Origin of the sequence: Shewanella sp. BF02_Schw, assembly GCF_014596695.2 — a bacterium.
Lineage (GTDB): Bacteria > Pseudomonadota > Gammaproteobacteria > Enterobacterales > Shewanellaceae > Shewanella.
This window is the reverse complement of the sequence record NZ_JABKAW020000002.1, coordinates 403,701-519,043: the sequence shown is the minus strand read 5'-3', so window position 1 is coordinate 519,043 and position 115,343 is coordinate 403,701. Positions and strand designations below refer to the sequence as shown.

Sequence of the window (115,343 nt, the reverse complement as noted above, 5' to 3'; positions counted from 1 at the left end):
ATGACCACATCATCAAAATCGAGCACTGCATTGCCGTCTTTGGCTTTACACATTAACTTCATCAAGTTGACTAAGTTGGTGCCATAAAGTTGTGACGATTGCGCCGGTAAACGACCGGGTAAGTCGGTATAACCCAATACTTTTACGCCGTTTTCTGTAATAAAACGTTCGCCAGTGACGGTGTATTCACAGTTACCGCCAGTTGCTGCTGCTAAATCGACAATCACTGAGCCCGGTTTCATGGTATCGACCATGTCCTTGGTAATCAGTTTTGGCGCAGGACGACCAGGAATTAATGCGGTGGTAATGATGATGTCGACGTCTTTGGCTTGTTCGGCAAACAGTGCCATTTCAGCGGCAATAAACTCTTCTGACATGGTTTTAGCGTAGCCGTCAGACGAGCCGCCTTCATTGTTTTCAAATTCAAGCTTTAAGAAGCTACCGCCCATTGACTCAATTTGCTCAGCCACTTCAAGGCGAGTATCAAATGCGCGCACTATGGCCCCTAGCGAGCCCGCAGTGCCAATAGCAGCAAGTCCGGCTACACCTGCGCCAATAACCAACACTTTGGCTGGTGGCACTTTACCTGCTGCAGTAATTTGCCCGGTAAAGAAACGACCAAATTCGTGAGCAGCTTCGATCACTGCGCGATAACCACCAATGTTGGCCATCGATGATAAGGCATCGAGTGATTGGGCGCGTGAGATGCGTGGCACCATGTCCATCGCCATCACGGTAATATTGTGACTTGATAGCTTTTCAACAAGCTCAGGGTTTTGGGCTGGCCAAATAAAACTCACCAACGTTGTGCCTGGTTTCATTTTGGCAATTTCGTCATCGGACGGTGCATTCACTTTAAAAATAAAGTCAGCGTCGTACACATTGTCGACCACATCCGCCCCAGCGGCTTCAAATGCAGCATTATCAAAGCTCGACTTCACACCTGCCTGTGCTTCAATTGCCACACTAAAGCCGAGTTTTATTAGCTGTACCACAGTGGCTGGAGTCGCGGCGACTCGAGTTTCACCTTCGATACTTTCTCTCGGTATTCCAATCTGCATGACTGTTTCCTGATGGTTAATAAAAAGACCGTCTATTGTTGTTCCCCATCAATAGACCATTCCGTTTGAGTATTTCTGCCTCACATGCTGCACTTTGAAGATAGAAAAAGAGCAGCATATGACCATTGAAGTCGGGTAAACTATTTAGCCAATGGCATTACGTTGACACAGTTACATTATATTTGCATGTCGTTTTACTCAGAGAACAATCAACCTGATAATTATTCATCAGTTAATTGGCGCTCCTAGCTTGCGACATCAGGCATGTTCGGTACAAGTGCCTTTAGGCTAATTAAAGGGTTTTAAATTAAGGTAATTTAAAAACTTTTAACTGCGCCACACTTTTGTAGCTTAAAAAAACATCTTTGCATATTCCTAAATGGAATAAAAAATCATCTTTTATTCTTTTTTGGTTTTTGTCCGTAGGAGTAAGCTAGTCCACATTACACTGTTATAAGGCCGTCTTATGTTGTTAAAAGAACTTTCAGCTTTAGCATCACCATTGTCTCAAGGACAAGTCGATAAGTTAAAGCAACTCACATCAGAATTATCTTCAGTTCAACTTGCATGGGTCAGTGGTTATCTCGCTGCGAGTGCTAACCAAGGTCAAAGCGGTGTCGAGACGACAGCAGAGACAAGTGCCGCACCAACAGTTACGATTTTATACGGTAGCCAAACGGGCAATGGCCGTGGCGTAGCCAAAGAGCTAGCCGCTAAAGCGCAGGCGCAAGGTTACGCAGTAAATTTAGCTTCTATGGGCGAATATAATGTCCGCCAGTTAAAACAAGAAACCATCTTGTTATTGCTTGTTAGTACTCATGGTGAAGGCGAAGCGCCTGATGATGCGATTGAACTACACAAGTTTTTAGCCTCAAAGCGTGCACCTAAATTAGATAAGCTACATTATTCTGTGCTAGCACTAGGTGATTCAAGTTATGAGTTCTTCTGCCAAACAGGTAAAGACTTTGATGCGCGTTTAAGTGCATTAGGGGCAACATCATTATTACCGTTGGTAGAATGTGATGTTGACTATGAAGATATTTCACAACAATGGCAGGACAGTGTTGTAGAGGCTGTTAAGCCGTACATTCAAGCCTCAAGCGCCAGTGTGGTCTCTATTGGTACGGCATCTGTTGCGGGTGAAAGCGAATATACCAAGCAAAACCCCTATACAGCAGAAGTACTGGTAAGCCAAAAAATTACTGGTCGAGGTTCTGATCGTGATGTCCGCCATGTTGAAATTGATTTAGGCGAGTCAGGATTAACTTATCAGGTCGGTGATGCGTTAGGTGTGTGGTTTAGTAATAATGAAGTGCTTGTTGATGAAGTTATCGCCGCGCTCGGTTTAGCTGCAGACGACAACGTCACCGTGTCGAAACAGTCACTATCATTAAAAGCGGCGTTAACTGACAAGAAAGAATTAACTCAGTTATACCCAGGCCTAGTGAAAACATGGGCTGAGTTAAGTGGAAGTGCTGAACTTGCAGCCATTTGTGAAGACAAAGAACAAACCAGACAGTTTATTCTTAAGCATCAGTTAGCTGATTTAGTCGCAGCATATCCAGCCAAGGTTAGCGCGGTGCAATTGGTTGATATGTTACGTCCATTGACGCCACGTTTATATTCAATAGCCTCTAGCCAGGCCGAAGTGGAAGCTGAAGTACACTTGACGGTGGCGTTAGTTGAAGATGAACGTCAAGGCCAAGCACGTTTTGGTGGGGCATCGCATTTCTTAGCCTCGGCTGAAGAAGGCCAACAAGTTAATGTGTATGTTGAGTCTAATAACCATTTCCGTTTACCCGAAAATCCAAACACACCGGTCATTATGGTGGGTCCTGGTACAGGTGTTGCGCCTTTCCGCGCCTTTATGCAGCAACGTGTTGTTGACGGAGTGTCAGGTGACAGCTGGTTATTCTTTGGTAACCCGCATTTTGAACAAGATTTCTTATACCAAGTTGAGTGGCAGCAATATCTTAAAAATGGCGATTTATCGCGTTTAGATGTCGCTTTCTCGCGCGATCAAGCTCATAAAGTGTATGTTCAGCATCGCATTGCAGAGCAAGCCGAAGCGCTGTGGCAGTGGCTACAAAATGGCGCACATGTGTATATCTGTGGTGATGCAGAACGCATGGCAAAAGATGTACACCAAGCATTAGTGAATATTGCGGTTGAACAAGGTGGCTTAAGCGCTGATGACGCAGAAGCTTACTTTGAAACACTACGTAGTGAAAAACGCTACCAAAAAGACGTGTACTAAATTCGACCTCGGTTGTTAGGCCAAATCTAGCAACCCAATCGCACTAATGAATTGAACAGAATTAAGAGAGGCCCAGGCCATGAGTGAGCAAAAGTTAGCGTTAAACGAATACTTAAAAATCGACAGTGATTATTTGCGCGGCGATATCAAAGAGGGTTTAGATACCCAAGTGACAGGATCGTTTAGCGATGGCGATCAGCAGTTGATCAAATTCCACGGTTTTTATCAGCAAGACGATCGTGATTTACGTAATGAACGTAAAGAGCAAAAGCTAGAGCCACTGCATAGCTTTATGCTACGTGCCCGTGTACCTGGTGGTATTTGTACTCCTGAGCAGTGGTTAGAAGTGGATAAAATTTCATCTACGCTGACCACCTCAAACAGCATTCGTTTAACCACGCGTCAAACGTTTCAGTACCACGGCATTCCTAAGCGTAATCTAAAAACCTTGATCCAAGGTCTTGATCGCGCCGCCCTTGATTCTATTGCCGCTTGTGGTGACGTAAACCGTAACGTGATGTGTAATCCAAATCCGGTTGAATCTAAGTTACATGCGCAGGCTTATGCGGTTGCAAAGCATTTATCTGATCATCTATTACCACACACTCGCGCTTATGCTGAGATTTGGTTAGATGAAGAAAAATTATTAGGCACCGAAACGGTTGAACCGGTTTACGGCAAAACCTATTTGCCTCGTAAATTTAAAATGGCTGTTGCGGTTCCGCCACATAACGATGTAGACGTGTATACCAACGACCTTGGTTTTATTGCAGTAGCAGAAGCTGGCGAGTTAATTGGCTTTAACCTGGTTGCTGGTGGCGGTATGGGTTCTACCCACGGTGAAGTTGAAACTTTCCCACGTTTAGCTGACGACTTGGGCTTTATTAAAACGGATGACGTCACCAAGTTTGCCGAAGCGGTAATGACGGTTCAACGTGACTGGGGTAATCGTGTTGTACGTAAACGTGCGCGTTTAAAGTACACCATTGTTGACCATGGTCTTGATGCATTTAAAGCCGAAGTTGAAAAACGTGCTGGGGTTAAATTTGCACCTAAGCGTGAGGTGATCATTGGCGATCGCGGCGACCGTTATGGTTGGGTTGAAGGTATCGACAATAAGTTCCACTTAACGCTATTTATTGAAAGTGGCCGTATTAAAGATATGCCAGGTCAAACCTTGCAAACTGGTCTACGTGAAATTGCCAAAATCCATAAAGGCGATTTCCGTATGACATCTAATCAGAACATGATTATTGCCGGTGTTGCTGCACAAGATAAAGCTGAGATTGAAGGTTTAGCGCGTAAGCACGGCTTATTAGGCCAAGTGCTAAGCGGTACTCGCGGTCATTCAATTGCCTGTGTGGCATTACCAACGTGCCCATTAGCGATGGCTGAAGCTGAGCGTTACTTCCCTGAGTTTATTGATCACATCGATGCATTACAGGCTAAACACGGCATTAGCGAGCAATCAATTGTAGTGCGTATGACCGGTTGTCCAAACGGTTGTGCCCGTCCATTTGCAGCTGAAATTGGTTTAGTGGGTAAAGCACCTGGGCGTTATAACTTGTATTTAGGCGCCAGCTTTGAAGGCACGCGTTTAAATAAAATGCATAAAGAAAACATTCAAGAAGCTGAAATTTTAGCTGAATTGGATACCTTATTTGGTCGCTACGCCACAGAGCGCGATGCGGGCGAAACCTTTGGTAACTTCACTGTACGCATTGGCGTAGTGAAGGCGGTTATAGACGCCGCTAAGGATTTTCATGCCTAATGAAGTGGTAACGACTGCGTCAACTGACGCGGCCGTCGATCATTCAGTTACTCCGGCTCAACTGCAGGCGTTATTGTTAGCGCCTAAAGCTGAGCAAATCGCTGCGCTTGAAAACATTAACCTGTTTTTAGCAGGCTTAACGGCGCAACAACGAGTGGCTTGGGGTCTAGCATATTTACCGGGCGATCATGCGTTATCGTCTAGCTTTGGTATTCAAGGCGCGGTGATGTTGCACATGGTGACTCAAGCGCAAAGCGATATTCCGGTTATTTTAACCGACACTGGCTATTTGTTTGCTGAGACCTATCAATTTATTGATCAGTTAACCGAGCGTTTAAGCCTGAATCTTAAAGTGTACCAAGCGGGTCAAACCCAAGCGTGGCAAGAAGCGCGTTTTGGTAAGCTGTGGGAGCAGGGGATTGATGGCTTAGAAAAGTATAACCGCATCAATAAAGTTGAGCCTATGCAGCGTGCATTAGCTGAATTGAATGTCGGTACTTGGTTTGCAGGCTTGCGTCGCAGTCAGTCTAGTACCCGTGAAGCATTGCCGATTTTAGCCATTAGTGGCAAACGTTTTAAATTGTTACCCATCATTGAGTGGAGCAACAAAGACGTGCACATGTACTTAACGGAACATGACTTGCCCTATCACCCATTATGGGAACAAGGTTATGTGTCGGTAGGTGATACTCACTCAAGCAAACCACTTGAGTTAGGTATGTCTGAAGAAGAAACCCGTTTTAATGGCTTACAACGAGAATGTGGTTTGCACTTCGATATCTAGTTGTGAAGTGGTGTTAGATAATGTACTCCATTCATCCGCAATTTATTGCGGATGAATGCATTTTAAGGCTTTCATTATCTACCGTATCAGCTTCTATTTTGTCTTAAATTCGACGTTGTTCTTTTTCATTAATTTGTTTTATTCTTGTCATTCATAAGTTTGAATTATGAGATAAACTGCTTTTATCTCATCGGTTTGTAATATCATGCAGCCAAATTATCACCAAGCCTGTTTGTTAGCATGTTGTCAGACATTGCAACGTTATAATTAACAAGGGCAGGTTGAGGTTGGTTTGTCCTCCTAAATAATTAGTTGTGCATTGAATTGAGCTACTGGTTTTATGTGCAAATTGAAAATAATTAAATTTTATTTAAATTTTCATGCATCAGTGCCGATAATAGTCTAGATTTAGAAGTTCCCGTAGACGGTTTTTGTTGACGTTTTGGGATTGTTTTTGCAATCCACGTACCTTCAAAAGCTTCGCTCGCATCCTCGAGCACATTGATTGACTTGTTAGCGTATAAGCAATCTGTTTGATTGTTCCCGATAACTCAGCGGTTTGAGTTATCGGGAGATCAGATGTTTGAATTATTTCCAGCTTAATGCTTTTTGATTTTCACTTTATTCTCGTCAAATTCCCTCTCAAAACTCGTTAGATAATAAGCTGTCTTTTTGGCGTATTGGTTTTTTACAAGTGCAGTTTTCAGGATAAATATCCCCCCAAAAGGTAACATCTAATGCGCTTATTAACATTTAATGCTAAATTAATCCGCAGTTTATCGGTGTAATCGATAATGCTTATCCCAAAAAGATGATAAATGTTTAAACGCTAACTCATTTCAAGGAAGAGTTAACAATAATATAAATTGGAGTTTATAGATGAATAAGATGGCAATTGCTGCTGTGGTATTAGCTGTTGGTGCTGGTGGATATTTTCTGTCGCAACAAGGGACGTCAGTCGTTAAAAATGATCCTATGTTGGACTATATTCCAGCTGATACATTAGCGTTTTCTGGGCAGTTAGTTCCATTTCCGTTAAAAGATTATCTGTATAGCATTGCAGGTAATTATCAAGCTTATGATCTGGATAAAATGCTGTCGCTAGATGATAGTTCATCAGCTCAAGAGCGCTTTTTTATCAGTTTATACAAGCAATACATGACCGTGTTGCCTGAGCCTGAAACCTTACTATCCACCTACGGCTTACCTGATTCAATTAAGAGTTATTTTTATACCTTGGGTGCATTGCCGGTCATGAAAGTTGAGATCAGCAATCCTGCAGCATTTTGGGCGGAATTAGATCGCGCCGAGCAGGAAAGTGGCTTAACTCATACAATGGGCAAATCTGGATCTGTTGAATATCGCGGTTATACATTGACTGATGTTGATGAGAAAGAGCACGCTGAGATTGTATTTTCTGTTAAAGATGGCTGGTTAACTGTGACCTTGAATACGTCATTTAACCAAGCTGAATTGCTTGAAACCGCCTTGGGTGAAAAGAAAGTTGAGCATCCAATTAGCGAAACCACTCTGTTGCAAGACATCGCTAATACTCATGGTTTTATGCAAGACAGTATTAGCTTTATTAATCATGTTGAATTGGTTAAAGGGTTAACGTCGACTGACGGTAATATGCTGGCCAAGCAAATGACCAAAATGATTGAGATTCAGGGTGAAGATCCTTTTGCTGAAATGAAAACACCCGTGTGTCAAACTGAATTAAGTGCCATTGCTGCTAACTGGCCGCGCAGTGTAATGGGGTTAAATTCATACTCTATCACTCGTGAAGAAAGTACTATTGATGCTGCTGTTGTGCTTGAAAGTAATAACCAGGTGATTTTGTCTGCATTGAATAAAATGCGTGGCTTTGTGCCATCATTTGCCAGTAATGGTCATGATAATATTTTATCACTTTCACTCGGTATTGATGTTAATCAACTCGCACCAGCATTGAACGAAGTGTGGAAAGATTTACAAACACCGCAATATCAATGTGCTGCATTGGCTCAAATGCAATCAGAATTAAGCGAGTTAAATCCAGCAATGCTTGGCATGATGACGGGGATGGCTAATGGCGTTAAAGGCATTAGCGTGACACTAGCGGATTACAAGTTAACAGAGAAGAATGGCCAAGCTAGTTTCGAAAAACTAGATGCATTAATAAGCGTGTCGGCTGAAAAACCGATGATGTTAGTGGATATGATGAAGCCGTTTTATCCGCCGCTTGCAGAAGTGGACTTGATAGATAATGGCGATCCAGTCGATATAACTCCAATGTTAATGTTGCCACCTGAATTTGGGGTTAGTGCAAAATTAGCCATCAAAGGTAGTCATTTAGTTGCTTATACTGGCGACAGGGGTACTGAGTTAGCTGATTTGATGTATAAGCAACCACTTGAATCTAATGGTTTCTTTGACTTGTCTGTCGATTACCAAAAAATGTTTGCTCCATTAGTCGATATGGCAGAAATGAGTGGCGAACCAATGCCAGAAGAATTGCTGATGTTAAAAGACTACGACATGCGTTTACAGATGTCGGTAGACTTTACAGATAAGGGCTTAGTAATTGGTTCTAAAGTAAATTCTAAAGCGAGTGCTAAATAATTTCATTAACGTTATTGTGCTAATACGACATTAATGAAACCAAAAAGGTGACCAAATGGTCACCTTTTTTATGTCTCGTACATTCTATTTTTGCGTTAATCGATTACAGCTAATTGTCGATGTTAATGAATTAAAGACATTAATTATCTAGCTTACAGAATGTCATTTAACGCAATACCAATACCAATACGCTGATTATGATGGTCATAATCAATTAAGCTTTCACCGTAACCATTAAAATATTGAGTATAAACACGTAAAGTACCAATAATCGGGTAGCTCCAGGTAAATTCAACTGCACCGCGATTGGTATCGCGTAAGTTGTTACGCAGTAGCATAGTAAAGCGATGCTCATTTAAACCGTACACTCCAGTCAGTTCGAAGTTACCCATGTAACTGTCGATATCTGGATTGTCATCGCCTTTAGCTGAATTAATATCTTCTTTTTCATCTTCAGGGATGCGCCACCACACTCTAAGTCCGAGTGCGAAAGGGCCACGGTCGAATACTGCACTGCCGTATATTCGGTTCCAACTGCGTGATAATTGGTTGGTTTGACCATTAGACTGATGCACAGCACCAAACCCTAAGAATGAGTTGGTAAAACCACCAATTTTCCAATCATTATTGAATAACATAAACACTTCAGGTTCATGTGTGGTTTCACGAAACGGAGATGAAGCTTCTTCGTTGTAGACTTGCCAATACGATTGGTTGGTGTAGGCAAAGAACAAATGGCCATTATCACCAAAAACATTGTACCAAACTGGAAACTTAAAACTGATTTGGAATTTTGCTTCTAGATTATCGATTGCGAAATCTTCGTCTGGGTATTTAACTTCAAAGGGTAATGCGTTGGTTCTGGTTTGATAGGTTACTGGAAGCAGATAATTAGCTTTGTGTGGCGTGATCACAAACGGCTTTTCAGATGTTGCGAGTTCTCCTTTTACACGTTCATCGACTAAGGAGTCTTCTGCAAGGGCGAGGGTACTATAGCCAAGTAATAATAACGAGAGTCCAAGATATTGAGTGCTTTTTATCATTGCATCATCCATAAGCATAATTATAGGTTTAATTTTAGTGTAATTCTTAGTTTCAGTATTTTTCAGTGCTCATTGTTATCAATTGGCAGAGCTTTGTCGAATTAAGTTAACAATTCTTTTCATTTCAACGGCGGATTCTATACGTATTAGCATGTCAAATAGATTAAATTGCGAACAAACCGCCTCATATTCTATTTAGTTATAAAAACTAACTATTAACTATTGTATATGGAATATAGAAAACGCTATATTTGAACATGGTCAAATATCTTGAGGTAAATGTGATGGAGTTAGTCTCTATGCCAGGGCAAAAAGCCAAAGGCAAAGTGTGGTTAGTCGGCGCCGGTCCAGGCGACGTTGAGCTGCTAACACTAAAAGCCTATCGCATTCTTAAGCATGCTGATGCGGTGTTATATGACGCATTAGTCAGCCAAGATATTTTAGATTTGATCCCCAGCAACGCTGAAAAAATTGCTGTGGGTAAGCGCGCAGGTAAACACAGCGCTGCTCAAGATGAAATTAATCAGCTATTAGTGACTAAAGCATTTACCCGTAAAAATGTGGTGCGTTTAAAAGGCGGCGATCCGTTTATTTTTGGCCGTGGTGGTGAAGAGTTACAAACCTTAGTTGCAGCCGGTATTGCTTTTGAAGTAGTGCCTGGAATTACCGCTGCCAGTGGCACTTCCGCTTATGCAGGTATTCCGTTAACGCATCGTGATTATGCTCAAGGTGTCACGTTTATTACTGGTCATTGCCAGTTAGCGAGTCGCCCTATGGATTGGCAGGGTTATGCTAATTCCAACAATACTTTAGTGGTGTATATGGGCATATTAAATGCCAATATTATTAGTGATGGTTTAATCAACGCCGGCCGAAGTGCTGATACGCCAGTGGCGATTGTGTCTAACGCGACTACCTCATCACAACAGCGGTTTATTGGTAAGTTAGGTGAGCTGGCTCAATTAGCCGCAGATCCTGCTTTACAGATGCCTGCGCTGATGATTATTGGTGAGGTTGTTGAATTAGCTGACAGCTTAAATTGGTTTGATCCCGTCACTGCGCAACAAAAAACAGATTTAGACACAGTCGCGAAAGCGCTGTAGTCGAATAATTTAACCCGCTGCTCTGCAGCAATATTAGGTAATGGAGAATCATCATGGCAGGCCGTTCGTTAAGCCATTTACAACAACTGGAAGCCGAAAGCATCCAGATTATCCGTGAAGTAGCAGCTGAGTTTGGTAATCCTGTCATGATGTATTCGATAGGTAAAGACTCATCGGTGATGCTGCATCTAGCGCGCAAAGCTTTTTACCCGGGTAAAATTCCATTTCCGTTATTACATGTCGATACGGGTTGGAAATTTAAAGAGATGATAGCCTTTCGTGATGCGCAAGCTAAAGCGTTTGGTTTTGAGTTACTGACTCATACCAATCAGGAAGGTGTTGAACAAGGTGTTGGCCCATTCACTCATGGCAGTGCCAAGCACACTGACATTATGAAAACCCAAAGTTTAAAGCAAGCCTTAAATCAATATGGTTTTGATGCTGCTTTTGGTGGCGCGCGACGTGACGAAGAAAAGTCTCGTGCCAAAGAACGGGTATATTCGTTCCGTGATAAACACCACCGTTGGGATCCTAAAAACCAACGTCCAGAGTTATGGCGCACTTATAATGGCGCGGTCAATAAAGGCGAGAGCATTCGAGTGTTCCCTTTATCTAACTGGACTGAGCTCGATATTTGGCAGTACATCTATCAAGAAAGTATTGAGATTGTGCCGTTATATTTTGCTGCACAACGCACCGTAGTAAACAAAGGTGGTCAGCTCATCATGAAAGATGATGACCGTATGCCTATTGAAGAAGGTGATGTTGAATCGGTTGAACGGGTTCGTTTCAGAACCTTAGGTTGTTATCCGCTAACTGCGGCGATGCCTTCAGAAGCTGACACCTTAGAAAAAATTATTGAAGAGATGCTATTAACTCGTTCAAGTGAACGTCAAGGTCGCTTAATTGATTCTGACCAAAGTGCGTCAATGGAGCAGAAAAAGCGTCAAGGCTATTTCTAAACAATTGAACATGGTTGTTTTATCAACCCAGCATGCGAATGAATTTGAGTGAGAAAGATTATGGACCAAGCAAAAATCAATACCGACCGTATGGCAGCAGAGATCCAGCTGCACGGTGTAAAAGAATATTTAGCCTTACAACAAAACAAAGGCTTACTGCGTTTTTTAACTTGTGGCAGTGTTGATGATGGTAAAAGTACCTTAATTGGTCGTTTACTGCATGACAGTGCGCAAATTTATGAAGATCAGTTAGCGAGTCTAAAAAGTGACAGCGCGAAGATGGGCACTACTGGTGAAGCCATTGATCTCGCGTTATTGGTCGATGGTTTACAAGCTGAACGTGAGCAAGGTATTACTATCGACGTGGCTTATCGTTATTTCTCCAGTGAAAAACGTAAGTTCATCATTGCTGATACTCCAGGTCATGAACAATATACTCGTAACATGGCAACGGGCGCATCTACCTGTGACTTAGCTGTTATTTTGGTTGATGCACGTTATGGTGTCCAAACCCAAACTAAACGCCATGCCTTTATCGCATCGTTACTAGGTTTACGTCACTTTGTTGTTGCTGTGAATAAAATGGATTTGGTTGGTTTTGATCAAGCTGTGTTTGAAAAAATTCAAGCTGACTTCACTGAATTTGTTAAAGGTGCTTGTGATACAGAAAATGGCGGTGATTTAGATATTCACTATGTACCGTTATCTGCTTTAAATGGCGACAACGTGGTTAACCGCAGTACGCAGTGTGATTGGTATCAAGGTGGCACATTACTTGAGTTACTTGAAACGATCGATACCCAGCGCGAACTGAGCGATCTACCCGTTCGTTTCCCAGTGCAATACGTATTACGTCCTAACTTAGATTTTCGTGGTTTTTCTGGCACATTAGCGTCAGGTATCATTAAAGTGGGCGATGAATTAGTTGCATTGCCATCAGGCAAACGCAGTAAAATCGAGCGTATTGTGACATTTGATGGTGATTTGCAAGAAGCTGTAGCAGGCCAAGCTATTACGATTACCCTTGAAGATGAGATTGATATTTCACGTGGTGATTTATTGGCTCACCCTATAACTGCACCAGAAGTTGCTAACCATATTGTTGCCGATATGGTGTGGATGGATGAAAAGCCATTACAGATCGGTCAATTATATGATGTGAAAGTCGCGGGTAAGAAAACTCAAGCCGTCGTGAGCGAAATTGAATACATTACTGACGTGAACACGCTTGAGCGCAGTGCAGCAAGCTCATTAAGTTTAAATACCATTGCCCGAGTTAAGTTAGATTTAACTGAATCGATTGTGTTAGACGCTTACAGCTTGGTGCGTGATACTGGCGGCATGATTTTAATCGACAGATTATCTAATGCTACCGTAGCAGCGGCTATGGTTGTCAGTGGACATCAAGGCGATAAGCAAACCAACACTGAGTTTAGTGCATTTGAAGTCGAGTTTAATACGTTAGTGCGTAAGCATTTTCCGCATTGGAATGCTCGTGATATTAGCGTACTTGGAAAATAAATAATGAGCGAAATATGGTTGTTAGCGATTATCTTGTTAGCACTGGTCGGTGGGCTTCTTGCTGGGCTTGCAAAACCGGCCGCCATGTTTTTTTTCGCTTCATTACTTTGTTATATCCTCGGACTAGTTGACTTAAATGTAGCGCTTGGCAGCTTTACTAATAACGGACTAATTACTTTAGTGCTGTTGGTGCTGGCTGCCACAGCACTCGAGAAAACCTCATTACTGGGCAAATTAAGCCAAGTGATAGGGAAAGGCTCGTTATTTTCTACCCTGGCTAAATTAGGTATATCAACGGCACTGTTGTCGTCGTTTACCAATAACACAGCTGTTGTGGCTTCGTTAATTGGTGTTGTGCGCCGTAATCAAGCGCATGCTCCTTCTAAGTTATTACTGCCATTAAACTATGCTGCAATCCTCGGTGGCACGCTTACGCTCATTGGTACTTCTACCAATTTGATTGTTAACTCATTTGTTGAAAATGCTGGCCTTGAACCTCTGGGGTTTTTTGAGTTTTCACAAGTTGGCGCATTAGTTGTCATAAGTGGTCTAGTGGTGTTGACCATTATGGCTAATTTTTTACCCGATAGACGTGAAGAGTCCGAAGATGAAGCATTGCCTTATCTATTGGAAGCTCATGTTGCTAAAACCTCTACTTTAGTGGGTAAAAGTGTTATTGATAACCGTTTGCGCGCACTTAAAAAACTCTACTTAGTTGAATTAGAACGCAGCGGTATACGTATTTGCCCTGTGCCACCACAAATGGTGCTGCAAGCCGATGACGTTTTGCGTTTTAGTGGCGCGGTTGAGTCGGTTGAGTTATTACATCAGTTTGATGGTTTAGAGTGGTTTGGTAAGCAGCATGCTAAAGGCCAAAATTTGGTTGAAGCGGTATTAGCGCCATCATCAAGTTTGGTTGGCACAACCTTAAAAGATTCGCGCTTTCGTGAAGTCTTTGATGCAGCCGTGATGGCTATTCGTCGTGGTCATATACCGTTAAAAGGTGGACTCGGCGATGTGGTTTTACAACCCGGTGATGTGTTACTGCTCACGCCAGGCGATCGTTTTTCTAAGTGCCCTAATTTAACCAGCGACTTTGCTGCCGTTAGCGGCTTAGACTTAAGCGTGCGTTTAGATGAAAAACGCGGTAACTGGGTACTTGTTGGGTTTGCACTAACCATTTTGGCGAGCATTTTTGAGCTATTACCATTAGCCAAAGGCTTAGTTTTATTATTACTCAGCTACGTGGCGATTGGCGCGATAACCTTAAGTGAGCTTAAACGTCGCTTCCCGCTAGAACTGGTGGTGATTGTAGGCAGTGCCTTAGGCTTAGCTAATTTAATGGTCGCAACCGGCTTAGCAGACGTCATGGCGCAAACTTTATTGAGTGTGTTTAATGGTTATGGTGTGTTTGCCGCCTTTGTTGGGATTTACCTGATTACGTTAATTGTCACTGAGCTGATAACCAACAACGCCGCTGCAGCACTTGCCTTCCCGGTCGCTTATGCGGTCGCGACCAGTTTTGGCGTCGATCCTCGGCCGTTTATTATGGCGGTGGTATTTGGCGCAAGCGCGAGTTTTATTTCGCCTTACGGCTATCAAACTAATCTCATGGTATTTAATGCCGGTAACTATAAATTAAGCGATTTTGTCCGCTTAGGTTTACCGTTATCCATCGTATATTCATTAGTGGTTATTTTTTCGATCCCGTATTTCTTCCCGTTTTAACAAAGAATTTTAGTGTGGTGTAATAACCATTCGATAGGAGTAGTGATGAGTAATATTGTTTGGCATCAACATGCCATTGACCAAGCTGCCCGTGGCGCCCAAAAAGGCCAAAACCCAGTATTGTTATGGTTTACGGGATTATCAGGCTCGGGTAAATCAACCCTTGCCGGTGCATTAGAACGGGCGTTATTTGAGCATGGTTTTCATACCTATTTACTTGATGGTGATAACGTTCGACATGGTCTATGTAAAGACTTAGGCTTTAGCCTTGACGATCGCGATGAGAACTTACGTCGTGTTGGCGAAGTGGCTAAGTTAATGGTTGATTCTGGCTTAGTGGTGCTGTCGGCATTTATCTCGCCAACCCGTGAAGAACGTGATCGCGTCCGGGCATTATTCCCACAAGGTCAGTTTGTTGAAGTCCATGTGTCTACACCATTGAGTGTGTGTGAATCGCGAGACCCGAAAGGCTTGTACGCTAAAGCCCGCAAGGGAGAGATTACTAACTTTACCGGTATTTCATCACCTTACGAAGTGCCAGAATCAGCAGAGTTAACCATTGATACCAGCAAAGGCGATCTTGATACTCAGGTACATGGTTTATTAGCTTACTTAAAAGCGATTGATGTGCTTAATCCGCCAAGAGAAATTGCTGGTGCAGGGATTTAAACGGCACTAAATCGACAATTAAATTGATAACCAAATCGATATCTAAATCGAGAAGAATAAAAGGGCTGATGTGTTATATAACATCAGCCCTTTTAGTTTTATGTCATCGCAACTATAACCGTTATGAAGTTACTGAGTGATAGACTTTCATTTAGAGACAATTCTCAGCACATTATATGAGGTATATTGTTTAGTTTAACTAGCTATTTGGGGTAGATTAAACTTTACCTAATCTAAGATACAATATCGTTCTAAAGGAGTTAATTATAATAAGGATATTACATGTCTGCTTATGCCAATCGTGCGATCAATGATTATCAAAGAAAGAAAAAGCTTGCTAAAGCACTTTCTGAAAATGAATACCAATTGGTACAAATGAACTCGGCTGAGTTTATCGAGCTTTATATTAGTCATAAACAAAAACAAGGTATGACTAGGGCTGATGCTGTTGAAAATCTGGGTATAGTTATTTCACAGTCCTCGCCTATTGGGAAGCAATTTTGGGATAAACATAATGCTAAAATAAAAACTGGCAGTGGATTGATCCCCTTGATGACAGATATGGTAGCCCTGAGTGCACTGGCTATTGAGATGAAACGAGGTGGGAGTGCCTTTAGTGCTTTTAAGACTGTGACCTATTCAGGTCAACCTTACGTTGTTTTTCAAGGGTATGCTCGTTTGAGGAGAGATTTAACCGGTAGTCGTTATTTAGCTAATAATCCCAAAGTTATTTCATTGGGGATTGGTAAATTGGGTGCTTTAAAATCTATCACTCAGGGGAGTATTCTTACCATACTGATTTCTGGTGCATTTTACTCTTTAGAGCAAATGATGAATGATACCAAAACTTGGCATCATTTTGTTGGCGGAATGGCCGTTGATATTGCAGTTGTCTCTGCTAGTTCATTGATTACGTGGTCATTTGTAGTTGGATTTGGTTTAGCTACTACGCTAACAATTGGTTCGATGGTAGTAATTGTAGTTGTCGGTGCAGTTCTTGCTTTCGTGACTAATCTATTTATTGATACTAATTATTGGTCAGATAAAATAAGTCAATCATTGTTATTGGCTGAAAAAAATCTTATTAATAATGGGGATAAGTTTAGCGCTGAGACTAATCGTTTAATCGATGATTATGACAATGACCCAATACGCTTTTTACATAAATTATTTAATATTCCTTATTTTCATGGAAGCCTAAAATGAGTGAGAATTCAGATATTATTCACGATGAATATAGTGATAAAAAGAGGTATAAATTCTTAGCCATATTCTTAATTTTTTTATGTTTCCTGGGTATTTATGGCACTTTTTTAGGATTCATAGAAGAATACGGTATATTAAAACAGGTTCATGAAAAGGCTATTTATATCGGGCATAGAAGCTTTGCTATTGGCGCTTTTTGGGTGGTGCCATTTCTTATCTTATCTTGTTATTTACTGTATCTGAGATTGGTGAATAAACTGACAATTCAAACGCAAATTTGGCTTGTTAAAGCAGCCGGATTTGGATTAGTTGCTTGGATTTTGACTTGTAGTGTTTATGGTTTTTGGCTTGATTCACACCTCAGAATAAATGGTTATACTCATTGTTACTGGTATGATTCTCCAGCTCGAGGCAGTCCAACTATTTGGGTAGAGTCGGAGCGTTTTTGCCAGAAGAGAGCTTCAAACACTCGGATTGAATTATTTAACTATTTTGACCAGCAAGATGCATTAAATCGTAAACCAACAGATAAAGAGTTAAATGCAGAGATAAAAAATATTGTTGAAAATAGTATTTTTTATAAATATCAGAATGATCTGCTTTAGTGCTGTATATAAATGGTAATCTAAATTTGATGTAGTGATTATCATATTTAAAATCAATCACTTAAAAGCCGAGCTTAATGTTCAGCTTTTAAGTAACTTAATATTAGATTTACACTAACACTTGTTTAAGCACTCTTTGCCAGTTTTCACCCATAAAACGATCGCGATCGGTAGATTTGAAACGGGCTTTTTTCAAGGCATCGTCGATGCGGCTCATGCGGTCGATACTGTTGAATTCTGGGATCACTACATGCTTGGGTTCAACGTCAAAACCTAATACATTTTTGTCTTCTAAGGTGTGCCACCATTGGAGATATTCTTTTATCCCTTCGCTATTATTGTTATCTAACGCTAACAGGTTTTCTTGACCACGAAGTGGGAAATCATTGGCGATGGCTACGCAATCAAAGCCGCCCACTTTAGAAATATAAGCAAGTTGCTTTATGTAGTCTTCTATCGTTGGAATTGGCTTGTTGGTGAGCCAAAAACTCATCATGAACACCCCCAATACTCCGCCGTTATCGCCAATGGCACGGATAACTTCATCGGGTGAACAACGGGCATTGTTGACAATAGCGCGCGCAGCACCATGACTTAGCACTACCGGAGACTGGCTGGCTTTTACTGCATCAAGGGCCGTTTGGGCGCTTGAGTGACTCACATCGATAAGAATGTTTTTCCGATTAAGCTCTGTTATGAGCTCTCGCCCAGCGGCGGTTAATGGGGTATTTAAACTATTTAAGCCATTATTATCGAATGCACCACCGGCATAACGATTACCATAATGGTGTGTCAGCTGCATTACCCGTAAACCCTGTTGATGCAAATTATCTAGTTGTTGCCATTCATTACTTAAACCGTCATTTTCAACACAATCAGCGCCTTGAATTTGAAAAAACACCGCGGTTTGTTGCTGCGTTTTAGCTTTACTAATGTCAGTTCCTGTAAGCCCTTGCAGATACACGTCTGGATTGGCTTTTACTGAATTAGCCGCTTGGGTAATACTGTTGATGCAGGCTTCATAAGTGCGTTTGTAATTTTTAGTGCCATCAGCTTGTTCAATGGTTTCAATCGCCGAGATATCGGCGATAAAAGCGTCGAGTTTTGAGGCTTTAACGTCATTGATGTCGGTCGGTAAAAATGATAAACCATCAATGTATAAACGACGTGGTTTAGCTGCCCATGCAGGAAATGAGCTTAAAGGGCTTAATAATGTGGCTGCTCCAAGGCCTTTTAAGATATGACGGCGAGCTTGGTTACAGACTTTTTGGGTCATTATTATTCCTTAGGGTTGGCAGGTGTTTCAGGTACCAACATCTTGTGTATAGGCAACGATGGCTTGCGCTAACGCAGTTAAACCATTGGTACGAGATGGACTTAATTGGCCGCTTAATCCGAGACGATCAAAATACTGTTTTACATCAAATTGCTGTATTTGCCCGGTGGTTTTACCTTGGCAGGCGACCAGTAACAATCCAATTAAGCCTTTTACAATACGGGCGTCACTATCGGCCAGATAAAAATGCTGGCCATTTAGCGTGTAATGGTACAGCCATGCTTGGCTTTCACAGCCTTTAACTTGTGCGTCTGCCTGTTTAAATTCCGGCGCGAGTGGTGGTAATAATTTTCCCAATAACATTATCTGACGGTATTTATCTTGCCAGTTATTGGCTTGCTCAATGAGGTTAACGGCTTCAACTAATTCATCCGATAAAGACGAAAATAACTGCGGTGAAGGTGTGGTGCTTGGACTTAACATGGTAATTCAAATAACCTCGGTTGTAGAGAAAAGATACATCAGGAGCTGCGTGTTGTATCTTAATACTATAACAATAACTCTTTTACAGTATTAAGTGCATGAATAAATTGATCAACATCTTGCTTATTAGTATAGATGCCAATAGAAGCACGGCAACAGCCACTTAAATTAAGGCTGGCCATCAATGGCATAGCGCAATGATGACCACAGCGAACAGCCACAGCTTGTTGGTCGAGTAAAATCCCTACATCTTGGTGATGTTCACCTTGTAGATTAAACGCCACCGCACCAATATTATGGCGTTGACCATCAGCGCAGTGCTTATCATCAGATCGGCTATCACCAGAGTGACTATTATTGGCAATACCATACAACTCAATAGCGCCAAGTTGTTGCAGTTGTTGCTGTAAGTAGTGCAGCAATTGTTGTTCATGTGCGAGTATTTGCTCGCGAGGCAATTGTTGTAAAAAACCAATGGAAGCCCCTAGGCCAATGACTTCTGCGATAGCGGGCGTGCCAGCTTCAAGACGATTTGGTAGCGCACCAAACTCAGTATGCTCAAAACTCACGGTTTTGATCATCTCGCCGCCAGTGAGCATTGGGGTTAATTTATCGAGCTCAGTATATCGACCATATAAAATTCCCACGCCCGTTGGCCCATACATTTTATGGCCTGAAAACGCATAAAAGTCACAATCAATTTGTTGTACATCAACAGGTAAATGGGCAATGGCCTGAGCGCCATCAACTAAGGTTAACGCGCCCACGGCTTTGGCTTTTGCGACTAGCTCATTGACTGGGTTTAATGTGCCTAGTGCATTTGACACATGGCATAGGGCAACTAGTTTAGGCTTAAGCTTTAATAGTTGATCAAAAGCGGCTATATCCAGTTGCGCATCTATTGTCAGCGGAATCGGTTTGATCACAGCGCCAGTGCGCTTTGCCAGTTCCTGCCAAGGAACAATATTGGCGTGGTGGGCTGCGGTATCGATTAATATCACATCATTCGCTTTAATCTGCGAAGTCAGTCCGTAGGCCACCATATTGATCGACTCTGTGGTGCCATGGGTAAAAATGATTTCGTCTTGACGCGGGGCATGAATAAATTCAGCAACTTGTTGCCGAACCGCTTCATATTGCTGAGTTGCCCGCGCAGACAATTGATGCGCCGCACGGTGCACATTGGCGTTGTTGAGTTGGTAGTACTCGGTCATCGCATCAATCACCGCTTGCGGTTTTTGGCTAGTGGCTGCGGAGTCTAAGTAGCACAAAGGATGATCGCCAATGGTCTGTTTAAGTGCCGGGAATTGATCGCGCAATGCTTGATGATCAAATAAAACGGCAGACGATGATGACGATGCAGGCTTCATAAATAAGGGTTTCTGTATTGAAAAGAAAAGGCATCAAGATCTTCAGTGATCTTGATGCCCATTGCAAGGTTTTGTGGCGATAAGCTCAATTTGTCTGGCGGTTATTGTTTTCCTACGGACAAGGGAAACGATATAGCGCTGATAGTTCGTTAATTCTTATCATCAGTTCGTCAGATAAGCTGACCTTGTGGCTGTCGATATTTTGCTTTAGCTGATGCAAGTTAGTGGCGCCTATAATGTTAGCGGCAACAAATTTGCGGCTATTGACAAAGGCTAAGGCCATTTCGGTGGGTGACAAACTAAACTCGCGGGCCAAATCGATATAAGCTTGCGTCGCTTGCAGTGCCATTGGGGTACTGTTGTAGCGGGCAAAGCGTTTAAATACCGTTAAGCGTGCGCCTTCTGGCCACTGATTATTTTCGTATTTACCGGTTAAGGCACCAAAGGCTAACGGCGAATAAGCTAATAACGGCACATCTTCACGATAACTGATTTCAGACATGGCGATTTCGTAGCTGCGATTAAGCAAGTTGTAAGGATTTTGCACACTGATAATACGTGGCAAATCGTGCTTTTCGGCTAATTTTAGGTATTTCATAAAGCCCCAAGGGGTTTCATTAGAAATGCCGATATAACGCACTTTACCTTGCTTAATGATTTCCGCTAAGGCTTCAAGCGTGTCCAAAATAGGGGTGTAGTGCTCTTCGTCGTCGTGTTCATACATCATTTCGCCGAAGAAATTAGTATTTCTATCCGGCCAATGCACTTGATACAAATCGATAGTGTCGATTTGTAAGCGTGCTAATGAGTCATCAACGGCTTGATGAATGTTGCGCCAGTCAAGAGCCATATCTTTACGGATGTAATCACCTTTACCACCAGGCGCAGCAACTTTAGTGGCAATCACTAAATTGTCGCGATTACCTTGTGCTTTAAGGTAGTTACCAATAATGCGTTCGGTTTCGCCCTGGGTTTCGGCTTTAGGTGGTACAGGGTACATTTCAGCGGTATCGATAAAGTTAATGCCTTGACCAATAGCATAATCGAGTTGAGCAAAAGCTTCTGCTTGAGTATTTTGTTCTCCCCAAGTCATGGTGCCGAGGCAGATTTTACTCACCTCAAGGTTAGAATGCGCGATACGTTGATATTCCATGATCATCCTCCTATGGAATGTGCTTAATCTGAGGCTACCAAGCTTTTGGGTGATTGCAAAGCGCTATAATAAAGTCGTAGTAAAACTGTTTAAAAAACAATCTAATACCGCTGATATCTGATAATAATGGAGTGTTTTATACGTTATAAGCTCATTATCATCGCAATTTCACAGGCATCATGGCCGGTTTCGCCTAAATGCTGACAGTGGCTAAAGCCCAGTTTTTCATAGAGTGCTAGTGCTTCAACTAGCACTGCCGTGGTTTCTAAATACATCGATTGATAGCCTTGTTGTTTGGCGAACTCAATACACTGACGGGTTAATGGCTTTGCCATACCTTGACCACGTATAGCGCGAGAAAAGTACATTTTTTGTAATTCACATACGCCGCCATTTTTTGCTAATGGCGCAATACCTGCGCCGCCAACCACTTTGCCTTGATATTCAATCACCCAGTATTGTGAACCTTCAGCTTGATACACCTCACTTAAACAGTCGAGGGTTTTATCGGCCACGCTAAAACCTTTATCTGGGGTTAAACCATATTCTGCAGACACTTCACGGATCACCGCGGCCAATGCAGCATCGTCATGGGGTTGTAACATTCTAATCAAGGGCGCTTGCAAGTCGTCCTTGGTTGTATTTGCTTGCTGATTTTCAGTCATTAAATAATTCCGCATTGATAAAGGGAGCCATTGCCAGCACTAATGCTTGGGTATAAATGCTTTCGCGGGTGGCTAAACCTCGAGTTAGCAAGCCAATCGCGCCACCTTTTTGTTTAATATTATGAGTGTTAAATACTCGGTCCATTACTTTGCCAAGTTCTTCACCTGCTTGTAAAGCGTTAAAAATTGATAGTGGCAACGGCAAATTAGCGCTTCGACCAACAGATAATGTGTCGTTATGGATAATGGCCATGTAAGCAAAGGTGGCAGGGCTTTGATCAAACTGATCTACTCCGCCTTCCATTGCCACATAAAAGTCAGCATGTTGATCGACTATTTTTGCATTGGCTTGGCAAAATTGAGCACGGTTGATGGCACCCAATTTAGTTTCTGCTTCGGTCATTGGTTGGTCTGCGACCAGTGATGGCGCATGCATGCCAGTGCAATCAATATGAACATCAGGGAAATATTGTCCAATAGCTTGTTTTGCTGCATTGATTTTAACTGGGTTGGTTGAACCAACAATGATAGTTAGCGTTTGTGGTATCGCAGGAGAAGTCGGCATAGGGTTATGTTCTTTTTTGTTTGAGTTAACCATGATGATCACAGTGGTGAAGTTAACCACATTGTATGGGATTTTAACCATTTTGGGTTTGATGACGAAGTTACTTTTATTACCGTCAATTGTAACTTGTTGTAAATATTAATTTTGTTTAGTTGGTATGAAACCTGCTAACTGACTGTTAATTGCCGCTAACGCGCACTAACCACAGTTTACTCATATTAAGAGCATTTGTTTGGCGGCCTAAGCTTATTGTTATCCTCATAAAGGGAATTAATCTTATGTCTATTCGTATCGCAACCATTAGTGTCACAGTCGGGCTTATTCTGGGCGCCACCCTATTTGGTGCTTCGCAAAGTGAAGCAGAGTCAGTATTTTCGTCATCATCAGAGCAAAACCATACAAATCTTAACTTAGTACAGCAGCAATTGAATCTTGACGCAGGGTCGTTAACTGAGTTAGTCGCTAATACTGGCGCCGGCAAGTTAACGATTGTCGGCGTTGAAGGCCTAAAAGAAGTCACCGTACATGCTGATATCTACACCCAGTCATTGGATCAAGATGACATCGAAATTAAGCTCAGCTTGACCCGAAAAGGTGATAAGGGCTATTTATTATCAGAAATACACAGTGACCAATATTTCGGTGAGTCGCCTTATATTGATTTATTGGTAGAAGTGCCAACAGTGCTCGCATTGAATATTAAAGACGGTTCCGGGCCCATCCAAATAGATGATGTTAGTGCGGATATTGAGTTAATAGATGGTTCTGGCAGTATTGTGATGAACCACATTGGCAAATTGGTTTTAGTTGATGGCTCAGGCTCTATTAATATTTCCGAGGCGAAAGGCGCGATTGAGTTGCAAGATGGCTCGGGATCTATTCGCATTAACCATGTTATTGGTGATGTGAGTATTGAAGATGGTTCGGGTTCAATCAAGGTTAATCAAGTCTCCGGATTAGTTAAGATAAATGATGGTTCCGGTGGCATTGATGTGGCTAACACCAAAGGTTTGACCATTGTTAATTCGGGTTCTGGAAGTGTCGATTATCAAAATATCGATGGCCCACTAACCCTAGACTGATGCTCTGCCACATTAAGCTCAGGTAAATCGAACTTAAGCTTATTTGGCCGAGATGTTCAAGTTAACTGCAACTGCGGCACGCATCATGTATTTTTGTTTCAAAGCCAAGTTTAATCATGGCATGATGCAAGCACGTTATTAGTGAAGTTAGCATTGTTGAAGTAAGAGTTAATCATGGCAAAGAAGTTTTACGTAGTATGGGCCGGTCGAGAAACGGGCATTTTTACCAGCTGGGATGTTACCAAGCGTTCAGTTGATAAATATCCGCAAGCCAAGTACAAATCCTTTGCTACAGAAGCAGAAGCCAAAGCTGCATTTGCTAAATCTCCTGCAAGCAGTATAGGCAAAAGTGTGCCAGTAAAAGCGGCAGGTCGTTCATCGACAAAGGCTGCAGGGGCTGGAACATCAACCAAAACTCTTAGCGCTAATCAAGCTGTGTTAAGCCAATTTGATGTGGTTATTTACACCGACGGTGGTTGTGAGCCCAACCCAGGTAAAGCGGGTTCAGGGATGGCGATATACCGAAAAAGCGAGTTAGCCGAATTATGGTTTGGTTTGTTTAATCCTAATGGCACCAATAATACTGCCGAGCTCAATGCGCTGCACCAAGCATTAATTGTGGCTAAAAAGGTCCTAGACGCGGGCGAAACGGTGCAAATCATGAGTGACTCACAGTATTCGATTAAATGTGTTTGTGAGTGGGCATATGGTTGGAAAGCCAAAAGTTGGACCCGAAAAACCGGTGAAATCGCCAATCTGGAGATTATCAAGCAAGCACATGAGCTATATGATGCAATGAAAGCCGATTTAGTACTTCAGCATGTCGCTGCCCATATTGGTATTGAAGGTAACGAGTTGGCAGACAGAATGTCGATTCATGCGATTGATCAACAGCACAAAGAGTTTAGTCAATTTACTGCGCCACTGGATATCAGTAAAATTCTCGCGTTGCGAACAGGCTAGTTATTGTCGCAATCTCTGTTGAACGCATTAAATTCTTTAAACGATAAACACAAAAAAGCCGGATTATTCCGGCTTTTGCATGTGTGACTTACGATTATTTATAATAACTTACGATTACTTAGTATTTTCTTCGTACATTAAATAATGGCTTTGCTCCATCCCCAATGATTCATAGGTTTTTTGGGCAATTTTATTGTCATGCTCAACATACAAACGGAAACTGGCGGTGCCACCGTTTTCTGCTGCTAAGTCTTTTACCGCTTGATATAGCTTGCCATAAATACCCTGACGACGATTCTGTGGACGTATATACACACTCTGGATCCAGTAATAATTACTTGCGCGCCAGTCACTCCACTCATAGGTGACCATTAACGATCCGGTAATTTCGCCGTCAACTTCGGCGACTAAATATACCCCACGTTCAGGATGGGTAAGCAGTCCTTCAACACCGCGAGTCAATTGCTCAGTGTCTAATGATAGGTTTTCGGTTTCCATTGCCATGGCTTGGTTAAACTGAACTAGGGCGTGCAGGTCGGCATGTTGGCCTATTCTTATTGTCATGTTTTTCTCGTTTTTATAGGATGATCTGCAGCCATCATAACGCGACACTCAATAAAAGTATTGGCTTGTTGCGTCAGAAAATGTGTACGAAATGAGTTAAGGCTCCAATATTTATGGCTTTAAACAGGATGAAAGACCCAGTTCGATAACGGTAAAATTCATCAATACAAAATCAACATTTTAATGCCTAAAACAAACATATCGATATTGCTTAACCCGCTTGATAGGGTGATTACAACTCCACAATAAAACAGCTGAGTTATATTTGTTCAATATAAAAACTCTCAAATGTTGGTTTTTTTCGGTATAACGAAGATGAAAAATAATCATATTATCGATGTTTTTTGCCGTATTTTTACACGGATTCATGCTGCTAATACTCGGCGTTACGCCAGTCTGTGCGTGGATCAGGGCTTACTTATTTACGGTCCTCCACTAACGTATAATTGAAATTATTGTGACGATGCAGTAATGTGACGCCACGACGATTTAGATCTATGTCACAAACTGCATAAATTGATGGAGATAATTATGAAAGTTGCTGTATTGGGTGCTGCTGGTGGTATTGGCCAGGCTCTAGCTTTACTGTTAAAAACTCAACTGCCTGCGGGCTCAAAGTTGTCTCTATATGACATCGCTCCTGTTACTCCTGGTGTTGCGGTTGACTTAAGTCACATCCCAACAGACGTAGAAGTAAAAGGTTTTGCTGGTCAAGATCCTACAGATGCATTAGTTGGCGCAGACGTAGTGTTAATGTCTGCTGGTGTTGCGCGTAAGCCTGGTATGGATCGTTCAGATCTATTCAACATCAACGCTGGTATCGTGCGTAACCTAATGGAAAAAGTGGCTGTAACTTGCCCTAAAGCATTAGTGGGTATTATTACTAACCCAGTTAATACGACTGTAGCGATTGCTGCTGAAGTATTAAAAAATGCCGGTGTTTATGACAAAAACCGTTTATTCGGTATCACAACACTTGACGTTATTCGTAGCGAAACCTTCATCGCTGAGCTTAAAGGCTTAAACGTTGCTGACGTTAAAGTTAACGTAATCGGCGGACACAGCGGTGTGACTATTCTTCCACTACTTTCTCAAGTTGAAGGTGTTACTTTCACTGATGAAGAAGTAGCAGCAATGACAACTCGCATTCAAAACGCAGGTACTGAAGTTGTTGAAGCTAAAGCCGGTGGCGGTAGCGCAACATTATCAATGGGCCAAGCAGCATGTCGCTTTGGTTTATCATTGGTACGTGGTCTACAAGGCGAAGCTAACGTTGTTGAATGTGCCTATGTTGACGGCGGCAGTGAGCACGCTACATTCTTCGCACAGCCAATCCTACTTGGCAAAAACGGCGTAGAAAAAGTATTACCTTACGGTGAAATCAGCGCATTCGAAGCTAACGCTCGCGATGCAATGTTAGACACCCTTAAAGGTGACATCAAATTAGGCGTTGAATTTGTTAAGTAATTAACAAGTCGATGGTCTAAAAAACGCGAAGCCAAGGCTTCGCGTTTTTTTTGGTTTAAAATGCCTAGCATCTAGCATCTAGCATCTAGCATCTAGCATCTAGCATCTCGGTTTATTGCTATTCGATTATTCACATTGTTTACACCCACAATTCTTCATTGCTACAGGCTCATCATCTAATCTTTCATCGCCTTACCGACATTAGTTTTCCATGTGGATCTAAAGTGCCATTGCTGTTTGGAGCAAAATTCTGCAAGTTACTAATATGTTAAATTTGGAAACCGCTGAAATGAGAAATAAAAAATACAGCTTAACCATGCCACTGCTCTTATTGGGTTGGATTTTTTCGATGCTACCGGCTCAAGCAACCGATACGCCTTATACCCCACTCACCGATTTTGGTGATAATCCTGGTGCGCTGACAAGCTTTTATCTTCCTGTGACGCAAGGCTCAAATGCTTCTCCTGCTGGGGATTTATCTTTGGTGGTGTTACTGCATGGTTGTATTCAAGACGGTGTCGAATTGGCTAACAAAAGTGGCCTAACGTCATTGGCGTTAGAGCATCATTTTGCGGTTTTAGTGCCACAACAAAGCTATGACAATAACGTAAAGGGTTGTTTCAACTGGTTTGCAAGTCAAGATACGCAGATAGACAGTGGTGAAATGTTATCGATAAAAAACATGATAGTAACTACTCAAGAAAAACTAGCTGCCAAGCATGTTTATATCATCGGGTTATCTGCTGGTGGCGCCATGGCGAGTGCGGCAATCGTCAATTATCCAAATCTATTTCAAAGCGGTGCGATCATCGCTGGCTTGCCATATCCCTGTGCCGATAATTTGATCAAAGCCATCTCTTGTATGAAGCAAGGACCAGCGCTATCGGTTGAAGAATTAGCTCAATTTGCCAAAGCAATACACCCTCAACAAACTCGTTGGCCTTCGTTGAGTATCTGGACGGGTGACAGCGACAATGTGGTCAATGCTAACAATGCGCAAATGCTCGCATCTCAATGGCAAGTGTTAACTCAATCTAACGCTAAGCCAACGGTGTCAAATGAATCTGGATACAGTATTTCACGCTGGAAAGATGCTCAAAATAACGCGTCAATCGAACTCGTCACTATTAACGATTTTGGTCATGGCATTGCCGTCAATCCAGACATAGAACATGGAGGTGAAGAAAGTGACTATCTGCTTAGGGCACCCATAAGCAGTGTGACTGAAGTGATTAAGCTTTGGGGGCTTTAATCAAGGTTAAATTTATAACATTATGTTTTTGTTATTAATTAATCGTTTGTTTTTTTAATATCTAGACCAAAACACATACTACTATAGTACCGATTCAATGTTGTTAAAAATGCTATACAGTCAATATGTGAACAGATAGTAATAAATCAAAATCAGTCGTAAACCAGAATTAGTAGTAAGTAAAACCATTAATAATAAATATTACAACGGGGATCTGTATGAAACAGAATACTATTAAAATGAGCTGTATTGCCTTAGCCATTTCGTCAGTGTTAAGCGCGCAATATGCCGTTGCCGCAGAAGAACAAAATAACAGCGGCGACAAACAACCTGTGTTAGAGCGCATTGAAGTGACAGCACGCAAAACAGTTGAAAGCTTGCAAAATGTACCTGTGGCAGTGACATCGGTCAGTGCTACCGAGTTGGCAGAAAACGGCATCAGCGTGATGACTGAAATTCAGCAGTTTTCGCCCAATACCACATTACAATCTAGCCGAGGCACTAACTCTACGCTTACCGCTTTTATTCGTGGTGTGGGTCAAGAAGATCCACTTTGGGGTTACGAGCCTGGGGTTGGCATTTACATTGATGACGTCTATATTGCGCGTCCGCAAGGTGCAGTGTTAGACATTCTTGATGTACAACGTATTGAGGTACTTCGGGGACCACAAGGCACGTTGTACGGCAAAAATACCATTGGTGGCGCAATTAAGTATGTTACCAAAAAGATGTCTGGCGATAGTGAATTAAGTCTTAAAGGTACCGTCGGCAGTTATGGCCAAAAAGATGTCAAAGTGGCAGGGCAGTTACCTATTGTTGATGACAAGCTCTATGTCGGTTTTGCCTTTGCGAGTTTAAACCGTGACGGTTTTGGTGAATTTAAAACCTCTGCATTAGATGGTCAAGATACTGAAAACTATAATAAAGATGTAATGGCGGGTCGCTTAAGCGTTGAATACACACCTAACGACGATCTGTTTATGCGTTTTACGTATGATAAAACCCAGGATGACTCCAACTCAAAAGGCGGCTATCGACTACTTCCTAGCTTATTAACTGATGCACCAGTACCTGATAGCAAATATGATTCTTACACCAGTATGCCTACATGGAACAAAGTAGAAACAGAAGGGTGGAGCGCGACGGTCGAATATAACCTCAATGAAAACTGGAGCGTAAAGTCGGTCACAGCCAAGCGTGAAGGCGAGTCGCTAACCAACATCGACTTTGATAATACCAGCTTACGTATTTTCGACGTGCCAGCTATCTACGAAGATGAGCAATTTAGCCAAGAGTTTCAGGTGAACTATGTTGGTGATAATCTCAACTTAGTGTCGGGGATTTACTATTTTGACGGTGATTCTTGTGGTGTTTTCGATGCTATTTTAGAAGAAGCCTTTAAAGCATATGGTGGGCTAACTCGTGAGGTGAGTGGTTGTAATAATAGCGAAAGCTACGCTGCTTATGTGCAAGGTTCATACGACTTTACTGAAAAGCTATCGATGACATTAGGCGGCCGTTACACCCGCGAATCAAAAGAAGCCACGGTTTATAATGGCGTGATATTCGATAGTATTTATCCTGAAACGGGCTGGTATCCTGGATTTGTGCGCGATGACGCGTTAATTGAATCTCAAATACCTAAAGTGCTCGATGATGAAGAAACATGGTCTAAATTCAATCCGCGAGTCGGTTTAGAATACCAAGTGAGTGATGACATGATGGTGTTTACCAGCTACTCACAAGGCTTCAAATCGGGTACGTTTAATCCACGAGCAACAGGTGCTGAACCCGCGGTTGATCCAGAAACGGTTAATTCATATGAAATTGGTATGAAGAGCGAATGGAACGATAATCTTCGCGTCAATGCCACGCTATTTTACCTCGATCATAAAGACAGGCAGTTTGTCACGGTGTTACCAGGAGAGGACAGTTCAGACCTTAATCAGCGTTTAGGAAACATCGGTAAGTCTACAGCGACAGGCCTAGAGCTTGAAGTTGAATACGCTGCGACAGATTCACTTAACTTATTTGCTAATCTTGGCTTAATTGACGCCACTTTTGACGAGGTGATTTCATATGACGAGCTGGGTAATAAAATTGATATTAGCGACACTTATACCATTACCAATACCCCAGATACCACTGCAAACCTAGGGTTTAGTTACAGCATTGAAGCTGATGTAGGCAGTTTTATCATTAATGGTAATTACTACTACCGCAGCGATTATGACTTAGCGGTAGTGGATAATCTATTGAGTCAAGATGGATACGGATTGCTGAATTTTGGTGTGAATTGGTATAGTAATGATGGCCATTGGAATGCTGGATTACATTGGAAAAACGTCACTGATGAAGAGTATTTAGTGGGTAACTACGCCTTTGTCACGCCAACAGGCAATGGCGATTTTACGCCAGGGCTAGGCGGCGATAACACCTTAATTGGATATTATGGCGACCCAGAGACCATTTCATTAACCGTTGGCTATGTCTTCTAAAACCTTGTTTAATTGATGTAGATAAGGATAGCCGGTCTCTTTAGAACCGGTTATTCTTTTTATTGCTTATAAAGAGTGAACCATAACAATATCAACGCAATGTTAGGGAGCCAATGATGTCTCAAATTAAAGTGGCCATTGCAGATGACCATCCACTATTTCGTGCCGCGTTAACCCAAGCCGTGCTTAAAAGTGTTAACAATGCACAAGTGCTAGAGGCGGAAAACTTTCAGGAGTTAATCGCTATTGTGGAGCAGCACTCAGATATTGAGCTTATCTTTATTGATTTGCATATGCCGGGAAACGATGGTTTTACTGGACTGACGTTATTGCAAAATCACTTCCCCGATATCGTGGTTATCATGGTGTCATCAGACGACCAGCCGGAGATTATCCGTAAGGCGATCAATTTTGGCGCCAGTGCTTTCATTCCAAAATCAGCCAATCTAACCCAAATATCGACGGCGATTGATACTGTGCTTGAAGGAGGTGTTTGGCTTCCAGATCACACCAATATCAGTGCCGATCAACACACCGCCGCAGAACATCAACGTTTAGCAAAGCAATTAGCTCAACTCACACCGCAGCAGTACACTGTGCTGGCCAATATTGCCAATGGTAGGCTCAACAAACAAATAGCGTATGATTTAAACATTAAAGAAACCACAGTAAAAAAACATGTCTCAGCGATTTTACTCAAACTCGAAATCAATAATCGCACGCAAGCTGGGCTGGTGTTTCAACAATTAATGATTACTTCAACTGAAAACCAGCAGGTGGATGTACAAGCATAAATCGATTGCCCTAACGAACGGTTATTGTCGCAATGAATAGTTATCGCCATTGATTGCGGTTACTGATCGATAATAAGAATAGCGATAAAAAGAGTTAACTCAAATGCCTCCATATGAGGCATTTTTTGTGGTCATTAATCTATTGAAAATATTAGTTATTCAGGCGTCAGTTGTTTAATGATCCGCTTTAAGGCTATTGCCTTAAGTGGTTTACGCACAAAGCTAAATTGAGCACTGCTGGTGTGTTGCCTAACGGCTTCCGAAGGGTCCGCAGAGCAGATAACACAGGTGGGTTGGTTACGGCTTATCGTCAGGTGATTGGCTAATAAATACTGTACTAAGTCCACACCATTTTTATCATCTTCTAAGTGATAGTCAGCAATAATCAGTTTGGGTTGTGGGTTATTGGCCAATTGCAGTATGGCACTGGGTTGGTCTTTTGCGGTAATGACATTGCATCCCCAATCGCTGAGTAATGTAGAAATCGCTTTTAGCATCAGGTCGTCATTGTCGATCACCATTACAGTGATATTAGCGCTGTCACTGCTTATCTCATCTTCGGCTGTTTCAATCACTTTAAGCGGCTTTTTCTGCTGTAATACTCGGGGTATTTCAACACTAAAACACGTCCCTTTGCCTACTTCAGAATGCAGCGATATGTTGATATCCAACAACTTGGAAATTCGTTCACATATCGCCAAACCTAGCCCTAATCCCGGAATTTCACGAGTGAGCTCTAAGCGTTCAAATTCACAAAAAATGGCTTGCTGTTTATCCAGCGGAATACCTGGGCCATTGTCCCAAACTTGGATTAATAAAGCGTGCTCAAGTCGCCTGACGCCTAATAACACTTTAGGGACAAACTCAGTATTGTTAGTCTGCCCGTTTACTTTATTGTCAGGCGTAGAGGTTTGGGATATTACTTGCTGATTGCGTTTGCCTGAAGGGGAATAATGAAACGCATTAGACAAAAAGTTCTGAATAATACGCCGCAGTAGCCTTTGGTCGCTTTCTACAAAACAAGAAGAGACTTGGTAATTAAAATCAATACCTTGTTGAACCGATAACGCTTTAAATTCATTAACTAACGTTGACAGTAAATCATCAATCGCAAATTGGCTTGTTTCAGTTTTTAGCGAGTTACTGTCTAAGCGAGATATCTCAACCAGATCTGATAGTAAGCTTTCCACCACGTTTAAGGAGTCTTCAATATTGGTTGCCAAGTCATACAGTTCCGTTGATTTAACCCTTTGCTTCAACATTTCAGTGAATAAGGTTAAGGCATTAAACGGTTGCATTAAGTCATGGCTGGCCGCGGCCAAAAAGCGGGTTTTACTGCTATTAGCAGCTTCCGCTTCAGCTTTGGCTTTTTCAAGTTCCTGAGTGCGGCTTTCAACCCGTTTTTCGAGTGTTTCATTGGCCAGTTGTAAGGCTTTTTCTGCTTCAATGTGGGCAGTAATATCAGCAAAAGTACTCACAAAGCCGCCGCCTGGCATGGCTTGGCCGCGAATCTCCAGTACTTTTCCATCTAACATCGTGCGTTGGAAATGATGAGGGCTACCACTGCGCATATGAGCTAAGCGCTTTTCAACTAGCTGGTGAGCCTCGTCACCGACAATAATACCTCTGTCGATATTAAATCTAATCAGCTGTTCAATTTGCAGTCCTGCTTTGACGTAATCTTTAGGGTAATCAAGCAGTTCAATATAGCGTTGATTCCAAGCTACTAAGCGCATATCGGCATCGACAACACTGATGCCTTGCTCAATATTCTCCACGCCAGATTGCAGCAGTTCTCGGTTAAATTCAAAGATTTGGCTGGCTTCATCGACAATGCTAACTACATCTTCTAGTGGCACCTGCTGGCTGCGTGATGCGGCATTCATCACCATTCGGGTAGAGGCTGAACCGAGTACGCCAGACAGTTTTAAGCGAGTATAATCAACAAGCAGTTGTTGCTGATTTTTGCCTGCGAGTTTTTTTGACTCTGCAATAAGAGCATCGGCTTCATCTTTGTTGATAAAACGATTTAATAAACTGGCTAAATCTTCTATAGATAAGTGCCGTTCTAGTTGCACATGTTTTCTATTTACAAATAAATCAGCTTGTAAAACCTCGCCAACGCTTTGCTCTTTAAGCAGAGATATCATCACAAAGCAACCAATGTTAGCCACTAAACTGTAAAATACGCCGTGGCTAATATTGTCCAAACCGGTTAAGCCAAACAAGGCTGTCGGCGTTAGCCATGTGATATCAAATAAGCCAAATTTAACCCAATGAGCATCGGGAAATGTAACCGGTAACAGTAAGGTATAAAGCCAGACAACACTGCCCATTATTAGCCCCACAAACGCGCCTTGAGTGGTGGCACTTCGCCAATATAAGGCGCCTACTGCGGCGGGGGCAAATTGAGATAACAGTACAAATGACAGCAAGCCAATACTGGCTAGATGATTTTGCTGATCGATAAAACGTTCAAAGGCGAAAGCTGACAAAAGAATGACTGCGATTGAGAATCTGCGTAAATTTAATAAAATGCCGGATAATTGCGGGGTTTGCTGAGAACCAAATTTCGGTAATCGTAATAGCAATGGCGTTAACACTTCTGTCGAAATCATCGTGCTTAGTACAATAGCTGCCACAATCACCATTGCGGTTGCGGCAGCCAGTCCACCGACATAAACCAATATTCCTAACCATGCTTGTTGATAAAAAAGCGGTAATGTCAGCACATAGGTATCGGCACCAACACTGCCACCCGGGAAGCTAAGCTGTCCGGCTAATGCAATCGGCAATACAAAAATATTAATTAATAGCAGGTATAACGGCACCATCCAACGTGCTGATTTGAGCTCTTTGTCATGATTGTTTTCAATCATCATCATGTGAAATTCTTGCGGCAAAGCGTAGATAGTAATCGCACCCAAAATAACCTGAGAAACCACAAGGTAAGTCGAGTCTGATTGGCTGGTTTGTTTAATATGTTGACCTTGGCTGAGCAAGTCACCAAAGCCATCGAATATAAAGAAGGTGGCAAAAATACCCACGGCGGTCAGGGCAAATAACTTAACGATAGAGCTAAACGCAATGGCCAGCACTAAGCCTTGATTATGTTTACTGGCAGACAGCTGGCGGGTGCCGAATAAAATACTAAAGATAATTAATACAATCGTTACCACAAATGCGGTGCTAATACCGGACTGAAACGTACCGGTTAGTAAATCAAAGCTGGTACTAATCGCTCTTAGCTGCAATGCGATATAAGGAATGGTGCCAAGTAGTGACACGATGGCAACGCTGGCAGCAATTTTAGGCGAACGGTCAAAACGGCACGCAATAAAGTCGGCAATAGAGGTCAAGTTTTGGCTTTTAATTATTTGCAGCGTACGCATTAGCATTGGCCAAGCAAGCACCAAACAAATGATCGAACCAATATAAATGGGGGCCAGCCATGCGCCAGTTGTTGCTGCTTGTCCAACGGTGCCATAAAACGCCCATGATGTGCAGCATACCCCTAACGACAGGCTATAGACCCACGGCTTTTGGGTTAATTTTTTTATGGAACGATTTTGCCCCCACTGTGCAACCACAAACAGCATTGCAAGATAAGCAATCGAAATTGAACTAATTAACCAAGTATCAATAGATAACCAAGCCTGCAAGTTATTCCCCAATTATTTTTATTGTTTATCCTTGCGAAACTACACTAGACGCCCTGTTTGATAAAGATTTTTAACGATGCGGTGCACTAAGGTAGTACTTATTTATCCATACCCATCAGATAACATGATTTAACTCCATTAGTGTCATTTAAGGTTCCGATAACGCCTATGAAAATAACCCATAGATATTTGGTCGAAGGTTTAGTCTTTACGAGTTATGTGCTTTTTGCCATGGCATGGGTTGGCGGTACCGCCAGCATGAACAACATCATGGCATCGATGCACATTGAGAGTTTAGCGTCGGCAAGTTTTATCAGTGGTGCAGTCACGCTCGCAAAAATAGTCGGTACGTTTAGTGCTGCATATGTGGCGGTAAAGTTTGGAATAAAGTACGCCTTTTTGTTAGCCGCGTTATTAATTGTTGTCGGGATAGTAACGCCTTTAGCGACGAGTTATGAGTTACTGCTGGTGAGCCGATTTTTAATGGGCTTGGGCGGAGCCTTTATGATTGTGTACTTTAACCCTATTGTGATGCTGTGGTTTGTACCTGAAGACCGTCCGGTAGTTAATGGTTTGAATGCGGTAGCATTTAACGTAGGCACAGCGATTATTTTATGGGGCATGACCAGTATTAACACCCTCACCGGTAGCTGGCAAAATAGCTTAGTGTTGTTTTCAGGCGCGAGCTTGATACTGGCAATTGTGTGGTTACTGGTTAAGTTTGATGCTCCACAATCTGCAAATAATGCCTCTGGGGTAGAGCCTGCCATTTACGGTTATCTTGAGGGCTTAAAAGATACATTTAATTGGGCTTATGCTTTTACTTATTCTGGACTGCTTTCGTTTTATATTTGTCTATTTACTTTCTATCCTCAAGCGGGCATAAGCCAAAGTAAATGGGTGATAGGATTTGGTATTGTCGGTACGATTGCGGGAATGTTGTATAGCCGCAAAAATCCGTTACGTCTTCCTATTCTTCGCTTAAGTGGTTTGATTATTTTTATTACCGTTTTAGGCTTATCTTTTAGTACCGAGCCTTGGCTGCAAATAACATGCGCTATCATATTGGGCTTTTTTATCTTTTTCCCTGTGACTGCATTAGTGTCTATTCCTCACGAACTCCCTGACATGACGGGGCAAAAAATCACTGTGGTGTTTAGCCTGTTTTGGTCAATCAGCTATCTGGTTTCGACTATTGTGTTGTGGGTGTTTGGTAAATTGGTTGATTTAAACGATGGCAGTTATGTCAGTTCATTTGTGATGATCACGATACTCAGCGGCACAGTGTTTGTTGGCAGCTATTTTCTACCTGAAACAGGAAAACCAAAGGAGTTAACCTAATGCGAGGAACCGTTTCCCCAAAACTCACTGATTTTCTGGCGTTAGCCAACAGCAATATCGCCTTGGCTAAACAGAATAATGTCCAATTTACACCGACCATTTTGCGCCAAAATCTAGATAAACTCGGCGCACTAATGAGTGATTCGCCAGCGATGAGCTACATTGCAGATAAAATGCTAAGGTTACCCGACCGTACTATTCCCGTTAGGATTTATAGCCCTGCGCCAGATAAACCTTTGCCAGTGTTATTGCATTTTCATGGTGGTGGGCACATGTGTGGCAGTGTGGTGCTTTACGATCCTATTTGTCGTCACCTTGCTAGCGTAGCGCAGTGTGTAGTGATATCTGTCGAATACCGGCTCGCGCCTGAATATCCATATCCTGCAGGGATTGATGACTGCGAACAGGTATTAATACGTTACGCTGAGTTACTGGGTGATGTTAACCATCAACACAATGTCACTATTATTGGTGACAGTGCTGGTGGCGCCATTTGCACCAGTTTAAGCATGAAAAGTTTGACCGATAAGCGGATTAACATTGACCAACAAATTCTTATTTACCCGAGTGTCGATTACACCTTAAACAGCCCATCATTAGACAGTAATGGCACTGGATTCTTACTCGAAACCACTCGTATAAAGTGGTATTTCGAGCAGTACTTTCAATCTACCGATGTAGATGTCATTAAACAGGCTTCACCTTTGTTTGGGGCTATGTCTGTTAAATTGCCTAAAACCCTTATTTTTACTGCAGGCTGCGATCCGCTTCGGGATGAGGGCATAGCCTATGCGAAGGCCTTAACTGCTGCTGGTGTTGATGTTGAACATCATTCGTTCGACGGCATGATCCACGCCTATATGTTGCTGCACGATGTAGTGAAAGATGAATGCATGGCAACCTATCAACACATTGCTAAATTCATGGCCTAGTTTGTCATCATTAATTGAAGCCTTGCCTGTTAGGCATTAAAAAGCCCTTATCGATGTGAATAAGGGCTAACATTGAATATAACGCTACCATTTTATAGAACAATAACGCCAAGCTTATTGCGCTGTCCACGCACCATCCATTGGTAAAGCTGCACCGGTAATGCCTCTTGCGGCACCACCACAAAGAAATAAAACAAACTCACCGATTTGTCTCGGTGCCAGCATTTCTGGTAACGGCTGCTTGGCTGTCACGAGTTGATATTTAGCGTCTTCATAACTCAAATTTTTATCGCTTGCTATGCTGTCAATTTGTTTGCCGATAAGCGGCGTATCCACCCATCCAGGGCAAATCGCGTTGACGGTAATTCCTTGTTCAGCGCATTCAATCGCGACCACCTTGGTTAAGCCAATAATTCCATGTTTTGCTGCACAATAGGCTACCTTATTGGCCGAGGCGACTAAGCCATGTACTGAGGCAATATTGATAATTCGTCCCCACTTTTTTTCAGCCATTGCTGGCACGACTTGTTGAATCGTATGGAAAGCGGAAGACAAGTTAATCGCAATGATGTCATTCCACTTTTCGACCGGAAAGTTTGCCACATCTTGGGTGTGCTGAATCCCAGCATTGTTAACCAAAATATCAATACTGCCTAATGCACTCATCGCACTGTCCATAAACGCATGTATGCAGTTAGCGTCTCTCAAGTCTGCATTGCTGAAAAAGGTCTTTATTTGGTATTGGGTTGCAAACTCAGCCGCTAAAGTCTGCCCTTCATCTTGCGCCATTAAGCCATGCAATACGATATGACAACCTTGTTCGGCAAGTACATGCGCGGTTGCCAGGCCAATGCCGCTAGTGGAGCCGGTAATAAGTGCCACTTTCCCTTTGAGTCCAGTTTGTAACGTCGACATAGTATCGGTTCCCTTAATTCAATAGCGGCAATGACAAGGTATGCCATCAACCTATGTGTCATGTTTCATTGCGAGATCATGTCTAGTGCATATTCTCACTAACATCTGATTTAGTACTTTCAGAATAAAGCAATTAGAGCACTATTTAATTGGCACCTTAGTACCATAAGAACAGGGAAATAGTTGTCGATACATTGAAGGGGAGTCGATGGTTTATTAAACAACTTCGACAGGGTCATCAACAAGATCTACATTTTTTGATTATTGAGTTCTTGGTCAAAAAATTCTTAGTGGATAGGCGGAACATTACCAACTAATCTCTTTGCCTTGCCAATCTAAGTAACTGGCTTGGCCGTTGGGCTCAATATCGGCCATGATGTTAAACAGCTGGCTGGCAACAAATTCTGGGGTAAAAAGTTTGCCTGCAGGCACATTAGCCTGAAAAGGTTTTGATAATGGTGTGTCAGTAGTGCCAGGATGAAACGCGATGAGTTTGACTCGTTTAAGCCGCCTTGCATATTCCACTGCAGTGGTTTTAATCAGCATGTTTAACGCGGCTTTTGAAGCGCGATAGCCATACCAGCCGCCTAAACGGTTATCTGAAATACTGCCAACTCGGGCACTCAATAAACTGATCACACACTTTGGGCTGTCTATCTTATGAGGTTGCTGTAGCAGTAACTCGGTTAAGTCGCTTAACCACAACATCGGCACAATACTGTTAGCGTAAAACAGTTGCTGTAAGGCATCACTGTTAATGTCTTCAATGCGTTTTTCAGGCATTAAATGAGTTTTGTCTGTGGTTTCATTATCTGTGCGTTCATTAGTCGTTTTAGAGTGCAAAATACCATTACAGATGATGATTTTTTTAATGGTGCCAACCATCGATGACATGTCTGCAATACAACGAGAAATTGAGGCTTGTTGATAATCGCAGCTAACATAATGGTGAGTGACATTATTGGCCAGGGCAGGCAGTGTCATTACAGGCAGTGTCAATGAAGATTGACGGCTCACGGAGATAATGGTTAACGCTAAATCTGGCTCTTTTTCCGCGATGGCTTGGCTAATAAAAGCTTGTGCTATAAGCGATGAAGCGCCAATCACAATAATGGTTTCTGTTGTCGTTGAATCGCTCATGCTGTTTACCCTTACTTTACTTTATTTTACAGTTACCGTTATCACAGCGTTTTTGACCTGTAAGCAAATAAGATATACGGTAGCGATTACGGGCGAAGGCCAAATACGCAAGGTCAGCAACAGGTTTAATCAGCGGTAACCGTAATAATTTTATCCAACCATGCTTACCAGTTAAGCCCCATGCTTTGGCTGTTACATCTAAACCATATAGCCAGCTGCCATCAGCTTGTAACCCATGAAGCACGGTATTGGCTTTTAATACATCTAAATCAGGGAAACGCAGATTAATATCATCGGCGTTAATGTCTTCAAGGCCGATGCGGTTTAAACGGTCATATCGCTTTAATTGCTTCATTTCATTGAGGCACAGCGGGCAAGTGCCATCGTAAAAAATAGTCAGTTCCATCATTTACCTCATTTATGTTATTGCTTGCTTGAACACCTATACTGACTATTGTACGCCTCAAACATCAAGCCAGATTACATTTGTTTCCATGATCGAGATTACACACAAATTACCGAGGTTTATGATCTTTCTATTTCACTTTGGCGTATATATTCAAAACAATTCACAAGGGCTCAATAATGCCATTAAGCCAAGCCATTATTAAGGTCACCAATTTACGCTTACGTACGTTTATTGGATTTAACCAAGACGAACGCGAAAAGCAGCAAGACGTGGTGATCAATATCGAGATCCATTATCCAGCCGATCGATCGTTTCAAACCGACGACGTTGCCGATGCGCTAAACTACAAAGTGATCACCAAAAAAGTGATCCAGCATGTAGAAGAAGGCCGTTTTTTATTACTGGAAAAATTGGTTGCCGACGTATTAGATATTTGTCGGGAGCACCCAACTGTTACCCTGGCCAGAGTCACTATTGATAAGCCCCATGCACTGCGCTTCGCCGATTCAGTATCGTTATCTTTAGAGTATCAAGCCTAACCACTATTTAAGGATGTTATTATGACGACCATTAATGACATAACGCGCGCAGAGTTGTCTGCAGAAGCATTAAAAGTACGACAAGCATTGGTTGCTCATGGCCTTGAAACGCCATTAGTGCCAAATGATATGACCAGCGAGCAAAAATATCAGCGTATCAAAGGCTTAATGACCGAAGTTGTGTCAACCTTAGGGCTGGATTTAACCGACGACAGCTTAGCTGAAACACCGCACCGCATTGCCAAAATGTACGTTAATGAGATTTTCTCGGGCCTCGATTATGCTAATTTCCCAAAAATCACTCAAATCGATAATAAGATGGGTGTCGAAGAGATGGTAAAAATTAGCAATATCAGTGTGGTGAGTACTTGCGAACATCACTTTATTACCATCGATGGTTTCGCCAAAGTGGCTTATATTCCCAAAGATAACATTATCGGCTTATCGAAAATTAACCGAATCGTGCGATTTTTTGCCCAGCGCCCACAAGTACAAGAGCGCTTAACTCAGCAGATTCTAGTGGCGCTGCAAACGTTATTGGCGACCGATGATGTCGCTGTGAGCATTAACGCCACCCATTACTGCGTAAAATCTCGTGGCATTATGGATACCTCATCAAGCACGCAAACCACAGCACTTGGTGGTTGCTTTAAGGCCAATCCCGCTAGCCGAGCAGAGTTTCTAGCATAGCTTTTAGCGTAATGTTCAGACATATAACCAGCTAGCGTAACGTTTAGACATAACCAGCTAGCATAATGTTTAGACATAACCAGCCTGAACTCGGAATCGCTTGCGCCACAGCATGCCTTTTAAAAATGACTTCACATAATGAAGTCATTTTTTTATCACCCATTACACTATCGATTGTCATTATTACGCGCTAGGATGGTTTATTCTTAGATAACCATCTAATTTAATTATGATAAAGGCTCAATGTATCAGAGCTAAAATTAAGAGAGCATTATGGAACGTACAATACTGATCACTGGCGTAGGTAAACGCATAGGTTATGCACTGGCCAAATATTATTTGGCACAAGGTCATCATGTCATTGGCACTTATCGTACTCATTATGACAGCATTGAACAGCTCGGTAAGTTGGGTGCGAGTTTACATTCATGCGACTTAACCGATGCGGCATCTATTGATGGATTAATTACTCACATCAATGAGCATCATGATCGCCTCGATACCATTATTCATAATGCGTCAGACTGGTTACCCGACAACAACGGCTTAAGCCCGGCAGACACTATGACGCGAATGATGCAAATTCACGTATCAGCACCGTATCAAATCAATCTTGCCTTAGCGCCATTACTGATTAGCGCAGCTAAAACCAATGACGACAGCATTGGTGCCAGCAACATTATTCACATGACAGATTACGTCGCCGAAAAGGGCAGTAAAAAGCACATCGCCTACGCCGCCAGTAAAGCAGCACTGCATAACATGACACTGTCATTTGCTAGCTTGTTAGCACCGCATGTCAAAGTAAACGCTATTGCTCCAGCGATGATTTTATTTAACCAAGATGACGATGATGCCTATAAAGTCAAAGCATTGGCTAAAGCCATATTGCCTAAAGAAGCCGGAAATGCAGAAATCATTTCCTTAGTCGATTATTTGCAGGCCAGCCATTATGTTACCGGCCGCAGCTATGCTGTTGATGGCGGCAGGCATTTAAAATAATCCATAAAACGCCAAGTGCTAATGTGCGGGGCAATGTTGACGTCAATTTGTTATAGACTTCTAGATGGCTAATTGGTAGTGTGGATATTAATCAGTATCCACACTCGCTATTATCGAAAGGAAGTCACTATGTCTGCAGAAAACATGAAGCTGGAATCATTGGCGCTACATTATGGCTACGAGTCTGAAGCTACCACCAAAGCCGCCGCGGTGCCGATATACCAAACCACCTCATATACCTTCGATGATACCCAGCACGGTGCGGACCTGTTCGATTTAAAAGTGGCTGGCAATATATACACCCGCATAATGAATCCTACTACTAGTGTGTTAGAGCAACGCTTAGCCGCCATTGAAGGCGGCATCGGTGCGCTTGCAGTGGCATCAGGCATGGCCGCCATTACTTATGCTATCCAAGCGTTAACCCAAGTGGGCGACAACATTGTCAGCACTAGCCAGTTGTATGGCGGCACGTATAACTTATTTGCCCATACACTGCCACGCCAAGGCGTTGAAGTCCGTATGGCGGCGTTTGATGACTTTGATGGCCTCGACGCGTTAATTGACGACAACACTAAAGCGTTATTTTGCGAATCAATTGGTAACCCGGCCGGTAATATTGTCGACTTACAGCGTTTGGCCGATATTGCTCACAAACACGGGGTGCCACTAATTGTCGATAACACTGTAGCGACGCCAGTGTTGTGCCGCGCATTTGATCATGGTGCCGACATTGTTATTCATTCGCTCACTAAATACATTGGCGGCCACGGCACAACCATTGGCGGGGTGATTATTGACTCGGGTAAATTTGACTGGGTCGCCAACAAAAAACGTTTTGCGATACTAAATGAACCAGATCCGTCTTATCACGGCGTGGTGTATACAGACGCCTTTGGTCCAGCCGCTTATATTGGCCGTTGCCGAGTAGTACCACTGCGTAATACTGGCGCAGCCTTGTCACCACACAGTTCATTTTTGTTACTTCAAGGCTTAGAAACCTTAAGTTTACGCATGGAACGTCACTGCAGTAATGCGCTTACGCTAGCCGAATATCTCCAGCAGCACCCAAGCATTAGTTGGGTAAATTACGCAGCACTTCCAGACAGCCCGCACCATGCAACCTGCCAAAAAATCACTGGTGGTAAAGCCTCTGGTATTATTAGTTTTGGCATTAAAGCTGCTAACGCAGAAGCGGGTAAAGTAGCCGGTGGCAAGTTTATTGATGCGCTGCAAATGGTGCTACGTTTGGTCAATATTGGTGACGCTAAATCGTTAGCTTGTCATCCCGCCAGCACCACCCATCGCCAGTTAGACAGTGCCGAATTAGCCAAAGCCGGTGTATCAGAAGATCTAGTGCGCATATCGGTGGGTATTGAGCACATCGACGACATCATTGCCGATGTCAGCCAAGCACTTGATAAGGCGATTGTGTAAGCCCATTTTTAGTCTAATCAGTTAACTAAAAAGCCCCATCAATAGCGTTTATTGATGGGGCTTTTTCCATTCTGTTATGTTTGATTTTTACCTTCTACAAAGTCTAGTTGGTATGTAAGAGGAATCAGCAGTATCAACGTGTCTCCGTCCAAAGTGTCCGAAATAGCGTGATGAAAATGCCGTAGTGACATCATGGCCTTTATCACACATCCCTGTGTTTCAAGGCATGTAGACTCCTGTCTTGCAGATATGTAACAGGCTCGGGGGTACATGGTCGTTTTTTGACATCCATGTCATCACGACATTCATCAGTCCATTCACATCAGATGTACCATCTGAGTCGTTAGGTGATTTTTATTATGCTATGAGGATGAACACTTTGCCGGAGCTGCCGGGGTGATCCAAGAGGGGGAAGCCGTTTTCCCCTTCTTGGTCTGGTGTGGGCGAAGCGCCACGACCTTAATAGTATTAAGCTATTTTAAATAGCCAATCGTCTCGTTGGGGTAATAATCACGGGTAAAGGAACATCCCAAAAATCAGTCGGAACTTGGCTGACTTGCTGACAGTCGTGGGCAAAGCCTACGGCTAACGGCTTGTTATCGACCACTTGTGCCAAGGTGCGGTCATAATATCCGCCGCCCATGCCCATGCGATTTCCGTGTTCATCAAAGGCAACTAGCGGAGTAATGATCATATCGAGCTTATCAACGGTAATGACATGCTGCACATTGAGCTGTGGCTCGCTGATACCATATTGGTTGTTAACCATCACAGAATCGCGATCGTAGCGCACAAACAACAAATTGCCCTTACTAAACGGATGAATACGCGGCAAATAGAGATTAATGTCGACATCCCATAACGCTTCAATCAGTTTTTGAGTAGCAAGTTCACCATCGTGAGTGACATACAAGGCAACATGTTGAGCCGACTGTGCCTGAATTTCAGCTAACATATGACGGCTGGCAATTAAGGCTAATTGATTTTGTTCTTCAGCGCTGAGGCTATTACGTTCTTGTCTTACATGGCGACGAATATTATCGCGACTCATGTCGACACTTTCAAATACGGGGTCTTCTAGTTCGGTTGGCGTGGCAAAATAGCTGATGCGTGCCGAAGAGGTTGACGTAACAGGACGATTGTCCTTGTTAGCCATAAAACGCGTGATACTCATATATTAGGAGTACTCCATCACTTACAAATTAAAAACACCAAAACACAGTATGAAAGTAGATTATCGCTTTCTGAGTCGATATGAAAGCACAGGTTAATCTTCTGCTAATGTTGCTACAAAATTTAGCCTCTGCTCTGCATATCGAACCTAAATACGTAACACTATTTATCCATATTCATTGATTTTAGTAGCACTGGGCTATCGTAATCCGCCACCATTGTTTTTGCTTTTAACCAAAAACGTCTACGGGTTAAAAAATAAGTAAAGCTAATCGATAACAAGCCCCACTCAAATACATTGTGCTTCATAAAATCCAAGGCAGATGTTAATAGTTTCGTCACCTCACGGGCATAATGAGTATGATCTACCACAAAACCATACGTTGGATTTATCACGTAAAGCCCATATTGAATGGCGCAGTAAATTCCCAGCCCAGCCAATAAACCAAACAATTTCCCATACCATCTTTTAGGTTTTTTCACCCCAAAAATAAGTAAGTAAACACCGACTAATAGCGAGCCACTCACTAAGGTGCTAGCGATGGTGGGTGAGTGTCTAAGTAGCTCTAACGTATTGTAATAAGATGAAAGGCCGATATGTGGTAATAATAGTGTGATGCTAATCGCCAATAACCAGATTTTGGTTTTACCGATATTTTTCCAATACCACTTCTTTACGCTCTTATAGCTTAACCACAGCAGTCCAAAGACAAACGCATAGTTCACATAAGCGGGGAGTCCAAATAAACCAAATTTCATCATCAATAATGCCATTATCCATTCTGGCACTTGTGTCACACTCATGCGATGACCCGTTTCAGCGGCAAATAAAGGAAATAACAGCGCGATCAACATCCCTAACGTGAAGAACAAATAAGTGTACTTCACTAAGCTTAAAAACATGTTTGGGGCAATGCCCTTAACGCTCTGCTTTTTTAACGTAGTGACTAAGTGTTGATAGTTAGAGATAACAGCATCGTTAATCTCATTTGATACCCAATTTTCTGTTAATAACGCAATTTGAGTATTGGTGGTGTTCGCTTCAATAATGTCTTTTATGGCAGGTGTTGCTAATACATCTTTGTCGGTTTCTTGGTCATTGCCTGTCAATTTCTGCGCCACAAACCATACTGCAGGATCGTAAACACCACCGGCATTATGGGTAGTGTCATTCTTACCTGCAAAACACATTGTTGTATCGACTTTATCTACTGTCGCGGTAAATTGTAACGTCGGCAGTTTAGCGGTAAAAGCATAAATAAAAGTACAACCATCAAGGGTACCCTCAACGTCAACTTCAGTTATCTCGGTCAAATGATAAACTAAGTCTAAACCATTATTTTTAACGAATTCAGAGGTCCACTCGTGATAGTCGTTACTATTATAAGCCCATTTAGTGCTACGTTTGGCATCACCATCAATGGTGTAACTGTAATAGAGATAACCACCACCATTACAAGTATTACAGGTTACAGAACCTGAGCCGCTGCAGGTATTACAGGTTTTTTTACCACTTCCCCAGCAGGATGTGCATGATTCTGTAGTATAAACCGTGCGATTATTGTGGCTGTCGTAACGCGACACACTAATGCGGCCGCTGCCACTACAACCGGTACAAGAATTCTTGCCAGAGCCATGGCAATTAGAACAGCTTTGTGACCCCGAACCACTGCAGTTGTAACACACTTTGCTGCCTACATAGGTTTCTGGTGCAGATTTTAAGTCTCTATTTCGTATCAAAAAATTGCTAGAAATATCAGGCCCAAGAATGTTTAAAAAGCGATCGTTAAATAACGAGTTTTGTCCGCTAGCATACTCTTTTGCTTTGTCGTGGGCGTAATCCCTCGCATTCGATGCACTACCAGATTTAATGCCATTCGGACAATAGGCGCCATGTTCGTGTTGACTCACCCCAACTTCAATCGTCCACCCAAAAGTAAACTTAAGTTGAGGCAGTTTTGTTTGTTCGTTACTTAATATTACTGGTACGTCTACACCAGTTAGATCTTTACCGTTGCTGCGGATAAATCGTTGGAATTGTTCTAATTTACTCACGTAATACTTCCTATAAACAATGCGTGATTCATTTTGCTGTTTCTGTCACCAGCGAACAGCATCAGCTCATTAAAAATTAATGTCGAAACTCGTTTGGTCAACTTGCAAATATATCCATTGTCTAATGGGCTCTTGTCCTGAAGCAGAGACTTTAATGTCGTAATTGCCAGCAGGTAGCATCATGCCGGCTTGATATTTGGGCTTAATATTCATCACAGACACGTTGGCATTTGCGATATTACTCTTAATCGTTAGGGGTAATAGGGCAGTATTGGTAGGTGATGATTTAGCCGGTTGAGTGGCCTTATGTGCTGGCATTACCGCTAAATCAAAGCGATTAATGGGGTCGCTAATGGCATTAAAGCCTTGGGTAATTAATAAGCGTTGATCAATAGATGAACCGACAGGTTGTACAATCGGCAAGGTCACAAGTAACCATTTAAGCGTATATGACACCGTGGCGGAATCGTTCTTTTCCATTTGATCAAAAAAGTAATGCAGTGATGAGCCTGGCATAGTGTATTGGTTGCCGCCCATCGATAACGGAACCACAAATATTGACGCTAATAACACCGTTGATATCACCGGTTTTATCAAGCGATTAGGCTTAACTCTTGGCGCAGAGGACGCACGTTTAGCTTGTACTAGTTCGACCGCTTTCATCGGTAGCTTTAATACGGTAAGTAACACTAATGCTAAGCTAATCGCCATAGAAATTGGCGGAATAATAGTTGAACGTAATGCCGATTTACCTGTTGATTCAAACGCACCGCCATCGGCAAACTCAACTAGTTGAGCTTCGAGCACATTGAGGTATTCAGTGGTTTTACGTTTTATATTGGGCTCAATAATATGTTGCTTAAACTCGCGATTATTCCAATCGGCTAGCGTAGGATTAACGTACAACTCTTTCATTTCTCGTTTAATACGTTGTTGAATATCGCTTTGCTGTTGAAAGGTTTGCCAGCTCAAATTCGGTGGCATATCGCTACCCTTAGCTTTCATTTTTGAGCGCCACTCGGCATCAGCCTGTTGACGCACTTTTTTAGCGACAGCGATATCAAAGCTGTTGCGATCGGTGATTGACCAAGAAGGAGATAAAGATAAGCCTTTTTGTTTCAGCTTCTTATTAACTTTTATACTGGTCAGCTCATGTACTCTAAACTCATGGATTGAGTTAATGCCTAGAGAGTAGCCCCCCGACTCCTTAGCAAAATCAGGCGCCATTTTTACCATCAACACGCGTTTGTAATGATTCACATCGTTGGTATACACCATGCGATGATCTTTAAAGCCTGCATCACCGCCGGTTACGGCATCAGCTGCTTGCATGGCCGTGAATAGACCTAAAGTCATAATCCCGGAGATAATAGAATTACCGACGTTTTCTGAAGTTGAAATCTCTTCGCGAATTAACCAATCATCTGGAGGAATATAAGGAATACCGTACTTGGCTATTTCTTTGTCATAGCCTTTTTGTAATCGCTCGAAACATCTATCCTTACTACTACCACTTTTCTTTTCTGCGCATTTATTACGACGTTCAAAATAGTCATACAGTTTTGGAGCAATTTTTTGAGCTCGCGACTCCACCCTAGCTTCATAAGCTTTGGTGCCTTTTTGGTATTGTTCCCACCCTTGCTTAACTTGATTTTGGGTGTCTAACCAGTACGAATCCGACCGAGTTTGTACACTGGCTAAGGCTTGGTTATATTGATTTGAACCCGAGGCATACTCAGTGTATTTATTGCGCAGTGTTTTGCGGAAATTATCATAATGGCCATAGTGTTCGTCAAACCGAGACATGGCTCGATCGCGAACAAACTTTTCCATTATCAAACGCTTTTTGTCCTTTAAATCGTCGACTAATTTGTCGTCAGCGTAAACTAATCCACCAAATACCGATAAAAAGGTTTTTTCGATAGCACTGTGTGCTTTATTGGGATCATACTCAATACCTTCGAATGTGATTGAGTTTTCAATTAACGCACTACGGAGTAACTGCGATAAATAAGCTTGCTGGCGTTCTTCAGGCGTTGAAGCGTCAATAATAAAATGATCGACTAACCATTTTTGTCCAAAAAATACCGTTGGCCACACAAGTACCGCAATGAGTGCAAAGTAACCTAAAGCGCGCGTAACGTTAGCGACTCTTTTACCCTTTAATAATAAATCAGCTAACAGTAACGTAACGCCTATTCCACTGATTGTTCGGCCAAATAGCTCTACTGTTCGTAAGTCTTCTATGCTGGAGTTTCGTCCTCCAGCAACATCGGTCAACGCTGCATTAAATACCGCTTCAGGGAACAAATACACTAGCGAGCAAATGAACATCAACAACATCCACCAGAAGGGTTGGCCCGTTTTATTTATTTGGGCTTCAACTGCTTGCTGCTTTTCTACTTTTTTAGCGGTTGATTGCTGACTTTTTTGTACTTTTTCCAGCTCTTTTACCGCGGATTGCATTTTTTTTTGTGTAGGAGCGCTGTTAAGCAGATTTGTTGCAAATGGACTTTTGTTATTTTCAGTCATATTAATCTTTATCAACCATCGTCTTTTTATCTTTATGTCGTTATTTAATCGCTATTTAGCTTGGCGTGCAGGCAACCTTAAAATGATTGTATCACCTGTATTGTTATCAATTTTTTCATCAGTGATAGTAGGAAAACCATGTTCTAACAACGGAGTAGGAATAGTGTTTGGCACTACTTTAACGGGAGTCGCGTTGATGGCAGCAAGGCCAGAGTCTAATGATAGATAGTAACCTTCGTTTTGATAGCCACGCATTTCGGCAAAACGATCAAAGTCAGCATCTTGCGGTAAAGACGCAATATAGCGACCAAGATGGCTCAATGGCTGATAACGTTTAACTGGCAAAGCAGCATTGAATAGACGTTGGCAAATTTTGTAAGGTGTCGCATCGACAATAGCGCCATCAGGAAGTTGATCTGTGGTTAATGTGATGAGCTGTGATTGATGATACTCGCTACCATTGAGCGAATAGGTATACACTTTCATTCCGAGTTGATGTGCATGATATTTAACGTTGGCATGTTGCATAAAGCTACGGATATCTAGGTGGAGCCCAGAGTTTTTACCCAGTTTTCTCTGTAATTCAGAAAGTGAGGATTTTGCCGTATAATCTTTATAACGTGAACGATAACGCTTAGTTCCGTATCGACCCACTAGCTCAAGCTTATTTTTATTATCTAAATAATAAGTATCGTTTTTTACGCCTTTACGCAAATCAGCCGTTAATTTTTCAATGCTAGTCGGGTGTCCACCTTGAATAAAGCCTAAATAAACTGAAGGGTTAATACCTCGCAGTTTATAGAGTGTGTCTTGGTCTGCGGCTGAATAATAAAAACCACCTAAACCAATATATTTTCTGAGCATATTATCGAGTTCAACGAGTTTTTGGCCGTTGGTGTCAGACTTAATTTCTACATTCAGTTGTTGATTGTGATTGCGATATACAGCAAAGGTTTTAAAGGCTTCAACAGCAGCAATAGGGCGTTGATCCAGTAAATGGTTACTTTGCTTGTCTCGCAGTTTGAGATTAGCAAACTCTTGAAAGTTCATACGGTTTAGTTTGAAGCGTTCACCGGTGTAATACACCGTCGCGCGACCGGTCTGACTATCGTGATGATTAACCCAAGTACCATCTTTGAGTAGCATTACGTCAATTTCAACACTGTTAAAATTATCATTTAACGCCGCTGCAATGGCATTGGCACTGCTTTCTGGCTGCCGAAAATCGCCCCGATGAGCTGATATGTCTAATCGACATTCGGCAGTAGACAGCATTTTGATATTGCCATTATTGGCGAGATATAAATTACGGTCGCCCAGGCTCAGCTGAGTATCAATAATATTCAAGCCTTGGGTAGCAGCATCAGTTGGTAAATGAGATAACTCAGTGGGAACAATATTAACAGGCTTAGGTGAAGGCGTTGGGGTGGATTTACAGCCTGCTAAAGTCAGCAGTAGTACAGCCATAATGATGCTGTAAAAATAGGGGGCGACGACACGACTTGTCATAATCCATATTTACAAGTTATTAATATTTAATGTTTTATACATTAATGAACCCGGTAAAACAACCTTATGGATTAAAGTAAACTTAATTCAAACATCAAAATGTGAACGAGGATGTCTTATCAAAACCTGATTAGTTTCAGATTCAGTCCAGCACCATTCAGATTTTTCAATTTAAGGCACATTAACGCAGCAAATGGTTGTTATCTTTTATATCAATGAGACTGATATATGAGCAGGCATAAATGTTTATGGCTAAATCAAGGTAACAAATAATAGAATATTGCAGAGGTATGATGAACACTTCTTAAAGAGTGTTCATCATAAAATTAGAATGCTCCCCAAAATACCGCTGCCGGCGCAGCCCTTGAACCGTAGGTTCAAGGCGGGTAAATGTTCATCTCCTAAGGCTTCTCGGTATAATCCGAGCATGCACAATGTTAACGAAAGCATTCACCCTGGGTTTGTAATTATCGGCACAGGGACTTAACCAACGAGCAAATATCCCAGGGAGCAAAACAGGGTAGAATTAAGCAATGCTTAGTTCTGAAATCTTAGTTTAGCCTTCCTAGCGGCTTCGTTCAACCAACGATGTTTCCAACGTTGACTGTAACAAAGAAATACGCTCATCCATTTGCGCCATATATTGTTTGTTTTTTTGTTTTTCTTCATACAATTCATTGCCAATGTTCAGCGCCGCCATAATGGCTAACTCTTCACGGCTTAAATTATTAGTACGCGACTTTAAGGTTGTCAGTTGGTTTTCAACTTCTCTGGCAACAGTCCGCAATGCATCTTCGCGTCCTTTTGGACATGCGATAGAGTAGGTGCGCCCTAATAGGGTAATGTCAACAGCACTGTTACTCATAATGTTGCCTCAGATCCTTAGTCAGTTCGCGAACTATATAGGGCTGAATTTAAAAGAGCAAGGCAACAGCATCCCTTTTTAACTATTTGCTGTTTGTGTGAACAAATCCGCTTCAGTCTAGGCATTATTTGGGCACAATACACACTAGCATTTGGAGCATCATAGTAACTCTGCTAGCATTGAAGCAGATATAGCGCTTTTAGGAATTTACCATGGCAATCCCACCTTCATTATGTATCGAAAAACTAAAACAGGCCTTAGATTACGCTGAAGTCGGCCAGCATCCAGTAGAAGTGCACGGGGCGCTTGTTGGGATTATTTGTGGTGGTGTAAAGCAAGAAAATTTAGCCTGGCTCAAGCCGTTAGTTGAGTTAATGAACGACGGTCAACCGCTAGAACCAAACTTACAACAGCTGATCAGCGATTTGTATCAAGACACCGTGACCCGCTTAGTCGATTTCGAATTTGGCTTTACTCTTTTATTACCAGAAGAAGAAGCGCCGCTGAGCGATCGCGTTGAAGCGTTAGCCTTATGGACCCAAAGTTTTTTAACGGGCATTGCCATTATTCAACCAGAGCTAAACAAAGCGTCAACCGATGTGCGTGAGGTAATTAAAGACCTTGCCGATATCGCTCAAGTAGAATTTGATGTCGGTGATGACGAAGAATCAGAAGTTGCCTACGAAGAACTGCAAGAGTTTGTCAGAATGTCAGCTATTTTATGTTATTCAGAGTTTGGCTTAGACATGCCTTTGAATGACACCGATGAGCATTCTACTTTTCACTAACATTTTGGTATAGGCAGCAACGCAGCGTATGACCACAGCACACACTTCTACCGAGCCACTCGTCGTTGATATTGCCATAGTGGGTGGCGCCATGGCAGGTGCCACGTTAGCCCTAGGGTTAGCTAAGTTATCTGCCACACTATCTGCTACGTTATCATCTGCCACTTTAGCGCGCCCGCTGCGTATTGCATTAATCGAAGCCCATGTTGCCAACAACAATCACCCCGGTTTTGATGCCCGCTCTATCGCCATTGCGCACGGTTCTATTTTCGAACTGACTCGTTTAGGCATTTGGCCTAAGTTGCAGCATCTTGGCACCGCGATCGAAAATATTCATGTGTCTGATCGTGGCCACTTTGGCATGACCGAACTCAACGCTAAACCATTAGGCTTAGATGCATTAGGGCAGGTGGTTGAATTAGCTCGAGTGGGTAACGTGTTATTCGACGAACTGGCTAAGTCATCTGTCAGCGTTTTTTGTCCTGCCAAAGTCACTGATTTACAAGCCCAAACAGACGGTCACTTATTAACATTAGATAATGGCACTCAGCTGCATTGTCAGTTGCTGGTGGCCGCAGATGGCGCTAACTCGGTTGTGCGTCAACATTTACAGCAGCCTACTGAGCAAGTTAATTTTGATCAAACGGCGGTCGTTGCCAATGTCATTACCGACCAACCGCATCAACACTGGGCTTATGAGCGCTTTACCCAAACCGGCCCATTAGCACTGTTACCGATGACGTCAGTGCCATCTACACCTTCCACTCAAGCGCGATATTCACTGGTATGGGCATTACCGCCAGCCAAAGCTGATGCATTAAAAAATGCAGATAAAGCTGAGTTTTTAGTGGAATTACAACAAGCATTTGGCCATCGTGTCGGCCGCTTTATCGATGTGGGGCAGCGGGTCAGTTATCCACTCACGTTATCGTACATGCCAAGGCCGATTTACCATCGTTGTATATTTATCGGTAACGCCGCGCAAACGTTACACCCTATTGCCGGACAAGGCTTTAACCTAGGTTTACGTGATGTAGTAGGGCTACTCAAGGTGCTTGAACACGCCTTTAGCAGCAACACCGCAACCGAAGTTGACCTCGGCAGCAGCGCTATCGTGCATCAATATTTAGCCGCTCGCCAAGCCGATCGCGACAACACACTCAACAACATCGAATTTTTAGTGCGTGGCTTTTCCAATCAATATTGGCCGTTAGTTGCCGGACGCAATATCGGTTTGCGTTTATTGTCTTGGCTACCGCCGTTAAAACGCCCCGTAGTGCAAACCGCCATGGGCTGGCGTTAACTCATTTTAAGGTAAGGATTGACCATGTTTTCAACTAAAACTTATGATGTTGCCATCGTCGGCGGTGGTATGGTTGGGCTTGCAACCGCAATCGGTTTAGCCAATGCCGACCTTAATGTGGTGGTGATCGATGCTGGCACAACCCAAGCGGTCAGTGGCGAGCCTAAATTACGCGTTAGTGCGATTAACAAAGCCAGTCAGCAATTACTCGAAAACCTCGGCGCGTGGCAATACCTCGACGACAGCCGTGTTAGCCCTTACCAAAAAATGTCGGTGTGGGATAAAGACGGCCTAGGCAAAATTGAGTTCGACGCTCACAGCATCAGCGAAGCCTATTTAGGCTCGATCATAGAAAACGATGCCATCAGTTATGCCCTTGCCAAACGTGCCAGCGAAATAAGCAACATTACCTATATTGAAAACCAGCGTCTTGAGCGCGTAGCCTTTGGCGAGCGCGAAGCTTGGCTAACCCTAGCCAATGGCGACAATGTCAGTGCCGCCGTAGTGGTTGCCGCCGACGGCGCCAACTCTTGGGTGCGCCAACAATGCAGTATTCCGCTAACATTTTGGGACTACGGCCACCATGCTATTGTCGCGACTGTGCGCACCGAACTCGCTCACGACGCCACCGCCAGACAAGCCTTTTTACCCGGTGGTCCATTAGCTATGTTGCCATTGTATGACGACAATTTATGTTCTATCGTCTGGTCGGTATCGCCCGACCAAGCCGAACAATTGTTAGCATTAGACGATATAGAATTTGGCAAAGCGTTAACTGCCGCGCTAGATGGCCGTTTAGGCATGTGCCAGGTGATCAGCGAGCGTCAATCATTTCCGATACGGATGCGCTATGCGCGCCACTTTGCCCGCCATCGATTAGTACTGGCAGGTGATGCAGCTCATACCATTCATCCGTTAGCTGGCCAGGGGGTTAACTTAGGTTTTTTAGACGCCGCCAGTATCATCGAAACCTTTACCGAACTGCATGAGCAAGGTAAAGATTTAGGCGAATATAGCCACTTACGAGCCCTTGAACGTTGGCGTAAAGCAGAGGCGATGGAGATGATTGCCACCATGGAAGGCTTTAAAAGACTGTTTGCCGGCAGCAATCCGCTTAAAAAAGCCATGCGCGACATAGGCCTAACCCTAGTTGATAATGTCGCTGGGCTGAAAACAGTGTTCATCAAACAGGCTATGGGTAACAAAATGACATTACCTAAACTTTGTCGTGAGCCAATTTCATAATAGCTAATGTAGAAACTTGTTTAATATCAGTCTACACAGTTAAATTGGCGTTTTTATTGTAAAAGATTATGTAAAAAAATTACAACAATAGATTAGCTAAACTAATGCGACCGGACTCGGATTAGAAAAATTTTTTGTATACAAATTAGGTCTGCGGAGTATAATTTTGTTCGCATTTTATCAAATACCTACATTAGATTAAGACCTAATTAAAGGCCCAAAAAAAGGGATAATAATGGCTAGCAAGACTGTACTTTTTAACAAGCATTTAGAATCTAAAGCCAAAATGGTTGATTTCCACGGTTGGGAAATGCCGATTAACTACGGCTCTCAAATCGAAGAACATCACGCAGTACGTCAAGACGCAGGCATGTTCGACGTGTCGCACATGACCGTAGTTGACGTTACCGGCAGCGATGCTTGTGCCTTCTTACGTAAGTTACTTGCTAACGATGTCGCCAAACTTACCGTACCTGGTAAAGCCCTTTACGGCGGAATGCTAGACGAAAACGCTGGCATCATCGACGACCTTATTACCTACTACTTAACCGACACCCATTACCGCGTGGTGGTTAACTCCGCTACTCGCGACAAAGACCTCGCCTGGATCAACAAACAAGCCGCAGCATTTGATGTTGTTGTGACTGAACGTCCAGAGCTTGCGATGATTGCCGTGCAAGGTCCTAATGCTAAAGCCAAAGCAGCTACAGTATTTAGCACCGAGCAAAATGCTGCCGTTGAAGGCATGAAGCCATTCTTTGGTGTGCAATCAGCCAGCTTATTTATTGCTACCACCGGTTACACCGGCGAAGCGGGCTACGAAATTATTGTTCCAGAAGCCGAAGCCGAAGCCTTATGGCAAGCACTACTAGATGCAGGCGTTAAACCATGTGGTTTAGGTGCACGTGACACATTACGCTTAGAAGCGGGCATGAACCTATACGGTCAAGACATGGACGAGTCAATTAATCCATTAGCCGCTAATATGGGCTGGACAGTAGCGTGGGAGCCAAGCGAGCGTGACTTTATTGGCCGTGATGCACTTACCGCCATTAAAGCGGCTGGCACAGACAAATTAGTCGGTTTAGTCATGGAAGAAAAGGGCGTATTACGCCACGATATGGCAGTATTTTTTACCGACGCAAGCGGTGTTGAGCATCAAGGTGTGATCACTAGCGGTTCGTTTTCGCCAACATTAGGCTATTCTATTGCCATGGCCCGTGTGCCTAATGGCATTGGTGCTGTAGCTGAAGTTGAAATGCGTAAAAAGCGTGTTAACGTAAAAGTCATCGCTCCAAGTTTTGTACGTAACGGTAAGCAAGCTTTCTAACGACTCAATAAAATGAGTTGTGCTTTACCTAAAAAGAATTTATTTGTTAAGTATTAGAACATCAGATTAAGGAACAACGATAATGAGCACTATTCCAGCAGACTTGAAATATGCATCTTCACACGAATGGATCCGTAAAGAATCAGACGGTAGCTACACAGTAGGTATCACTGAGCATGCTCAAGAGCTATTAGGCGATATGGTATTCGTAGAATTGCCAGAAGTTGGCGACACAGTCACAGCCGGTGAAGACTGCGCAGTGGCTGAATCAGTTAAAGCGGCATCAGACATCTATGCACCTATTTCTGGTGAAGTGATTGCCGTAAACGAATCTTTAGAAGATTCGCCAGAGCGTGTTAACAGCGACGCATTTGGTGACGGTTGGTTCTTCCGTGTTATGCCTTCTGACGAATCAGAAGTTGATGCATTATTAGATGCAGACGGTTACCAAGAAGTGATTGACCAAGAATAAGCGCCAATGACGCAGGAAGCTCCCTCGGGAGCTTCTTTGTTATGTGCAGCTAAAAACAATGACGAGCGCGCAACATAATAAACCCTAAACAGGTTATTCACGTATTACCCATTTTCACCCTAATCCAGTTCTGTGCCCTACCGCCATAACTGGTCGATTTGGAACAAGGTTTAACATGACCAAGCAAACCCTGACACAACTAGAACAACACGAGTTATTTTTAACACGCCACATTGGCCCAAGTGCTGAGCAGCAACAAGAAATGCTCAACTTCATTGGTGCAGAGTCGTTAGAAGACTTAACCGCGCAAACCGTTCCTGGCAAAATCCGTTTACCACAAGACCTCACCATCGGTGACTCGTGTGGCGAAGCCGAAGGTATCGCCTATATCCGCAACATAGCAGACAAAAACAAAGTCTTTAAAAGCTATATCGGTATGGGTTACTACGGCGTGCAAGTGCCAAATGTTATTTTGCGTAACGTGTTCGAAAATCCAGGTTGGTACACTGCTTATACTCCATATCAGCCAGAAATCGCCCAGGGCCGTTTAGAAGCAATCTTAAACTTCCAACAAGTGTCAATGGACCTAACCGGTCTTGACCTTGCATCTGCCTCATTGCTGGACGAAGCAACCGCCGCGGCAGAAGCCATGGCACTTGCCAAGCGCGTATCTAAAGCCAAAAAAGCCAACATCTTCTTTGTTGCCGACGACGTATTCCCACAAACACTCGACGTAGTGAAAACCCGCGCTGAATGTTTTGGTTTTGAAGTCGTAGTCGGCCCAGCAAGTGAAGCGGTAAATTACGAGTTATTTGGTGCCTTGTTCCAGTACACCAACCGTATTGGCCAAATTACCGATTACACTGAGCTATTTGCCACGCTTCGCGACAACAAAGTTATTGTTACAGTAGCAGCCGACATCATGTCGTTAATGTTACTTAAATCACCGGGCGCTATGGGCGCAGACGTAGTATTTGGTAGTGCACAACGTTTTGGCGTACCAATGGGATACGGCGGACCACACGCAGCATTCTTTGTTGCCCGTGACGAACACAAGCGTTCAATGCCAGGCCGTATCATTGGTGTCTCAAAAGACACCCGCGGCAACAGTGCATTACGTATGGCCATGCAAACGCGCGAGCAACATATTCGCCGCGAAAAAGCCAACTCAAACATTTGTACCGCGCAAATTTTATTAGCCAACATGGCGTCGTTTTATGCGGTATTCCACGGCCCACAAGGCTTAAAAACCATAGCATCACGCATTAACCGTTTAGCCGACATTTTAGCGGCAGGCTTAACAGCAAAAGGCTTAACCTTAGCTAACACCACTTGGTTCGACACCATCAGTGTTAAAGGTGCCGACGTTGCCGCCATTAATGCCCGCGCCATAGCTGCGCAAGTTAACTTACGTATAGATGCAGACGGCGTGTTTGGTATCAGCTTAGATGAAACCACTATCCGTACAGACATCGCAGACTTGTTTGACGTTATCCTAGGCGCAGGCCACGGCTTAGATGTTGCAGCACTTGATGCCGACATCGTTGCTAATGGCAGCCAGTCAATTCCAGATGCGCTAGTACGTCAAGATGCGGTATTAACTCATCCAACGTTTAATCGCTACCAAAGCGAAACCGAGATGATGCGTTATATCAAGCGTCTCGAAAACAAAGATTTAGCCTTAAACCACTCAATGATCTCGTTAGGTTCATGCACCATGAAACTCAACGCAGCAGTGGAAATGCTACCAGTAAGCTGGCCAGAATTTGCTAACATGCACCCATTCTGCCCGCTAGATCAGGCACAAGGTTACACCCAGTTAATTAACGAACTGTCTGAGTTTTTAGTTAAAATCACCGGTTACGATTCTGTGTGTATTCAGCCAAACTCTGGTGCACAAGGCGAGTACGCTGGCTTATTAGCGATTAAGAAATACCACGAGTCTCGTGGCGACGCGCACCGTAACATTTGCTTAATCCCACAATCAGCTCACGGCACCAACCCAGCATCGGCACAACTTGCTGGTATGAAGGTAGTGGTTACTGCTTGCGACAAGCAAGGTAACATTGATTTAGAAGACTTACGCACTAAAGCAGCCGAACTAGCAGACAGCCTTTCATGCATCATGATCACGTACCCATCGACTCACGGTGTGTATGAAGAATCAATCCGCGAAGTATGCGAAATCGTCCATCAATATGGCGGTCAAGTGTACCTAGACGGCGCAAACATGAACGCACAGGTTGGCTTAACATCACCAGGCTTTATCGGCGCAGATGTATCGCACCTTAACTTACACAAAACCTTTGCTATCCCGCACGGCGGTGGTGGTCCAGGTATGGGCCCTATTGGTGTTAAAGCACACCTTGCGCCATTTGTAGCAGGCCACGTAGTGATTAAGCCAGGCCGCGAAAGCGACCATAACGGCGCCGTATCTGCCGCACCTTATGGTAGCGCCAGCATTTTGCCAATCAGCTGGATGTACATTAAGTTGTTGGGCACTAAAGGGGTTAAGCAATCAACCCAAACTGCGCTTTTAAACGCTAACTACATCATGAAAAAGCTACTGCCTCATTACCCAGTATTATTTACTGGCCGTAACGACCGTGTTGCCCATGAATGTATTATCGATTTACGCCCATTAAAAGAAACCTCAGGCGTAACCGAAATGGATATCGCTAAGCGTCTAAACGACTATGGTTTCCATTCACCAACCATGAGCTTCCCGGTAGCGGGTACGTTGATGATTGAGCCTACTGAATCTGAGTCTAAGGTTGAGCTAGACCGTTTCATCGAAGCGATGATTTCTATTCGCGGTGAAATTACCAAGGTAGAAGCAGGCGAGTGGCCAGTGGACAATAACCCACTGCATAATGCACCTCACACCCTAGCGGATATTATGGACCCAGAGTTTGATTCACGTCCGTACAGTCGTGAAGTAGCCGTGTTCCCAACGGCAGCGGTTAAAGCCAATAAGTTTTGGCCAACGGTTAATCGTATCGATGATGTGTATGGGGATCGCAACCTTATGTGTGCATGCGTCCCTCTATCAGACTACGAATAATTGCTGCTTAGTCTCGCTATTACGGCGTTGAACCTCGGCTCCAGTGCTCATTGACAACAGTCAACTCCGCGCTAGAGCCTTCGGTTCGCCTTGTACTAGCTTCGCCAGCGACGCAATTATGGTGGTAGTGGGCTTCAATTGAGCTCCAAATATTTAAAAGCGACCGCAAGGTCGCTTTTTTGTTTTACTCTCGGCAGTAACGCTATTTACGCTTCAATTGTAGTTTTACAATAGCTCGAAATAAGGAGTTTGACACCAGTCAACTCCGCGGCGAAAACCTCAAACTTCATTGTCTTATCATCGCCAGCGACGCAATTATGGAATAGTTAGCTTCATTTGAAGTTTTAGAATTTAAAAGCGACCGAAAGGTCGCTTTTTTGTTTGTGTCACACCAGAAGAGTTCTAAACACACCTCATAGCGGTATTGTTTATATTTACGTCATTCCGGCAATGCTTTTGAGCCGGAATCCAGGTGTTGGCCTAGGTATTTAGTGTCATACAGTTTATTTAACTATAGTTAACAGCTACTACGATACTTGAGATAAACACTAAAACCTATAAATGGAAAAGCATTAAAACCTATAAATGGTATGACATTAAAACCTATAAATGGCATGAGGATATGATTAAGTTTTTTCAGAAATAGTAGATGGGTTTTAGGCTTCTCTTTTTTGTTTAGCGGATGTATTTCTTCATAAAGTGTCAATGAGCGCCATTGAGCCGCCAAAGATGCTCGAATGAGAAAATGCTGCTTACGGTCATCAAGATCTGACCAATTGATATGAATGATTGGTTGCTTCATTTTACCCACTAACAAATGTGTCATGCGGGTATAGACACACTCGATTTCACGATAAAGATTTGCATTACTACAGAGCCTATCAACACGCTTAATCTTATTTTTTTCATGGCTTTACTTTCAATATCACGGCCAAGTCCTGTGATAGAAAGCGAGCCACCGTTCATTGAGCTTTCAATGGCAGCAAACAAACTAAAGCGGAGTGTTTTGTGCGTTTTTTACGTTAACGGGGGCGGGGGGACAAGTGAGAGGCATTTTGATAAAACGTGTTTTGCATTCATGGCATTTACTCGTGGTAATTTTTGCTTGGCGATAAATTTGATCACCAAATGCCATGAATGTCCCTCAATTGTTAACCTATCTCATTATTTTTATTGTTTTTTTTGAGATTTCTCAGACTCTAACCCCCATTTATTCAAAATGGCTGGCTTGATTTTAATTCTTAGCATAAGCTGCTTGGTCTTAGCAGGTATACTTTTAGCATTACCACATATGCGACTTTGAACTGATTGTGATTCGGAAGTTGGCAGCGACAAAGAGTGTGCCAAACTAAAAGGCGAACTAAAAGACGAATGGACTTTAAATGAAGTCGCTCATCCCCCCTCAAGCTGCATATTCAAATTGGAACAAATAATGAAAATAGTTAAATTACTCCCTCTAGTATTACTCGTTTTTCTCGCTGGGTGCGAATTAATAGGACCTTCAGTAAGAGTATCTGGACCTAAAGTTATCGTTGATGACAGCTCAAATAACAATGGAACCCATTGTCCTCCTGGCCAAGCCAAAAAAGGCAAGTGCTAAAATATATCAAGTTATAGTATCGTCGCAGCAAGGTGCACGAACTGGCTATCTTCAGCTCGTGTGTAAAGCATTATTAAATAAGTGGGATCCCTCAGACTCTGCCCACTTATTTAATTGACCTCGGTCTATGATGTCATTCATACCCAAAACAGATAGACTAGCGCGCTTCAAATTAAATTAAATTAAATGAAAGGATTTCAATTAATGCATAAGCTAATACTCTTAACCGGTCTGGTACTGCTGACATCATGTGCTTCGAACACAAGTATCGTTGCCAATCAATCTATATCCCACAGCAATCCCATCTGCCTGATATCTGGAGTGCCTTCATCAGATATAAAATACACCGTTATTAGTCAGTTAAAGTATGCAAAAAATGGATATGGAAATATTAATAGCGTCCTGCCAATAATAGTGAAACAAGCACAATCCTTAGGTGCTGATGCAATTATTGACTACAACGGTGGTCATCGTTTCGGTTTTTGGCCATGGCAATTTATCAGACCTGTTGTACGTGGCACGGCTGTGACATGGGATTCACCAAATGATATTGACTGTAAAGCATTAGGTGGCACATTCGATACTCAATTGAAAGGCTCTCTTACCACTGATGTATAAAGGGAAGTGGTGGCTGAGCCTGAGGGATCCCCACTAATTTAATATCATGCTTGTGGATCCTTGATTAAACCTTGATAAATGGGGTCAGACTCTTAGATAAGTGGGGTCAGAGTAAACTTTATTCTATTACCTTAAAAGGGCGTCCCATTTTCTTTGGATGCATACTTTTACCTGTTAGTTTTCTATTTGGTCTCTAAATGTGTCGCTACCGATTACCATGTTTTTATTGGTTGCTTGACGAATATCGCTAATCATTTTTGCATCTAATTGATGCTGAAATAGGGCTCGATAAGATGATTGCCTTGCTTGAGAGTCGTTGCTTATTGAAAGGTAAACCTGATGTGGAGTACAAAGCTGGGAGGTCTTACCTAGGGCATTGATTTGATAGCTTGACCATACATAATTAGATAAGTGGGGTCGATATGATAGCTTGACCATACATAATTAGATAAGTGGGGTCGATATGATAGCTTGACCATACATAATTAGATAAGTGGGGTCGATAAGTGGGGTCAGAGTAAACTTTATTCTATTACCTTAAAAGGGCGTCCCATTTTCTTTGGATGCATACTTTTACCTGTTAGTTTTTCTATTTGGTCTCTAAATGTGTCGCTACCGATTACCATGCTTTTATTGGTTGCTTGACGAATATCGCTAATCATTTTTGCATCTAATTGATGCTGAAATAGGGCTCGATAAGATGATTGCCTTGCTTGAGAGTCGTTGCTTATTGAAAGGTAAACCTGATGTGGAGTACAAAGCTGGGAGGTCTTACCTAGGGCATTGATTTGATAGCTTGACCATACATAATCAGCAGGGTCATTAACCATATTTGCTCTTACAGGGTTGAGTTCAATATAACGATATAGTTGGATTAAGTACTCTTCAGTTTGCACTAAGCAAGACTTGAAACGACCTTCCCAAAGTGTCCCGGTACGTTTGTATGTGTAATTAAAATACCTCACATATTGTCTACCAAGTGATTGCATCATAAGGCTAACAGCATTCGCTTTTTGAGGAGTACAAAGCAAATGAACATGATTTGTCATAAATACCCACGCGTGAATATCGACATGAAATTTACGTGAGTATTCTTTTAGCCAGCCTGCATAGGCTCTGAAATCTTGTTCAGACGTGAAGCAAGCATGGCGATTATTACCTCGCTGAATAACGTGTTGAGGAATACCTATGGGGCAGACTCTAGGTTTTCTAGGCATGTGCAAGATCCATTTGCAAAGTGACTTGAGTTAAAGAGTATAGCTGACAATTTTAAGTTTACTCTGACCCCATTTATTTTCATATTCAGCAGGGTCATTAACCATATTTGCTCTTACAGGGTTGAGTTCAATATAACGATATAGTTGGATTAAGTACTCTTCGGTTTGCACTAAGCAAGACTTGAAACGGCCTTCCCAAAGTGTACCGGTACGTTTGTACGTGTAATTAAAATACCTCACATATTGTCTGCCAAGTGATTGCATCATAAGGCTAACAGCATTCGCTTTTTGAGGAGTGCAAAGCAAATGAACATGATTTGTCATGAATATCCACGCGTTAACATCAACATGAAATTTACGTGAATACTCTTTTAGCCATCCAGCATAGGCTTTAAAGTCTTGTTCAGACGTGAAGCAAACGTGGCGATTATTGCCCCGCTGAATAACATGTTGAGGAATGCCGATGGGGCAAATTCTTGGGGATCTTGGCATGTGTAACTTCCATGTTCAAAGTGACTTGAACTAGAGAGTATAGCTAAGAAATTTAAGTTTACTCTGACCCCACTTATTATAAGTTTACTCTGACCCCACTTATTATGACCCCACTTATTATGACCCCACTTATTATGACCCCACTTATTACTAAGCAAGACTTGAAACGGCCTTCCCAAAGTGTACCAGTACGTTTGTACGTGTAATTAAAATACCTCACATATTGTCTGCCAAGTGATTGCATCATAAGGCTAACAGCATTCGCTTTTTGAGGAGTGCAAAGCAAATGAACATGATTTGTCATAAATACCCACGCGTGAATTTCAACATGAAATTTACGTGAGTATTCTTTTAGCCAACCAGCATAGGCTTTGAAATCTTGTTCGGATGTGAAGCAAGCTTGGCGATTATTTCCCCGTTGAATAACATGTTGAGGAATACCGATAGGGGATACTCTAGGTTTTCTAGGCATGTGCAAGATCCATTTGCAAAGTGACTTGAACTAGAGAGTATAGCTAAGAAATTTAAGTTTACTCTGACCCCATTTATTTCTGACCCCATTTATTTCCGTTCATTGAGCTTTCAATGGCAGCAAACAAACTAAAGCGGCGAATTTTGTGTGTTTTGTGCGTTAATAGGGGGGGCAAGTGAGAGGCATTTTGATAAAACGTGTTTCGCATTCATGGCATTTACTCGTGGTAATTTTTGTTTGGCGATAAATTTGATCACCAAATGCCATGAATGTTCCTTTCTTTTTTACTTATCTCTTTATTTATTCAGTTCTTTTTTTGGGGATTCGTCAGGGTCTGACCCACTTATTCCGTGACCCAACTTATTCTGTATTAAATTATGGCTTTAGATAAAGCAGCTTCAACTCCACGTCAAAGCTTTCGATTTTGCCTGATGCGGTGTTGCTGTTGTAAAAAGCTGCATCGACAGCTTCACAATTACAACCTCATTGGCTTTTTTACGCTCTGATTTTTTCAACTAATTCTTTATCCCTCATTACCGTTTTAAGATGTTCCACCCATTTTTTTGTATAAAGATAATGATCAAAACCTTCTATAAATGCTGAAAACTCACCTTTAAAATTTGAGTTAACTTCTTGCGGTCTCGCATCAAAATACTTCCAACATCGAGTGTGCATACTCATGTTAAAATTAGGAAAAACCTCTTCGATAAGTGTCACTACCTTTCCTGGTTTTAGCTTGTAAGGTGATTCAACTCCCTTAATGAAAGCTATTCCTTGTTCGTAAAATTTTAGCTGTTCCTCACTAAGTCCTGCAACATTTACAAAGTCGATTGCAAGATCTGAAGTTTTTGCATGATTACCAAGTTTTGGGACTAAAAATGCCCTTAATCGGTATTGTTGGCTTTGAAAAACCTCCTCACTTAAGTCATTCTTAAATGTTTCCATATACTCACGAACTACTCGGTAGTTTTCTCTTTGAAGCTGTTTCATTGCTTGAATTTGAGCTTGTTCCGATATTCTTGTTAATTGCATCGCTATTGCAAGATTTGCACATAATGAGTATTCATCACCAAACTCTTCAACCAGTATGTTTTCGAAATTTGAAAGAGTTGATTGACATTCACCTGCTACAGCTAAATCGATAGCTGGTAAACTTCGATGTTCAATTTTATTTCTGAGACCAACCATGAATATTAGGCGACAATTAACTTGGCCGGTTCGCGACAACTAGCTTGTCCGGTTTTGGTAAGCTCTAGGCATACATAATTATTGAGAGATTTATATGCCTGGAAAAACCATAAATCAATCACAGGTTAACCTATATATGTCTTATCGTAATCAACCTAAACAGACTCAATCATCTGCAGCGGCTAAAGCAGGATTTTCATCCCGCACAGCCAGACGTATTGATTCAGGGCAGCACAACCCCCCTCCATTACCGCGTCAATACGCTACTCGAAAAGATCCGTTTAATGGTCTTTTTGAACAACATATTGTCCCACTGCTTGAAAAAGAACCCACATTACAACCCATTACATTATTTGAAAAACTCGAAGAAATCGCACCGGGGCAATTTGATCGCGCGCAACTTAGGACTTTACAACGCCGTATCAAGACATGGCGAGTCAAATACGGACCAGAAAAAGAGGTGATTTTCAGGCAACAGCATACACCTGGAGCGATGGGGATTTCCGATTACACTTGGGCTAATGAATTGAATATCACCCTCGCTGGCAGTGCATTTAAACACAAACTTTATCATTACCGCTTGGTTTTCAGTGGCTGGACTTACGTCGAAGTCATCTTGGGTGGCGAAAGCTTTGAGTCATTGTCATCCGGGCTGCAGAATGCCTTTTGGCAAAGTGGGGGTGTACCCAAAACCCACCGCACAGATAGCTTAAGCGCTGCCTTTAAAAACCACACACAAGCAGAAGTCCTCACAGAGCGCTACACCAAGTTATGTCAGCATTACGGTGTAAAAGCCACTCGAAACAATAAAGGTATAGCCCATGAAAATGGCGCAATTGAAGGCCCTAATGGGCATCTAAAGCGAAAGATAGCGCAGCAATTGCTATTGCGCGAAAGCCGTGACTTCCTGGATTTAAAGCAATACCGAGCATTCATCGATGCCATCGTCGCTAAAATAAATCGTCAATGTCACACGCGTTACATTGAGGAGTGCGCGTACTTGTCCGCCTTACCCGTCCGTCGAACGAATGACTTTTGTGAGCAGTACGTCAAAGTGACATCCAGCAGCACGATTTCCATTAAGCGTGTGACGTATTCCGTGCCATCACGGCTCATTGGCGTGACCTTACTGGCGCACATTTATGATGACCGCATCGTCCTCTTCTATGGACATGAAATCACATTAACCTTAGCGCGAATACACACGCAAGGCGCAGCACGTGGCCGCTCAATAGACTATCAGCACCTTATCCACGCATTGGCTAAGAAGCGCAATGCGTTTAAAGCATCACAACTTAGAGACGACCTTATACCTAAAGGCGATTTTTGGCAGTTATGGCAGGCACTCACCCGTGATGGTGTGACTGATACAGATTGTCATTATATGGTCGATTTACTGGTCATCGCTGCCAACTATGATTGTGAGGCTGCATTGGGCCGCTTCGTTCTCAGCGCATTTGAAGCAGGAAAAGCGGTAACGATAGATGAATGTCGACGCGTTTTCAGGCCTGATACGCTATTTACCCCCATGATTAATCGTCAACAACATAGCGTTTCAAGTTACGACGTACTGTTAGGAGGGCGCAATGGCTAACCCACTGAGCTTACCTATATTATTACAAGAGTTACGATTACCCGCGATAGCAAAAGCTTGGCCTGATATCGCGCTAAAAGCGGTGAAGGAGCAATGGGGGCCTGAGCTATTTCTCGCTCAGTTATGTGAAATAGAGGCCTCACACCGACAAGAAATACGCCTAAAGCGCTTACTGAAAGACAGCCAATTACCCATAGGGAAACAACTATCACAGTACGATTTTAGTGAAGTGACAGGGATTAGTGCCGTTCAAATCAAGCATAAAGCCAGTGAGCTCGGGTGGTTGAGGCAAGGCCACAACATACTGTTATTTGGTGCAAGCGGTCTGGGGAAAACACACCTAGCCGCCGCGTTAGGCTATGCCCTTATAGAGCAATCTGTTCGAGTTAAATTCACAACAGGAACCGCCATGGTGCAGCATCTACAGAAAGCGCGACAAGGTTTAGGACTAGAAGATGCGCTTAAAAAACTCGATAAATATGAGCTACTGATTTTGGATGACATTGGCTATGTAAAAAAGAGCGACAGTGAAAGTCAGGTTCTATTTGAACTCATCGCACATCGATATGAGCGCAATAGCTTGGTGATAACGACGAACCAGGTATTTAGTGACTGGGACAGTATCTTTGGCGACAATATGATGACGGTAGCTGTGATAGACAGGCTGGTGCATCATGCTGAAATTTACCGACTTGAAGGAGATAGTTACCGTAAAAAACAAGCTATGAAATTAAACGACAAAAGCGGCCAACTTAATTGACGCGCATAGGACAAGCTAGTTGACGTCTAACACATGAATTCAATATTTGCAATTTCTGCTTTTCCAGAGTCTAACCAATAGTGCTTACAGCACTTAATTAATTCCCAAGCTTTCTCCTCGCCATCAATAATTTTAGGGTTTCCATTGCTATCTAAATAATTGAAATTTATTCCTTTACTTGTAAATATCGCATGAAACAAAGCAGTGTAAGCAATAACAATATTAACGATAAAGCCAAATGTTTTATATTGAGTAAAAGGGTTGTTGTATGTTGATACTGCAAGTAATGCAAACTCTTTAGCTTTATCTAAAAGTATTCCACGAGAAGATAAATTTGTTGTTTCTTGAAGTTTTTGGCTATGTACGGCTCTGAATTCTTCCAAACTCATATATGCAAAGCCAGAGCTGGTATAATCTTTATTTATTCTTTCAATATATTGATGCCATCTTTTTGTTGGGTAGGTTCTACAAGTTTCTATCTTCCAATTTGTAGCTTTTGCTAGATCTTCAATGCTAAATGACTCACCAGTACGTTCTTTATTCACTAAAAATGTATAAGCTAAGTCCACTTTTTCATACTTATTAGCAACTCTTTTTTTTTGCGGAATGTTTTCCGGCAAACTCGAAAAAAAACTTGAGATTCTTTCAAAAATACCGGAACTCATTTTGTATGTTGAATAAAAATTTGTTTTAGAACCACATTCTTTAAGAGCACTATATAGTTCTAAATAAGCTTTATGTCTCCCAACTAATTGCCCCCATTGTTCAATAGCTTGGTTGCGAGCAGGTCCTGAAAATTGGCCTCCAGGCTTATAAGATTTATTAATCTGTTCCATCGCCTCTGAAAACGACCAATTCACATCTATGTACAAAATACCTCCTTAAAAGAGTAATTAGTAGGAAAAAGAAAACCTTGTAACTGCAAACACAACTACAGTCTCATGTAGGCTAAATCGAAAAAATTCTGTTTTGGCCTAATTGTTCTTTACAGTGTTTTATTAATTAAAGAGAAAGATCTAAACTTTCCCTTTCGATTTAAGATTGCCCTAGCTCAATATATTTAGAGACCTGCATCATTTTGCTGATCAATTTCTTTATCACAAACATCTTTATTGGAGAAGCTATACTCAAGCGCCAAATAGCCAGAATTAGTAGAATCGGCTTGAGCTATTAATGCTATAGATGATAAGTCATTGGGTAATGGTTTATCACTACCTTTCCAAATGGTCATTAAGTAACGGTCAGATTTCTTTAATCCCATCATCCAATCTTCAGGTTCTTTCCATAATGATCCTGGCATCAGAAAGTCATTACGTTTGTTTAAGCCATATCGCTGATTTAGCTTTGTTTCAAATTCATCAAAAGCACTTTTAATTTGTAAACCATATCTATTGGTCTCAATATTTTTTCCTACACCTTTTATCCAACATAATCCAGATTTTGCAGATATTTTTACAGCATATGTTTCAAATTCAGGATGTGGCACAGGAGGCTTTTTTAATAAGTAAATACCATTACCTGCCTGAGCTAATCTTCCATTGAACATATCTTTTGTCATTCCCATAGCCAAACCAAACGGTCCATCAGCAATCAACATAGTTTCATTTTCTATGTTTGGAGTAATTTCTGTTGCTGTATTTTTTAATTCAGGTTTATTTGACGTTGATAATTGGGATGCCGATGAACTGTCCGCTACAGTTTGATGAAGTGAAAAGCTTAGACCATATTTTGATATCAGATACTTCTGTTCCAGTAATGCAAGAGTTTGTTCTTGGGTTGCCACAGTAGATAAGCTTAGTGCAGCTAATAAACCACCGCTATAACTTTCAGCTTTATCTTTTGCTAAAAGTAATTGTGACTTAGCATGTTCAATTTCCGTTATTAAGCTAGCGGCTATTTCTTCAGATGGTTGAGTAACTGGAACTGTTATCGTAACTTTTGCACCAGATTCTATGCTTTGAATTCTTTGATTTATTATATCTCGAGTTAACTTTAAAGTTTCTTGGCGTACTTCTTTAGTCGCTTTGATTAACCCTCCTGAATATTCTGCTATTTCACTTGTTGCTATGCTTATCTCATTATCTATTTTTTGTAATTCTTGCTGTAGACTTATAACTTGCTGTTCTTCTTCTGGTGTCATTGTTTTTTTATAGTTACAAGAAAATAACAACATTAAAGGTATTAATATTAACAATGCTTGTCGTATTTTTTTCATACAAATATATCCTTTTACTTTACTAGTAGAGTTAGATTTATCTTTCATCATTTCCCCACCTCGCTCTTACTTAAACATCTCTGCGCCACTTGGTACACAATCGCATCGACTTGTTGTTGGCTAAGTGTTTGGGTTCGGACGGCTGGTATGGTTTTGACCAACTGCTTATGATTTAGGATGGGGAACGGTGGTCGAGTTTGGCTGGTGACATACCAGCCGGGGAATACTAATACTGGGCTGGAGAATACCTGTTGGCCGGTGGCTTTAGTGAGCCATTGGCTGACCCATTTTGCTTGGCGTTCGGCTTGTTCTATTGGTTTGGTTTCAGTCCACGATGGGAAGCATAAGCGGCCATCTTTATAAAATAGTTGGTAGTCTTTACCTTGGGTTGCGCTAGTCGATTTACTGTCGCGTTTGCGCTTGTGGCGGCCTTTGGTTTCGATTGCGAATACGCCATTTTTTCCTATGGCTAAATGGTCGATGTTAAAGCCGTCGGCTTGTATGTCGTGAAACACTTGATAGCCCAAAGCTTGTAAGCCGATTAGCTCATTGGCAGTAGCGATTTCTGCCGTGTGGCCTAGGCGTAATTTGGTGAGTTTGGAAAAGTTTTTCCACGTTTTGTGTCCGTAATATCCTAGGCCTATGATGACTATCGGGGCGAAAGCAGTTGGGAATGAGCTGTCGCTAATATGCTGAACGATACTTTCGTAGGCGAACGGAAACGTCACTACAATAACGGCCATTGTTAGGCCAGCGATTAGATCAAACTGTAAGTCTTGAATTTGTTGTTGTAAGCCAAAAGCTGGGATACGTTGAAGTTGTTCACGATCGACAGGTAGTTTTACCGTGTGGTCACGGTATTTAAGCATTAGGTGCATAATCAACACCATCAAAAACATGCCCGAAAGTAAGATGATGGTGGCGAATACATTGGTAAACAAGCTTGTCATTGTCGTCCTTGATATAAAACGAGTCTTATATGACTCGTTTTATAAATTTAATCGTTAACCAATAGCTCGACATTTTTTTAACTCAGCACTGTAAGCTTCAGTTAGTTCATTATGCTTACGCGTGAATTCTTTAATATCTTTGCGATATTTGGTTCTTATTTCAGCAGATTCAGCGTGATACTTTTCGCTTGTTTTTTTGCAGCCTAGTTTCACATTTTCAGCATCATTGAAATCCATTTCGGCTTTAACTTGTATTTCACTTAGCTGCTGTTGAGAAATTCGTTCGTAAGTTTTTTTTCCAATAAAGAGTTTCTTGTTATCAGGTGATAAGGCAATCGGTTGTATGCCCATAATGGATAATTTCTCATTATTATTTTGTAATAGGGTAGGTTTCGACGGCCTTATTTCTTTACCCCATAAATCTAACCCAGTTTTCTTTAGAATATTTTCACTAAAAAAATAATTATCACCATTTTTTGATATTTCTACAACTTTAAGGGCTTTACTATCAATAGGTTGCCAATAACCTATATGATTGTCCATTGAGTTACCGCCACAACCAATGAGCAAAATACTGATACAAAACACAAATAACTTCTTCATATGTTCTAACTTCCTTGTTGATATAAATAGACTAGAAATAAGTGGGTAGAGTAAATCTTTTAAAATCTACTTCTGTTCCCAATTTGTAACCTGAAATGCATCAAAAAGGGAGGGCGTTAAGCGGTGTGCTGCGGCTTTGTGTAAACGATAGCGCGGTGGCTATGGTTTCATCCCTGATTCTGATTTGATCACTTGTGTCGCTTTGACTGCATTCCTTGTGTGTTCAGACAATAACCGATTTTTACGCTTTTATTCAATCTATTTCTAACCATCTTGTGACTATTACGTATGTCAAAAATGTCATTGCAGAATAATGGCTTGTATCAGTGTGTATCTTAATGGGTTGCGGTAAAGGAAGTGCAAGATCAATAATGTTAGTCAGTTATGCTAGTTTGTTGCATTAAGCCAATAGCATTAATGGGTTAGCGTCACAGCTACCATTTTACCTGAGTGTGAAACATAAAAAGGCCTGCTTATTTTAAGCAGGCCTTTTGGGTTTAGTTTTCGCTGTTAGTCATGTTCACTTCAAAAACATCGCTTAAGCTAGTCACTATTTGGGTCTGTCACTTTCTACACAAGCCGTTTACAAGAGCAGTCTATAAAACTGTTTATAAAAGCAGTTATAAAAACAGTTATAAAAGTAGTTATAAAAGCAGTTATAAAAGCAGTTATAAAATCAGACTATAAAAGCGGTCTTAGAACTGGTTCATTGTGTTGTCTTTACCAGACGCTTTAAGCGCTTGGTCACCAGAGAAGTACTCTTTATGTGCATCACCCATATCTGAACCAGCCATGTTTTGATGTTTAACACAGGCGATACCTTGACGGATTTCCTTACGTTGAACATTGGCAACATAACCCAACATGCCTTGGTCACCGAAGTATTCTTTAGCCAAGTTATCGGTAGATAATGCTGCTGTATGGTAAGTCGGTAGTGTAATAAGGTGATGGAAAATACCTGCTTCACGGGCCGAGTCAGATTGGAAAGTACGAATTTTTTCATCAGCTTGGATTGCAAGCTCAGTGCCATCGTAATCAACACTCATTAATTGAGGGCGGTCGTAAGCTGACACGTCTTGTCCTGCTTTTTGCATCGCATCAAATATTTGCTGACGGAAGTTAAGCGTCCAGTTAAACGATGGCGAGTTGTTATACACAAGCTTGGCATTAGGAACAACTTTACGGATTTCGTTAACCATGCCACCGATTTGAGATACATGCGGCTTTTCAGTTTCAATCCACAATAAATCAGCACCATTTTGCAATGAAGTAATACAGTCAAGTACACAACGTTCTTCACCCGTACCTGCACGGAACTTAAATAAGCCATTTGGTAGACGAGCCGGTTTCACCAGTTTGCCACCTTGCTGGAATACCACATCACCATTTTCAAGTTTTGCAGCATCAACGGCTTCAACTTCAAGGAAGCTATTGTATAAATCGCCTAAATCGCCAGCTTCTTTAGTGACAGCAATTTTTTGAGTTAAGCCTGCACCTAATGAATCGGTACGCGCAACAATCACGCCGTCATCGATACCGAGTTCTAAAAATGCATAACGAACTGCATTAATTTTTGCTAAAAATTCAACATGTGGCACGGTGACTTTACCGTCTTGGTGGCCACACTGTTTTACGTCTGACACTTGGTTTTCTAATTGAATACAACAAGCACCGGCTTCAATCATTTGTTTTGCCATCAAGTAAGTGGCTTCTTCGTTACCAAAACCGGCATCAATGTCGGCAATAATAGGTACAACGTGGGTTTCGAAGTTTTCAATTTTGTGTTGAATCGCGGCTTTATCTGACTCTTTGGCACTATCTAATTCGCGGAAAAGACCACCTAGTTCACGAGCATCAGCTTGACGTAGGAAGGTGTATAACTCTTTAATCAAGGCAGCAACAGAGGTTTTTTCATGCATAGATTGGTCAGGTAATGGACCAAACTCACTACGCAGTGCAGCGACCATCCAACCTGAAAGATATAAGTAACGACGCTTGGTGGTTAAAAGGTGTTTTTTAATCGAAATCATTTTTTGTTGGGCGATAAAACCATGCCAGCAACCTAAAGACTGAGTGTACTGCGATGAGTCCTTGTCGTAGTTGTCCATGTCTTCACGCATGATCTTGGCAGTGTACTTTGCGATGTCTAACCCAGTTTTAAAGCGATTTTGTAGACGCATACGAGCGACTGACTCTGGATTGATGGCATTCCATGCACTACCTTCCGAATTAATCAAGGTGGCAGCTTCATCGATATTATTTTTGTAGTGAGTCATGTGTTTATTCCTTAACAAATAGATTAGCGGCAATTGATTACGTTGAAAATAATAGCTAGACTTGGTTAAATAAACCTAATTTATACTTACTATCTTCGGTATTCACCATATGAATGTATCTCGTATCGACTTGAACCTCCTTGTTTATTTAGATGTTTTACTACGTGAAAGAAATGTTACTAAAGCGGCAGACCAGCTTGGGATCAGCCAGCCTGCAATGAGTAACGGCCTAAAACGCTTACGAAACTTGTTTGATGATCCCCTACTTATTCGCACTAGTCAGGGCATGACACCGACCGAACGTGCAAATGAATTACAACCCATTATCAGTGAGTTGATTATTGGGCTGGAAAAAGCCGTACAACCGCGTGCCAATTTTGATCCACTGGAAAGTGATAAAGTCTTCCGTGTTATGGCAAGTGATTATGCTGAAGCGACGTTAATTCCACCGCTCATTGCTAAGCTTCGTACTCAAGCACCCAACATTATTTTAGATATCATGACCCCAAGTGATGTCAGTTTCCCTGATGTAGAACAAGGAAGAGTCGATATGGTGATCAACCGTTTTGACAGTATTCCGCAATCATTTCATCAAAAAATATTGTGGAGTGATGATTTTAGCTGCCTGATTAGTAAGGGTAATCCTGTTTTAAAGAAGTTTTCTTTAGACAGTTATTTAAAAGCTAAGCATGTGTGGGTGAGTAAAACAGGGATGGGTGTTGGGGTAGGGATGAACCCAGATGATGTTCAGCGTTTGGGCTGGGTAGATGAAGCATTAACGCGAATTGGTGTGAAACGCCAGATCACCGTTTTTACACGCCATTATCAAACCGCCTGTTTGTTGGCTGAGCAACAAGATTTGATCGCAACCATACCAAGTAAGATGGCACGTCATCACATCAATAATGAACGGGTGAGCATTGTTCCGCCGCCTTTTATTATTCAACCCATCGCCTTGACTATGGCTTGGAGCCCTTTGCTTCAACATAATCCCGCGCATCAATGGATGCGACAACTTATCACTAAAACCGCAGAAGATATAAATAGAGGGGATGTTTAACCTTATTGTTATTGTGATTTTTAGTTACGTATATGTTGCAAATTAACCAAAAAACACCACTTTGCCATATCTTTGGTGAATAGTGGTGATAGTAAGTATAAATTGGATAAATAAGATAGCTTTGATATAGAGTAAAGTATTACTGCGTATGAACAGTAAGCTGTTAACAGTGGAATGAGTTTGCGCGAGTTATTTATGGCTAATGCTTATGACTGGAGATTCGGGACTAATGATTTGAGGCTAATGATTTAGGGCCAATGATTTAAGGCATATGATTTAGTACTGAGTTTACCGTCAACGCACAGAAATTAAGGTAGGGATATAAAATGACAGCACGTATTCAAGTAGGTGGATTACACATAGCGCAAGCATTGTGGCAATTGGTCGACAGTGACATTTGCCCAGGTACTGGCATTGATTCAGCAACCTTTTGGGCAAAATTTGAGGATATTATTAGCGAATTTTCTCCCGTTAATGTGAAGCTGTTAGAAAAAAGACAACAACTACAACAGCAAATTGATCAATGGCATATTGACCATCCCACCAAAGATTTTGACCCTGCACAATATAAAGCTTTTCTATTTGAAATAGGTTATCTGGTGCCTGAGGGTGAGGCTTTTCAAATTAGCACTGAAAATGTCGACCATGAAATTGCCGCGCAAGCGGGACCACAACTTGTGGTGCCGGTTAAAAATGCTCGCTTTGCGCTTAACGCTGCCAATGCACGTTGGGGCAGCTTGTATGATGCGCTATATGGCACTGATGCGATATCTGAAGAAGGTGGCGCGGAGCTCACTAAACAATACAACCCGGTACGCGGCAATAAAGTTATCGCTTTTGCCAAACAACACTTAGATACCGCTTCGCCCTTAGCACAAGGCAGCCATGCCTATGTGACCCGTTATTACCTCGACGCGGGTGTGTTACGGGTGCAATTAACTGACGGCTCTACCACAACCTTAGCCCAAACCGATAAATGTGTGGGTTACCAAGGTAGTGCCGATGCACCAAGTGCTATTTTGTTAGTTAATAATGGTCTGCATATCGAAATTCAAATAGATCCAAGCAGTGTTATTGGTGGCAGCGATCGCGCTGGTGTTAAAGACTTACTGGTTGAAGCCGCTGTTACCACCATTATGGACTGTGAGGACTCTGTCGCCGCAGTGGATGCTGAAGACAAGGTTGAAATTTATCGTAATTGGTTAGGTTTGATGCAAGGTAATTTATCTGCTTCGCTGACTAAAAATGGCAAAGAGATTGTAAGAGAGCTCAATGACGATCGCGTCTATACCGCAGCTAATGTCAACCAGAGTACCAACCAGAGTGCAGAGGTAAAAACAGTCACGTTACCCGGTAGAAGTTTGCTATTTGTGCGTAATGTGGGTCACTTGATGACCATTGATGCTGTGCTGGATAAAAATGGCAACGAAGTGCCTGAAGGGATACTTGATGGCATGATCACTGTGCTCGCTGCGATGCACGACCTTAAAGGTAACAATAATGGTCGTAGTAATAGCCGTAAAGGTTCGGTGAATATTGTAAAACCTAAAATGCATGGTTCTGAAGAAGTGCAATTTACCTGTGACCTGTTTACTAAGATAGAAGATGCGCTCAAGCTTCCGCGTAATACGATTAAGGTCGGCATTATGGATGAAGAGCGCAGAACGACACTGAATTTAAAAGAGTGCATTAGGGCTGCGAAAGATCGCGTCGTGTTTATTAATACCGGCTTTCTTGACCGTACGGGTGATGAGTTGCATACCTCAATGCTAGCGGGCGCGTTTGTGCCTAAATCGGTGATGAAGCAGCAAAAGTGGATTAGTGCTTACGAAGATTGGAATGTCGATATTGGGCTTGAATGTGGCTTACAAGGTCGCGCTCAAATCGGTAAAGGCATGTGGCCAATGCCAGATGAAATGGCAGCAATGCTTGAACAAAAAGTGGCTCATCCTAAAGCGGGCGCAAATACAGCGTGGGTGCCGTCGCCAAATGGTGCCGTGCTGCATTCTACTCATTATCACCAAATTAATGTGGCAAAAGTACAGCAACACATTAAGCAACGCCCACGTGCTAGCATTGACAGTTTGTTAACCATTCCTTTACTTGCTGAAGGGGTAACACTCACCAATGAGCAAATTGCTTTTGAACTAGAAAATAATGCCCAGGGTATTTTGGGCTATGTTGTGCGCTGGATTGATCAAGGTGTGGGTTGTTCAAAAGTGCCAGATATTAATAATGTCGGCTTGATGGAAGACAGAGCAACCTTGCGCATTTCGTCGCAATATTTAACCAATTGGCTTGAGCATGGCATATGCAGTGAAGCACAAGTGATGGCCGCGTTGAAAAAAATGGCCGCTGTGGTCGATACTCAAAATGCAGGTGATCCGCTGTACACTAATATGGCGCCTCACTTTGACGGCATCGCCTTTAAAGCGGCATGTGATCTGATTTTTAAAGGCAAATCTCAACCATCTGGTTACACAGAGCCTTTGCTACATGCTTATCGAATTCAAGCTAAAGCAGGTTAATCTTTACCGTTAATACTTGCACTGAGTGACTAAATAACCTCAACTCGGGATAATAAACGCCTTTCAAGCAGTCCTTTGCCCTGCTAACTGCGTTGAATGAACTTGCAATAGGCTAGCTATTGAGGCGTTCATTCGCCTTGTTAGCAAAACAAATGACAAGTTTGAAATAGTTGAACAATAATACTTTGATATTAAGCATTTTGTTTCCATTTCTAATCCCGAGATCAGGTTATTTAGCTTATTTCAGTTAAGGAGATAGACCATGAATGTGCGCGATATTATGACCCCTAATCCGGTGTGTATTAGCCATGAGGCTAGCCTTAAAGATGCGCATCAATTAATGCAAAGCCGTAATGTGCGTCATTTACCGGTGCTCAGTGAATCAACAGGGCAGTTTATTGGGATGCTAACCCATAAAAAGATGATCGCTGTTGTATTAACCATGCTCAATAAGTATGGCCAAGGGGCGTTAGATAGAAAGGAGCGCTTTACGCCTATTGCCGAGGTTATGGATACCCAAGTGCAGAAGCTCGGTTTGGACGAGCCGCTGACGGTTGTAGTGCAATATTTTATCGATAATAAACTGGGTTGTTTACCTGTGGTTGATGAACACAATAAGGTACTAGGGATTGTGACATCGTCAGATTTTGTCAAACTTTGCCAGCGCCTACTACTAGCGCAAAAGTAACGATATTGGTCTTTTTCTGCTCGAGCTAAGCAGAACATTGACATGTGCAGCCTGAGTTGACTCTCAGTTTTACATTTATGTATAAGTGAAATATAGCTCTACAGCTAGCCTGAATAAAATGGTGACTAAACCAATAATAAATGTAGAAAATACTAAAATAAATATAGGAAGATAACCTAAAATCCCTTCATTTGCTTTAAGTGTTGCAAAATGTATGATTCCGTAAAACGTTACGGAATAACCGATGAAATGGAGGACATAATAATCTATCGTAAATATGTTTAATGCACAGTATATCGCTACAAGGCTGGGAATAAAAAAGGAGCATAGACCTAGCACTAAATTAGAAGTACTAGCAACCCAATGTCGTAAAGGTTGGTTTTCATATCTTTCTACTTCAAGCTTAATCTGTTCATCTAGTGTAAGACCTGTCAGCTTCATTTCTTTAGCTCTTCTGGCAAGATGTTGCTTTGAACGTTTGTTATCAAGCCAAATACTAAAACCAAAAAGCAGAAGGCAGGCTGCCATGAATATTAATGAGTAATATCCATATTCAACTTTAAAGTAATGACTGTATTTCAAAAGGGTTACCTCATATTTACAATACTGTAAGTTTAATTAATTATTTCTATTAGCCAATATTTTGCAGTTTTAAGATTCAGGCTACTATCTACAAATGGATTGAATTTAGACTAATTCCATCTTTGTTCGAAAACCAAACTAAATAAGTTGTATCATTAATGTCGGCAGTGATGAAAGCTGCACTTTAGATTCATGAAAAATATTACCTGGCAGCCGTGTTTTTTTTCGGTAAAACTAAAGTTGCCTTCTGAATCCGTGATTGTTTCATCAACATACTCTTCGTCACCTAATATTAGACAACGTATGATATTTTGGCTGGTGATAGGTTTTAGTTATTTGATAGTTTTCCATGAATTATGGGGCTGAGTTCTACAGTAGACTTATTAAGCATTCCTAGCATAATTTCATCCTTAAAATTTAAAGTGAACAAATAGATCTAACAATTAGGGGGTATTCAGGTGCCTCCACATTGACTAATTCAAACACCTCTTCGTCATTGCATATATCTGGATTTAGATTTCTTAAGTGTGACTTGCAAACATTAGGACAGGTAATGTTATGTTGATTTGTGGCCCAGATATAAGTTTCGCTATCATTGCCATCCAACGTAAACTCTAAAACTTGTCTAACAACAGGTTCATGTAAAATATTACCTGGTAAGCGTGATTTGATAGCTTTTGCTGTAAAACTAAATTCACCTTCAGCGTTAGTCATACAGTTATCTGAATATTCTTCATCTGCATAGGTGAGGCTACGTTCTATGAGTAGCTCTTTAATGGGGATGCCATTGTTTGTTATTTTTCCTGAAACTTCTGGGCATAATTCAACAGTATGTTTCTTAAGCATTCCTAGCATATTTCTGCTCCTTGCAAATATGGAGAGCGATTATAATCCTAGTATTTAAGAAGTAAACTATTTGCGGGTAAAGAATAAACAATAGATTCAAAACTCCTTTATTTATATATCCTTAATAATGTTTTATGGCTTCTGAATAGTTAGTTTTGGCGTATTTAACATGTCAGGTGATTGCTGAAGTTAGTAGAGGTTGAGCAGACGTTTCTCCCACTGACGGCCTGGCAAATTTAAATCAATGTAAAACAAAAAAAGCGACCTGAAGGTCGCTTTTTTATTGGCTGAAAAATGCAGGGTTAGCGCTGTCTCTTGATCAGATTTCATAAGCTCTCGCCATCAGCAATCATTTCTTTCGCGACTCGGTAGCCTACAACATGAGACTGCAATGTACTCCAACCTTCCCAAACCGCCGTCCAGCTTGCGATCCCTGTTCGTTTGGTATCGGTGAAACCACCCAACTTTGCGATTGATTGATACGCCCATTTCAGACTCGGCGCGCCTTTATCTTTATGCCCTCTAGGCTTATTAAACCGCATTAGCACCTTCCATTCATCTTCTTCGAGTACCGTGTCACAGCGTTGAGCCTCCACTGCTTTGGCCTCCTCAACCAGCCCTTTTTTACGTAAATAATAAGGGATGGTGATGGCTTCTCTGAGTTGCAGTAAACGGACGCCGATAAAAGCTAAGATTGAAACCGCTCTTTCTAAGTTCTTAGGCTCTGTCATTCTTTGGCGCTCAGCTCCTGCACCCGTTTTCCATGCTTTATGAAAATCCTCAATTCGCCATCTTGCGGTGTAAATATCAATAATATGAAGTGCTTGAATTAACGTATCGATTGGCTCTGTTGTTAATAGCACCCAGCGCAACGGCTCAGTAACGCTTTTTGATGTTTTTTCTTGAGCGTACACCACGTTTACTGGCTTAGTCTCACCTTTCGTTTTGAACGTAACCTGTGCCACTTTAATGGTTAGCTTGGCTTTTCTTGCCACGCGGTTTACAGGCTTCCCTTTACTATTTTTTGTCCCCTTCTGGGCGATATCGATAGTGTATTCACCCCGTTCGGCTTGTGATTCAAGATGTTCAAATAACGTAGAGTCAGTCTCTATCAGCGCTCTAGAATGTTTCGCTCGAACGACAAAACGCTCATTATGCTTCTGTTTATCTTGAATATAACTCAGTATGTCTGCTTCTCTATCACACACTGAAATTACCCGTGACATGAGCTTTCCCAAGCGTTGACGGCAGAAATAAGAGGCTTCTGACCACTTACCGCTTTCTTTTTCGTCAGCATCTTCAGGATTATTAGGACGAAGCCAGTATTCTTGATGAATGAGCCCGATAGTCTGAGTCGTGAAGCTGTCTAATAGCAGGGTTGAATGAACCCACCAACCACGTGATTTATCTGTCGTCGTCCCCAGTTTGCCAAGCTCTTCTGCTACTTGATGTTTGTAACTCAGCGCAGTGGTGTCATCAATGGCTAATATCTCAGCATAGGGCTGGGCAAGCTCTGCAGTATGTTGAAAACCAGAAGCTCTAATTACTTCTGGAGAAATGTTGTCGTTACGGATCAATCGATAAGCCCCTTCAACTTTAGCCTCATTACCTTGACATGATAAAGCGATAGACTTACCACTACAACGTGCCATATCTGCAGCGACTTCGATGACACGATCTGTGCGACGCGGGTCACCAAAGAAACCGTTTTTAAAGTGATTGTATGACCATTGCTCTGGGTTGAATATTGACATGGTTTTTCTCTAAGTAACTGAAGTTACTTGATCTGATCACAGTTCACCCCAGAAGTTCAATATTTTTTATACTTGTGTAGAAGAGTCAGGGGTTAGCGTTAACGACACAAATCACCAGTCGTTAAATCAATGATGATGTTTATTGTAATGACGCCACAATTTCACGGAAAAATTCGATGGTTTCTTGTTTTGAATTCAGTTCATCAAGAAAGCCTAAATCTGCACTATTTTTAACGATCACCACATTGTGTTTTTGGTTTACATAAATATATTGTCCATATACACCGACACAGAAGAATTCACCTTGCTGTGCTTCTGGCGGTAACCAAATTTGATAGCCATAACCTAATTTTCCGACCTGCGGTTGTAGGTAATCTGCTTGCGGTGTAGTGGCGGCTTTTATCCAAGCAGCTGACACGATTTGTTTGCCATTAAATGCGCCATTATTGAGTAATAAGCGGCCAAAGCGGGCGTAGTCACGGGTGGTAACATTTAAGCCGCCTAATGCAAATGCGCTACCTTGAGAATCAGTCAGCCAATAGGCATCGCTTTCCATACCGATGGTGTTCCAAATGTTTTGCTGTAAAAGTTCGACTAATGATTTATTAGTTACTCGTCTTAGAATCATGCCAATAACGTGGGTGTCCATGCTGACATAATGAAATGCTTTGCCTGGGGCTGACTCATTAACCAGTTCGCTGGTCATTTGATCTAACGAGCCGCCAATGGCCAGTACTCGGCCCATTTTGTTAATGTCAGAATAAAAATCTAGATAGTCTTCGTTCCACTTAACCCCGGACGACATTTGCAATACGTGTTTTACTTTGACGTTGCCATAACCAGACTTGGCAAGTTCTGGCAGATAAAAGCCGACGGTTTTTTCAATGTCTATGTTGCCAGCATCCACCTGCATGCCGAACAATATCGACACAAATGATTTGGCCATTGACCACGAGATACGCTTGTCATCACTTTTGGTGCCTAGAAAATATTGCTCGTAGGTTACTTTGTCATTTTTAAGCACCAGCAAGGCGGTTGTTGCCCTGCGAGTGAGAAACGCTTCGGTATTAGTTGAGCTGTTTCGATAGGTAAACGATTCAGGCAAAGGTGTTAAGGCGACGTCGAACACATAAGGCTCGCCTTGTTTATCGATTTTTTTGTTAAAAAAGACATCCTTCATATTGGAGAAATTATTTACCACGAGGGATTCATCAAATAAGGTGACTACGCTGTATAAGCGATTAACGCTTTGCCAATTAAACGCGACAAGAACGATGACAATAATGAAGATGCTTAGTAAGGCAGCTTTGATGAACTTAAACAAAGTCGACATTGACGTTTCCAGGTAGATAAAATTGATGTAATGACAATAACCTATAGTCATCATCAACATAAATCAAATAGTTAACCTGTTTGTTATTGCCGACCTTGGACGTTATGCACCTTGTGTTGAAATACTCACAATATCCCCATGCGATAAAGCTGCTTTTATTCAAACATCGCCGTTAGATTTACCGCTTATATGTGGTCATTTTTGTGAATGCCAACACCGCTGTAGTGTTTATGTTTACTGTTATTCACCTTGCTGCCATTGGCTAATCTGTTATATCAGTTGTTTTAATTAACATTTATTTAACTGGGTGGTTACAGGTTTATCTATTGCTAAAGTAGGTAATAGTGATGCGCTACACATTACATCTAATGTATTGCATTGAAAAATATCATTAATTTTACATTTTTGGTTTATTTTAGCATTTCATTACTTTAGAGTATGCGCCGCTAGGAAAGCGCGTTAGCCCGACGGTAAGGTTAGGCTACATTTGAGTTAATGGATAAACCCCCTTTTTATGATTTATCCATTCTTTATATCTGCTTGAATCTCCTAGCGTAAAATAATCAAATAAAGGAATGATTGATGAAAAACGTTACTGCATTAGCACTAGTATTAGGTTTTGCTGCACTACCAGCTGTAGCTGCACAAGATGCACCATTTCAACACGAAGCGGGTTTGCAATACTCTGCTAATACTGAAGAGTTCGGTGATGGTCAATGGGATCTAAACTACCGTTTCTATTTCGATTCTGTGTCACAAGAAAAAGGCCCATATGCATTAAATGGCTTTTTAGCACAATCTACCAATGTTGGCGCTAGCTATTCAATGATTGATGATGCTGACATTGATGTTTTCTCTGTTGATGGCACTTATGTTTTTGATTCAAAGTGGTTTGTTGGCGCTAAAGTAGAGCGTTTTGACGCTGGTGTTTTCGATACTGATATTTACCAACTTGATGTAGGTTATTACTTCAACGACAGCTCAAAAGTAGCGGCATTCTATGTTGATGGTAGTGATATTGACTCAAGCTATGGTCTTGAAGCTCGTAGCTTTATCGATCTTAAAAGCACTACTGGTATCGATTTAGGCGCTATGTGGACTCATACTGATGCAGACGATCTCTTTAATGTAAACGCTGACTGGTATGTGACTAAAGCATGGTCTGTGGGTTTAGGTTACGCAGACATCGGTTCTGATGATTTTTTCATTGCTAAAACAGCTTACTGGTTACGCATCTCTGACGCTTTTTCTGCAACATTTGAATTGTCTAAAGATCTTGATTCAGACGTAGACGGTTTCGGTGCTGCAATTGGTGTTGTTGGCCGTTTCTAAGCTAAAAGGCTATTAATAATAGCTTATCAATAAAAGCTTATTGATATCGATCATTTACCCCAAAAAAAGGAGCCTTAACCAGGCTCCTTTTTTGTCTGTGTATCCATATTGTGTCTGTAATAGTGGCAAAATAATTCAGTTATAAATATCGTCTGAAACGTCACCGTGTAAATGACAGCATGCACTTTCGTACAGCTCGACATTAACCGTTTTTAGTAGCCAACTTGGTGGCTAAAGCTTCTACTTACGCACTTGGAATAAGACGTGATTGTCTGATAGTCGTGTGCTTAGCGAAGGTTATTTGAGTGTTATAGATAAAAAAAAGCGAATCGATTGATTCGCTTTTGAATGTTAAAGATTCAAGTCCTGTTGTGTCTGTTGCGCTTCAGCTGTTAAGTGTTGCTGCGCTTGGTCACGAGGCTTAATCTTAACGGTCTAAGTTCATTACCTTAGTCCAGGCTGCAGCAAAGTCATTCACAAACTTTTGCTTCGATGTATCAAACGCATACACTTCAGACACTGCACGAAGCTCCGAGTTTGAACCAAAGACTAAATCGACTGAGGTTGCAGTCCATTTTTTGTGACCTGACTGACGATCAAATCCTTCATAAATACCATCGGTTGACGATTTTTCCCAAACCGTAGACATATCAAGTAAATTGACGAAAAAGTCATTGCTTAAGGTGCCCGGAGTGTTTGTGAGTACCCCATGTTTCAGCCCTTTGTAGTTAGCATCAAGTGCGCGTAATCCACCCACTAAAACGGTCATTTCTGGCACCGATAGGTCAAGTTGGTCTGCTTTATCAACTAACATGTCCACCGGCGACTTGTAGCTTTGCTCTGCGTCAAAGTAATTTCTAAAACCATCAGAAGTTAGCTCAAGTAAACTAAAGGCATTGATATCGGTCATCGCTTGTGTGGCATCACCACGACCGGCATTAAATGGCACCGATACAGTAAAACCTGCATCTTTAGCGGCCTTTTCTATTGCAGCCGTGCCCCCTAGAACGATTAAGTCGGCCAGTGATACTTTGCTTTTACTAAACAAGCTGTCGTTGTAGTCCGCTTGAATCGCTTTTAGTGTTTTAATCACTTTAGCGGTTTCAGCCGGATTATTTACTGACCAGTCTTTTTGAGGTGCTAGTGCAATACGAGCACCGTTTGCACCACCGCGCATGTCTGAATGACGGTAACTTGCCGCAGATGCCCAAGCTACACGCACTAACTCTGACACGGTTAAGTCAGACTTTAGAATTTGTGCTTTAAGTGCTTGCACGCCATCGGCATCTATATTTGATTGTGTTTTATCATCTATAGGATCTTGCCAAATTAGACTTTCTTTAGGGACTTCTTTGCCTAAGAAATTACGTGATGGGCCCATATCTCTGTGCGTCAGTTTGTACCAAGCTTTAGCGAAAGCTAAGCGGTATTCTTCTGGATCGGCTAAAAAGCGTTCAGCAATTTTTCGATACTCAGGATCATACTTTAATGCTAAGTCTGCTGTTGTCATGACAGGAGCGTGAAACTTGCCTTTAACATGCGCATCAGGAACGGCTTTATGCAAAGACTCGTCTGTTGGGATCCATTGAATAGCGCCAGCAGGGCTACGAGTTTGTTTCCACTCAAAGGTAAGTAAATTGCTTAGATACAAAGAGGTCCATTGTGTTGGGGCTTGAGTCCAAGCACCTTCTAAACCACTGGTGATAGTGTCTTCTGAGTGGCCTTTACCGCATTTGTTTTTCCAGCCAAGGCCTTGCTCTTCGATACCCGCTGCAGCAGGTTCAGCACCTAAACAATCTTTAGGCTTGTGTGCACCGTGCATTTTACCAAATGTGTGTCCACCCGCAATTAGGGCTAGGGTTTCTTCATCGTTCATCGCCATACGTTCAAAGGCCACACGAATATTTTTGGCTGAGCCCAATGGGTCTGGTACGCCTTTTGGGCCCTCTGGGTTTACGTATATTAAGCCCATGTGAGTGGCACCAAGCGGGCGCTGTAACTTGCCGCTACTATCTTCACGGTCGCTAGCAAGCATTTCAACTTCTGGTCCCCAGTACACCATGTCTGGTTCCCAATCATCATTACGTCCACCGGCAAAACCGTAGGTTTTAAAGCCCATATTTTCAAGTGACACATTACCCGCTAACACTATCAAATCAGACCAAGAAATGGCTTCTCCATACTTCATTTTGATTGGCCAGAGTAAACGTCGTGCTTTGTCTAAACTCGCATTATCGGGCCAACTGTTGAGTGGTTCAAAACGTTGCTGGCCACCACCTGCGCCGCCGCGGCCATCAAGGGTGCGATAAGTACCTGCGCTGTGCCATGTCATGCGGATAAAAAAGGGACCATAGTTGCCATAGTCTGACGGCCACCAATCTTGAGATGTGGTCAGTAACGCATTAATGTCTAGTTTTACTTTATCAAGGTCAAGGCTGTTAAATGCCTTGGCGTAATCAAAGTTTTCGCCATAAGGATTAGAGCGCTTATCGTGATCTCGTAGCGCAGATAGATTGAGTTGATCAGGCCACCAAAATTGATTTGTTTTAGCCTGGTTTTCTAATGCTATCCCAGTTCCAACCGCTCCTTTGGGCTTGGTCATTTCTGACTTTTCGTGATTGTTGGCGAAAGCTGAGCCGGATATAAGCAGCATGCTGACAAAACCCGCGAGTACTTTCTGATTAAATAATGGATGTTTCATTGTTAGCTTCCTTAAAGTTAACGCATCTCCGCTTCATGTGAAGATGTATGGTTACGCTAAAATACAAAACCTAATTAACCACTCAAGCTATTAACTATCTACTTGATGTACTCGAGGATTAAAATCAGGGCTTAAATGACTAAGCGAAAACAGAGTATAGGAAAGTATCTAAATGGTAGGTGCGAATAAAAACGATTGTTCTAATCTGAAAAGCTGATGCTAATGAAGAATAAAAATAAGAGGGAAGATCATAAATAAGTGGGGGGGACACACTGATTATTTGCTGACTTATATCGCATTATATTTATTGGCAAGTAGTAGCAAGCCAAAGCATTTATTATGCAATAGACCTGAATTCAAATAATATTTTTATGGTGACTTGAGCAGTATTTAACTAAGCTAGTAAAAATGACACGCTATTTTCTGGAGCGCTAATGAAGTATGTAGTGGCAATATTATGTTTAATTCAAAGCTCGTGGTTATTGGCCCAGGAGTATACGTTTGGGGTTGTGCCGCAATACGAGCCGCAAAAGTTGAATGCAATTTGGCAGCCTTTACTTGATCAGGTCAGTGAACAGACGGGGGTGACGATTAAGTTAGTCACTGTTGAGTCTATACCTGTATTTGAACAAGCCTTTGCTAATGGCGAGTATGATTTTGCTTACATGAACCCTTGGCACAGTGTCATCGCTAACGAAAAACAAGGTTATTTGCCGTTAATAAAAGATGCAGGGCGCCAACTGCAAGGTGTGTTAGTGGTGAATAAAAATAGCGGCATAGACGATGTTAGCCAGTTAGAAGGTGCCGAAATTGCTTTTCCGGCGCCTAATGCATTGGGCGCGTCATTATTAATGCGTGCTGATTTAGCGCAGTTGTATGGGCTAACAATAAAGCCGGTTTATGTGCAAACCCACTCTTCGGTTTATTTAAATGTGGCATTAAACTCTACTAAGGCTGGCGGTGGCGTGTTAGGCACGTTAAAACAGCAACCGCAAAACCTACAAGACAAGCTTAAAATTATTTATAAAACCCGTAAAATAAGCCGTCATCCTATTGTGGCTCATCCAAGAGTTGATCCTGCCATTCAGCAAAAAGTGCAACAAGCTATTTTAGGTATAGGCCAAAGCGAAGAGCACAAGCACTTGCTTGCAGGTATTCCCATTATTAAACCCAGTATTGCGACTTTAGCTGAATATCAGCAATTAACTCAATGGGGGTTACGTTCATTTTATGTTGAAAATTAATGGCTGGCGTAGTTTACGGGCACAGAGTTTTATTGCCGTAATGGCGTTTGGTTTTTTACTTGCCTGTTTATTTATTTTTTATGCGCTACCAGAGCAAGCCCGTTGGGTTAATGATGGATTGTCTAAAACGGCACAGCGATCATTACAACAACTCTCAACCTCTGTCACAACGCCTTTGCTTACCCGCCAATACGCTGAGCTTTACGAGCAAATAGATAACCAATTAGACATTCAGCCTAATTGGAAGGCCATTAAAATAGTTGATACGGCAACCGGTAACCAATTGTATCCGCTTGATGTGTGGAACGGGGCAACCCAAAGCGGTGACATGCTGCTTAGCCAACAAATTATGTTTTTAGAAAAACCATTAGCAAGCATTACGCTAGTGGTTAACTTTACCAATGAAATTAATGAATCATCAAAGCTGCATTACACGCTCATATACATTCAATTTATGATTTTAGTTTTATTTTTTATGGCGCTAGCTTGGTTGGTCGATTATAGAATTACTAAGCCATTACGCTCATTAGAATTTGCATTTGCACAGCTGGCAAAAGGTGATTTTGATTGTCATGTCGATAAGCACCAAAATAACGAAGTGGGCAGTGTCATTAATGCGTTTAATCACATGGCAACCGAGGTCGCGAGTAATCATCAAAAATTAAATACCCTGCGAATACAGGCTGAGTCGGCAAGTAAAGCAAAGTCAGATTTTATGGCCAGCATGAGCCACGAATTGCGTACACCGTTAAATGCTATTTTAGGGTTAGCACAGTTATATGAATATGATGATCTTGCTAATAAAGTCCAAAAAGACAATGCCAAGGGCATATATCGGGCTGGTGAACATTTACTGTTATTAATAAATGATGTGCTTGATTTAACTGCGATTGAGTCAGGTAACATGCAGTTCAGTTTTGATTATGTGCCAATCAAGCATGTTGTTGAGGATTCAGTCGAGTTTGTAAGTGAACTTATCAATGCACAGTCGATGACGATTCACATCGAGGGATTTAATGAACTCGAAGGGCTGTGCTTTTATGTCGATGAGCGCCGCTTTAAACAGGTAATGTTAAATTTACTCTCTAATGCCATTAAATATAATAAACCCCATGGCGATATTTTTATTAGCTGCAACGTATCGAGCAATAACCAATGCACAATTAGCGTAGCAGATACCGGTTATGGCTTTGCTGCTGATGACGTTTCTCGGTTGTTTAAGCCATTTGATCGCTTAGGTGCCGAAACCAGTAATATTAATGGCACGGGTATTGGATTGGTTATTACCCGAGAATTAGTCGAGCGAATGCAAGGCGAGATAAGGGTACAAAGTGAACTAAACAAGGGGTCGTGTTTTAGTTTAATTTTTAATGCTTTTAAGCAAGCCGATGTACCCATTAAAACTGACTTACTGGCTAAAACAGACTCTACAACTCAATCTGATATAGCAGACATCAGCGAACAACACGTTTCAGCAGAGACCTTACCTATATTAGAAGTGCTGGTGGCTGAAGATCAGGTGATTAATCAGCTAGTGTTAAAGCAACAATTAACCTTGCTTGGGGTACATTCAACGTTTGTGAGTAATGGAGAGCAAGCTTGGCAAACTCTGCAAGATAAACGCTTTAATATATTGTTAACCGATATTCAAATGCCAATTTTAGATGGTTTAGGCCTGGCTAAAAAGATACGAGCAGATGAACGATTTAAAGATTTAGCCATCATTGCGATTACAGCGAACATTATTAAAGAGAATATTGATGCTTGTTACGATGCCGGTATGAATGGTTTTTTAACCAAACCAGTTGAGTTGGCTAAGCTTAAATCGCTTTTAATGGAGCACTCAACAACCATGGTTAATGCTCATATTGAAGCTAAAAAACCGTCAGAGGTTGCGTCTGATTCATTTGATCAGTTAGATCTAGCATTATTAAATGCGATGCTAGGTGATGATCCCACGGTGCATTGCATGGTGTTTAATACCTTTTTACAAACGGCTGGTGAACAAGTTAAGTTAATCAATGCGTATGCGACTAGTGAGAACTACGCCGATTTATCATTTCAAGCCCATGGTTTAAAGTCGTCATCAAAATCGGTTTCGGCATTATTGTTAGCCGACATTTGTCAGCAAGTTGAAACACTGGCTACCAATGGCAGCGTTACCGCTGAGCACGTGAGTGACTTAGAACAATGCTTTAACGAAGTCGTGGTTCAGTTAACACGTTATTGTGAATACTATGAATAATGAACTAACGGACCCTTTGGTTGATTAGTCATTTATAAGCCTTATACCGCTCACAATCGAACAGCTTACTTTAGCGATTGTGAGCAAGGTATTAACGAAATTTGTTTACTTAAATCCGCTTAAAATCTTTGTCTATCATGTTACTGAGTAACAATTTTCCTTCCTGGCTAACTCTAAACTCGCCATATCTAGCGTGTTCAAACTCTTCAGCTCGACCTTCTTGAAAGAAAAAAGCGTTGCTGGCCAGTTTGACTCTGCCGTCACGAACGCGGTACTGGATCCGTCGCTGTGCTGGTGTTAGCGCGGCACCGTTGTAGATACTATCAAATTGGGCGACGCGATTTTGGTCGAGTGTGACAATAAAAAAGCCATCATGGTTATCTGGTGTGTTTGATAGTTCATCGACTGAGCCACTCACTATTCTCGCGATGTCGTAATTTAACGCCATGTAATCGCCTTGCATTAACGACCTAGGGTCGACGGGTGCCAGTTCAAACAGGATGATTTCGCCATTAGCCAACAAGTGTTCTTGTTGATAAATCTTGTAGTTAATACCGACAAGTATCAATAATGCCGCGATAATGGCCCAAAGCGACCGCTTACTGAGTTGGCGTGAGTTGAGCGACGCCATAGTATTTAATTGCATTATGGTTGCTCCTTATCATATGCCGTTGCCGCGGTATTCATTGTCATTTCTGTTCCAGCTGTCTTGTTCGTATTCATGCTCATGGCAAATCTGAGCAGTAGTAACACTATGCCGCTGGCCATTAACCACAGTGATTTATCAAACAAGTCGATGTGGAGTGAGTAATATACCCGTGATCATTGAAAATGCTTGATTTTGTCCCAAATGGGATCATCATAGCCCCATGAAACAAATTACACTCTCGCCAGAACAAAAAGTAGCATTGGAAACTCGACATAAAAGCTCGAGTGATAGGCGTGAGTGTGATCGCATTAAAGCCATTTTACTACGCGATGAAAATTGGCCAACGCCAATGATTGCCCAAGCGTTACGTATTCACGAAACGACCGTAGTTCGATACATTGATGCCTATGCTCACGACCAAAAACTCACGTGTAATAGTGGCGGCTCCTTAAGTTATCTGAGTCAAGAGCAAACTGAACTATTGATTGCACACCTGTGTGAGGTGACCTACTTGCATAGCCATCAAATAGTCGCTTATATCTCAGAACAATTTCAGATTAAGTACACAGTGTCAGGCCTCAATAAATGGCTGCATAAACATCAGTTCAGCTATAAAAACCCTAAAGGGGTTCCTCACAAATTTGATGAAGACAAACAAACGGCTTTCATTGAATATTATGAGCAACTAAAATCCTCGTTAACCCCTGATGAACCGTTATTATTTATGGATGCGGTTCATCCGACCCAAGCCACAAAAATCACCGCAGGCTGGATAAAAAAAGGCGTTGATAAACCGATAGAAACGACGGGAAGCCGAACCCGTATTAACGTGGTTGGTGCAATCCGACTTGGTCACTTAACAGAAGCGGTCATTGAGCAATATAGCAAAACGGTTAACGGTGCATCCATCATCGATTTTTTAAACCAAATTAGAGCGCGTTACTCAACAAGTGGTGTTATCCATTTGGTGCTTGATGGCGCTGGATACCATCGAAATGCCTTAGTAGTTAAAGAGGCTAAAAATCTGAATATAACATTGCATTACCTGCCGCCTTATAGTCCAAATTTAAACCCAATAGAACGATTGTGGAAGGTAATGAATAAACATGCGAGGAATGGGCAATACTTCGCAACGACAAAAGAATTCCGACGAAAAATCACTGACTTTTTTAGCATCACCCTCCCCGATATTGCCGATACACTCGGTGATACAATTAATGATAACTTTCAGAAATTAAAACCTGCAGTTTGAATTCACTTGAGTATAGTACATGCCGATAAAGGCGAGCAGGGCGCATACCGAAATGATGACTAATTTACGTTCGTTATAAAAATAACCTAGCAGTAGCATTAGCAGTGCGGCGCTTAATCCGCTCATGACGATAGAAAGCAGACCAATTAATATTGCCGCTAGGACCACCATTAATTTGTAGCGGGGATACACTGTAACAACTTGACTGTTATTGACATTGCTAGCTGACTGGAGCTGGTTATAAATTTGATTAATCAACCATAATGCAGATAACAAGCTGATGACGATAGCTAAGTAATCACTGAGACTAGAGCTTAATGCCATGAGTACGTTAGGCAGTTCCATCGTGTCGCTCACTTCAGACAACATCAAATTGACGTGTAGTAAACTAATAGCAACGGCATAACCTAGCATTCTGATGCGTTGATAATGTTGTGGCCATCGGTAAAGCTGAGTCCAGATAACCACTAAACTCAGCACCAATAATGGCAATATGAGTAGCGATAAATGGTTAATCACTAAGATGGCTAATAAGCTGGGCACCATGGCTAATGCCGCGACAAATTGATTAGCTCTGTGAGGGATAGCTATCCAGTGTATGGCAAACGTGACCACATAAATGACTGCGATGAGTGTTTCGTTGCTTGATTCTAAGCTTTCGAAGGTGCCAAAAAGCAGCATTATTTGTCCGCATAGACTAAACGCAAATACCATTTGTAGAATAAATTCTTGGCGATTTTTCCCCAGTCGATAATACGCTAAGCATCCTAGAGTAAGCATGCCGCCATAGCCGATAAACGATTCGGTTATATCACTTACAGACGACACCACTAGCATGAAAAATGCCAATAAAAATAGCGCAGCAACCCAGCCGCCAAGCATTTGTGCGGCAATGATATACCAAGGGCTGGCTAACATAGGTTCTGGTGCGGTATCTGTGTTTACCAAGCCTTTATTTTGCAGTGACAGCCATAATGCGTTATATGATTTAGTGTTACTCATGAGCGGCTTCCTCACTGTTAAGCGTTGCCGTTTGAGCAAACTCTTTTTGTAATTGTTTTAGCCAATATAAACTGCCACTGGTTAGGCCTATAACCACCATTGCTATTAGAAAAAAGCCTCCAATGGTGTCGTGGCTATCAAATAGCTCTCTTGAAAGTAGCGAGACAATCGCGGTACTTATGCTGGTTAACACCAGTGTGAGTGGATATAAGGAGGGAGAACGATAACGGTACCAAGCAAATATACTGGTCAGAATGGCGAGGTAAAGCAGCGCATAATAGATAACCTGTTCGCTGGAGTCGTAGCTGAAGTCAAAAATGATCCACACGATTAGCCAGGTAAATGCACTTAGACTAGCAAGTAAACTGGTTGCTTCTACCATGGGGCAGTGAAAATGCAATTGTCCGCGCCATTGCCAACGTTTCGTAAGGGTAAACAATAAGTGAATGACTAAGTTAACTAAGCCAAAAAGCGCGATTTGTTGGATGTCTTCTAATAAAAAACTAAATACAGAAGCAAAGGATTGAAGATATAACCCTAGGCTGATGTTGAGTAATACCACTACCAGTAACCACAACAGATCAAAACCTGCGATGTAAGCAAAAGGTAAAATTAATACTGCCCAAATGGCGAATAGTTGCCATGGATCGGCGCCAGTTTGATAGGTTTGCCCAACTAACGCCAGCAATGCCCCGAGCATAATACTGGCCCCGAGTAACATTGCATTGGCTAAGCTCCAGCCATAAGTCTGTTGGTTGTGTTGAGCTTGCAAATGATATTGATCATGTTGGGATTTTTGCTGTAAATATTGCTTTTTTTGCGCGCGGTTAGTGAGATAGAATCCGCCAATAAACAACGCAAATATGGTTTCGACTATGGCAAATTTATTGAGGTGTGATAGTGCATCCCAGTTGAAGGCCATGAAAAAAATCACTCCAGCGCCAAATAACAACACTCCGAGATACAGTAAGATATTGGCGATTAATAATTGCCAATTTTTTGCGTTTGGATGGGGATAGACCTCTAACATTGCGGCTTTAAGGTTAGCGGGGGCAATCTTGCCGTCTAAAAACCAATGCCATATAGTTGATCGTTTTTGCGTCATCATCCCTTGCCCATTATCCCTTTGATTAAACCCGTGGCAGTCAATACTCTTTCGCTCACTACGCTAAATGTAAACTAACGCTACCGATATGCAATTAAAAATCATATGCAATTAAAATGCATTGAAAATATCATACGGGATTTTAAATACAGACACTTAGCTTAACACTCAGCTTAACACTGATGCTTAGCGTTTATTATTAGTACTTCTTCCCTGGCAGACAGTATCTTTTCGGTGCGACTCACATTTATGACAGCCGCTATTGAGCATCAGGCCGGTATTGCCTACAATAGCGCACGTTTTATTAACTACAGCATACGACAATGAACGACACTACTGCTAAACCCGCTTTACCAGATCGCCTTAGCGTTAATCCACGTAGCCCACACCATGTGGCTGCAATTTTCGAACACGAGATTGGCATTTTGTTTAATGGCAAAGAGCGTGCTGATGTTGAAGAATATTGCATCAGTGAAGGTTGGGTAAAAGTCGCCTCGCACAAAGCATTAGATCGTCGTGGCCAACCGCTTACGATGACAGTAAAAGGCAAGGTTGAAGCGTTCTACAAGTAAGACTGATTACCTGTTATTTATTGTTAAAACGAAAGGCTAGCCGAATGGGCTGGCCTTTGTTGTTTGTAGCGGTGTTATCCATTTGCGTTACAGTCATTAACTCATTTTCCCGTCAAGTACCTAATCGTAAACAATCTCTGCCAATGGTCGCAGTGCTTAAACATGGCATGAAGGCCAACATGACTTTCATTCATGTTGAATAGCTGTAGAATCCGCGCCTTATTTTCCCGTCTTAATAGTTGTTGTTTGTGTATTTATGATGATTGATCTGGCTTTACTTCCTTTATATTTAACCACTGTTGTCGCGTTATTATTAATTCCTGGACCTGACATGCTGTTGATTGCGAGTTCTAGTTTGAGCTATGGCCGCAAAGTGGGTGTGTATGCCTGTTTTGGTAATGCCACCTCTGGACTGGTGTTAACCTTGCTTGCTGCTATGGGTGTTTCTGCACTTGTGGCAATGAATCCAATGGCGTTAGAGCTATTACGGGTATTGGGCGGGGCGTATTTATTGAAAATGGGTTGGGATTGCATGCGCAGTGGTACAAGCGACGCGCCCGAGATTACCCAACAAGGTAATGTTGCAAAATTACTCTATCGTCGTGCGGTACTGAGCAATTTACTGAATCCTAAAGCGTTGATCTTTTTTGTGTTATTTTTGCCTCAGTTTGTGTCTACTCAGTTGAGTGCTAGTTCAGGTGAACAAATGCTGGCGCTAGGTTTGTTGCTGAATGTGATGGGATTGACGTTCAATTTGCTGTTGGTAGCATTAGTGGGTAGTTTGGGTAAATCTTTGCTCAAAAACGAAAAATTCCGCACATATCAACATAAATTTATGGGTGTAATATTTTTTGCATTAGCCATTTGGTTACTCGCATCTCAAGTTCAAAGCATTGCTTAACCTTTAAGGTTGAAAGAGGCGGTTAACTAAAAACCACGGTCATTAGCCGTGGTTTTTTTGATCTTATTGCTGGCGCATTCACATCGATGATGTATTTGGCGAGTGACGAGTTATCGTTATGCTTCAGTTTTAGCGAGTTTAATCGCTGCTATCTCTTTTTCAACCGCAGCAACCACAGCATGAGGGCTGCTCAGGTATTGTGAGTGATCGATAAAAATAGCGTTATCATTAACGGTCATGACTAAAACGGGAAAGCCGGTCGTACCAATGACTTGTTGTATCTCTTCTATGCCTTCCAGTACGTACTCTGCGTCCATACTGAGCTCATCTTTAAACACTTTATTTGATGGTGACAGCTTAAATTTTTCTACAATGTCATTAAAGTCGTGCTTGTTGCTAAGCGGGTTGCCTTCAATGAAATGGGCTCTTTGTAGCGCATTGAGCACATCTAATTGCTTGTCAGCTTGTTTGCCCTGCAACCAGGCCATAAAGTTTGCGGTTTTGATTGAGCTTTTAGGACTGTTTACGTAACGAATATGATCGCGGCCAAATTTCAGTCCACTCATTTTTGCAGCCGCTTCCATTTGCTCTTCGCCAGCACTGTCTTTGCCAATGTAATGTGCGCTATGCAGTAAATGTACATTCATTTCGGGATAGGCTTGCTGCAATGCATTCACCAACGGTGTGGCGGCATAGCTCCAAGGGCAATGTGAGTCGTAGATAAAATAAAGCTCAGTGGTCATTAAGTGAATTCTTGTTTGCGAGTCAGATGTGCTGATCCTAAATAGTTTATGAGTATTATACAATCATTGAATCTGCACCAATTGAGCTGAAGTTGCCTGAGGCGTTGAATAAACGATAGCTTTCAATACTGTATAAAAAACGGCTACCGTATAAAAGCAATTGCCTATAGGATTAACACTAGCGACTAATATGCATGGCGTCGGCCAAGTCCAATAGACGATTGAGCTTTTGATTACATAACACTCAACCATGCTGATGTAGATTAAACGCATGTGGATTAATGACAAGGAATTAGTTCAAGTGACTTTATGGACACTAGATTATTATGATTAAACCAATTTGTTTTTTTGCTGCACTACTACTTTCATTATCAAGTTATGCAGAAACGCCAAGTACGGTTAACACACTAGGTGATACGTTCACTTGGCCAGGCGGGAGCAAGTTAGCCGTTAGTCTGTCTTATGATGATGCGCTTAATAGTCAGTTAGATAATGTGATACCCGCGCTGGATAAACATAATTTCAAGGCGTCTTTTTATGTGGTAGTAAACTCTCCGGTTATGAATGTCCGATTAGATGAATGGCGTGCAGCAGCTAACCGTGGCCATGAGCTTGGCAATCACAGTGTTTATCATCCTTGTCGAGCCTCTTTGCCGAACAAAGATTGGGTAGAGGCGCATCATGATCTTGATCATTACAGCGTGGCGCAGATGATTGAAGAGCTAAAAGTAGCCAATACTTTTTTAAAGGCCATTGATGGTCAATCGGAACGGACTTATACGGTGCCTTGTGGCGATATGGTAATTGGCGCTGATGTGTTGAGTCACCAACAATACCTGAGTCAGCTCAATGAGTTATTTACTGCGGTGAAAGGGCAAGGGAAAAATTCTCGATTTTCACTGATATTATATCCAGAAGGCCAAAGTGGCAAAGAGCTTATCGATTATATTCGCCATATTCCCGCAGATACTTTACTGGTAAACGTAATATTTCATGGGGTTGGAGGAGATTATTTATCGGTGTCATCTGAGGCACACGCTGAATTATTAACGTTTTTAGCCAATAACCGGGAGGCTTATTATGTTGATTCATACATCAACTTGATGAAATATGCTGACAGTAAGCTGTAAGTGTTCAATCATTTGATGGTAGGCAAGGGAGTGTAGATGGCAGGTTGATAAGCCTCGTAGTTTTCTTATAACTCAGCGGTTATTTCAAATGGATCAAAGCTCTATCAAGTCGTTCAGAATACTTATCAAACAGTGGTGCAGAATAATTGAGGCCAAATACTGGCCTCAATTATTAGTTCTTAGCTCTTAGTTCTTAGTTATTAGTAGATGTACTGAGTTGATGCATCAATCCACCAAGGTTTGTGGATTTGGTGCGCGCATTCTATCCCACCACTCTTTGTCAGCTACAATTTGGCCTTGATCATCAATGGCTGGGTAGGGGATCTGTTTGCGGCGACACGCTTTGGCATAAACCGGATGACCTTGTTCAAATAACATAGTCTGGCAGTAGCTGTGATCCAGTCTACGTGTGCCGTACATCTTGGCTACTTCGCGCTGGCGCTGAGCTTCATACATCACTAGTGCTGCGGCAACCGACACGTTAAGCGATTGCACCATGCCACGCATGGGAATAATGATATGTTGGTCTGCTGCAGCAATGGCTTCTGCGCTGACGCCGTCACGCTCATTACCCATTACAATGGCAGTGGGTTGAGTATAATCAATCTCACGAAAATCAACCGCAGAGTCCGAAAACGTAGTGGTTAATATCTGCATTTTCTGTTTTTTAAAGGCCTGGTGAGCTTCTTCAAAAGTGTAATGTTTAACGGTATCAACCCATTGCTGGCTGCCAGAAGCGGTATTACCCGATACCCGCATATCATCATCGGGCCACACTGCATGAATTTGATGTATGCCCACACAGTCAGCAGAGCGAAGAACCGCAGCAATATTATTGGTCATATGCACTTTATCAAGGCAAACCGTTAAGTCGACTTGGCGGTTATCAAGCATTTGATTTATTCGGGCAAAACGTTCTGGACTCATGAGGTATTTCTACTTAATTTTATTCAACATATTTTAACATTAGCTTTCAACAGAAAGGGCGCTAAATGCGCTGGTAAGCGGTTAATATTGATAGCAGGTGATTATTTCGAGTGGCATTATAGCGTTAAAATGCGAACGCTAAAACGTCATCAATCGTGACAAGAGATTGGTTACTACATAATTCTGATTTTTATTACTATGTTGCTTTTAAAGATATGCTAGTAAGTTATAGATAACGTTGAAGTTAGTAGTTTTTACCGATAAAAGTGTTTTAGCCAGAACTCATTTCAACAAAGTAGGTTTGCCACAAAATATTATGATTGAAGATATTACCATCCCACTTCCATCGCTTATTCATCGAATTGGTGGAGAGAAAACAAAGCAAGCTAAAGTCATTGCGCTGCAATTTAACTGCGAGCTGAAGCGTGTACGTCGGTCTCGGAATTGGGGCGTTATCGGTGAGGCGGTTAATATTCAGTCGTTTACTGAACAGTTAAAAGCACAAAATGATGATAATTTTCGTTATCTTATTCAAAAGATTGAGACCGCGCTTCTTGGCCATGCAGATAAGTTAGAGCCATTAGATGCAAAACTTGTCCGCTTAATTAAACAAACTCCAGGTATCACCTTGGGGGAACTTATGCAGCTTACCCAATGTACGTTAACTGAGGCGCGAGTGGCTCGTTTTAAAGTCGATTTTTGATTATTTCAACGTGTGATTCGTACTTTTTTATGCAGCAGGATCGCAATGCTCCGTGGCGATAAAAATACAGCGCTTGTTGTTTTGAGCCCCAAGCTCAGTATGTAAATTTTGCATCGCAGTGAATAAACAGAGTTAAAGATAAGCAACCTAAATCATCAATTGTTTTATTGACGTAAATCGCAGACACAAGAGCGATGCTCATATAACTTGTTTTGGGTAGAAGGTTAATCGCTTTAATGCGGATCTTAGAATGATAGGTATAAAATAAAGGTGTAACACAATTTGCATTACACCCTTCTGAATTTTATTATTAAGTAGTTAATTTAAGCACTCTACTTAATCACTAGAAACGATATTCAACACCGATACTAGCCTGCTTAAAGTCTGTTTCTGTGTCAGAACCGTTAGAGACATTATCTAAGTTAATTTCTGCATCATACCAAGTGTACTCCGCATTAATTAAAAAACGATCTGTTACTTTAAACGCGACACCAGCACCGGCAAATACACCTTCATCATCTTTATTGCCAGAAAACCCGACCACGTCATAATCTGTTGAGTACCATAACTGACCACCTTTGGCATACAGCTCTATTCGCTCAGCAATTGGCAATGTCACTTTTAGACCAGCGGTATAACCATCTGTTTCAGCACTAGATAAGTTGTTGCCGTAACTACCAAAATCAATATAGCTACCTTCTAGAGCTAAGTATTTGTTGAAGCGATAACCTACTAGGCCCTGGAGTACATCATTGTCGTCGTCAAAGTCATCTTCGCCATCGACTTTTAGGTAACCATAATTAGCGCCGACATAAACGCCATTTTCTGCTGCGTCTTTCTTGAAGTCATCAGCGTGAGAATAAGTACTAAAAGAGGCTAACGAAATAAGTCCGGCTAAAGTAAGAATCGTATTTTTCATAAGGTACTCCTAGTTAATTACGTAAATACATCTAACTAAATACAAAACAGATGCCAACTTTATAAAAGTAACAGAGAGTTAATTATCGATATTTAAATTTAACAATTAATATCAACAGCTTATGTTTAGTGTTTTTGGTAAGGGAAGGTGTAGGTGATGATATCTCAAGCGAAATGGCTTATTTTTTCACCCGCTCAATGAGCCAGTAATAATGTAAAACGGTATTTTTTTCTGATTGAATTGTAATTTTTTCATCTTTAAAACATAATGTTATCAATATGTTGTGGTTTTATTTGTTGTTGCCTATTTTCTAGAAAAGATAAAATCTTAGTCTTAAACTTGCTATGTTGATTTAGCTTTTTAAAGTGTAGGTTTGTCCGATAGCGTTAAAGTACAACCGTTAAAGTACAACCATTAAAGAAAGATAATGACTATACAGTAATAAGCCCAATAACCGGATTATCAACACGTTTGGATCGAAAACCTAGATTGTAAATTGGGTTGGATGACTTGCCTAATTGGATTATGAAGCTAATTTCATATCTGTTTTTGGTTAACGGCTATGGCAGGCGCTATGGCAGGCTTAGTGGCTAATCTAGTGGCTAATCTAGTGCATTAAGGTTGCAGGTGGCAATGTTGCTAATCAAGTGGTTTTTAGGTGTTGTTTATATTTATTCAATAAAAATATTTACAAGCTTAGATATTCGTGTATTATATGTCTTGCTCTGACATTCAGAGTTATTAATGAACATCAAGTAAAAGAAAAGCCTTAGAATCTCTTCGTTATCGTTGTTATCCTCTGTGTTTCCCTTAGCTTCATCGTGACATTCAATAATTCAAGCTTGAGCGCATCGCATTTTCGCGACAGATTGATTAATTTTAATATATAAGGGACACATCATGTCTAACAAAACAACTGGTTTAGTAAAATGGTTTAACGAAGATAAAGGTTTTGGTTTTATCACTCCTGATAACGGCGGCGCTGACGTGTTCGTTCATTTCCGTTCAATCACTTCAGAGGGTTTCAAGACTCTTGCTGAAGGCCAGAAAGTTTCTTTTGATGTTGAGCAAGGCCAAAAAGGCCCACAAGCTGCTAACGTAGTAGCTGTGTAACTCGACGTTATAAGAATAACGCAAACGGTTTAACGACTGTTTGCGTTTTTTTATGTCTGCGATTTAACAACTTGCATTCGTAACGGGTATAAACGGTTTATTTTTGTAGTGTCATCAATTCAAATTATTATTTTAACTATGTCTCCTCTGCTTGTTAATCACCATCCTCAACATGAGCGGAATCTAACTCTGATCTAATTTTCTTATTTCTCCATAATCCTATTTCTACTTTGATCTGAATCAAGGCTATTGATCGCAAATAGTTTCATTATATTAGCTGTACATCATGTTGATGATAGCGAGGCCATAATGCCGGATAACAAACTCATATTGATCTTAAAAATCTGTATCTCGATAGGGTTCAGCCTAATTTTATTAGGCATTTATTGTCATAATTTCAGTGATACGATTGAGATGATGGGAGTTAATGGAATTATTATTAGTGCGATGTGCGTGGCCTTTGGCATGGCATTGTCGCTACCGACAAAAATGTACCTGACTTTTATGCTGGTTAAGCGTGAAGCAGATAAAGCGTCATAATCTCATCGTGGTCGGTTCGTTACAAGATGAGCGTTAATGTTTACACTAACGATATTTCATTTCACATAGAATGTTATTCCCTCCTAGAACACTACAGCAAGTCGCTTTTTAATGACTAAAACAGTCTAATTCTCTTCATTTTCTATTAGAAAATCGGTTGTCATAATACATAAATTAACGGGCATAAAAAGAAATTTTTCGCGGTTTCAATAACAATTTAATACTTAATGATGATGTTTTTTAGTGGTTGATTATTAAAGATTATATATAAATTCAGAGCCGAATGATGGTTAGTTTATTGTGGCTATAACGCTGTTGGTTCATTTTATATTGAGTGATAGCATATTTGAGGTTAAAAATACTTATTACATTGATTTTAGAGCTATTAAGTATATTGAAATAAATTGTTTAATCGCTAAAAAATGATTTAATTTGAGGGTATATGTGTGACTTTTATTATCTTTTAGCCTTTTTCGTGGTGACATTAGTAGTTGGATCAGTTATTACTATTTATACAAACAGGAAAATAACATTTAAGGAAAAATAATGCCTTCATGGTTTGATAATGTTCAGCTTGGTTTTGATATGGCGACAAGTCTGACAATTGTTGGTGCCGCAGTGACTTGGGTTATTCGTGAAAAGAAGCAGGCTGAAGCTGAAAAAGTGCGCGGAATTAATCAACAAGTTCGATCTACAAGTCTAAAAAAAGTACAAGATGTACTTTTTGAGATGGAAGATAAATTTTCAGTGTTGATCAATGAGACACAGACCTATGAAAATATGATCGATAATCGTGTTCGCAAAGTAAATGATCAACTCGATTTTTCTCGGTTGAATTTAGCGATAAAACGAGATGATCAATTTCTGATTAAAGCGATTGATCGTCTCCAAGCGATTCGCGAAGAATTAGGCCAATTTTATGAATTGATTCAGGTTAGACGTTATAGCTTGATACCTTTACTTGATGCTATTGAAGAAGGTGATAAGTATATTGGTGTATTCCAACAAAACATCGACGAAGTCGGTGATGCTTATAACCAAGTGACATCAGGAAATGTATCTCTGTTAAAAGAGCTGGAAGCCGTTATTTCAATGCTCAACAAACAGTTTGGTGATGAGCTTATTGACGTATCTGATGAAGTCAAAAAAGAGCTTTTTCAAAAGATATCGACAGATGAAACGTTTATGAAACCAATACAATCTATCATTTACGATGAAGATTATTTCTATTGGGTACAACGTTTTGTTCCTGCAGGAAGAGAAGAAGATTATTTAGAAAAGGTTGTCAGACCAAGTAAAATTGAAGATAAAGAGCTTTGCTCTGAAGTAATGGTTCATTTTATTTTAGCCTTAATTGGTAAAAATCATGAGCTAATTTCTCAAGTCTTGAGAACCGCTTCGGGATCGGTGATGAAAGCCAGAATTGAGTGTAAAGATATTTTGATTTCACTTAGTGCAATTTCGCATAAATTGGTGATGGATAATCACGGCGATACACTTGAAAAAGTAATCGCAAAGTATGAGTCTGAAGAATATTTTGGCCGAAACGTAACTATTCGCTAGTCGATCTATTTAACATTGAACTTGCTGTTTATATTTTACAGATGATTAGGGTCTGTTGATCTTTGTTGGTTGAATTTTGTTCGAGTGAAAAACGTTTTAATCGAGGCTAATGAATTGCTGCCTAGTCATCTAAGCAAAATGCATTCAACAAAGAGTAAAACGTTTTTAGCCGAACCTTTCGGGCAGCGTTTGTAGGTCATTTTTACTGTGTTATCGACTTTTTATGTAGAATAACTACACCACAAAGTCTCTGCCTTGTAGCTCATGTTTAAGTAATGGCCAGCAATTCGCTGCAAAAACAACCTTGAAAGATCAACAGGACCTAGTGTTTCTAGGTCTTACCGGACTTAGTGGCAGATGAATGAGGGGGATAACCTTTCATCATTTATACATTGGGTTTTGCCTTTACCAAGACTGGCTTTAACCTTTGCCGTTAATACATTCATAATACGATCTGTGACGATTGGCTCTACAGTGATATCTGTTTATTTTTATTGAAATGAGCGTGTTCATCAATTTAGTCATTTTTATAAACACTATTGATTAGCTAGCACTGTTCTGCTGCTAGCTAATCAATAGTGTTTATCCTGCAAAATCACCTTAAAGCTATCATTTTGGCAATTAACCCAAGACTATTGGGTCAAAAACACCGATAATTCACCCTAATTTAGACAAGCTGGCCGTTTGGTTGCGCAAGACTGTGGATATATTCAATGGAAATCAAAGTAAATTTTCTCGATAATTTGAGACTCGAAGCTAAGTTTGACGACTTTACCGTCACCGCCGATCAGCCGATCCGTTACAAAGGTGATGGTTCTGCTCCTAGTCCTTTTGATTATTTCTTAGCATCTTCAGCACTTTGCGCCGCTTACTTCATTAAGGTGTATTGTAAAGCTCGTGATATTTCGACTGAAAATATCAAATTGTCGCAAAACAATATCGTTGACCCGGAAGATCGTTATAACCAAATTTTCCAAATTCAAGTTGAGTTACCGGATGATATTTCGGATAAAGATCGTCAAGGTATTTTACGTTCAATCGATCGTTGTACCGTTAAAAAAGTGGTTCAGACTGGGCCAGAGTTTAAAATCGAAACCGTTGAAAACTTAGACGCCGACGCCAATGCGATGTTGATGGGCCAAACTGAAGCAGATGCGAGTACTTTTATCTTAGGTAAAGACTTACCGCTTGAGCAGACTATTAAAAACATGACGGGGTTGTTAGCCGACCTTGGGATGAAGATTGAGATTTCGTCATGGCGTAACATTGTGCCTAATGTGTGGTCTTTACATATTCGTGATGCAGCATCACCTATGTGTTTCACCAACGGAAAAGGTGCCACTAAAGAGAGCGCGTTATGTTCTGCTTTAGGCGAGTTTATCGAGCGTCTTAATAATAACTTTTTTTATAACGATCAATTCTTTGGTACTGAAATCGCCAATAGCGAATTTGTGCATTACCCAAATGAGAAATGGTTTGCACTAGAAGACGATGATGCTCTGCCTACTGGCATTTTAGATGAGTACTGTTTAGACATTTATAACCCCGATGAAGAGTTATGTGGCTCACATTTAATTGATACTAACTCAGGCAATAAAGATCGTGGCATTTGTGCTATTCCATACACGCGTCAGTCAGATGGGGAAACGGTCTATTTCCCGTCTAACCTTATTGAAAACTTATTTTTAAGCAATGGCATGAGTGCGGGTAATAACCAGCAAGAAGCCCATGTGCAGTGTTTATCTGAAATTTTTGAACGTGCAGTTAAACGTCAAATTATCGAACAAGAAATTGTACTACCCGATGTGCCAATGGCAGTACTAGAGAAATTCCCAAGTATTTTAGCGGGCATTAAAGGGCTTGAAGAGCAAGGCTTCCCTATTGTTGTGAAAGACGCTTCTTTAGGCGGTCAATTTCCTGTTATGTGCGTGACCTTAATGAACCCACGTACTGGTGGTGTATTTGCCTCGTTTGGTGCACACCCTAGCTTTGAAGTGGCATTAGAGCGCAGCTTAACCGAGTTATTACAAGGTCGCAGCTTTGAAGGCTTAAACGATGTGCCAAAGCCTACTTTTAATAGCATGGCAGTGACTGAGCCAGAAAACTTTGTTGAACACTTTATTGATTCTACCGGGGTTATCTCTTGGCGTTTCTTTAGCAGTAAGTTTGATTACGAATTCTGTGAATGGGACTTTAGCGGTACTAGTGAAGAAGAAGCCAGCGGTTTATTTGGTATTTTAGAGGCCATGGGCAAAGAAGTGTATATTGCCGAGTTTACAGATTTAGGCGCATCTGCGTGTCGTATTTTAGTGCCGGAATATTCAGAAGTGTATCCAGTAGATGACTTGATTTGGGACAACACCAATAAGTCTTTAAACTACCGTGAAGATATCTTAAATCTGCATTCATTAAGCACTAAAGCGTTAGGTAAGTTAGTTAATCGCTTAGAAGAAAGCCAGCTAGATAACCATACCGATATTCGTACCTTAATTGGCATTGTGTTCGATGAGAATACGGTTTGGGGCCAGTTAACCATTATCGAACTGAAGATTTTGATTTATCTTGCATTAGGCTCGCACGAAGATGCGATTGAATTGGTAGGTGAGTTCTTACAGTTTAACGACAATACCGTCCAACGAGGTCTGTTTTATCAAGCGGTGAATGCAGTATTGGAAGTGACCTTAGATGAAGACTTAGAACTTGAGCACTTTATCGGTAACTTTAACCGCATGTTCGGTAAAGAAGTGATGGACAATGTCGTCGGTTCGGTTAATGGCACAGTACGCTTTTATGGCCTGAGCAAAACCAGCATGAATCTCGAAGGCATTGAACCGCATTTACGTTTGATCGAAAGCTACAAAAAACTGCATCAAGCGCGTAAAGCAAACCTTAGTATCTAGTTTATTGGTTCTGTTTTGCATAGCAAAAAGCCCGCCATTTATGTGGCGGGCTTTTTTGTTGCGCTATATTGTGAAGGAGTGGTCTGCTTACTGTTTGTCTAAATAGCTTTCTACAGCAGTGGCTCTATCTTCTGCATGCTCTATTAGCTCATCGATAGCACGGTAAAAATCGCTGCTACTTTCTAAAAAGCTATACCCAGAGACTTCAGTGGTCGCATAAGGGGCAACAAGTGCAGAGTAAGCATTGTAGCTTGCTTGCATTTTATTGGTTTCGAATGCATCGCTGATAACCTCAAGTAAAAACTGGTTGTAGCGGTCACGGTATACATCATCTGCGTACAGTTTTGATATGAGTGGCCAGCTGCTTGAGTTGAGGTCTGAGAAGTCTAACGACAATGCGCCACCTTGTTTCCCGTCTTGCAATGCTTCGTTGTTGTCCCAAGGTATCCAGGTCAGTTTTGAATTGTCTGGATTGTTATATAAATAGTAATTGTGTGGCATTAAGCCGTAAGTGTCCCAGTTTTGAATGATGCCATTAACGGCTAAGTATTTTAAAAATACATCAACATCAAATACCGTTTCTAGATTGGCTCGCCATGTTTCAGGATCTGTGCTGCGAGTGTCGGCGTGTAGGGCGGTAAACAGGGCTTGTATGTCAGACCAATCTTCGTCGTCTTCGTTAGTTTTTTTCTCAAAGTCTTCTTGATTAAATGACCCATCAACAAACATTGCGCCATCATCTTCGGGTTTGTACAAGTTACCTTTGTCGCTAGAAAATTGCGTGTCGATTACAGTGTCATCAATTTCTTCTACAAGAGTATATAAACCAAAATATTCAGGGCCGTCTCCATGGTCAACGTATAAGGTATAAAACCCAGTGTGAGATACAGCAAGCCCTGCATCTTTAAACACATCCGCAGCAACTTTTTCACGTAACATTGACTCGTCATCAAAGTTGTTTTTTAAACTAAACTTTTTAAAGCCATAAAAGCGTTGGTTTTTAATTTGCGGGTAATCGTCTTCATACTCGTCGAAATCAAGTTTAAGTGCCAGTTTAAGAATGCCTTGTTGCCAGCTAGTTTGCAGTGATGAATTACCTTTAAAGCGGATGCCGACGCGATACCATTCTTTGTTGTTATAAAATACTTCAGCTGGAACAAAAATAGGATCTTCATCGGTATCACTTAAGCTATTTGATGAGCTTCTACCAAATTCACCATAGAGTGCCGTCATGTCATCTAACATGCTTTGCCAGCGCGCTTGTGTGACAACGATATCAAGCCGTTTAACTTCGGTATCACTAAACACTTCATCAAAGTTAGGGTCGACATTTTTGCTGTGGGTTTCGTCTGTCCAATCGCTCGCTTCAAAATCTGCGTCAGTGACCTCTGTTTCAGTATCAGTGCTTGTGTCAGTATCAGCGCTAATGACCGTTTCGGCTATTTCGCTGTTGCTATCACTGTCGCTACCACAACCTGTGAGTATAAAAGCACAACTGAGTGTCATGATAAGTAATAGTGTCATTGGCTGGTTAATTAACCGCTTTTTGAGGTGTAAGTTATTAAGGGAAAACATCGGGCTCTCCTAGTACTTGGGTAAGATTATTTATATGAAGTCGTTACACGTATGTTAGAGAGTAAAAGTGCAGAAACTGCACAGTGAGTGTGGAACAAAATAGCAAGTCGATAAAAGTGCGATCTTGTTCACTGTGATATATTTGCGTGCTAATAGCCGTCGCCACCGGTATTCGATAAGATAAATAAGTTTACAGTGAAGAGATTTATCTTTAGGTTAGTGAACAATGATAATGTTAACGTCTTGTAAAAAAACATATTCTTAATAATTAATATTCAAGGACGATAAATGAGACCTTCACTTTTTTTGCTCAGCTGTGCAATGTTAAGCCCTGCTATAAACGCCAATGAATTACCGCCAATTTTAGATTTTTACCCACTTTGTAGTCCACACACTATCGATACAGCCAATGATAAAATCGTCTACGATATTGACTCAGACTTGCTGGAATCGTCTAGTGATGGCGTGTTGTCCCATCGTGATGCTTATATACAACAAGCCTTTGTGGAAATACAGCGCAAAGCTGCAGCAGCAGGAGCGGATGCGATTATTATTGATAGATTAAGTGTTGGCGGAATTGAGCGAAGTATTGACTTGCAAGATGACAGTAGCCGAGTTAAATCGATCACCAAGCAAATCCATGTGATTACCACTGCGCAATACGTTACCTTTTGTGACGATACACAACTGAGCAAAGATCCCACACCTTATAACAGTGAAGGAAAATCGGTTTCGTATACCCAAACCACAGTAAAGTTGACGATGCCAAACGAGGGGAATGTATTAAAGCAAGCGCAAAAACACCAAGCACCTGATGCGCTTATTACAACTGACAGCGCCTATGGCATACACATTGGTGACTCGGTTGATGTTTTACAACAAGCATTAGGTCCTCACAGTATTCAGTTGCAACTCGACAATGGTGCAACCGTTTATGGTTATGGGCGCAGTCTATGGTTTGTTGTTAAAGACAATCGTATCGAGATGATTACCCAGGATTTAGGATTGTTAAATGGCCATGGTCAAAACCAAATTGCCTTAAGTGAAAACTATGATGGCGATAATTGGGTGATTGCTAACCAAGTGCGTCAAGGTGATGGGCTTGCTAGCGTGAAAGCGCATTTAGCGCTTAAAAAGCAAGGTGATGTTTACAGTGTGGGAGATAAAAATAGCCGATTGATATTAACTTTTGAAGACTATAATGAAAGTCTAGATAATGCTGCTGTTTCTCGACTTAACAGCTTTGCAATTATGCCATTAACAGTCACTGATGATTATCACGTTAAGTTCGGTAACTTTGATAATATCGACATCGCAACATTGTTGACATTAGCATTTAAGCAAGCTTATACCTTGCAACCACAACAGCTCATCAACCAAATCCAATTGACAGACAACGGTCCAAAAGTGCTGGTGAATAGCAATGTATTATTGGGTTTTGATCGCCAAGGAGTCGTTAATTCAATTAAAATTACCGAGTCGATGTTTGGCACGCAAACGATGAGTGAATTTAATGCTGTGCTTGCTAATTATCAGTTGCCTACTATCAAATCTCAATTGTTGGAGCGATACCCAAACGCAGAAGATAATTTTGATAACATTATGCTGACAAAAGGGACGGTGATGTTGTCGATTAATTTTGATTCATACGATGACGATGCGCAGCTAATTGATTTTACGTTACGTTTTTAATCATCTTAGCGACTAGACCTGAGTGAGTGGTACAGTTACCAGCGCTATAGGCACAGATGGCATACAATATACCTTATTGAGGTTCAATGGGGTAAAGTAGCACCCAAGTTTTGATCTAAAGTTGTTGGGAATACAAATGAATATTGAAAATGATGTGATTGATAATTTAGCCGAATTAGAACGCTTTTTACTGTCGGTGGAAAAGGGCGGTTTAGGTTTGGAAGGTGTTGCTGGTGTGGGTATGGCAACTAGTCATGCCGACGGTCGTCATTTTGTTGCGGTATTTGGTGATAACCACAAGCTATTACTTGGCCGTTGGATTACCGCAGAAATCTTCGAAAGTGGTCAAGATATGGTTAAAAATGGGCTTAAATCTAAGCATTGATTGTAGACTCTATTTTGATTAAAAGGGGCAGAAATTCATTTCTGCCCCTTTTTACTATTAGTGACTTAGCATCATCACTTATCTGAATTGGTTGAACCAATTTTGTGAATCGCTAAATCCGCCCCAATAAATTCATCTTCTTGGCTTAAGCGTAAACTCGATAGCTTGTTAACTACGCCATACACAATCATACCGCCAACAATTGCCACCACAACGCCAGCAATACTACCGATAAGTTGTGACATAAAGCTGACTCCGCCAAGGCCTCCGAAAGCTTGCTGGCCAAAAATACCCGCTGCAATACCGCCCCACACACCGCATAAACCGTGTAGTGGCCATACACCTAGAACGTCGTCTATTCTGTTGCTGCGCTGTAATTTGGTGTATACGAAAACAAACAAACCTCCAGCGACACCGCCAACCACAAATGCGCCAACAGGATGCATTAAATCAGAACCGGCACACACAGCCACTAAGCCTGCTAGTGGTCCGTTATGAATAAAACCAGGGTCATTCTTCCCCACCACAAGTGCCACAATCGTACCGCCAACCATAGCCATTAAACTGTTTACTGCCACTAAGCCACTAATTCCATCGAGGGTTTGCGCTGACATAACGTTAAAGCCAAACCAACCGACAATTAACACCCAAGAGCCTAGCGCTAAGAAGGGAATATTTGATGGTGCAAAAGCTATACCGGGTTTGCGGCCGCGTCGGGCACCTAATAAATAGATGGCGACTAAGGCTAACCAACCGCCCATGGCATGTACCACAACGGAACCTGCAAAGTCATGGAATTGGGCGCCGAATTGGCTTTCTAACCAAGCTTGGAAGCCATAATTACCGTTCCACATAATCCCTTCAAATAACGGGTATACGAAGGCAACAATCAAAGCTGAAGCCAGTAAAAAAGGCCTAAAACTGCCGCGTTCAGCAATACCGCCAGATACAATCGCGGGAATGGCTGCTGCAAATGTGAGTAAGAAGAAAAATTTAACCAGTTGGTAACCATTATCAGTGGTTAAGCTTTCTGCGCTGACAAAAAAGTGATTGCCGTAAGCAATTTGATAACCAATGACAAAGTAGGCAATAGCGGAAAAAGCAAAGTCAGTTAGAATTTTCACCAAGGCATTGACTTGGTTTTTATGTCTCACTGTGCCCATTTCTAAAAATGCAAAGCCTGCGTGCATGGCTAACACCATAATTGCACCAAGTAAGATAAACAAGGTGTCTGCACTTTGTGCAATGACGCCAATAGCATCACTAATATTATTCATTTCAGTTCCCACAAAACGATTCTCTGTTGAAATTCATACTTTTATAAAGCAAAAGTCATTCCTAAACCGTTACTTGACTGGCATATTCATGAACCCATATGGTGCAAATGGCTGAAAATGTTGCTGAAATGATCCGTTAAATGTTCTACTTCGGTGCGTTTTTATGTCGGTTCAATGCTCAATAGTGTCAGTAATGATTGATGCTTGGACTGATAATGTTTCATTTTGGTGCGCTATCGCTTTCATTTGGTGCGTTGCACTAAACGTAAATTAACTTTATGTTAACATTTGTCATTAAGCTAATATTGTCCAATAACGAGGGCTTAAATACATCGGTTGTAAAGATCCCTATTCCAAATTATCAATAACTGATCCCCAATAACATCTCACTAGAAACAGCATTACGGGAGCAATATGACAGCAGTAAGAGTGGCAGGAGTGGGAATGATCCCATTTTGCAAACCAGGTAAGCATGAACCCTATCGTGTCATGGCGGCTAAAGCGATAAAGCTGGCATTAGCTGATGCAGGGCTTGACGCCAAGTCAGTTGGCCAAGCATATGGTGCCTATATTTATGGCGACAGCACCTGCGCTCAGCATGCATTCTACGATGTAATTCAAAGCGGCATTCCAATTATCAATGTTAATAATAATTGTTCTAGTGGCTCTACTGCGTTATTTCTAGCGCGCCAGGCGGTGTTGTCTGGACAAGTGGATTGTGCGTTAGCGTTTGGATTTGAAGAAATGCAACCAGGTGCATTGGGATCGCATTGGACCGACAGAGAAAGCCCTTTTGAGCGGATTGAGCCAGTGTTAAAGCAGTTTAATGCCCCGCAAGGTCCAATTGCATTACAGGCTTTTGGTGCAGCAGGTCGTCATTATATGGATAAGTATCACGTCGGTGCCGATATTTTTGCCAAGGTGGCCGAAAAGTCACGTCGTCATGCGTTACAAAATCCATACTCGATGTTTTCAACGCCATTAACGTATCAGCAAGTGCTCGATGATAAGTTAATTTACGACAATTATTTAACTCGGCTTATGGCTTGCCCTCCTACTTGTGGTGCAGCAGCGACCATCGTTTGCAGCGAACAGTTTGCCCGTCAAAACGGCATTACATCCAAGGTAAAGATTATTGCGCAGGCAATGGCAACTGATACCGAGCAGTCGTGGCAAGACCCAATTTATGCCGTCGGTAAGGGAATGAGCCAACAAGCGGCGCAGCAGGTTTATGATGATGCTGGTATCGACCCCAACGATATCGATGTAATAGAACTGCATGATTGTTTTACCCCAAATGAGGTGATCACTTATGAAGCATTAGGCTTATGTCCTGAAGGCGGCGCAGCTGAATTGATTGCCAATGGTGACAACACGTATGGTGGCAAATTTGTTATTGGGCCATCGGGTGGATTAATGTCGAAAGGACATCCAATTGGTGCTACTGGGCTGGCACAATGTACCGAGCTGACATGGCACTTACGTGGTCAAGCTGGCAACCGGCAAGTCGACAATGCCAGGTTAGCATTGCAGCACAATGTAGGTTTAGGTGGCGCGGTGGTGGTGACGTTATATGGCGTTTAGCTAACGGTTTGATTTCATGCTGCGCTACAGTGTCGTCGATGTATGAAGGCAATGTAGCGCAACAAGGTGGGCTGTTCGTTAACTGGCTTTTTTGCGACTAAAAGTACGTCGGTAAAAGGTCACCACACTGAATGATAAAATCAATGTGCCAATGAGTGACACCAAGGTAATCAACATTACATAGCTTGCTGGCATGTACAGTCCATCGTGTAGAGGCCGAACAAAACTGGCAATTTTAGCTAATAAAGGTCGGTCACTGTGTTTGATTACTGACTCAATCGTTCCTTGTTGATAATTCATGTTGATGCGATCAGCTTCTCTTAACCACACGCCCTGATGTTCATCGAATTGAATACTGTACACAAGGTCTTGTGGTTTATCTGTTTCTGCTTGCTGGTCTTTATTGGGTTTAGAGCGTGGTTTACTTACTGATACAAGCTCTGCGTCTGGCCAAATTTGTTGTGCATTACTTAGCTGGCTCAACCAATGACTTGGTTGGCTGACAGAATAAGTTAGTGTCTGTTCGTTGGTGGAATCTTGCTTAAGAACACCTGTCCATAAGCTGTTGTAAGTGATTAAAAATCCGCTGATACACAATATAAACAATGGTACTGAAATAAATAATCCCAGTTGAATGTGGCTTTTAAGTAAACTGCTTGAGCGGGTATTTTTAGGAATACTTTGTTTTAATCTAAATCCATTACGCACTCGCCACCACAGGTAAATGCCAATTAAGGTTACGATGCCCCCCGCAAGCGATGCCCATGCATTAATGTATTTACCACCATTGTCGATGAGAAAATTTCGATGCAACCAAAATACCGTGCTATATCCAGGTAAATCGAAAGAGGAGCTACTTGACAGTTCATTTAACTCTTTGTCCAATGCAATTGATTTACCACGAGTGCTAGCTTGAATATATGGCGTATGTTCTGTTGGAAAGCGAACAGTACTCATGTCGGGATAGCGCTCAAATACACTCGCAACAGTATCGGCTTTTTGTTCAAGTGTGATTGGAGAGTATGTTTGATCTTTACTGTCTAGGCGTTTGAGCAAATCAACGCTACCGAGATATACCCCAGTGGTAAGTACTATTAACATGGTGATGCTAATAAAAAAACCTACCCAGTTGTGAAACCATTTTAATGTCGAAACCATGTTCATTTTTGTTTGCTCAAATTATGCCATGCAGTATTGCAATAGAGTGTTAAACCTGCTGATTTTATTATTTTTTATAAACGTTAATACAAATCCACAAACTTGCGGTAATGATAATTAATCTCAATTATTTGTTCAATTAAAGAAGTGTAAAGATGTGGGGGATAAACCCATTTATCGTCTAAATATCATTTTGGCGTAAGTGCTTTATTCTGGGATTGTTATTAGTTAGGTCGTACTTCACCCTATTAGAGCTGTCGCTACGCATTTCTAGATGCCTCAATAATTGACAATCTAAATGTTCAAGTGGCTAGTAGAATTAGCATTAACGGCTGAGTTTAGTGATTATTTTATATTTTTTAAAACTCATACTATTTTGATAATAAGCAATATTCTCTAGTGTAAATGTGAATAACAACAATCAATTTGATCGATCACTCAAAATAAACTTGAGCGATTGTTCAAATTGGTTTATAGTGGACTCAATTCGAAACGAAACGCTCCTAAATTTATTTATCTAGAAGAGAGAATATTATGACTGCATTTACTATTCATACAGTAGACACCGCACCAGAAGGCAGCAAAGCTATGTTAGAGGGTGCTAAAAAACAAATGGGTATGGTTCCCAATCTATTTGGCGTTTTAGCAGAATCTCCAAGCACGTTGCAAGCTTACCAACAGTTACATCAGGCCTTTTTAGACACATCATTTAACCCTGAAGAGCTAACGGTTGTATGGCAAACCATTAATGTTGAACACGAATGTGGTTACTGCGTACCAGCCCATACAGGTATTGCACATTCAATGAAAGTAGACCCAGCGTTAACTGAAGCACTACGTAATAAAGCGGCGATGCCAACTGCAAAATTACAAGCGTTACAAGATGCGACATTAAGTATCGTACGTAACCGCGGTAATATTTCTGAAGTAGAACTAGCAGCATTTTATGCCGCAGGTTATGGCCAACAGCAGGTATTAGAAATCATTTTAGGTCTGTCACAAAAAGTGATCAGTAATTACACCAACCATGTAGCAAAAACACCGGTTGATGATGCATTCAAAAAGTTTACTTGGTAATTCTTTACTAACATTTTTACCGACATTTTTATCAAAGATTATCATTCACGATAAGTCGATTCATGTATGACTTCATAATACCAATGCCGCGTTATCGCAAATGGCATTGGTATTTTTTTATCACGTTACAGTGAAAAAGCGTACTTGAAGAGATGAGGACAGCCAAATGACAGCAAAGATTAAGCTCGATATTATTTCAGATGTAGTGTGCCCTTGGTGCATCGTCGGTTATAAACACTTAGAAGCAGCGATAAATGAACTTGGGCTGCAAGATCAAGTTGAGATTGAGTGGCAACCATTTGAACTTAACCCTAACATGCCTGCTGAAGGTGAAAATCTGCGTGAGCATTCAGCCAGAAAATACGGCACAACCCCAGAAGGTAGCGTTCGTGCACGGGCCAATATTGCTCAACAGGGGGCTGAACATGG

93 protein-coding genes, 1 other RNA gene and 3 pseudogenes (2 of these 97 cut by a window edge) are annotated in these 115,343 nt (G+C 41.7%); 53 read left to right on the top strand and 44 right to left on the bottom strand.

Features of this window, described 5'->3' with window-relative positions; all coding sequences use genetic code 11:
- Positions 1 to 1,061 carry the 5' portion of a Re/Si-specific NAD(P)(+) transhydrogenase subunit alpha gene (locus HNW13_RS10660; protein ID WP_192115484.1) on the bottom strand. Its footprint begins 469 nt before the window's first position, so the window shows 1,061 of its 1,530 coding nt (coding positions 1-1,061); the start codon lies at positions 1,059 to 1,061; the stop codon falls past the left edge of the window.
- Between the two features lie 466 nt (positions 1,062 to 1,527).
- Between HNW13_RS10660 and HNW13_RS10655 the strand changes: the two genes are divergently transcribed.
- From HNW13_RS10655 to HNW13_RS10640, 4 genes are all read left to right on the top strand, one after another.
- The gene (locus HNW13_RS10655) at positions 1,528 to 3,318 is read left to right on the top strand and encodes an assimilatory sulfite reductase (NADPH) flavoprotein subunit (protein ID WP_101086076.1); all 1,791 of its coding nucleotides are present in this window, start codon (positions 1,528 to 1,530) and stop codon (positions 3,316 to 3,318) included.
- 79 nt (positions 3,319 to 3,397) lie between these two features.
- Positions 3,398 to 5,089 carry an assimilatory sulfite reductase (NADPH) hemoprotein subunit gene (gene cysI / locus HNW13_RS10650; protein ID WP_101086075.1) on the top strand — a complete coding sequence of 564 codons (1,692 nt, stop codon included), beginning with the start codon at positions 3,398 to 3,400 and terminating at the stop codon, positions 5,087 to 5,089.
- Complete coding sequence (locus HNW13_RS10645; RefSeq protein WP_101086074.1) at positions 5,082 to 5,873, top strand: phosphoadenylyl-sulfate reductase; 792 nt, start codon at positions 5,082 to 5,084, stop codon at positions 5,871 to 5,873. The genes cysI and HNW13_RS10645 overlap by 8 nt, the downstream gene beginning before the upstream one ends.
- Positions 5,874 to 6,752: 879 nt before the next feature.
- Positions 6,753 to 8,477 (top strand): hypothetical protein, encoded by a 1,725-nt coding sequence (locus HNW13_RS10640; protein WP_192115485.1) that lies wholly within the window; start codon positions 6,753 to 6,755, stop codon positions 8,475 to 8,477.
- 152 nt (positions 8,478 to 8,629) lie between these two features.
- Here the strand turns inward: HNW13_RS10640 and HNW13_RS10635 are convergent, their stop codons facing one another.
- Complete coding sequence (locus tag HNW13_RS10635) at positions 8,630 to 9,520, bottom strand: phospholipase A (protein ID WP_242445105.1); 891 nt, start codon at positions 9,518 to 9,520, stop codon at positions 8,630 to 8,632.
- A 284-nt stretch (positions 9,521 to 9,804) separates the two neighbouring features.
- Here HNW13_RS10635 and cobA point away from each other — a divergent pair, with 284 nt between their 5' ends.
- From cobA to HNW13_RS10600, 7 genes are all read left to right on the top strand, one after another.
- On the top strand, positions 9,805 to 10,623 hold the full coding sequence (cobA, locus tag HNW13_RS10630; protein ID WP_192115486.1) for a uroporphyrinogen-III C-methyltransferase: 819 nt from the start codon (positions 9,805 to 9,807) through the stop codon (positions 10,621 to 10,623).
- A 53-nt stretch (positions 10,624 to 10,676) separates the two neighbouring features.
- Positions 10,677 to 11,585: a sulfate adenylyltransferase subunit CysD gene (gene cysD / locus HNW13_RS10625; protein ID WP_101086070.1), complete on the top strand. Its 909-nt coding sequence runs from the start codon at positions 10,677 to 10,679 to the stop codon at positions 11,583 to 11,585.
- A gap of 60 nt (positions 11,586 to 11,645) precedes the next feature.
- On the top strand, positions 11,646 to 13,106 hold the full coding sequence (gene cysN / locus HNW13_RS10620) for a sulfate adenylyltransferase subunit CysN (RefSeq protein WP_192115487.1): 1,461 nt from the start codon (positions 11,646 to 11,648) through the stop codon (positions 13,104 to 13,106).
- A 3-nt stretch (positions 13,107 to 13,109) separates the two neighbouring features.
- The gene (locus HNW13_RS10615; RefSeq protein WP_182744240.1) at positions 13,110 to 14,834 is read left to right on the top strand and encodes an SLC13 family permease; all 1,725 of its coding nucleotides are present in this window, start codon (positions 13,110 to 13,112) and stop codon (positions 14,832 to 14,834) included.
- 45 nt (positions 14,835 to 14,879) lie between these two features.
- Complete coding sequence (gene cysC, locus HNW13_RS10610) at positions 14,880 to 15,503, top strand: adenylyl-sulfate kinase (RefSeq protein WP_101086067.1); 624 nt, start codon at positions 14,880 to 14,882, stop codon at positions 15,501 to 15,503.
- Between the two features lie 282 nt (positions 15,504 to 15,785).
- Entirely contained in the window at positions 15,786 to 16,709 is a 924-nt protein-coding gene (locus HNW13_RS10605) for a hypothetical protein (protein WP_192115488.1), read from the top strand.
- Positions 16,706 to 17,314, top strand: coding sequence for a hypothetical protein (locus HNW13_RS10600; protein WP_101086065.1), 609 nt, complete (start codon positions 16,706 to 16,708; stop codon positions 17,312 to 17,314). Before HNW13_RS10605 ends, HNW13_RS10600 begins: the two co-directional genes overlap by 4 nt.
- A gap of 109 nt (positions 17,315 to 17,423) precedes the next feature.
- On the opposite strand, the gene HNW13_RS10595 is transcribed toward HNW13_RS10600, so the two are convergent.
- The 6 genes from HNW13_RS10595 to yjjX all read right to left on the bottom strand — a co-directional run bounded on the left by HNW13_RS10595 (position 17,424) and on the right by yjjX (position 22,826).
- Positions 17,424 to 18,590 carry a membrane dipeptidase gene (locus HNW13_RS10595; protein ID WP_192115489.1) on the bottom strand — a complete coding sequence of 389 codons (1,167 nt, stop codon included), beginning with the start codon at positions 18,588 to 18,590 and terminating at the stop codon, positions 17,424 to 17,426.
- Between the two features lie 27 nt (positions 18,591 to 18,617).
- Positions 18,618 to 19,073, bottom strand: coding sequence for a SufE family protein (locus HNW13_RS10590; protein ID WP_192115490.1), 456 nt, complete (start codon positions 19,071 to 19,073; stop codon positions 18,618 to 18,620).
- Between the two features lie 65 nt (positions 19,074 to 19,138).
- Positions 19,139 to 20,443, bottom strand: a complete 1,305-nt coding sequence (locus HNW13_RS10585; protein WP_192115491.1) for a cysteine desulfurase — start codon at positions 20,441 to 20,443, stop codon at positions 19,139 to 19,141.
- Positions 20,444 to 20,555: 112 nt separating this feature from the next.
- Complete coding sequence (locus tag HNW13_RS10580) at positions 20,556 to 21,596, bottom strand: NADP(H)-dependent aldo-keto reductase (protein WP_192115492.1); 1,041 nt, start codon at positions 21,594 to 21,596, stop codon at positions 20,556 to 20,558.
- 143 nt (positions 21,597 to 21,739) lie between these two features.
- Entirely contained in the window at positions 21,740 to 22,261 is a 522-nt protein-coding gene (locus HNW13_RS10575) for a GNAT family N-acetyltransferase (RefSeq protein WP_192115493.1), read from the bottom strand.
- Positions 22,254 to 22,826, bottom strand: coding sequence for an inosine/xanthosine triphosphatase (yjjX, locus tag HNW13_RS10570; RefSeq protein WP_162024272.1), 573 nt, complete (start codon positions 22,824 to 22,826; stop codon positions 22,254 to 22,256). Before yjjX ends, HNW13_RS10575 begins: the two co-directional genes overlap by 8 nt.
- A gap of 278 nt (positions 22,827 to 23,104) precedes the next feature.
- Between yjjX and HNW13_RS10565 the strand changes: the two genes are divergently transcribed.
- Positions 23,105 to 23,908 carry a hypothetical protein gene (locus tag HNW13_RS10565; protein WP_101086058.1) on the top strand — a complete coding sequence of 268 codons (804 nt, stop codon included), beginning with the start codon at positions 23,105 to 23,107 and terminating at the stop codon, positions 23,906 to 23,908.
- 174 nt (positions 23,909 to 24,082) lie between these two features.
- Positions 24,083 to 24,871, top strand: a complete 789-nt coding sequence (locus HNW13_RS10560; protein WP_192115494.1) for a ribonuclease H family protein — start codon at positions 24,083 to 24,085, stop codon at positions 24,869 to 24,871.
- Between the two features lie 114 nt (positions 24,872 to 24,985).
- Here HNW13_RS10560 and HNW13_RS10555 read toward each other — a convergent pair whose 3' ends face one another.
- The gene (locus HNW13_RS10555) at positions 24,986 to 25,435 is read right to left on the bottom strand and encodes a GNAT family N-acetyltransferase (protein ID WP_192115495.1); all 450 of its coding nucleotides are present in this window, start codon (positions 25,433 to 25,435) and stop codon (positions 24,986 to 24,988) included.
- Positions 25,436 to 25,966: 531 nt separating this feature from the next.
- Between HNW13_RS10555 and mdh the strand changes: the two genes are divergently transcribed.
- The 4 genes from mdh to HNW13_RS10535 all read left to right on the top strand — a co-directional run bounded on the left by mdh (position 25,967) and on the right by HNW13_RS10535 (position 31,446).
- Positions 25,967 to 26,902, top strand: a complete 936-nt coding sequence (gene mdh / locus HNW13_RS10550; protein WP_011638612.1) for a malate dehydrogenase — start codon at positions 25,967 to 25,969, stop codon at positions 26,900 to 26,902.
- A gap of 289 nt (positions 26,903 to 27,191) precedes the next feature.
- A complete protein-coding gene (locus tag HNW13_RS10545; protein WP_243756241.1) occupies positions 27,192 to 28,154 on the top strand; it encodes a PHB depolymerase family esterase in 963 nt (320 codons plus the stop codon).
- Between the two features lie 218 nt (positions 28,155 to 28,372).
- A complete protein-coding gene (locus tag HNW13_RS10540) occupies positions 28,373 to 30,652 on the top strand; it encodes a TonB-dependent receptor (RefSeq protein WP_101086055.1) in 2,280 nt (759 codons plus the stop codon).
- A 116-nt stretch (positions 30,653 to 30,768) separates the two neighbouring features.
- Positions 30,769 to 31,446: a response regulator transcription factor gene (locus HNW13_RS10535; RefSeq protein ID WP_101086054.1), complete on the top strand. Its 678-nt coding sequence runs from the start codon at positions 30,769 to 30,771 to the stop codon at positions 31,444 to 31,446.
- Between the two features lie 155 nt (positions 31,447 to 31,601).
- Here the strand turns inward: HNW13_RS10535 and HNW13_RS10530 are convergent, their stop codons facing one another.
- Entirely contained in the window at positions 31,602 to 35,108 is a 3,507-nt protein-coding gene (locus HNW13_RS10530) for a PAS domain-containing hybrid sensor histidine kinase/response regulator (RefSeq protein WP_192115496.1), read from the bottom strand.
- Positions 35,109 to 35,276: 168 nt separating this feature from the next.
- Here HNW13_RS10530 and HNW13_RS10525 point away from each other — a divergent pair, with 168 nt between their 5' ends.
- Both HNW13_RS10525 and HNW13_RS10520 read left to right on the top strand, forming a co-directional pair.
- Positions 35,277 to 36,449, top strand: a complete 1,173-nt coding sequence (locus HNW13_RS10525) for an MFS transporter (protein WP_192115497.1) — start codon at positions 35,277 to 35,279, stop codon at positions 36,447 to 36,449.
- Complete coding sequence (locus HNW13_RS10520; RefSeq protein WP_192115498.1) at positions 36,449 to 37,381, top strand: alpha/beta hydrolase; 933 nt, start codon at positions 36,449 to 36,451, stop codon at positions 37,379 to 37,381. Before HNW13_RS10525 ends, HNW13_RS10520 begins: the two co-directional genes overlap by 1 nt.
- 114 nt (positions 37,382 to 37,495) lie before the next feature.
- Here the strand turns inward: HNW13_RS10520 and HNW13_RS10515 are convergent, their stop codons facing one another.
- From HNW13_RS10515 to HNW13_RS10505, 3 genes are all read right to left on the bottom strand, one after another.
- A complete protein-coding gene (locus HNW13_RS10515; protein ID WP_162022340.1) occupies positions 37,496 to 38,296 on the bottom strand; it encodes a 3-hydroxybutyrate dehydrogenase in 801 nt (266 codons plus the stop codon).
- A gap of 306 nt (positions 38,297 to 38,602) precedes the next feature.
- Positions 38,603 to 39,436 carry an SDR family NAD(P)-dependent oxidoreductase gene (locus tag HNW13_RS10510; protein ID WP_192115499.1) on the bottom strand — a complete coding sequence of 278 codons (834 nt, stop codon included), beginning with the start codon at positions 39,434 to 39,436 and terminating at the stop codon, positions 38,603 to 38,605.
- A 16-nt stretch (positions 39,437 to 39,452) separates the two neighbouring features.
- The gene (locus HNW13_RS10505; RefSeq protein ID WP_101086048.1) at positions 39,453 to 39,842 is read right to left on the bottom strand and encodes a DUF393 domain-containing protein; all 390 of its coding nucleotides are present in this window, start codon (positions 39,840 to 39,842) and stop codon (positions 39,453 to 39,455) included.
- Between the two features lie 179 nt (positions 39,843 to 40,021).
- On the opposite strand from HNW13_RS10505, the gene folX reads away from it, so the two are divergent.
- From folX to HNW13_RS10485, 4 genes are all read left to right on the top strand, one after another.
- Positions 40,022 to 40,384 carry a dihydroneopterin triphosphate 2'-epimerase gene (gene folX / locus HNW13_RS10500; RefSeq protein ID WP_101086047.1) on the top strand — a complete coding sequence of 121 codons (363 nt, stop codon included), beginning with the start codon at positions 40,022 to 40,024 and terminating at the stop codon, positions 40,382 to 40,384.
- 21 nt (positions 40,385 to 40,405) lie between these two features.
- Complete coding sequence (gene folE / locus HNW13_RS10495; protein ID WP_192115500.1) at positions 40,406 to 41,074, top strand: GTP cyclohydrolase I FolE; 669 nt, start codon at positions 40,406 to 40,408, stop codon at positions 41,072 to 41,074.
- A gap of 273 nt (positions 41,075 to 41,347) precedes the next feature.
- Entirely contained in the window at positions 41,348 to 42,076 is a 729-nt protein-coding gene (gene folM / locus HNW13_RS10490; RefSeq protein ID WP_162022342.1) for a dihydromonapterin reductase, read from the top strand.
- A 144-nt stretch (positions 42,077 to 42,220) separates the two neighbouring features.
- Positions 42,221 to 43,513: an aminotransferase class I/II-fold pyridoxal phosphate-dependent enzyme gene (locus HNW13_RS10485; RefSeq protein ID WP_192115798.1), complete on the top strand. Its 1,293-nt coding sequence runs from the start codon at positions 42,221 to 42,223 to the stop codon at positions 43,511 to 43,513.
- A gap of 478 nt (positions 43,514 to 43,991) precedes the next feature.
- On the opposite strand, the gene HNW13_RS10480 is transcribed toward HNW13_RS10485, so the two are convergent.
- The 6 genes from HNW13_RS10480 to HNW13_RS10455 all read right to left on the bottom strand — a co-directional run bounded on the left by HNW13_RS10480 (position 43,992) and on the right by HNW13_RS10455 (position 51,647).
- A complete protein-coding gene (locus tag HNW13_RS10480) occupies positions 43,992 to 44,687 on the bottom strand; it encodes a 5-formyltetrahydrofolate cyclo-ligase (RefSeq protein ID WP_192115501.1) in 696 nt (231 codons plus the stop codon).
- A 161-nt stretch (positions 44,688 to 44,848) separates the two neighbouring features.
- Entirely contained in the window at positions 44,849 to 46,741 is a 1,893-nt protein-coding gene (locus HNW13_RS10475) for a hypothetical protein (RefSeq protein WP_192115502.1), read from the bottom strand.
- A gap of 69 nt (positions 46,742 to 46,810) precedes the next feature.
- On the bottom strand, positions 46,811 to 49,273 hold the full coding sequence (locus HNW13_RS10470; protein ID WP_192115505.1) for a carboxypeptidase-like regulatory domain-containing protein: 2,463 nt from the start codon (positions 49,271 to 49,273) through the stop codon (positions 46,811 to 46,813).
- 51 nt (positions 49,274 to 49,324) lie between these two features.
- Complete coding sequence (locus tag HNW13_RS10465; RefSeq protein WP_192115507.1) at positions 49,325 to 50,782, bottom strand: glycerophosphodiester phosphodiesterase family protein; 1,458 nt, start codon at positions 50,780 to 50,782, stop codon at positions 49,325 to 49,327.
- 331 nt (positions 50,783 to 51,113) lie between these two features.
- Positions 51,114 to 51,295, bottom strand: a non-coding RNA gene (ssrS, locus tag HNW13_RS10460) — 6S RNA.
- A gap of 52 nt (positions 51,296 to 51,347) precedes the next feature.
- Entirely contained in the window at positions 51,348 to 51,647 is a 300-nt protein-coding gene (locus HNW13_RS10455; protein WP_101086040.1) for a cell division protein ZapA, read from the bottom strand.
- A gap of 212 nt (positions 51,648 to 51,859) precedes the next feature.
- Between HNW13_RS10455 and HNW13_RS10450 the strand changes: the two genes are divergently transcribed.
- The 6 genes from HNW13_RS10450 (at position 51,860) to gcvP (ending at position 59,849) form a co-directional block, all read left to right on the top strand.
- Entirely contained in the window at positions 51,860 to 52,435 is a 576-nt protein-coding gene (locus HNW13_RS10450; RefSeq protein WP_101086039.1) for a UPF0149 family protein, read from the top strand.
- 28 nt (positions 52,436 to 52,463) lie between these two features.
- On the top strand, positions 52,464 to 53,738 hold the full coding sequence (gene ubiH / locus HNW13_RS10445) for a 2-octaprenyl-6-methoxyphenyl hydroxylase (protein ID WP_192115509.1): 1,275 nt from the start codon (positions 52,464 to 52,466) through the stop codon (positions 53,736 to 53,738).
- A gap of 24 nt (positions 53,739 to 53,762) precedes the next feature.
- A complete protein-coding gene (locus tag HNW13_RS10440) occupies positions 53,763 to 54,983 on the top strand; it encodes an FAD-dependent oxidoreductase (RefSeq protein WP_192115511.1) in 1,221 nt (406 codons plus the stop codon).
- Positions 54,984 to 55,218: 235 nt separating this feature from the next.
- Positions 55,219 to 56,313, top strand: coding sequence for a glycine cleavage system aminomethyltransferase GcvT (gcvT, locus tag HNW13_RS10435; protein WP_192115513.1), 1,095 nt, complete (start codon positions 55,219 to 55,221; stop codon positions 56,311 to 56,313).
- Between the two features lie 82 nt (positions 56,314 to 56,395).
- Positions 56,396 to 56,785, top strand: coding sequence for a glycine cleavage system protein GcvH (gcvH, locus tag HNW13_RS10430; RefSeq protein ID WP_101086035.1), 390 nt, complete (start codon positions 56,396 to 56,398; stop codon positions 56,783 to 56,785).
- Between the two features lie 175 nt (positions 56,786 to 56,960).
- Positions 56,961 to 59,849, top strand: a complete 2,889-nt coding sequence (gcvP, locus tag HNW13_RS10425; protein WP_192115515.1) for an aminomethyl-transferring glycine dehydrogenase — start codon at positions 56,961 to 56,963, stop codon at positions 59,847 to 59,849.
- 628 nt (positions 59,850 to 60,477) lie between these two features.
- Here gcvP and HNW13_RS10420 read toward each other — a convergent pair.
- A pseudogene (locus HNW13_RS10420) lies at positions 60,478 to 60,929 on the bottom strand (IS4 family transposase); the annotation flags it as partial.
- Between the two features lie 724 nt (positions 60,930 to 61,653).
- Between HNW13_RS10420 and HNW13_RS10415 the strand changes: the two are divergent.
- Positions 61,654 to 62,067: a hypothetical protein gene (locus tag HNW13_RS10415; protein ID WP_192115517.1), complete on the top strand. Its 414-nt coding sequence runs from the start codon at positions 61,654 to 61,656 to the stop codon at positions 62,065 to 62,067.
- 524 nt (positions 62,068 to 62,591) lie between these two features.
- Here the strand turns inward: HNW13_RS10415 and HNW13_RS10410 are convergent.
- From HNW13_RS10410 to HNW13_RS10395, 4 genes and pseudogenes are all read right to left on the bottom strand, one after another.
- On the bottom strand, positions 62,592 to 63,284 hold the full coding sequence (locus HNW13_RS10410; RefSeq protein ID WP_192115519.1) for a transposase: 693 nt from the start codon (positions 63,282 to 63,284) through the stop codon (positions 62,592 to 62,594).
- Positions 63,285 to 63,353: 69 nt separating this feature from the next.
- Positions 63,354 to 63,776: pseudogene (locus HNW13_RS10405) on the bottom strand (transposase); the annotation flags it as partial.
- Positions 63,777 to 63,924: 148 nt separating this feature from the next.
- A pseudogene (locus HNW13_RS10400) lies at positions 63,925 to 64,248 on the bottom strand (transposase); the annotation flags it as partial.
- 495 nt (positions 64,249 to 64,743) lie between these two features.
- Positions 64,744 to 65,436, bottom strand: coding sequence for a DUF3644 domain-containing protein (locus tag HNW13_RS10395; RefSeq protein ID WP_192115522.1), 693 nt, complete (start codon positions 65,434 to 65,436; stop codon positions 64,744 to 64,746).
- Between the two features lie 94 nt (positions 65,437 to 65,530).
- On the opposite strand from HNW13_RS10395, the gene istA reads away from it, so the two are divergent.
- A complete protein-coding gene (gene istA, locus HNW13_RS10390; RefSeq protein ID WP_192114609.1) occupies positions 65,531 to 67,030 on the top strand; it encodes an IS21 family transposase in 1,500 nt (499 codons plus the stop codon).
- Positions 67,023 to 67,790, top strand: a complete 768-nt coding sequence (istB, locus tag HNW13_RS10385) for an IS21-like element helper ATPase IstB (RefSeq protein ID WP_192114610.1) — start codon at positions 67,023 to 67,025, stop codon at positions 67,788 to 67,790. The genes istA and istB overlap by 8 nt, the downstream gene beginning before the upstream one ends.
- Before the next feature lie 26 nt (positions 67,791 to 67,816).
- Here istB and HNW13_RS10380 read toward each other — a convergent pair whose 3' ends face one another.
- From HNW13_RS10380 to HNW13_RS10360, 5 genes are all read right to left on the bottom strand, one after another.
- Entirely contained in the window at positions 67,817 to 68,662 is an 846-nt protein-coding gene (locus tag HNW13_RS10380; RefSeq protein WP_243756240.1) for a DUF3644 domain-containing protein, read from the bottom strand.
- Between the two features lie 188 nt (positions 68,663 to 68,850).
- Entirely contained in the window at positions 68,851 to 70,056 is a 1,206-nt protein-coding gene (locus tag HNW13_RS10375) for a hypothetical protein (protein WP_192115524.1), read from the bottom strand.
- On the bottom strand, positions 70,053 to 70,955 hold the full coding sequence (locus HNW13_RS10370) for a nuclease-related domain-containing protein (RefSeq protein WP_192115526.1): 903 nt from the start codon (positions 70,953 to 70,955) through the stop codon (positions 70,053 to 70,055). Before HNW13_RS10370 ends, HNW13_RS10375 begins: the two co-directional genes overlap by 4 nt.
- A 54-nt stretch (positions 70,956 to 71,009) precedes the next feature.
- Positions 71,010 to 71,558, bottom strand: a complete 549-nt coding sequence (locus HNW13_RS10365; RefSeq protein ID WP_192115528.1) for a hypothetical protein — start codon at positions 71,556 to 71,558, stop codon at positions 71,010 to 71,012.
- 695 nt (positions 71,559 to 72,253) lie between these two features.
- Positions 72,254 to 73,834, bottom strand: a complete 1,581-nt coding sequence (locus HNW13_RS10360; protein WP_192115530.1) for an isocitrate lyase — start codon at positions 73,832 to 73,834, stop codon at positions 72,254 to 72,256.
- Between the two features lie 109 nt (positions 73,835 to 73,943).
- Between HNW13_RS10360 and HNW13_RS10355 the strand changes: the two genes are divergently transcribed.
- The 3 genes from HNW13_RS10355 (at position 73,944) to HNW13_RS10345 (ending at position 78,110) form a co-directional block, all read left to right on the top strand.
- Positions 73,944 to 74,894, top strand: a complete 951-nt coding sequence (locus HNW13_RS10355) for a LysR family transcriptional regulator (RefSeq protein ID WP_182744573.1) — start codon at positions 73,944 to 73,946, stop codon at positions 74,892 to 74,894.
- Positions 74,895 to 75,220: 326 nt separating this feature from the next.
- Entirely contained in the window at positions 75,221 to 77,422 is a 2,202-nt protein-coding gene (locus HNW13_RS10350; RefSeq protein WP_192115533.1) for a malate synthase G, read from the top strand.
- 262 nt (positions 77,423 to 77,684) lie between these two features.
- Entirely contained in the window at positions 77,685 to 78,110 is a 426-nt protein-coding gene (locus HNW13_RS10345; protein WP_192115541.1) for a CBS domain-containing protein, read from the top strand.
- Between the two features lie 75 nt (positions 78,111 to 78,185).
- Here HNW13_RS10345 and HNW13_RS10340 read toward each other — a convergent pair whose 3' ends face one another.
- The 5 genes from HNW13_RS10340 to HNW13_RS10320 all read right to left on the bottom strand — a co-directional run bounded on the left by HNW13_RS10340 (position 78,186) and on the right by HNW13_RS10320 (position 82,625).
- Positions 78,186 to 78,692: a hypothetical protein gene (locus HNW13_RS10340; RefSeq protein ID WP_192115544.1), complete on the bottom strand. Its 507-nt coding sequence runs from the start codon at positions 78,690 to 78,692 to the stop codon at positions 78,186 to 78,188.
- A 417-nt stretch (positions 78,693 to 79,109) separates the two neighbouring features.
- Entirely contained in the window at positions 79,110 to 79,547 is a 438-nt protein-coding gene (locus HNW13_RS10335) for a DUF6795 domain-containing protein (RefSeq protein ID WP_192115546.1), read from the bottom strand.
- Positions 79,548 to 79,727: 180 nt separating this feature from the next.
- On the bottom strand, positions 79,728 to 79,868 hold the full coding sequence (locus HNW13_RS10330) for a hypothetical protein (RefSeq protein ID WP_192115548.1): 141 nt from the start codon (positions 79,866 to 79,868) through the stop codon (positions 79,728 to 79,730).
- Complete coding sequence (locus HNW13_RS10325; RefSeq protein WP_192114076.1) at positions 79,865 to 81,292, bottom strand: IS4 family transposase; 1,428 nt, start codon at positions 81,290 to 81,292, stop codon at positions 79,865 to 79,867. Before HNW13_RS10325 ends, HNW13_RS10330 begins: the two co-directional genes overlap by 4 nt.
- Positions 81,293 to 81,431: 139 nt before the next feature.
- On the bottom strand, positions 81,432 to 82,625 hold the full coding sequence (locus tag HNW13_RS10320; RefSeq protein ID WP_243756239.1) for a serine hydrolase: 1,194 nt from the start codon (positions 82,623 to 82,625) through the stop codon (positions 81,432 to 81,434).
- Between the two features lie 582 nt (positions 82,626 to 83,207).
- Here HNW13_RS10320 and HNW13_RS10315 point away from each other — a divergent pair.
- Entirely contained in the window at positions 83,208 to 83,957 is a 750-nt protein-coding gene (locus tag HNW13_RS10315) for a putative porin (protein ID WP_101086018.1), read from the top strand.
- 427 nt (positions 83,958 to 84,384) lie between these two features.
- On the opposite strand, the gene katG is transcribed toward HNW13_RS10315, so the two are convergent.
- Positions 84,385 to 86,658 carry a catalase/peroxidase HPI gene (gene katG / locus HNW13_RS10310; protein WP_192115554.1) on the bottom strand — a complete coding sequence of 758 codons (2,274 nt, stop codon included), beginning with the start codon at positions 86,656 to 86,658 and terminating at the stop codon, positions 84,385 to 84,387.
- 434 nt (positions 86,659 to 87,092) lie between these two features.
- Between katG and HNW13_RS10305 the strand changes: the two genes are divergently transcribed.
- Both HNW13_RS10305 and HNW13_RS10300 read left to right on the top strand, forming a co-directional pair.
- Complete coding sequence (locus HNW13_RS10305; RefSeq protein WP_192115556.1) at positions 87,093 to 87,902, top strand: phosphate/phosphite/phosphonate ABC transporter substrate-binding protein; 810 nt, start codon at positions 87,093 to 87,095, stop codon at positions 87,900 to 87,902.
- The gene (locus HNW13_RS10300) at positions 87,889 to 90,147 is read left to right on the top strand and encodes an ATP-binding protein (protein ID WP_192115558.1); all 2,259 of its coding nucleotides are present in this window, start codon (positions 87,889 to 87,891) and stop codon (positions 90,145 to 90,147) included. The genes HNW13_RS10305 and HNW13_RS10300 overlap by 14 nt, the downstream gene beginning before the upstream one ends.
- A gap of 109 nt (positions 90,148 to 90,256) precedes the next feature.
- Here HNW13_RS10300 and HNW13_RS10295 read toward each other — a convergent pair whose 3' ends face one another.
- Entirely contained in the window at positions 90,257 to 90,793 is a 537-nt protein-coding gene (locus HNW13_RS10295) for a GDYXXLXY domain-containing protein (RefSeq protein ID WP_243756238.1), read from the bottom strand.
- Between the two features lie 223 nt (positions 90,794 to 91,016).
- Between HNW13_RS10295 and HNW13_RS10285 the strand changes: the two genes are divergently transcribed.
- Positions 91,017 to 92,048 carry an IS630 family transposase gene (locus HNW13_RS10285; protein ID WP_124013279.1) on the top strand — a complete coding sequence of 344 codons (1,032 nt, stop codon included), beginning with the start codon at positions 91,017 to 91,019 and terminating at the stop codon, positions 92,046 to 92,048.
- Here HNW13_RS10285 and HNW13_RS10280 read toward each other — a convergent pair.
- Entirely contained in the window at positions 92,031 to 93,050 is a 1,020-nt protein-coding gene (locus HNW13_RS10280) for a DUF4401 domain-containing protein (protein WP_192115563.1), read from the bottom strand. The genes HNW13_RS10285 and HNW13_RS10280 overlap by 18 nt on opposite strands.
- Positions 93,043 to 94,158 (bottom strand): DUF2157 domain-containing protein, encoded by a 1,116-nt coding sequence (locus HNW13_RS10275; RefSeq protein WP_192115565.1) that lies wholly within the window; start codon positions 94,156 to 94,158, stop codon positions 93,043 to 93,045. Before HNW13_RS10275 ends, HNW13_RS10280 begins: the two co-directional genes overlap by 8 nt.
- A gap of 320 nt (positions 94,159 to 94,478) precedes the next feature.
- Between HNW13_RS10275 and HNW13_RS10270 the strand changes: the two genes are divergently transcribed.
- The 3 genes from HNW13_RS10270 to HNW13_RS10260 are packed head-to-tail and all read left to right on the top strand — an operon-like array spanning position 94,479 to position 95,628.
- Positions 94,479 to 94,727, top strand: a complete 249-nt coding sequence (locus tag HNW13_RS10270) for a DUF3297 family protein (protein ID WP_011638562.1) — start codon at positions 94,479 to 94,481, stop codon at positions 94,725 to 94,727.
- Between the two features lie 44 nt (positions 94,728 to 94,771).
- On the top strand, positions 94,772 to 94,930 hold the full coding sequence (locus tag HNW13_RS10265) for a hypothetical protein (protein WP_192115567.1): 159 nt from the start codon (positions 94,772 to 94,774) through the stop codon (positions 94,928 to 94,930).
- 53 nt (positions 94,931 to 94,983) lie between these two features.
- Complete coding sequence (locus tag HNW13_RS10260) at positions 94,984 to 95,628, top strand: LysE family translocator (RefSeq protein ID WP_101086012.1); 645 nt, start codon at positions 94,984 to 94,986, stop codon at positions 95,626 to 95,628.
- A 116-nt stretch (positions 95,629 to 95,744) separates the two neighbouring features.
- On the opposite strand, the gene HNW13_RS10255 is transcribed toward HNW13_RS10260, so the two are convergent.
- The gene (locus HNW13_RS10255; protein ID WP_192115569.1) at positions 95,745 to 96,371 is read right to left on the bottom strand and encodes a protein-disulfide isomerase; all 627 of its coding nucleotides are present in this window, start codon (positions 96,369 to 96,371) and stop codon (positions 95,745 to 95,747) included.
- Positions 96,372 to 96,697: 326 nt separating this feature from the next.
- On the opposite strand from HNW13_RS10255, the gene HNW13_RS10250 reads away from it, so the two are divergent.
- Positions 96,698 to 97,501 carry a polysaccharide deacetylase family protein gene (locus HNW13_RS10250; RefSeq protein ID WP_192115571.1) on the top strand — a complete coding sequence of 268 codons (804 nt, stop codon included), beginning with the start codon at positions 96,698 to 96,700 and terminating at the stop codon, positions 97,499 to 97,501.
- A gap of 225 nt (positions 97,502 to 97,726) precedes the next feature.
- On the opposite strand, the gene trmH is transcribed toward HNW13_RS10250, so the two are convergent.
- Positions 97,727 to 98,428, bottom strand: coding sequence for a tRNA (guanosine(18)-2'-O)-methyltransferase TrmH (trmH, locus tag HNW13_RS10245; protein WP_101086009.1), 702 nt, complete (start codon positions 98,426 to 98,428; stop codon positions 97,727 to 97,729).
- Between the two features lie 316 nt (positions 98,429 to 98,744).
- Between trmH and HNW13_RS10240 the strand changes: the two genes are divergently transcribed.
- Complete coding sequence (locus HNW13_RS10240) at positions 98,745 to 99,131, top strand: ribosome recycling factor family protein (protein WP_182744586.1); 387 nt, start codon at positions 98,745 to 98,747, stop codon at positions 99,129 to 99,131.
- A 343-nt stretch (positions 99,132 to 99,474) separates the two neighbouring features.
- Here the strand turns inward: HNW13_RS10240 and HNW13_RS10235 are convergent, their stop codons facing one another.
- Complete coding sequence (locus HNW13_RS10235) at positions 99,475 to 100,050, bottom strand: porin family protein (RefSeq protein ID WP_162022374.1); 576 nt, start codon at positions 100,048 to 100,050, stop codon at positions 99,475 to 99,477.
- 900 nt (positions 100,051 to 100,950) lie between these two features.
- On the opposite strand from HNW13_RS10235, the gene HNW13_RS10230 reads away from it, so the two are divergent.
- From HNW13_RS10230 to HNW13_RS10215, 4 genes are all read left to right on the top strand, one after another.
- On the top strand, positions 100,951 to 101,163 hold the full coding sequence (locus tag HNW13_RS10230) for a cold-shock protein (protein WP_011636218.1): 213 nt from the start codon (positions 100,951 to 100,953) through the stop codon (positions 101,161 to 101,163).
- Between the two features lie 309 nt (positions 101,164 to 101,472).
- Positions 101,473 to 101,703, top strand: coding sequence for a hypothetical protein (locus tag HNW13_RS10225; RefSeq protein WP_101086008.1), 231 nt, complete (start codon positions 101,473 to 101,475; stop codon positions 101,701 to 101,703).
- A gap of 546 nt (positions 101,704 to 102,249) precedes the next feature.
- Positions 102,250 to 103,266: a hypothetical protein gene (locus tag HNW13_RS10220; protein WP_101086007.1), complete on the top strand. Its 1,017-nt coding sequence runs from the start codon at positions 102,250 to 102,252 to the stop codon at positions 103,264 to 103,266.
- Positions 103,267 to 103,979: 713 nt separating this feature from the next.
- Positions 103,980 to 106,166 (top strand): OsmC domain/YcaO domain-containing protein, encoded by a 2,187-nt coding sequence (locus HNW13_RS10215; protein WP_192115573.1) that lies wholly within the window; start codon positions 103,980 to 103,982, stop codon positions 106,164 to 106,166.
- Between the two features lie 87 nt (positions 106,167 to 106,253).
- On the opposite strand, the gene HNW13_RS10210 is transcribed toward HNW13_RS10215, so the two are convergent.
- Complete coding sequence (locus HNW13_RS10210) at positions 106,254 to 107,741, bottom strand: CotH kinase family protein (protein WP_192115575.1); 1,488 nt, start codon at positions 107,739 to 107,741, stop codon at positions 106,254 to 106,256.
- A gap of 288 nt (positions 107,742 to 108,029) precedes the next feature.
- Between HNW13_RS10210 and HNW13_RS10205 the strand changes: the two genes are divergently transcribed.
- Together HNW13_RS10205 and HNW13_RS10200 are read left to right on the top strand one after the other, a co-directional pair.
- Positions 108,030 to 109,433, top strand: coding sequence for a hypothetical protein (locus HNW13_RS10205; protein WP_192115577.1), 1,404 nt, complete (start codon positions 108,030 to 108,032; stop codon positions 109,431 to 109,433).
- Positions 109,434 to 109,569: 136 nt separating this feature from the next.
- Complete coding sequence (locus tag HNW13_RS10200; RefSeq protein ID WP_162022379.1) at positions 109,570 to 109,818, top strand: hypothetical protein; 249 nt, start codon at positions 109,570 to 109,572, stop codon at positions 109,816 to 109,818.
- Between the two features lie 74 nt (positions 109,819 to 109,892).
- Here HNW13_RS10200 and HNW13_RS10195 read toward each other — a convergent pair whose 3' ends face one another.
- Complete coding sequence (locus HNW13_RS10195; RefSeq protein ID WP_101086001.1) at positions 109,893 to 111,095, bottom strand: ammonium transporter; 1,203 nt, start codon at positions 111,093 to 111,095, stop codon at positions 109,893 to 109,895.
- Positions 111,096 to 111,509: 414 nt separating this feature from the next.
- On the opposite strand from HNW13_RS10195, the gene HNW13_RS10190 reads away from it, so the two are divergent.
- Positions 111,510 to 112,679, top strand: a complete 1,170-nt coding sequence (locus HNW13_RS10190; RefSeq protein ID WP_192115578.1) for a lipid-transfer protein — start codon at positions 111,510 to 111,512, stop codon at positions 112,677 to 112,679.
- A gap of 78 nt (positions 112,680 to 112,757) precedes the next feature.
- On the opposite strand, the gene HNW13_RS10185 is transcribed toward HNW13_RS10190, so the two are convergent.
- Positions 112,758 to 113,837, bottom strand: coding sequence for a PepSY-associated TM helix domain-containing protein (locus tag HNW13_RS10185; RefSeq protein WP_279575201.1), 1,080 nt, complete (start codon positions 113,835 to 113,837; stop codon positions 112,758 to 112,760).
- 534 nt (positions 113,838 to 114,371) lie between these two features.
- Here HNW13_RS10185 and HNW13_RS10180 point away from each other — a divergent pair.
- Both HNW13_RS10180 and HNW13_RS10175 read left to right on the top strand, forming a co-directional pair.
- On the top strand, positions 114,372 to 114,914 hold the full coding sequence (locus HNW13_RS10180; RefSeq protein WP_192115580.1) for a carboxymuconolactone decarboxylase family protein: 543 nt from the start codon (positions 114,372 to 114,374) through the stop codon (positions 114,912 to 114,914).
- Between the two features lie 166 nt (positions 114,915 to 115,080).
- Positions 115,081 to 115,343, top strand: the start of a protein-coding gene (locus tag HNW13_RS10175) for a DsbA family oxidoreductase (protein ID WP_123777318.1). Its footprint extends 385 nt past the window's final position; the window shows 263 of its 648 coding nt (coding positions 1-263); it begins with the start codon at positions 115,081 to 115,083; its stop codon lies beyond the right edge, outside the window.

Coding starts and splice junctions, on each gene's coding strand:
- HNW13_RS10320 (WP_243756239.1), bottom strand. CDS start 82,625: ATGTCGACTTTGTTTAAGTTCATCAAAGCTGCCTTACTAAGCATCTTC.
- HNW13_RS10510 (WP_192115499.1), bottom strand. CDS start 39,436: ATGAGCGATTCAACGACAACAGAAACCATTATTGTGATTGGCGCTTCA.
- gcvH (WP_101086035.1), top strand. CDS start 56,396: ATGAGCACTATTCCAGCAGACTTGAAATATGCATCTTCACACGAATGG.
- HNW13_RS10520 (WP_192115498.1), top strand. CDS start 36,449: ATGCGAGGAACCGTTTCCCCAAAACTCACTGATTTTCTGGCGTTAGCC.
- HNW13_RS10465 (WP_192115507.1), bottom strand. CDS start 50,782: ATGACAAGTCGTGTCGTCGCCCCCTATTTTTACAGCATCATTATGGCT.
- HNW13_RS10235 (WP_162022374.1), bottom strand. CDS start 100,050: ATGAAAAATACGATTCTTACTTTAGCCGGACTTATTTCGTTAGCCTCT.
- HNW13_RS10535 (WP_101086054.1), top strand. CDS start 30,769: ATGTCTCAAATTAAAGTGGCCATTGCAGATGACCATCCACTATTTCGT.
- HNW13_RS10325 (WP_192114076.1), bottom strand. CDS start 81,292: ATGTCAATATTCAACCCAGAGCAATGGTCATACAATCACTTTAAAAAC.
- HNW13_RS10555 (WP_192115495.1), bottom strand. CDS start 25,435: ATGACAATAAGAATAGGCCAACATGCCGACCTGCACGCCCTAGTTCAG.
- HNW13_RS10230 (WP_011636218.1), top strand. CDS start 100,951: ATGTCTAACAAAACAACTGGTTTAGTAAAATGGTTTAACGAAGATAAA.
- HNW13_RS10580 (WP_192115492.1), bottom strand. CDS start 21,596: ATGGAATATCAACGTATCGCGCATTCTAACCTTGAGGTGAGTAAAATC.
- HNW13_RS10215 (WP_192115573.1), top strand. CDS start 103,980: ATGGAAATCAAAGTAAATTTTCTCGATAATTTGAGACTCGAAGCTAAG.
- HNW13_RS10295 (WP_243756238.1), bottom strand. CDS start 90,793: ATGCAATTAAATACTATGGCGTCGCTCAACTCACGCCAACTCAGTAAG.
- HNW13_RS10440 (WP_192115511.1), top strand. CDS start 53,763: ATGTTTTCAACTAAAACTTATGATGTTGCCATCGTCGGCGGTGGTATG.
- HNW13_RS10540 (WP_101086055.1), top strand. CDS start 28,373: ATGAAACAGAATACTATTAAAATGAGCTGTATTGCCTTAGCCATTTCG.
- trmH (WP_101086009.1), bottom strand. CDS start 98,428: ATGAGTCCAGAACGTTTTGCCCGAATAAATCAAATGCTTGATAACCGC.
- HNW13_RS10505 (WP_101086048.1), bottom strand. CDS start 39,842: ATGGAACTGACTATTTTTTACGATGGCACTTGCCCGCTGTGCCTCAAT.
- HNW13_RS10655 (WP_101086076.1), top strand. CDS start 1,528: ATGTTGTTAAAAGAACTTTCAGCTTTAGCATCACCATTGTCTCAAGGA.
- HNW13_RS10285 (WP_124013279.1), top strand. CDS start 91,017: ATGAAACAAATTACACTCTCGCCAGAACAAAAAGTAGCATTGGAAACT.
- HNW13_RS10480 (WP_192115501.1), bottom strand. CDS start 44,687: ATGAGTATCACGCGTTTTATGGCTAACAAGGACAATCGTCCTGTTACG.
- cobA (WP_192115486.1), top strand. CDS start 9,805: ATGGAGTTAGTCTCTATGCCAGGGCAAAAAGCCAAAGGCAAAGTGTGG.
- HNW13_RS10255 (WP_192115569.1), bottom strand. CDS start 96,371: ATGACCACTGAGCTTTATTTTATCTACGACTCACATTGCCCTTGGAGC.
- HNW13_RS10280 (WP_192115563.1), bottom strand. CDS start 93,050: ATGAGTAACACTAAATCATATAACGCATTATGGCTGTCACTGCAAAAT.
- HNW13_RS10410 (WP_192115519.1), bottom strand. CDS start 63,284: ATGCCTAGAAAACCTAGAGTCTGCCCCATAGGTATTCCTCAACACGTT.
- HNW13_RS10615 (WP_182744240.1), top strand. CDS start 13,110: ATGAGCGAAATATGGTTGTTAGCGATTATCTTGTTAGCACTGGTCGGT.
- HNW13_RS10450 (WP_101086039.1), top strand. CDS start 51,860: ATGGCAATCCCACCTTCATTATGTATCGAAAAACTAAAACAGGCCTTA.
- HNW13_RS10210 (WP_192115575.1), bottom strand. CDS start 107,741: ATGTTTTCCCTTAATAACTTACACCTCAAAAAGCGGTTAATTAACCAG.
- HNW13_RS10635 (WP_242445105.1), bottom strand. CDS start 9,520: ATGATAAAAAGCACTCAATATCTTGGACTCTCGTTATTATTACTTGGC.
- HNW13_RS10515 (WP_162022340.1), bottom strand. CDS start 38,296: ATGTCGACGTTACAAACTGGACTCAAAGGGAAAGTGGCACTTATTACC.
- HNW13_RS10275 (WP_192115565.1), bottom strand. CDS start 94,158: ATGATGACGCAAAAACGATCAACTATATGGCATTGGTTTTTAGACGGC.
- HNW13_RS10355 (WP_182744573.1), top strand. CDS start 73,944: ATGAATGTATCTCGTATCGACTTGAACCTCCTTGTTTATTTAGATGTT.
- HNW13_RS10560 (WP_192115494.1), top strand. CDS start 24,083: ATGGCAAAGAAGTTTTACGTAGTATGGGCCGGTCGAGAAACGGGCATT.
- yjjX (WP_162024272.1), bottom strand. CDS start 22,826: ATGCCGACTTCTCCTGCGATACCACAAACGCTAACTATCATTGTTGGT.
- HNW13_RS10415 (WP_192115517.1), top strand. CDS start 61,654: ATGCATAAGCTAATACTCTTAACCGGTCTGGTACTGCTGACATCATGT.
- HNW13_RS10185 (WP_279575201.1), bottom strand. CDS start 113,837: ATGGTTTCGACATTAAAATGGTTTCACAACTGGGTAGGTTTTTTTATT.
- HNW13_RS10360 (WP_192115530.1), bottom strand. CDS start 73,834: ATGACTCACTACAAAAATAATATCGATGAAGCTGCCACCTTGATTAAT.
- HNW13_RS10225 (WP_101086008.1), top strand. CDS start 101,473: ATGCCGGATAACAAACTCATATTGATCTTAAAAATCTGTATCTCGATA.
- HNW13_RS10265 (WP_192115567.1), top strand. CDS start 94,772: ATGGGCTGGCCTTTGTTGTTTGTAGCGGTGTTATCCATTTGCGTTACA.
- HNW13_RS10200 (WP_162022379.1), top strand. CDS start 109,570: ATGAATATTGAAAATGATGTGATTGATAATTTAGCCGAATTAGAACGC.
- cysD (WP_101086070.1), top strand. CDS start 10,677: ATGGCAGGCCGTTCGTTAAGCCATTTACAACAACTGGAAGCCGAAAGC.
- folX (WP_101086047.1), top strand. CDS start 40,022: ATGCCATTAAGCCAAGCCATTATTAAGGTCACCAATTTACGCTTACGT.
- HNW13_RS10600 (WP_101086065.1), top strand. CDS start 16,706: ATGAGTGAGAATTCAGATATTATTCACGATGAATATAGTGATAAAAAG.
- katG (WP_192115554.1), bottom strand. CDS start 86,658: ATGAAACATCCATTATTTAATCAGAAAGTACTCGCGGGTTTTGTCAGC.
- gcvT (WP_192115513.1), top strand. CDS start 55,219: ATGGCTAGCAAGACTGTACTTTTTAACAAGCATTTAGAATCTAAAGCC.
- HNW13_RS10250 (WP_192115571.1), top strand. CDS start 96,698: ATGATTAAACCAATTTGTTTTTTTGCTGCACTACTACTTTCATTATCA.
- HNW13_RS10485 (WP_192115798.1), top strand. CDS start 42,221: ATGAAGCTGGAATCATTGGCGCTACATTATGGCTACGAGTCTGAAGCT.
- HNW13_RS10575 (WP_192115493.1), bottom strand. CDS start 22,261: ATGACTGAAAATCAGCAAGCAAATACAACCAAGGACGACTTGCAAGCG.
- HNW13_RS10565 (WP_101086058.1), top strand. CDS start 23,105: ATGTCTATTCGTATCGCAACCATTAGTGTCACAGTCGGGCTTATTCTG.
- HNW13_RS10590 (WP_192115490.1), bottom strand. CDS start 19,073: ATGTTAAGTCCAAGCACCACACCTTCACCGCAGTTATTTTCGTCTTTA.
- HNW13_RS10220 (WP_101086007.1), top strand. CDS start 102,250: ATGCCTTCATGGTTTGATAATGTTCAGCTTGGTTTTGATATGGCGACA.
- HNW13_RS10270 (WP_011638562.1), top strand. CDS start 94,479: ATGAACGACACTACTGCTAAACCCGCTTTACCAGATCGCCTTAGCGTT.
- HNW13_RS10260 (WP_101086012.1), top strand. CDS start 94,984: ATGATGATTGATCTGGCTTTACTTCCTTTATATTTAACCACTGTTGTC.
- HNW13_RS10525 (WP_192115497.1), top strand. CDS start 35,277: ATGAAAATAACCCATAGATATTTGGTCGAAGGTTTAGTCTTTACGAGT.
- istB (WP_192114610.1), top strand. CDS start 67,023: ATGGCTAACCCACTGAGCTTACCTATATTATTACAAGAGTTACGATTA.
- HNW13_RS10640 (WP_192115485.1), top strand. CDS start 6,753: ATGAATAAGATGGCAATTGCTGCTGTGGTATTAGCTGTTGGTGCTGGT.
- HNW13_RS10195 (WP_101086001.1), bottom strand. CDS start 111,095: ATGAATAATATTAGTGATGCTATTGGCGTCATTGCACAAAGTGCAGAC.
- HNW13_RS10470 (WP_192115505.1), bottom strand. CDS start 49,273: ATGACTGAAAATAACAAAAGTCCATTTGCAACAAATCTGCTTAACAGC.
- ubiH (WP_192115509.1), top strand. CDS start 52,464: ATGACCACAGCACACACTTCTACCGAGCCACTCGTCGTTGATATTGCC.
- HNW13_RS10330 (WP_192115548.1), bottom strand. CDS start 79,868: ATGAAATCTGATCAAGAGACAGCGCTAACCCTGCATTTTTCAGCCAAT.
- HNW13_RS10375 (WP_192115524.1), bottom strand. CDS start 70,056: ATGATGAAAGATAAATCTAACTCTACTAGTAAAGTAAAAGGATATATT.
- HNW13_RS10585 (WP_192115491.1), bottom strand. CDS start 20,443: ATGAAGCCTGCATCGTCATCATCGTCTGCCGTTTTATTTGATCATCAA.
- gcvP (WP_192115515.1), top strand. CDS start 56,961: ATGACCAAGCAAACCCTGACACAACTAGAACAACACGAGTTATTTTTA.
- HNW13_RS10345 (WP_192115541.1), top strand. CDS start 77,685: ATGAATGTGCGCGATATTATGACCCCTAATCCGGTGTGTATTAGCCAT.
- HNW13_RS10350 (WP_192115533.1), top strand. CDS start 75,221: ATGACAGCACGTATTCAAGTAGGTGGATTACACATAGCGCAAGCATTG.
- HNW13_RS10240 (WP_182744586.1), top strand. CDS start 98,745: ATGATTGAAGATATTACCATCCCACTTCCATCGCTTATTCATCGAATT.
- cysN (WP_192115487.1), top strand. CDS start 11,646: ATGGACCAAGCAAAAATCAATACCGACCGTATGGCAGCAGAGATCCAG.
- HNW13_RS10545 (WP_243756241.1), top strand. CDS start 27,192: ATGAGAAATAAAAAATACAGCTTAACCATGCCACTGCTCTTATTGGGT.
- HNW13_RS10455 (WP_101086040.1), bottom strand. CDS start 51,647: ATGAGTAACAGTGCTGTTGACATTACCCTATTAGGGCGCACCTACTCT.
- HNW13_RS10190 (WP_192115578.1), top strand. CDS start 111,510: ATGACAGCAGTAAGAGTGGCAGGAGTGGGAATGATCCCATTTTGCAAA.
- HNW13_RS10300 (WP_192115558.1), top strand. CDS start 87,889: ATGTTGAAAATTAATGGCTGGCGTAGTTTACGGGCACAGAGTTTTATT.
- HNW13_RS10645 (WP_101086074.1), top strand. CDS start 5,082: ATGCCTAATGAAGTGGTAACGACTGCGTCAACTGACGCGGCCGTCGAT.
- HNW13_RS10605 (WP_192115488.1), top strand. CDS start 15,786: ATGTCTGCTTATGCCAATCGTGCGATCAATGATTATCAAAGAAAGAAA.
- cysI (WP_101086075.1), top strand. CDS start 3,398: ATGAGTGAGCAAAAGTTAGCGTTAAACGAATACTTAAAAATCGACAGT.
- HNW13_RS10180 (WP_192115580.1), top strand. CDS start 114,372: ATGACTGCATTTACTATTCATACAGTAGACACCGCACCAGAAGGCAGC.
- cysC (WP_101086067.1), top strand. CDS start 14,880: ATGAGTAATATTGTTTGGCATCAACATGCCATTGACCAAGCTGCCCGT.
- HNW13_RS10305 (WP_192115556.1), top strand. CDS start 87,093: ATGAAGTATGTAGTGGCAATATTATGTTTAATTCAAAGCTCGTGGTTA.
- HNW13_RS10395 (WP_192115522.1), bottom strand. CDS start 65,436: ATGGTTGGTCTCAGAAATAAAATTGAACATCGAAGTTTACCAGCTATC.
- mdh (WP_011638612.1), top strand. CDS start 25,967: ATGAAAGTTGCTGTATTGGGTGCTGCTGGTGGTATTGGCCAGGCTCTA.
- folM (WP_162022342.1), top strand. CDS start 41,348: ATGGAACGTACAATACTGATCACTGGCGTAGGTAAACGCATAGGTTAT.
- istA (WP_192114609.1), top strand. CDS start 65,531: ATGCCTGGAAAAACCATAAATCAATCACAGGTTAACCTATATATGTCT.
- folE (WP_192115500.1), top strand. CDS start 40,406: ATGACGACCATTAATGACATAACGCGCGCAGAGTTGTCTGCAGAAGCA.
- HNW13_RS10205 (WP_192115577.1), top strand. CDS start 108,030: ATGAGACCTTCACTTTTTTTGCTCAGCTGTGCAATGTTAAGCCCTGCT.
- HNW13_RS10365 (WP_192115528.1), bottom strand. CDS start 71,558: ATGAAGAAGTTATTTGTGTTTTGTATCAGTATTTTGCTCATTGGTTGT.
- HNW13_RS10370 (WP_192115526.1), bottom strand. CDS start 70,955: ATGACAAGCTTGTTTACCAATGTATTCGCCACCATCATCTTACTTTCG.
- HNW13_RS10335 (WP_192115546.1), bottom strand. CDS start 79,547: ATGCTAGGAATGCTTAAGAAACATACTGTTGAATTATGCCCAGAAGTT.
- HNW13_RS10315 (WP_101086018.1), top strand. CDS start 83,208: ATGAAAAACGTTACTGCATTAGCACTAGTATTAGGTTTTGCTGCACTA.
- HNW13_RS10595 (WP_192115489.1), bottom strand. CDS start 18,590: ATGACCCAAAAAGTCTGTAACCAAGCTCGCCGTCATATCTTAAAAGGC.